This window comes from Marinococcus salis, from assembly GCF_054971365.1.
Map to the genome: position 1 here is coordinate 171,342 of NZ_JBQOJB010000003.1, position 101,003 is coordinate 272,344.

Annotated in this window: 106 protein-coding genes, 16 tRNA genes, 1 other RNA gene and 1 other annotated feature (1 of these 124 only partly in view); of the genes, 34 read left to right on the forward strand and 89 right to left on the reverse strand. The window is 47.0% G+C overall.

The genetic code is table 11. The features are described 5' to 3' along the window. The 9 genes from ACTTK6_RS04250 to ACTTK6_RS04290 all read right to left on the reverse strand — a co-directional run. Positions 1–251, reverse strand: partial view of a helix-hairpin-helix domain-containing protein gene (locus ACTTK6_RS04250; protein ID WP_462832835.1) — the beginning only. Its footprint begins 370 nt before the window's first position; only the first 251 of its 621 coding nucleotides appear in the window; it begins with the start codon at positions 249–251; the stop codon falls past the left edge of the window. 119 nt (positions 252–370) lie between these two features. Further along, positions 371–1,129, reverse strand: a complete 759-nt coding sequence (locus ACTTK6_RS04255; protein WP_462832777.1) for a class I SAM-dependent DNA methyltransferase — start codon at positions 1,127–1,129, stop codon at positions 371–373. Between the two features lie 67 nt (positions 1,130–1,196). Continuing rightward, on the reverse strand, positions 1,197–1,553 hold the full coding sequence (gene rsfS / locus ACTTK6_RS04260) for a ribosome silencing factor (RefSeq protein WP_079476868.1): 357 nt from the start codon (positions 1,551–1,553) through the stop codon (positions 1,197–1,199). A gap of 13 nt (positions 1,554–1,566) precedes the next feature. Then, positions 1,567–2,130 (reverse strand): bis(5'-nucleosyl)-tetraphosphatase (symmetrical) YqeK, encoded by a 564-nt coding sequence (gene yqeK / locus ACTTK6_RS04265; RefSeq protein ID WP_079476869.1) that lies wholly within the window; start codon positions 2,128–2,130, stop codon positions 1,567–1,569. Continuing rightward, positions 2,117–2,692 carry a nicotinate-nucleotide adenylyltransferase gene (locus ACTTK6_RS04270; protein ID WP_462832778.1) on the reverse strand — a complete coding sequence of 192 codons (576 nt, stop codon included), beginning with the start codon at positions 2,690–2,692 and terminating at the stop codon, positions 2,117–2,119. The genes yqeK and ACTTK6_RS04270 overlap by 14 nt, the downstream gene beginning before the upstream one ends. 15 nt (positions 2,693–2,707) lie before the next feature. Continuing rightward, positions 2,708–3,001 (reverse strand): ribosome assembly RNA-binding protein YhbY, encoded by a 294-nt coding sequence (yhbY, locus tag ACTTK6_RS04275; RefSeq protein ID WP_079476871.1) that lies wholly within the window; start codon positions 2,999–3,001, stop codon positions 2,708–2,710. Continuing rightward, entirely contained in the window at positions 2,991–3,845 is an 855-nt protein-coding gene (gene aroE, locus ACTTK6_RS04280) for a shikimate dehydrogenase (RefSeq protein ID WP_462832779.1), read from the reverse strand. Before aroE ends, yhbY begins: the two co-directional genes overlap by 11 nt. Beyond that, entirely contained in the window at positions 3,846–4,949 is a 1,104-nt protein-coding gene (gene yqeH / locus ACTTK6_RS04285) for a ribosome biogenesis GTPase YqeH (RefSeq protein WP_462832780.1), read from the reverse strand. It lies immediately after the preceding gene. Then, on the reverse strand, positions 4,946–5,470 hold the full coding sequence (locus tag ACTTK6_RS04290) for a YqeG family HAD IIIA-type phosphatase (RefSeq protein ID WP_079476874.1): 525 nt from the start codon (positions 5,468–5,470) through the stop codon (positions 4,946–4,948). The genes yqeH and ACTTK6_RS04290 overlap by 4 nt, the downstream gene beginning before the upstream one ends. Positions 5,471–5,819: 349 nt before the next feature. On the opposite strand from ACTTK6_RS04290, the gene ACTTK6_RS04295 reads away from it, so the two are divergent. From ACTTK6_RS04295 to ACTTK6_RS04340, 10 genes are all read left to right on the forward strand, one after another. Beyond that, positions 5,820–8,225 (forward strand): Na+/H+ antiporter subunit A, encoded by a 2,406-nt coding sequence (locus ACTTK6_RS04295; protein WP_462832781.1) that lies wholly within the window; start codon positions 5,820–5,822, stop codon positions 8,223–8,225. After that, positions 8,222–8,644 (forward strand): Na(+)/H(+) antiporter subunit B, encoded by a 423-nt coding sequence (locus ACTTK6_RS04300; RefSeq protein WP_079476876.1) that lies wholly within the window; start codon positions 8,222–8,224, stop codon positions 8,642–8,644. The genes ACTTK6_RS04295 and ACTTK6_RS04300 overlap by 4 nt, the downstream gene beginning before the upstream one ends. Beyond that, positions 8,644–8,985 carry a Na(+)/H(+) antiporter subunit C gene (locus ACTTK6_RS04305; RefSeq protein WP_079476877.1) on the forward strand — a complete coding sequence of 114 codons (342 nt, stop codon included), beginning with the start codon at positions 8,644–8,646 and terminating at the stop codon, positions 8,983–8,985. The genes ACTTK6_RS04300 and ACTTK6_RS04305 overlap by 1 nt, the downstream gene beginning before the upstream one ends. Continuing rightward, positions 8,978–10,465, forward strand: a complete 1,488-nt coding sequence (locus ACTTK6_RS04310; protein WP_079476878.1) for a Na+/H+ antiporter subunit D — start codon at positions 8,978–8,980, stop codon at positions 10,463–10,465. The genes ACTTK6_RS04305 and ACTTK6_RS04310 overlap by 8 nt, the downstream gene beginning before the upstream one ends. Next, a complete protein-coding gene (locus tag ACTTK6_RS04315; protein WP_079476879.1) occupies positions 10,465–10,944 on the forward strand; it encodes a Na+/H+ antiporter subunit E in 480 nt (159 codons plus the stop codon). The genes ACTTK6_RS04310 and ACTTK6_RS04315 overlap by 1 nt, the downstream gene beginning before the upstream one ends. Further along, positions 10,941–11,228, forward strand: a complete 288-nt coding sequence (locus ACTTK6_RS04320) for a Na(+)/H(+) antiporter subunit F1 (protein WP_179124138.1) — start codon at positions 10,941–10,943, stop codon at positions 11,226–11,228. The genes ACTTK6_RS04315 and ACTTK6_RS04320 overlap by 4 nt, the downstream gene beginning before the upstream one ends. Beyond that, positions 11,212–11,595, forward strand: a complete 384-nt coding sequence (gene mnhG, locus ACTTK6_RS04325) for a monovalent cation/H(+) antiporter subunit G (protein WP_462832836.1) — start codon at positions 11,212–11,214, stop codon at positions 11,593–11,595. Before ACTTK6_RS04320 ends, mnhG begins: the two co-directional genes overlap by 17 nt. A gap of 269 nt (positions 11,596–11,864) precedes the next feature. After that, the gene (locus ACTTK6_RS04330) at positions 11,865–12,137 is read left to right on the forward strand and encodes an HU family DNA-binding protein (protein WP_022793829.1); all 273 of its coding nucleotides are present in this window, start codon (positions 11,865–11,867) and stop codon (positions 12,135–12,137) included. A gap of 120 nt (positions 12,138–12,257) precedes the next feature. After that, positions 12,258–12,563: a HesB/YadR/YfhF family protein gene (locus ACTTK6_RS04335; RefSeq protein ID WP_094907985.1), complete on the forward strand. Its 306-nt coding sequence runs from the start codon at positions 12,258–12,260 to the stop codon at positions 12,561–12,563. Positions 12,564–13,008: 445 nt separating this feature from the next. Continuing rightward, a complete protein-coding gene (locus tag ACTTK6_RS04340; protein WP_462832837.1) occupies positions 13,009–14,991 on the forward strand; it encodes a S9 family peptidase in 1,983 nt (660 codons plus the stop codon). Between the two features lie 82 nt (positions 14,992–15,073). Here the strand turns inward: ACTTK6_RS04340 and ACTTK6_RS04345 are convergent, their stop codons facing one another. Next, positions 15,074–15,271, reverse strand: a complete 198-nt coding sequence (locus ACTTK6_RS04345) for a hypothetical protein (RefSeq protein ID WP_079476882.1) — start codon at positions 15,269–15,271, stop codon at positions 15,074–15,076. 64 nt (positions 15,272–15,335) lie between these two features. On the opposite strand from ACTTK6_RS04345, the gene ACTTK6_RS04350 reads away from it, so the two are divergent. Further along, positions 15,336–15,977, forward strand: coding sequence for an NUDIX hydrolase (locus tag ACTTK6_RS04350; protein ID WP_462832783.1), 642 nt, complete (start codon positions 15,336–15,338; stop codon positions 15,975–15,977). Positions 15,978–16,005: 28 nt separating this feature from the next. On the opposite strand, the gene mtnN is transcribed toward ACTTK6_RS04350, so the two are convergent. Continuing rightward, complete coding sequence (gene mtnN / locus ACTTK6_RS04355) at positions 16,006–16,695, reverse strand: 5'-methylthioadenosine/S-adenosylhomocysteine nucleosidase (RefSeq protein WP_079476884.1); 690 nt, start codon at positions 16,693–16,695, stop codon at positions 16,006–16,008. Positions 16,696–16,775: 80 nt separating this feature from the next. On the opposite strand from mtnN, the gene ACTTK6_RS04360 reads away from it, so the two are divergent. Further along, complete coding sequence (locus ACTTK6_RS04360; RefSeq protein WP_079476885.1) at positions 16,776–16,991, forward strand: DUF2536 family protein; 216 nt, start codon at positions 16,776–16,778, stop codon at positions 16,989–16,991. A 56-nt stretch (positions 16,992–17,047) separates the two neighbouring features. On the opposite strand, the gene ACTTK6_RS04365 is transcribed toward ACTTK6_RS04360, so the two are convergent. The 12 genes from ACTTK6_RS04365 to ACTTK6_RS04420 form a co-directional block, all read right to left on the reverse strand. Next, on the reverse strand, positions 17,048–17,791 hold the full coding sequence (locus ACTTK6_RS04365; protein WP_158219068.1) for a YrrS family protein: 744 nt from the start codon (positions 17,789–17,791) through the stop codon (positions 17,048–17,050). A 245-nt stretch (positions 17,792–18,036) separates the two neighbouring features. Continuing rightward, a complete protein-coding gene (gene greA, locus ACTTK6_RS04370; RefSeq protein ID WP_462832784.1) occupies positions 18,037–18,513 on the reverse strand; it encodes a transcription elongation factor GreA in 477 nt (158 codons plus the stop codon). A 74-nt stretch (positions 18,514–18,587) separates the two neighbouring features. Beyond that, a complete protein-coding gene (locus tag ACTTK6_RS04375) occupies positions 18,588–19,244 on the reverse strand; it encodes an O-methyltransferase (RefSeq protein ID WP_462832785.1) in 657 nt (218 codons plus the stop codon). Between the two features lie 20 nt (positions 19,245–19,264). Next, positions 19,265–20,365 (reverse strand): endolytic transglycosylase MltG, encoded by a 1,101-nt coding sequence (mltG, locus tag ACTTK6_RS04380; RefSeq protein WP_462832786.1) that lies wholly within the window; start codon positions 20,363–20,365, stop codon positions 19,265–19,267. Between the two features lie 110 nt (positions 20,366–20,475). Next, the gene (locus ACTTK6_RS04385) at positions 20,476–20,766 is read right to left on the reverse strand and encodes a DUF1292 domain-containing protein (RefSeq protein WP_079476890.1); all 291 of its coding nucleotides are present in this window, start codon (positions 20,764–20,766) and stop codon (positions 20,476–20,478) included. 17 nt (positions 20,767–20,783) lie between these two features. Next, positions 20,784–21,209 (reverse strand): Holliday junction resolvase RuvX, encoded by a 426-nt coding sequence (gene ruvX, locus ACTTK6_RS04390; RefSeq protein ID WP_079476891.1) that lies wholly within the window; start codon positions 21,207–21,209, stop codon positions 20,784–20,786. Continuing rightward, complete coding sequence (locus tag ACTTK6_RS04395) at positions 21,206–21,475, reverse strand: IreB family regulatory phosphoprotein (RefSeq protein ID WP_079476892.1); 270 nt, start codon at positions 21,473–21,475, stop codon at positions 21,206–21,208. The genes ruvX and ACTTK6_RS04395 overlap by 4 nt, the downstream gene beginning before the upstream one ends. Positions 21,476–21,613: 138 nt before the next feature. Next, positions 21,614–24,256 (reverse strand): alanine--tRNA ligase, encoded by a 2,643-nt coding sequence (gene alaS / locus ACTTK6_RS04400; RefSeq protein WP_094907990.1) that lies wholly within the window; start codon positions 24,254–24,256, stop codon positions 21,614–21,616. Positions 24,257–24,560: 304 nt separating this feature from the next. Then, complete coding sequence (gene recD2, locus ACTTK6_RS04405; protein ID WP_462832788.1) at positions 24,561–26,855, reverse strand: SF1B family DNA helicase RecD2; 2,295 nt, start codon at positions 26,853–26,855, stop codon at positions 24,561–24,563. A 9-nt stretch (positions 26,856–26,864) separates the two neighbouring features. Next, positions 26,865–27,527, reverse strand: a complete 663-nt coding sequence (locus ACTTK6_RS04410; RefSeq protein ID WP_079476895.1) for a tetratricopeptide repeat protein — start codon at positions 27,525–27,527, stop codon at positions 26,865–26,867. Between the two features lie 100 nt (positions 27,528–27,627). After that, on the reverse strand, positions 27,628–28,725 hold the full coding sequence (mnmA, locus tag ACTTK6_RS04415) for a tRNA 2-thiouridine(34) synthase MnmA (RefSeq protein WP_079476896.1): 1,098 nt from the start codon (positions 28,723–28,725) through the stop codon (positions 27,628–27,630). After that, entirely contained in the window at positions 28,722–29,876 is a 1,155-nt protein-coding gene (locus ACTTK6_RS04420) for a cysteine desulfurase family protein (protein WP_462832789.1), read from the reverse strand. The genes mnmA and ACTTK6_RS04420 overlap by 4 nt, the downstream gene beginning before the upstream one ends. Positions 29,877–30,037: 161 nt before the next feature. Here ACTTK6_RS04420 and ACTTK6_RS04425 point away from each other — a divergent pair, with 161 nt between their 5' ends. Next, positions 30,038–30,637 carry a hypothetical protein gene (locus ACTTK6_RS04425; RefSeq protein WP_094907992.1) on the forward strand — a complete coding sequence of 200 codons (600 nt, stop codon included), beginning with the start codon at positions 30,038–30,040 and terminating at the stop codon, positions 30,635–30,637. Between the two features lie 37 nt (positions 30,638–30,674). On the opposite strand, the gene ACTTK6_RS04430 is transcribed toward ACTTK6_RS04425, so the two are convergent. Together ACTTK6_RS04430 and cymR are read right to left on the reverse strand one after the other, a co-directional pair. After that, positions 30,675–31,397, reverse strand: a complete 723-nt coding sequence (locus tag ACTTK6_RS04430) for a hypothetical protein (protein WP_094907993.1) — start codon at positions 31,395–31,397, stop codon at positions 30,675–30,677. 93 nt (positions 31,398–31,490) lie between these two features. Beyond that, positions 31,491–31,910 (reverse strand): cysteine metabolism transcriptional regulator CymR, encoded by a 420-nt coding sequence (cymR, locus tag ACTTK6_RS04435; protein WP_027847299.1) that lies wholly within the window; start codon positions 31,908–31,910, stop codon positions 31,491–31,493. Positions 31,911–32,131: 221 nt separating this feature from the next. On the opposite strand from cymR, the gene ACTTK6_RS04440 reads away from it, so the two are divergent. Continuing rightward, positions 32,132–33,415, forward strand: a complete 1,284-nt coding sequence (locus ACTTK6_RS04440) for a replication-associated recombination protein A (protein ID WP_079476900.1) — start codon at positions 32,132–32,134, stop codon at positions 33,413–33,415. Between the two features lie 72 nt (positions 33,416–33,487). On the opposite strand, the gene ACTTK6_RS04445 is transcribed toward ACTTK6_RS04440, so the two are convergent. Both ACTTK6_RS04445 and ssrS read right to left on the reverse strand, forming a co-directional pair. After that, complete coding sequence (locus ACTTK6_RS04445) at positions 33,488–35,671, reverse strand: ATP-binding protein (protein WP_079476901.1); 2,184 nt, start codon at positions 35,669–35,671, stop codon at positions 33,488–33,490. A 123-nt stretch (positions 35,672–35,794) separates the two neighbouring features. Continuing rightward, a non-coding RNA gene (ssrS, locus tag ACTTK6_RS04450) (6S RNA) lies at positions 35,795–35,977 on the reverse strand. A gap of 100 nt (positions 35,978–36,077) precedes the next feature. On the opposite strand from ssrS, the gene ACTTK6_RS04455 reads away from it, so the two are divergent. Further along, positions 36,078–36,368, forward strand: a complete 291-nt coding sequence (locus tag ACTTK6_RS04455) for a hypothetical protein (RefSeq protein ID WP_079476902.1) — start codon at positions 36,078–36,080, stop codon at positions 36,366–36,368. A gap of 3 nt (positions 36,369–36,371) precedes the next feature. Here ACTTK6_RS04455 and aspS read toward each other — a convergent pair whose 3' ends face one another. The 16 genes from aspS to ACTTK6_RS04535 all read right to left on the reverse strand — a co-directional run bounded on the left by aspS (position 36,372) and on the right by ACTTK6_RS04535 (position 54,048). Next, a complete protein-coding gene (gene aspS, locus ACTTK6_RS04460; RefSeq protein WP_462832791.1) occupies positions 36,372–38,159 on the reverse strand; it encodes an aspartate--tRNA ligase in 1,788 nt (595 codons plus the stop codon). After that, positions 38,156–39,439 (reverse strand): histidine--tRNA ligase, encoded by a 1,284-nt coding sequence (gene hisS, locus ACTTK6_RS04465; protein ID WP_462832792.1) that lies wholly within the window; start codon positions 39,437–39,439, stop codon positions 38,156–38,158. The genes aspS and hisS overlap by 4 nt, the downstream gene beginning before the upstream one ends. A gap of 59 nt (positions 39,440–39,498) precedes the next feature. Next, positions 39,499–39,724: a binding site (T-box leader), on the reverse strand. Positions 39,725–39,767: 43 nt separating this feature from the next. Beyond that, positions 39,768–40,226, reverse strand: a complete 459-nt coding sequence (dtd, locus tag ACTTK6_RS04470; protein ID WP_462832794.1) for a D-aminoacyl-tRNA deacylase — start codon at positions 40,224–40,226, stop codon at positions 39,768–39,770. Positions 40,227–40,255: 29 nt separating this feature from the next. Beyond that, positions 40,256–42,436: a RelA/SpoT family protein gene (locus ACTTK6_RS04475; protein WP_079476906.1), complete on the reverse strand. Its 2,181-nt coding sequence runs from the start codon at positions 42,434–42,436 to the stop codon at positions 40,256–40,258. 199 nt (positions 42,437–42,635) lie between these two features. Beyond that, positions 42,636–43,157 (reverse strand): adenine phosphoribosyltransferase, encoded by a 522-nt coding sequence (locus ACTTK6_RS04480; protein WP_079476907.1) that lies wholly within the window; start codon positions 43,155–43,157, stop codon positions 42,636–42,638. Further along, the gene (gene recJ / locus ACTTK6_RS04485; RefSeq protein WP_462832795.1) at positions 43,147–45,510 is read right to left on the reverse strand and encodes a single-stranded-DNA-specific exonuclease RecJ; all 2,364 of its coding nucleotides are present in this window, start codon (positions 45,508–45,510) and stop codon (positions 43,147–43,149) included. The genes ACTTK6_RS04480 and recJ overlap by 11 nt, the downstream gene beginning before the upstream one ends. Positions 45,511–45,674: 164 nt before the next feature. Then, positions 45,675–45,995 (reverse strand): LapA family protein, encoded by a 321-nt coding sequence (locus tag ACTTK6_RS04490; protein WP_079476909.1) that lies wholly within the window; start codon positions 45,993–45,995, stop codon positions 45,675–45,677. A 99-nt stretch (positions 45,996–46,094) separates the two neighbouring features. Next, positions 46,095–47,042 carry a protein translocase subunit SecF gene (secF, locus tag ACTTK6_RS04495; RefSeq protein WP_462832796.1) on the reverse strand — a complete coding sequence of 316 codons (948 nt, stop codon included), beginning with the start codon at positions 47,040–47,042 and terminating at the stop codon, positions 46,095–46,097. Then, positions 47,032–48,333 carry a protein translocase subunit SecD gene (gene secD, locus ACTTK6_RS04500; RefSeq protein WP_179124140.1) on the reverse strand — a complete coding sequence of 434 codons (1,302 nt, stop codon included), beginning with the start codon at positions 48,331–48,333 and terminating at the stop codon, positions 47,032–47,034. Before secD ends, secF begins: the two co-directional genes overlap by 11 nt. A gap of 159 nt (positions 48,334–48,492) precedes the next feature. Next, positions 48,493–48,813: a post-transcriptional regulator gene (locus ACTTK6_RS04505; protein WP_158219070.1), complete on the reverse strand. Its 321-nt coding sequence runs from the start codon at positions 48,811–48,813 to the stop codon at positions 48,493–48,495. A 114-nt stretch (positions 48,814–48,927) separates the two neighbouring features. Next, positions 48,928–49,179, reverse strand: coding sequence for a preprotein translocase subunit YajC (gene yajC, locus ACTTK6_RS04510; protein ID WP_261763944.1), 252 nt, complete (start codon positions 49,177–49,179; stop codon positions 48,928–48,930). Positions 49,180–49,212: 33 nt separating this feature from the next. Next, a complete protein-coding gene (gene tgt / locus ACTTK6_RS04515; RefSeq protein WP_079476911.1) occupies positions 49,213–50,352 on the reverse strand; it encodes a tRNA guanosine(34) transglycosylase Tgt in 1,140 nt (379 codons plus the stop codon). Next, entirely contained in the window at positions 50,349–51,392 is a 1,044-nt protein-coding gene (queA, locus tag ACTTK6_RS04520) for a tRNA preQ1(34) S-adenosylmethionine ribosyltransferase-isomerase QueA (RefSeq protein ID WP_079476912.1), read from the reverse strand. The genes tgt and queA overlap by 4 nt, the downstream gene beginning before the upstream one ends. A gap of 116 nt (positions 51,393–51,508) precedes the next feature. Continuing rightward, the gene (gene ruvB / locus ACTTK6_RS04525; RefSeq protein ID WP_079476913.1) at positions 51,509–52,516 is read right to left on the reverse strand and encodes a Holliday junction branch migration DNA helicase RuvB; all 1,008 of its coding nucleotides are present in this window, start codon (positions 52,514–52,516) and stop codon (positions 51,509–51,511) included. Positions 52,517–52,540: 24 nt separating this feature from the next. Then, complete coding sequence (gene ruvA / locus ACTTK6_RS04530; protein WP_079476914.1) at positions 52,541–53,149, reverse strand: Holliday junction branch migration protein RuvA; 609 nt, start codon at positions 53,147–53,149, stop codon at positions 52,541–52,543. Between the two features lie 140 nt (positions 53,150–53,289). Continuing rightward, complete coding sequence (locus ACTTK6_RS04535; protein WP_462832799.1) at positions 53,290–54,048, reverse strand: YebC/PmpR family DNA-binding transcriptional regulator; 759 nt, start codon at positions 54,046–54,048, stop codon at positions 53,290–53,292. A 124-nt stretch (positions 54,049–54,172) separates the two neighbouring features. Between ACTTK6_RS04535 and ACTTK6_RS04540 the strand changes: the two genes are divergently transcribed. Then, positions 54,173–54,730 carry a transcription repressor NadR gene (locus ACTTK6_RS04540; protein ID WP_079476916.1) on the forward strand — a complete coding sequence of 186 codons (558 nt, stop codon included), beginning with the start codon at positions 54,173–54,175 and terminating at the stop codon, positions 54,728–54,730. Here ACTTK6_RS04540 and pheA read toward each other — a convergent pair. From pheA to ACTTK6_RS04560, 4 genes are read right to left on the reverse strand one after another with little or no spacing between them, the layout of a single operon-like run. Continuing rightward, positions 54,727–55,617 (reverse strand): prephenate dehydratase, encoded by an 891-nt coding sequence (gene pheA / locus ACTTK6_RS04545; protein WP_094908001.1) that lies wholly within the window; start codon positions 55,615–55,617, stop codon positions 54,727–54,729. The two genes, ACTTK6_RS04540 and pheA, sit on opposite strands and share 4 nt — an antisense overlap. Positions 55,618–55,645: 28 nt before the next feature. After that, positions 55,646–56,086, reverse strand: a complete 441-nt coding sequence (locus ACTTK6_RS04550) for an ACT domain-containing protein (RefSeq protein ID WP_269845155.1) — start codon at positions 56,084–56,086, stop codon at positions 55,646–55,648. Positions 56,087–56,141: 55 nt separating this feature from the next. Further along, positions 56,142–57,431: a GTPase ObgE gene (gene obgE, locus ACTTK6_RS04555; RefSeq protein WP_079476919.1), complete on the reverse strand. Its 1,290-nt coding sequence runs from the start codon at positions 57,429–57,431 to the stop codon at positions 56,142–56,144. A 13-nt stretch (positions 57,432–57,444) separates the two neighbouring features. Beyond that, positions 57,445–57,996, reverse strand: coding sequence for a Spo0B C-terminal domain-containing protein (locus tag ACTTK6_RS04560; protein ID WP_462832800.1), 552 nt, complete (start codon positions 57,994–57,996; stop codon positions 57,445–57,447). A gap of 179 nt (positions 57,997–58,175) precedes the next feature. Between ACTTK6_RS04560 and ACTTK6_RS04565 the strand changes: the two genes are divergently transcribed. Beyond that, the gene (locus ACTTK6_RS04565; RefSeq protein ID WP_462832801.1) at positions 58,176–59,129 is read left to right on the forward strand and encodes an agmatinase family protein; all 954 of its coding nucleotides are present in this window, start codon (positions 58,176–58,178) and stop codon (positions 59,127–59,129) included. 47 nt (positions 59,130–59,176) lie between these two features. Here the strand turns inward: ACTTK6_RS04565 and hemH are convergent, their stop codons facing one another. The 4 genes from hemH to liaF form a co-directional block, all read right to left on the reverse strand. After that, positions 59,177–60,109, reverse strand: coding sequence for a ferrochelatase (gene hemH / locus ACTTK6_RS04570; RefSeq protein WP_462832802.1), 933 nt, complete (start codon positions 60,107–60,109; stop codon positions 59,177–59,179). Continuing rightward, positions 60,106–61,158 carry a uroporphyrinogen decarboxylase gene (gene hemE, locus ACTTK6_RS04575; protein WP_462832803.1) on the reverse strand — a complete coding sequence of 351 codons (1,053 nt, stop codon included), beginning with the start codon at positions 61,156–61,158 and terminating at the stop codon, positions 60,106–60,108. Before hemE ends, hemH begins: the two co-directional genes overlap by 4 nt. Before the next feature lie 165 nt (positions 61,159–61,323). Continuing rightward, complete coding sequence (locus tag ACTTK6_RS04580; protein WP_462832804.1) at positions 61,324–63,480, reverse strand: transglycosylase domain-containing protein; 2,157 nt, start codon at positions 63,478–63,480, stop codon at positions 61,324–61,326. 68 nt (positions 63,481–63,548) lie between these two features. Beyond that, positions 63,549–64,340, reverse strand: coding sequence for a cell wall-active antibiotics response protein LiaF (liaF, locus tag ACTTK6_RS04585; RefSeq protein WP_462832805.1), 792 nt, complete (start codon positions 64,338–64,340; stop codon positions 63,549–63,551). Between the two features lie 253 nt (positions 64,341–64,593). Between liaF and ACTTK6_RS04590 the strand changes: the two genes are divergently transcribed. Then, a complete protein-coding gene (locus ACTTK6_RS04590; RefSeq protein ID WP_462832838.1) occupies positions 64,594–65,730 on the forward strand; it encodes an amidohydrolase in 1,137 nt (378 codons plus the stop codon). A 44-nt stretch (positions 65,731–65,774) separates the two neighbouring features. Here ACTTK6_RS04590 and ACTTK6_RS04595 read toward each other — a convergent pair whose 3' ends face one another. Both ACTTK6_RS04595 and ACTTK6_RS04600 read right to left on the reverse strand, forming a co-directional pair. Next, entirely contained in the window at positions 65,775–66,986 is a 1,212-nt protein-coding gene (locus tag ACTTK6_RS04595) for an ABC transporter permease (protein WP_094908008.1), read from the reverse strand. Continuing rightward, on the reverse strand, positions 66,983–67,729 hold the full coding sequence (locus ACTTK6_RS04600; RefSeq protein WP_094908009.1) for an ABC transporter ATP-binding protein: 747 nt from the start codon (positions 67,727–67,729) through the stop codon (positions 66,983–66,985). The genes ACTTK6_RS04595 and ACTTK6_RS04600 overlap by 4 nt, the downstream gene beginning before the upstream one ends. Before the next feature lie 176 nt (positions 67,730–67,905). Here ACTTK6_RS04600 and ACTTK6_RS04605 point away from each other — a divergent pair, with 176 nt between their 5' ends. The 5 genes from ACTTK6_RS04605 (at position 67,906) to ACTTK6_RS04625 (ending at position 71,327) form a co-directional block, all read left to right on the forward strand. Next, positions 67,906–68,334, forward strand: coding sequence for an HIT family protein (locus ACTTK6_RS04605; protein WP_079476928.1), 429 nt, complete (start codon positions 67,906–67,908; stop codon positions 68,332–68,334). Between the two features lie 35 nt (positions 68,335–68,369). After that, the gene (gene serC / locus ACTTK6_RS04610; RefSeq protein WP_462832806.1) at positions 68,370–69,455 is read left to right on the forward strand and encodes a 3-phosphoserine/phosphohydroxythreonine transaminase; all 1,086 of its coding nucleotides are present in this window, start codon (positions 68,370–68,372) and stop codon (positions 69,453–69,455) included. Positions 69,456–69,766: 311 nt separating this feature from the next. After that, a complete protein-coding gene (locus tag ACTTK6_RS04615; protein ID WP_462832808.1) occupies positions 69,767–69,991 on the forward strand; it encodes a hypothetical protein in 225 nt (74 codons plus the stop codon). Between the two features lie 39 nt (positions 69,992–70,030). Beyond that, entirely contained in the window at positions 70,031–70,594 is a 564-nt protein-coding gene (locus ACTTK6_RS04620) for an HTH-type transcriptional regulator Hpr (RefSeq protein ID WP_079476931.1), read from the forward strand. A gap of 184 nt (positions 70,595–70,778) precedes the next feature. After that, on the forward strand, positions 70,779–71,327 hold the full coding sequence (locus tag ACTTK6_RS04625) for a DUF3267 domain-containing protein (protein WP_079476932.1): 549 nt from the start codon (positions 70,779–70,781) through the stop codon (positions 71,325–71,327). 42 nt (positions 71,328–71,369) lie between these two features. Here ACTTK6_RS04625 and ACTTK6_RS04630 read toward each other — a convergent pair whose 3' ends face one another. Then, positions 71,370–71,939 (reverse strand): YpmS family protein, encoded by a 570-nt coding sequence (locus ACTTK6_RS04630; protein WP_462832809.1) that lies wholly within the window; start codon positions 71,937–71,939, stop codon positions 71,370–71,372. A gap of 161 nt (positions 71,940–72,100) precedes the next feature. On the opposite strand from ACTTK6_RS04630, the gene ACTTK6_RS04635 reads away from it, so the two are divergent. Then, entirely contained in the window at positions 72,101–72,286 is a 186-nt protein-coding gene (locus tag ACTTK6_RS04635) for a hypothetical protein (protein WP_079476934.1), read from the forward strand. A 124-nt stretch (positions 72,287–72,410) separates the two neighbouring features. Further along, positions 72,411–73,334 (forward strand): peptidylprolyl isomerase, encoded by a 924-nt coding sequence (locus ACTTK6_RS04640; RefSeq protein ID WP_462832810.1) that lies wholly within the window; start codon positions 72,411–72,413, stop codon positions 73,332–73,334. Between the two features lie 27 nt (positions 73,335–73,361). Here the strand turns inward: ACTTK6_RS04640 and ACTTK6_RS04645 are convergent, their stop codons facing one another. From ACTTK6_RS04645 to ACTTK6_RS04680, 8 genes are all read right to left on the reverse strand, one after another. Then, positions 73,362–74,741, reverse strand: coding sequence for a sensor histidine kinase (locus tag ACTTK6_RS04645; RefSeq protein ID WP_079476936.1), 1,380 nt, complete (start codon positions 74,739–74,741; stop codon positions 73,362–73,364). Continuing rightward, entirely contained in the window at positions 74,738–75,427 is a 690-nt protein-coding gene (locus ACTTK6_RS04650; RefSeq protein ID WP_079476937.1) for a response regulator transcription factor, read from the reverse strand. Before ACTTK6_RS04650 ends, ACTTK6_RS04645 begins: the two co-directional genes overlap by 4 nt. A gap of 157 nt (positions 75,428–75,584) precedes the next feature. Next, positions 75,585–76,349: a membrane protein insertase YidC gene (yidC, locus tag ACTTK6_RS04655; RefSeq protein ID WP_233133217.1), complete on the reverse strand. Its 765-nt coding sequence runs from the start codon at positions 76,347–76,349 to the stop codon at positions 75,585–75,587. A gap of 35 nt (positions 76,350–76,384) precedes the next feature. Continuing rightward, a complete protein-coding gene (locus ACTTK6_RS04660; RefSeq protein ID WP_462832812.1) occupies positions 76,385–76,654 on the reverse strand; it encodes a hypothetical protein in 270 nt (89 codons plus the stop codon). Position 76,655: 1 nt separating this feature from the next. Beyond that, positions 76,656–77,312 (reverse strand): lytic transglycosylase domain-containing protein, encoded by a 657-nt coding sequence (locus ACTTK6_RS04665; RefSeq protein ID WP_462832814.1) that lies wholly within the window; start codon positions 77,310–77,312, stop codon positions 76,656–76,658. A 139-nt stretch (positions 77,313–77,451) separates the two neighbouring features. Further along, positions 77,452–77,817: a YlbF/YmcA family competence regulator gene (locus tag ACTTK6_RS04670; protein WP_079476941.1), complete on the reverse strand. Its 366-nt coding sequence runs from the start codon at positions 77,815–77,817 to the stop codon at positions 77,452–77,454. A 93-nt stretch (positions 77,818–77,910) separates the two neighbouring features. Beyond that, positions 77,911–79,050: a DUF445 domain-containing protein gene (locus ACTTK6_RS04675; protein WP_462832816.1), complete on the reverse strand. Its 1,140-nt coding sequence runs from the start codon at positions 79,048–79,050 to the stop codon at positions 77,911–77,913. 47 nt (positions 79,051–79,097) lie between these two features. Further along, complete coding sequence (locus tag ACTTK6_RS04680) at positions 79,098–80,888, reverse strand: AMP-binding protein (RefSeq protein ID WP_462832817.1); 1,791 nt, start codon at positions 80,886–80,888, stop codon at positions 79,098–79,100. Between the two features lie 104 nt (positions 80,889–80,992). Between ACTTK6_RS04680 and ACTTK6_RS04685 the strand changes: the two genes are divergently transcribed. The 6 genes from ACTTK6_RS04685 to ACTTK6_RS04710 all read left to right on the forward strand — a co-directional run bounded on the left by ACTTK6_RS04685 (position 80,993) and on the right by ACTTK6_RS04710 (position 85,254). Beyond that, positions 80,993–81,616: an NAD(P)-dependent oxidoreductase gene (locus ACTTK6_RS04685; RefSeq protein WP_462832818.1), complete on the forward strand. Its 624-nt coding sequence runs from the start codon at positions 80,993–80,995 to the stop codon at positions 81,614–81,616. 81 nt (positions 81,617–81,697) lie between these two features. Further along, positions 81,698–82,267 (forward strand): LemA family protein, encoded by a 570-nt coding sequence (locus tag ACTTK6_RS04690; RefSeq protein ID WP_079476945.1) that lies wholly within the window; start codon positions 81,698–81,700, stop codon positions 82,265–82,267. A 339-nt stretch (positions 82,268–82,606) separates the two neighbouring features. Continuing rightward, complete coding sequence (locus tag ACTTK6_RS04695) at positions 82,607–83,839, forward strand: aminopeptidase (protein ID WP_462832820.1); 1,233 nt, start codon at positions 82,607–82,609, stop codon at positions 83,837–83,839. A 31-nt stretch (positions 83,840–83,870) separates the two neighbouring features. Then, entirely contained in the window at positions 83,871–84,689 is an 819-nt protein-coding gene (gene pdxK / locus ACTTK6_RS04700; protein ID WP_094908017.1) for a pyridoxine/pyridoxal/pyridoxamine kinase, read from the forward strand. A gap of 43 nt (positions 84,690–84,732) precedes the next feature. Then, the gene (locus ACTTK6_RS04705; RefSeq protein ID WP_079476948.1) at positions 84,733–84,960 is read left to right on the forward strand and encodes a hypothetical protein; all 228 of its coding nucleotides are present in this window, start codon (positions 84,733–84,735) and stop codon (positions 84,958–84,960) included. Positions 84,961–84,981: 21 nt separating this feature from the next. Then, positions 84,982–85,254, forward strand: coding sequence for an acylphosphatase (locus tag ACTTK6_RS04710; RefSeq protein WP_079476949.1), 273 nt, complete (start codon positions 84,982–84,984; stop codon positions 85,252–85,254). Between the two features lie 55 nt (positions 85,255–85,309). Here the strand turns inward: ACTTK6_RS04710 and ACTTK6_RS04715 are convergent, their stop codons facing one another. The 5 genes from ACTTK6_RS04715 to ACTTK6_RS04735 all read right to left on the reverse strand — a co-directional run bounded on the left by ACTTK6_RS04715 (position 85,310) and on the right by ACTTK6_RS04735 (position 92,023). Beyond that, positions 85,310–86,134 (reverse strand): arylamine N-acetyltransferase, encoded by an 825-nt coding sequence (locus ACTTK6_RS04715; protein ID WP_079476950.1) that lies wholly within the window; start codon positions 86,132–86,134, stop codon positions 85,310–85,312. 72 nt (positions 86,135–86,206) lie between these two features. Further along, entirely contained in the window at positions 86,207–87,946 is a 1,740-nt protein-coding gene (locus tag ACTTK6_RS04720; protein WP_462832822.1) for a phospho-sugar mutase, read from the reverse strand. A 166-nt stretch (positions 87,947–88,112) separates the two neighbouring features. Then, positions 88,113–89,801 carry a glycerol-3-phosphate dehydrogenase/oxidase gene (locus tag ACTTK6_RS04725; protein ID WP_079476952.1) on the reverse strand — a complete coding sequence of 563 codons (1,689 nt, stop codon included), beginning with the start codon at positions 89,799–89,801 and terminating at the stop codon, positions 88,113–88,115. 153 nt (positions 89,802–89,954) lie between these two features. Next, entirely contained in the window at positions 89,955–91,451 is a 1,497-nt protein-coding gene (glpK, locus tag ACTTK6_RS04730) for a glycerol kinase GlpK (protein ID WP_079476953.1), read from the reverse strand. Positions 91,452–91,477: 26 nt separating this feature from the next. Then, entirely contained in the window at positions 91,478–92,023 is a 546-nt protein-coding gene (locus ACTTK6_RS04735; protein WP_079476954.1) for a glycerol-3-phosphate responsive antiterminator, read from the reverse strand. Between the two features lie 118 nt (positions 92,024–92,141). On the opposite strand from ACTTK6_RS04735, the gene msrA reads away from it, so the two are divergent. After that, on the forward strand, positions 92,142–92,699 hold the full coding sequence (msrA, locus tag ACTTK6_RS04740; protein ID WP_079476955.1) for a peptide-methionine (S)-S-oxide reductase MsrA: 558 nt from the start codon (positions 92,142–92,144) through the stop codon (positions 92,697–92,699). A 58-nt stretch (positions 92,700–92,757) separates the two neighbouring features. On the opposite strand, the gene lepB is transcribed toward msrA, so the two are convergent. After that, the gene (gene lepB, locus ACTTK6_RS04745) at positions 92,758–93,312 is read right to left on the reverse strand and encodes a signal peptidase I (RefSeq protein WP_079476956.1); all 555 of its coding nucleotides are present in this window, start codon (positions 93,310–93,312) and stop codon (positions 92,758–92,760) included. Between the two features lie 183 nt (positions 93,313–93,495). On the opposite strand from lepB, the gene ACTTK6_RS04750 reads away from it, so the two are divergent. After that, on the forward strand, positions 93,496–95,367 hold the full coding sequence (locus tag ACTTK6_RS04750; protein ID WP_462832824.1) for a transglycosylase domain-containing protein: 1,872 nt from the start codon (positions 93,496–93,498) through the stop codon (positions 95,365–95,367). Between the two features lie 13 nt (positions 95,368–95,380). Here the strand turns inward: ACTTK6_RS04750 and ACTTK6_RS04755 are convergent, their stop codons facing one another. Genes ACTTK6_RS04755 through queG form a run of 5 tightly spaced genes read right to left on the reverse strand, consistent with a single transcriptional unit; the run spans position 95,381 to position 98,473 of the window. Then, positions 95,381–95,938, reverse strand: a complete 558-nt coding sequence (locus ACTTK6_RS04755; protein WP_462832825.1) for a DUF5366 family protein — start codon at positions 95,936–95,938, stop codon at positions 95,381–95,383. 15 nt (positions 95,939–95,953) lie between these two features. Next, complete coding sequence (locus ACTTK6_RS04760) at positions 95,954–96,259, reverse strand: antibiotic biosynthesis monooxygenase family protein (RefSeq protein WP_079476959.1); 306 nt, start codon at positions 96,257–96,259, stop codon at positions 95,954–95,956. Positions 96,260–96,276: 17 nt separating this feature from the next. Then, complete coding sequence (gene trmL, locus ACTTK6_RS04765; protein WP_079476961.1) at positions 96,277–96,750, reverse strand: tRNA (uridine(34)/cytosine(34)/5-carboxymethylaminomethyluridine(34)-2'-O)-methyltransferase TrmL; 474 nt, start codon at positions 96,748–96,750, stop codon at positions 96,277–96,279. A gap of 20 nt (positions 96,751–96,770) precedes the next feature. Beyond that, positions 96,771–97,298, reverse strand: a complete 528-nt coding sequence (locus ACTTK6_RS04770; RefSeq protein ID WP_462832827.1) for a methylated-DNA--[protein]-cysteine S-methyltransferase — start codon at positions 97,296–97,298, stop codon at positions 96,771–96,773. A gap of 29 nt (positions 97,299–97,327) precedes the next feature. Then, the gene (queG, locus tag ACTTK6_RS04775) at positions 97,328–98,473 is read right to left on the reverse strand and encodes a tRNA epoxyqueuosine(34) reductase QueG (protein ID WP_462832828.1); all 1,146 of its coding nucleotides are present in this window, start codon (positions 98,471–98,473) and stop codon (positions 97,328–97,330) included. 85 nt (positions 98,474–98,558) lie between these two features. On the opposite strand from queG, the gene ACTTK6_RS04780 reads away from it, so the two are divergent. Beyond that, positions 98,559–99,260 (forward strand): hypothetical protein, encoded by a 702-nt coding sequence (locus ACTTK6_RS04780; protein WP_462832829.1) that lies wholly within the window; start codon positions 98,559–98,561, stop codon positions 99,258–99,260. Between the two features lie 121 nt (positions 99,261–99,381). Here the strand turns inward: ACTTK6_RS04780 and ACTTK6_RS04785 are convergent. The 16 genes from ACTTK6_RS04785 to ACTTK6_RS04860 form a co-directional block, all read right to left on the reverse strand. After that, positions 99,382–99,467: transfer RNA gene (locus ACTTK6_RS04785), tRNA-Leu, on the reverse strand. 14 nt (positions 99,468–99,481) lie between these two features. Continuing rightward, positions 99,482–99,571: transfer RNA gene (locus tag ACTTK6_RS04790), tRNA-Leu, on the reverse strand. A 23-nt stretch (positions 99,572–99,594) separates the two neighbouring features. Continuing rightward, positions 99,595–99,669: transfer RNA gene (locus ACTTK6_RS04795), tRNA-Cys, on the reverse strand. A 34-nt stretch (positions 99,670–99,703) separates the two neighbouring features. Then, a tRNA-Gly gene (locus tag ACTTK6_RS04800) sits at positions 99,704–99,778 on the reverse strand. Positions 99,779–99,781: 3 nt separating this feature from the next. Continuing rightward, positions 99,782–99,856 (reverse strand) — tRNA-Gln (locus tag ACTTK6_RS04805). Positions 99,857–99,866: 10 nt separating this feature from the next. Then, a tRNA-His gene (locus ACTTK6_RS04810) sits at positions 99,867–99,942 on the reverse strand. 24 nt (positions 99,943–99,966) lie between these two features. Beyond that, a tRNA-Trp gene (locus tag ACTTK6_RS04815) sits at positions 99,967–100,040 on the reverse strand. Between the two features lie 7 nt (positions 100,041–100,047). Further along, a tRNA-Tyr gene (locus ACTTK6_RS04820) sits at positions 100,048–100,132 on the reverse strand. Between the two features lie 5 nt (positions 100,133–100,137). Then, a tRNA-Thr gene (locus tag ACTTK6_RS04825) sits at positions 100,138–100,213 on the reverse strand. A gap of 10 nt (positions 100,214–100,223) precedes the next feature. Then, a tRNA-Phe gene (locus tag ACTTK6_RS04830) sits at positions 100,224–100,299 on the reverse strand. Positions 100,300–100,403: 104 nt separating this feature from the next. Next, positions 100,404–100,479 (reverse strand) — tRNA-Asp (locus ACTTK6_RS04835). A gap of 3 nt (positions 100,480–100,482) precedes the next feature. Then, positions 100,483–100,559: transfer RNA gene (locus tag ACTTK6_RS04840), tRNA-Met, on the reverse strand. Between the two features lie 12 nt (positions 100,560–100,571). Next, positions 100,572–100,647: transfer RNA gene (locus ACTTK6_RS04845), tRNA-Val, on the reverse strand. A gap of 5 nt (positions 100,648–100,652) precedes the next feature. Next, positions 100,653–100,727: transfer RNA gene (locus ACTTK6_RS04850), tRNA-Glu, on the reverse strand. A 17-nt stretch (positions 100,728–100,744) separates the two neighbouring features. Then, positions 100,745–100,835 (reverse strand) — tRNA-Ser (locus tag ACTTK6_RS04855). A 2-nt stretch (positions 100,836–100,837) separates the two neighbouring features. After that, positions 100,838–100,912: transfer RNA gene (locus tag ACTTK6_RS04860), tRNA-Asn, on the reverse strand. Positions 100,913–101,003 lie beyond the last annotated feature (91 nt).

The window sequence follows — 101,003 nt, forward strand, 5'->3', positions numbered from 1 at the left end:
ACATAAACACCAGGAGCCTTCACTTCTCCTTTTACATCCACCTGAACCTTTTTTTCCGGCTCTTCCTCTTTTTCAACAGAAGCGCCCGTGGACATTTCCTCCTGGTTTATTTCTTCAGAATGACTCTCCCACGGCACAGGCTCCTGCGTTGCTGACTGTTCGCGGGGCAGACCACTCCAGAATAGTAGAAACATAATTCCAAAACACACGGCACCGCCGGCGCTGACTGCAATTAATTTCCAACGGGTCATCAAGGACAGCATCAACTCCAAATTCTATTTTGTTTGCTCAATGGGTAAGAAAAAATCAGGGAAGGAGTGAAGGGAGCAGGCGCTCCCAGTATAAGAGGGGGTAATTTCTATATATTACATTATTTTACACCATTTGTCTGTTTTTTAGCTACAAAAAATATGCGCTCGCTTTGTTCGTTTGGAAAATCAGCTGTGAAATCTGCCGTAATGCGAATATTTGAAAAACCGGCTTCTTCCAGCCACTCCTTGTATTCATTAATAGCAAACGTCCGCTGCACGTGGTCTTCATCGTATCGGTTATAGGTGCCGTCTATATTTTTTGAAAAAATCGTCAGTTCATGCTCAACTTCCCAGTTTTGCTCTGATGGATACACATCCCAGATAAAAGAAATTTCCTCATCATTGTCTGCAAAAGAAACTTCAGCCAGTATGTCTTCTATGTAGTGAATGGAATGGACATCAAACATAAAAACTCCTTCCGCTTCAAGATGGCTGTACACCCCAGCAAAGGTATTTTTAACATCTTCCGGCGCCGTTAAATAGTTCAGGGAATCACAAAAACAATAAATGAGCTGATACGTATCAGGTGCCTCCAGAACCCTCATGTCCTGATGAAACAATACAGGCTTTTCATCTGATAAACCCCATTTCTGTGCAGCTACTGCAAGCATGTCGGCAGAAAGATCCATACCATCCAACCGGAAGCCTTCCCCATACAGATGTTTCATAATCTCTCCGGTTCCGCATCCAAGCTCGAGCATTTTGACGCTTTTGCTTGGTGCTTCCTGTATTACAGCATCCTTCCAGGCTTGATACGGGGCGTCATCCATCAGCCGGTCATATACTTCGGCAAAGCCATTGTACATTGAATCATCCATCCCGAGTTCCCCCTTTCGGTTAAATTAGAAAAAGGCCTGAAAAATCAGGCCTTTCAGGCATGCATTATTACTGGGAGAGCACCGTTTCAAGCTCTACATATGCGGCATCTCCCCATAGTTTTTCGAGGTTGTAGTAATTTCGTTCATCTTCATGAAAAATGTGGACGACCACGTCTCCGAGATCGATCAGCACCCACTTGGCTTCGTTGTAGCCTTCAAGCCTCTGTACATCAAGGCCCTGCTTATGCGCAGCTTTTTTTAACTCTGTCGCAATCGCCTGTACCTGTTTTTCGGATGTGCCGTGTCCAATCACAAAATAGTCTGCGACCGGCGAGATGCCTCTCATATCCATTGCCACGATATCATGTGCATTTTTGCTGTCAGCAGTTTGTACCGCTAATTCAAGCAGTTCCTTTTCGTTCATCTACAGACCTCCATTATTTACGTTCCATCACCAGATCGTTATAGGCAGCAAGCGTCTCTGGAAATACAGGAACATTTTTTGAAATTAAAAACTGAATCGTATTGCCAAGAGCCATCACGATAGCAGCATCTATATCTTTTTCTGCTGTCTCCCGGACCTCTTCCACTCCGGGAAATGTCCGGTTTGGTTCTATATAATCTGCTAAAAAAAGCACCTTTTCATAGGCAGTCATATTAGGCTTTCCAGTGGTGTGCCAATAAATAGAAGAAACAATATCACCATCGGCGACACCTGCTTCTGTTTGAATGAAATAAGCACCGGCAGGAGCGTGAAGCAGTTCATCTCCGTAAGCAATAAACCTCGCGGCTTCTTCTTTCCCCCGGAGCAGTTCGCGCATTTCTTCGACCGGCCGGTATTTAGCATAGTCATGCAAAATAGCTGCTATCTCAACTTTATTATAATCGATATTAAAGCGTTTTGCCAAATATAGCGCGGTCTCACGCACACCGAGTGTATGCTTGTACCTGTTCTCTGTCAATTGTTCTTTGACGATTTGAAGAGCTTTACTTTTGTCCATACAGCTTTTTCCTCTCAATCTCTTTTAATACATTATCCGGCACAATATAACGAACGGTTTCTCCGTCCCTGAGCCGGCGGCGTATCATCGAAGAAGAAACGTGCATTGTAGGAGCCTCCACCTGCTTCAGCCATGAAGGCTTGTGGGCGTTGTAACCCGGACGGTTCACAAATATAAATTCGACCAGGCCGCGCAGTTCTTCAATATCTTTCCATTTATCCATCTGATCTGCCATGTCACCGCCGATTAAAAAGAAAAAATCTGTTTCCGGTGCCTGCTGCCTAAAGTACCGCACGGTATCAATTGTATACGAAGCGCCGCCACGCTCAAGCTCCACGGAAGAAGTCCGAAAATCCGGGTTATCTTTAATCGCTGCTTCCACAAGCGCCAGACGTTCTTCCCCGGAAATCATATTTTCTCTCTGTTTATGCGGGGGCGTATGCACTGGTATAAACCAGACTTCATCCAAATCCAGTGCGTTCTTTGCCTCTTCTGCCATAATTAGATGAGCTAAATGCGGTGGGTCAAATGTGCCTCCAAACAGGCCTATACGTTCACTCATAGCAGGTCTCCTTGTTTACTTTGGAAGTTCAATCCCAGGATTGTCTTTCGATCTCCGGTACAACACGATCGTGCTCCCGATCACCTGTACTACTTCTGAACCTGTGCCTTCGGCAAGCTCGGCCGCCACTTCATGTTTATCTTCCATACAGTTCTGCAGCAGATTCACTTTTAAAATTTCTCTTTTTTCAATAGCTTCATCTACATGAGTAATAATCTGCTCGTTCATGCCTTCTTTTCCAATTTGGAAAAGCGGTTTTAATGAGTGCGCTTCTCTGCGCAGGGCACGTTTTTGTTTATTATTCAGCATTATGTTCTCCTTTTAGATGGTTTTCGACGAGAGAGTGCATCGCTTTACGGTCCGGTTCCTGACCCGTCCAATATTTAAATGCAAGTGCTCCCTGGTTAACAAACATTCCACTTCCGTTCAAGGTGTCAAGGCCAGCCTTCTGGGCTTCCTTCAGCCATCTGGTTTCCCACGGGTTGTAAATAAGATCACTGCACAGCGCAGAAGTTTTGACATTTTTTAAAGGCCACGGAGACCGGTCCGTCTCAGGACTCATCCCAATTGAAGTCGTATTAATCAATATATCGTATTCAGAATTCCTGCTTTCTGCTTCTTCTTTCGGCACCACTTCGATGGACGCTATATCCTCAAGGTGGCTTTTCAGCTGTTCTGCCTTTTCCTGCGTCCGGTTCACGAGAATAATGTTGTTAGGACGCCGGAGACTTAGCGCATAGCACACCGCGCGTGCCGCCCCGCCTGCTCCGATCACCAGGATATTTGCATTTTTTATTTGTTCCAATGAACGTACGGCCAGTAAAGATTCCAGGTACCCCTCCCCGTCTGTATTATATCCGACAAGCTCTTCGTTTTCTCTTACGACCGTGTTCACTGCACCAATCCGTTCGGCCGACGAATCGACCCTGTCAATATAGGCCATCACGCTGACTTTGTAAGGAATAGTAATGTTAAAGCCTGCAGTCCCGAGCTGTCGGAGCGCCTGTACGCTTTCCTGCAGTTCTTCTGTCGGTGTATCAAACAAATGATAGTATCCATCCAGTCCAAGCCGTCTAAACTGCTCATTGTGCATTTGCGGAGAGAGCGAATGGCCAAGCGGATGGCCGATTAAGCCAAGCAGCGTCTTCGGCATTTAAATCACCGCCTCCCGCTTTGATACCCCTGTACCGACCGGCACGTAAATATCCACCGAAGCGTGAGGCTTCGTCACTGTAATCCATCCGAGTCCCTGTACCACAATATCTGTTTTTTCTTCTTTAATTTCTATACGGTGTTTCGTTAATTCCGGTGCATCCTCCACCCGGTACGGCGGCTTCAATACATCTCCGACTCTGTCCGGATGAAGACGGTCAGCGTTCTCCTGTTTCGTGCGGTGGACCGGAAGGCGGTTGGACATAAACACAACAAATGAATTAGAGTCTCCTTCAACAAAGTCCATGCGCACGTAACCGCCGATAAATATCGTCTGTCCGCTTTCAAGCTGGTAGACCTTTGGTTTTAATTCTTTCTCCGGGATAAATTCCTTCCGTTCCTGAAGACTTCTTTTACGCCCAAACTGCTTATCATTAATAAGCCCCGGCGTATCATACAGGCTTGTCTGGTCATCTAAAGGAATTTCAATCATATCAAGCGTTGTGCCGGGAAAATGAGAGGTAGTAATGTCTTGTTCTTCGTTTTCACCAAATTCGGCAATCAAGGCGTTAATAAAGGTGGACTTACCAACGTTCGTACATCCTGTGACATACACATCTCTGCCTTTCCTTAATTCTTCAAGGCGTGAGGCAGCTTCCCTGATTCCCTGTTTATTTTTAGCGCTCAGCAAAACGACATCCTTCGGCTTTAACCCCTGTTCCTTTGCCTGGCGGCGAATCCAGTGAAGGAGCCTGTTTTCATTTACGGAATGCGGCAGCAGATCTGTTTTGTTGACCATGAGCAGCACTGGATTGTTTCCGATATACCTTTGAAATCCCGGGATCCAGCTGCCCTCAAAATCAAACACATCAACAATTTTCACAATAAGTGCTTGCTTGTTGCCAAGCTCGTGCAATTTATTACGGAAATCCTGATCTTCCATATCCACGTCCTGGACTTCATTATAATGCTTCAAACGAAAACAACGCTGGCAGATCACTGTCGCTCTGTCTACTAGCGCTGATGTTGGGATGTACCCCGCTTTATTTTTATCCTCATTTTGAATAGGCGCCCCGCATCCGGCGCAATGCAGCTCTTCGGTCATTGTTGGTCCTCCCATTGAATTAATCCTCTATCTTTTAACCGTTTCATTACCCGGCGTTCTACTTTCCTGTTGATTTTTGTCAGGAAACCATCGCTTTGGGCCACTGGTACGACTAATACAGTATAAAATCCGGCCCGGTTTCCGCCGAACACATCTGTCAGCACCTGGTCACCGACTACAACGACTTCATGCTTTTTCAGCCCCATTCGCCTGGTCGCTTTACGAAACGCCCGTCCCATTGGCTTTTTAGCTGAGTGAATAAAATGGATACCATTAGGTTCTGAAAATGACCGGACGCGGTGCTCTGAATTGTTGGATACAATTGTCACCTGGAACCCCTGCTCCCGCAAAAAGAAAAACCAATCGTCAAGCTCCGTTGTTATATCCGGCCGGTCCCATTCTACAAGAGTATTGTCTAAGTCAGTAATAATGCCTTTAATGTTATTTTCACGCAGGTGTTCTAAGTCGAGATCCAGAACACTTGGCAGATATTCATTTGGCATAAATCGTTTAATCAACATCCCGTCCCCCTTCGCGCAGGTTTTCGTGTTCTCACTCCTGCCATTGTATTACAAATTCGTCCGCTGCTTCTATTTTAACAAAACCGTGTCCAAATATCGTATCGATTCGGCATGCTTTCCTCATAAGCCGTACAAACAGCTAGTATAACCGTCAGAGGCTTTTTTTTCAATTTCCTTTAGGCTTGTGACAAAATATCGAACAAAATTGTGAACACTTCCCCTTCTCTTCATATATATTTGTTAAAAACAAAGGTCTTTTCCGGAATTCGCTTCTAATGCAAGGCGTTTAGATATACGCTATAATGTGAAAAGAATTCAGTGGCGACCGAAACCAACAAGGAGGTTCATCATGTTTACTATTTTACACCTTGCCATCATCGCACCGTTTCTGGCCGCTGTGCTGGTGCCTTTACTGTATAAATTCATCCCGCGTATACATACAGGATGGTTCGTACTTATTGTTCCTATTGTGCTTTTCAGTTATTTCCTGACTTATCTCCCTGACGTATCCGGTACAGGGTCAGTCATAAAGACATTTGAATGGATCCCCTCGTTAGGCATTAATTACGTTGCCTACGTAGACGGACTCGGTCTTTTATTTGCTCTGCTTATTACAGGCATAGGAGCGCTCGTGGTTCTGTATTCCATTTATTATCTGAATAAGCATAAAGAGCAGTTAAATAACTTTTATACATATTTAATGCTATTTATGGGAGCCATGCTCGGCCTTACATTGTCAGATAATTTAATCGTTTTATATACGTTCTGGGAAATTACGAGCATTTCTTCCTTTTTGCTGATTTCGTATTGGTACACGAAGGAAAAGTCCCGTTATGGAGCGTTGAAATCACTGCTCATTACCTTTATAGGAGGATTTGCTTTATTGGTCGGCTTTGTGCTGATTGCCTCCGTAACCGGTACTTACAGCATTCGCGGGATTTTGGATGCTTCTGACCAGCTTGCGGCCAGCCCGTTGTTCTTACCCGCCATGCTTTTAATTCTGCTCGGGGCGTTTACAAAGTCCGCCCAGTTCCCATTTCACATTTGGCTGCCTGATGCCATGGAGGCTCCAACACCGGTAAGTGCCTATTTGCACTCCGCTACGATGGTTAAGGCGGGGATTTATTTAGTAGCCCGCCTCACACCGTTGTTTGCAGTCAGTGCTTACTGGTTCTGGCTTGTTACCGGCTTCGGTCTCCTGACTCTTATATGGGGATCCCTTTCTGCGATACGGCAGACTGATTTAAAGGGTATTCTCGCTTATTCCACTGTCAGCCAGCTGGGAATGATCTTATCGATGCTCGGCGCCGGAGCTGCAGCTCTTCACTATGACAGTGTTGATAACAATGCCTATACCGTTGCTGTGGCAGCTGCTATTTTTCATTTGATCAATCATGCCACGTACAAAGGAAGCCTATTTATGATGGCAGGTATCATCGACCACGAAACGGGTACACGGGACATCCGGCGGCTTGGCGGACTCATGACCTTGATGCCTATTTCTTTTACCATCGCAGTAATCGGCGGCTTTTCCATGGCTGGCCTGCCTCCGTTCAACGGCTTTTTGAGTAAAGAAATGTTTTTTATGTCGATGGTGGAAATCACACATTTTTCCCAGTATGGCATGGGCTCCATTGGCCTGTTGCTTCCGATTGTTGCATGGACTGCCAGTATCTTTACCTTTGTTTACTGTATGATACTCGTTTTCCGGACATTCACCGGGAAACTCCAGGAAGAGAAGCTTCCTGCCAAACCGCACGAAGCTCCATTCGGTATGCTTTTAGCTCCTTTGATTCTCGTGGCGCTCGTCGTAGTCTTCGGCTTTTTCCCGAATACGCTTGTACCGGCCATCATTGAACCAGCCATGGCTTCTATCATGCCGGAACTTGCCCAGACAGGTTCTTTTGGGGTGGATATCTATTTTTGGCACGGCTTTTCTACCGAATTGTTTATGACCATCGGCGTGGTGCTGCTGGGGACGATTATTTTTCTCGTATTGCAGAAGTGGAGCAGCATATACGCTGTCTTCCCGGACAACCGCCTGTTTAATCAGACCTATAATCGTTTTTTGGAAGGAATTGAACGTACTTCATACACTGTTATATCCTGGCACATGACGGGGCTTGTGAGAGATTATTTCATTTACATTTTTTCTTTTACCGTAGTATTGCTTCTTTTCTCGCTTTTTGGTACAGGAGCTTTTGCCATCGACACTGCGAATATGGTGCCGGTAACTCCTTATGAGGCCGTTCTCTCGCTTGTGCTGGTAGGGTCTTCTCTCATTCTGATGTTCACTCGTTCACGATTAAAAGCAGTGATTTCCCTTGGTGTGCTTGGCTATACGGTAGCGTTATTTTTCGTGCTGTTCCGGGCGCCCGATCTGGCGCTGACCCAGTTGACGATTGAAACAGTCTCAGTAACACTGTTTTTGCTCTGTTTCTATCATTTCCCGCAGATTTTCGACGCTTTAAAAGAAACGAAGTTCCACGCTGCCAACCTGGTTATTTCTGTGGCAGTCGGACTCACCGTTACCCTGATCGGGCTTTCTGCGAGTGGCACCAGGCTGTTCCCTGCCATTTCGGATTACTTCTTGGAAAACAGCTATAAAGAAGCAGGCGGAAACAACGTCGTAAACGTGATCCTCGTAGATTTCCGCGGATTTGATACCCTGCTTGAAATTCTCGTGTTAGGCATCGCCTCTCTCGGGGTCTATTCCCTAATTAAATTAAGGCTGGCAGGAGGCGAAAATAAATGAAGTACAATGACGTGATTCTACAGACAGTAACGAAATTCATTTCATTTCTGATTTTTCTATTTGCTATCTATATTTTCTTCAACGGCCACCAGGAGCCTGGAGGCGGCTTTGCCGGAGGATTGATGACAAGCGCTGCTTTAGTTCTTCTGCTCCTGGCCTTTGATATGGATACGATTCGCCGGGCCATGCCGATTGATTATAAAACCATGATAGCCATTGGTCTTGTTTTTGGGGTGGGCACCGGCGTAGGGTCATTTTTCTTTTCGACACCGTTCCTTTCGCAAACGTTCGGCTATTTCCATTTTCCTGTACTGGGTGAATTAGAGCTGACAACTACCCTCGCTTTCGACTTGGGCGTCTATTTGACCGTGGTAGGAGCAACTATGACTATTATTCAAACGATCGGAGAGGATAAATAGTGGAAATAATTATGTCTATCCTTGCCGGCTTCTTATTTACTGTCGGTTTGTATTTGATACTGACAAAAAACTTAATCCGCATCATCATCGGCAGCTCGGTTTTAAGCCACGGCGCCCACTTGCTGCTTTTAACCATGGCAGGGCTGAAAACAGGAGCACCTCCGTTGCTTGGCCTGAATGCTGACACTTACGTAGACCCACTGCCCCAGGCATTGATACTAACTGCGATCGTTATCAGCTTCGGAGTAACTTCGTTTATTCTTGTGCTGGGCTACCGCACGTACAAAGTAACCGGGGCAGCTGAGACTGACCAACTGAGAGGAACTGATACTGATGAGTAATTGGCTGATCCTTCCGGTGCTTATCCCACTCATCGCAGGAATCGTGGCGCTATTTTTTCCAAAGCGTGTCACTGCCCAGCGTATTTGGGCATTTATTACAAGTTTGATTTTAATCGGCGTTAATGTCTTCTTGCTTACGTACATATTAGCAAACGGCATTATGACCCTTGAACTTGGCGGCTGGGAAGCACCGTTTGGCATTGTGCTTGTAGGTGATTCCTTAGCTGTGCTTTTAACTACGACCACTTCGTTGGTAACACTGCCTATTATCTATTTTTCCTTTAGTACCATCGGAGTAGGCCGGGAAAAATATTACTACTATTCTTTTATTCAATTCTTGATTGCCGGAGTATCCGGAGCTTTCCTTACGGGAGATATTTTTAATCTGTTCGTCTGTTTTGAAGTGCTTCTTTTAGCTTCTTACGCTTTAATCGGCCATGGCAGTACAAAAACGCAGCTGAAAGAATCTTTTAACTACGTTATCGTGAACGTTGTTTCTTCCGCTTTTTTCGTTATTGGCGTAGCTTATTTGTATGCTGTCACGGGGACCCTGAATATGGCACAGCTCAGCCAGCGGGTCAGCGAAGCCGGTGCTGAACCAATAATTACGGTTATCGCTATCCTGTTTCTAATCGTTTTTGGCCTAAAGGGGGCCCTGTTCCCCCTGTACTTCTGGCTGCCAGGATCCTATTCTGTACCGCCGACAGCCATCGGGGCAATTTTTGCTGCTCTTTTAACTAAAGTTGGTATCTACAGCATTTTTAGAACCTACTCTATTATTTTTAATGAAGATACGGCTGTAACTCACACTATTCTTCTGGTTCTTTCCGCCGTCACAATGATCATTGGTGTTATCGGCGCCATTGCTTACAGAGATGTAAAACTGATCTTAGTGTACAACGTAATTGTGGCTGTTGGGTTTATCCTGTTTGGCGTTGCCTCGCTGAACAGCGATGCGTTTGTCGGAGCCATTTACTATCTGCTGCACGACATTGTCATCAAAGCCGCTCTGTTCTTAATCATCGGAGCACTGATCACAGCAGCCGGCACCAGCAAGCTCTCAGGTATGGGAGGAATTATTAAGCACCACCCGCTCCTTACATGGATGTTTTTCATTTCCGCTCTTGCCCTTGCCGGCGTCCCGCCTCTTGGTGGATTTCCCGGAAAGCTAATGTTGGTTGTAGGCGGAGCCGAAGCCGGGCATTATATCGTCGTAGCAGTTATGATGATCGCAAGCCTGCTCGTGCTTTTTTCGGTAATACGTATTTTTCTCCAGGGCTTCCTCGGAGAACCGAAGCTCACCCACGCTGAACAACATGGCAGCATAAAAGCACAGATGCCTCCAATTGTATTTCTTGTAGCACTGTCTGTATTTATGGGGATCGGAGCAGAAGTTATGTATCCTTTTGTAGAAAGCGCAGCACAAACACTCATCAATCCTCAAGCTTATATTGAGGCCGTGTTAGGGGGGGAAGCATAATGGCTTTTCAGATTATGATTAATCTGGTTATGGCTCTGCTTTGGATGGTTATTAATAATGCCTGGTCCTTTGCATCCTTCATCAGCGGCTTTTTTCTCGGTCTTCTCGTGCTGTATTTTGTGAGAGGTTTTTTTCGGGAAAGGTTGTATTTTCACCGAATCTACGCTTCGCTAGTACTTGTTCTTATCTTTTTTAAAGAATTAGTTCTTTCAAGTTTCTCAGTAGCCCGGCAGATCCTCAGCCCCCGCTTAAATATCAGGCCCGGTATCTTCGAAATGGAAACGACGCTTGAGAGCGAATGGGAAGTGACTTTGCTCTCCCTTTTGATCACGCTGACGCCGGGGACCTTGGTGGTAGAAGTAGCACCGGATAACCGCTCTTTATTTATTCATGCTATGGATCTTCAGAGCGTAGAAGCCACAGAAGAGGAAATCCGTGATTCATTCGAAAAAGCAATTAGGGAGGTCAGCAGACAATGATATTAAATATAATTTATATCACGGCAGCCGTTCTTGTGACCCTATCTATTTTAATCACGCTGTACCGGATATTCAAAGGACCTTCGATGCCGGATCGTGTCATTGCACTTGACGTGATTGGCATTCAATTAATCAGCTTAATTGCCTTGTTTTGTATCATCTTAAATACAAACGCATTTATCGAAGTTATGCTGCTGCTTGCGATCCTGGCCTTTATTGGTACTGTTGCTTTTGCTAAATATATCGAAAAGGGTGTTGTCATTGAGCATGATCGCGATCGTTGACTGGGTTGTAGCGCTGCTTGTTCTTGTTGGAGCGGCCTTCAGCGTGATAAGCGCTATTGGCCTGGCACGCCTGCCGGATATATTCACGCGCTCACACGCCGCTACCAAGGCAGCTACGCTGGGGGTCCTTTGTGTTGTACTTGGTGCTTTTCTGTTTTTCATGGTACACACCCAGGAGTTCAGTCTCCGCTTTACTCTGACGTTGGTGTTTGTGTTTGTGACAGCTCCTGTAGGGGGGCACCTGATTGCAAGAGCTGCATACAATTCTGGTGTGCCACTCGCAGAAGGGAGTTCGCAGGACGCTCTTAAAAAATCCAGGTCAGAGAGCCGTTCCTACAGCGAAAAAAATACCAATAGTGACAAATAGTAAAAAAGCTGGGCCGTTCATCTGGTCCAGTTTTTTTGCTATTCAATCTTTTTATCATAAATACTGGAATTCTAATCAAACCCTTGTTATGATGGGGTTTAAGAAAAAAACCAGAATAATGTAAGTATTTTTAAAATATATTTGCTTTATTACTGGTTTTTCTTCTTAGAAACCTACAAAAATAAATGGAAGGGTTGACATACCGGGGTTTTCATGAGTTAATTTGGTATGAAAGACTCTAAATTTATGGAATGAAAGGGAGTATTTTCATGAACAAGACGGATTTAATCAACGCAGTTTCAGATCAGGCTGAGCTTTCGAAAAAAGACGCTTCCAAAGCTGTAGACGCTGTATTCGACAGCATCACAGAAACTTTGAAAAAAGGCGACAAAATCCAGTTAGTTGGATTTGGAAGCTTTGAAGTACGCGAGCGTGCCGCTCGTAAAGGGCGTAACCCGCAAACCGGCGCAGAAATTAAGATTCCTTCCACAAAGAATCCTGCGTTTCGCCCGGGCAAACAGCTGAAAGATGCTGTAAACTAACATAAATACTTAAAAACAGCCTTTCTGGTCAGAAGGGCTGTTTTTTCTTGACGTTCTTTGGTGTTTCTTCCAATGCGAATAAGGGAACAATTCTATATCATTCTTTGAAGGAGTTTATGTATGGATATAACAATTACCCGTCCCGCAGTTAAATGGATGAAGGAAGAACTAAATGTGGAAAGCGGCGATTCTGTAAGATTCTATGTTCGCTATGGTGGTTCTCCCCAGCTCTATCCTGGCTTTTCTATGGGCATTGCTCTTGATAAACCAGAGAAGCCGGCAGTGACGACTGAAGAAGAAGGCCTCACTTTTTACGTAGAGGATACAGACAGCTGGTATTTACGCGCACACAACCTGCACGTCAGCTTCAGCCGGAAACATGATACCATTGTGTTTGAATATAACGAAAGCAGCGACGCAGAGTAGTGCACCTACTCTGCATTTTTATTTCAGGGATGTCACTTTCCCCTGTCAGCAAAAAAAGGCTGCAGGCCTAAGTGCCTGCAGCTTCAAGGGAGAGAGAGTGATGCCTAAAGGAGAGCCTGTTATTCACGGCTTACAGGACGTGCCCTGCTCCAATACGAAAAGCCATGCCGGCTGATCCATTTCGATTGTTTCTGCAAAAAACAACAATGAAATGCTGGAACGAAGCATCTGCCTCCTGTTATTTATCAGTGTACATAGTCGCCCCCTGATTTTCATTATATGTGTCAGATGTTCTTCCACTGTTTTTTCACAGGACTTTCAGCCTTGCAGTTTGTTTGTTTTTTACGATACGTTTTACTATACTAAAAAAGCACCCTACATACATGGAACCTTTCCCAAAAGAACAGCATCACAGGTACAATATGAGGAGGATACTACGTTGTCTATGAAAAGACCTTTAACTGCAGCTGATTTAGAGCGTATTCATGTCGTGGACGATGCTCGCCTTTCTTCAGACGGCGAGCGTTATGCGTTCGTGCAAAAATCTATTCAAACAGATACGAACAGCTATTATTCAAATATATACACGCAATATTTAACGGATGATGTGCCAGTTCAATGGACATTCGGCTCTTACACAAATTTTTCGCCGCGGTGGTCCCCGGATGGGTCAAGCCTCGCTTTTGTATCTAACCGCTCGGGACTTAACCAAATCTGGGTAATGAGCACTTCAGGGGGAGAGCCAAAGCAGATTACCTCTGTTCAACACGGAGCCTCAAACCCAGTGTGGTCTCCGGACAGCCAAAAACTGCTGTTTGAAACAGAGCATGCCACTGAAGAAGACCTCCTTTCAGCATCAGAGGATTCTTCCAGCAGTGCTCCTTCGGCTGTAAAAATTGACCGCCTTCGTTATAAATCAGACAGCCGCGGCTTTCATTACGGCAGGCGCTCACATATCGGCTTGTTTCGATTTGACCAGGAAGAAACCTCCCTGCTTACGAACGGAAGCTATGATCACCATGATCCCGATTGGTCCCCGGACAGCCAGTTCATTGTATTTACAGCAAACAGAAACAGCGACGAAGATATTTCTCCAGTCCAGGACCTGTATACACTTAATGTTGAAACAAAAGAAATTTCTAAACTGACCGACTCCTCGGGAATGTTTACTAATGCCAGCTGGTCCCCGGATGGCTCTTGGATTGCATGTACTGGCCACGAATTAGAGTATAAAAGCGCCACTATTAATCAAATCTGGCTGATCAATCCATTAACAAAAGAACGAAAAGGAATGACACTAAAGTGGGACGTCCAGATAGGAGACTACATGACCGGCGATATCAGAACCGGGCATACCTCTGATAAACCAGTATGGTCAAGCGATCAGGAGCATATTTACTTTTTGGCAAGCGAGAATGGTAAAGTCGGTTTGTATCAAATGGATATGCATAATGAAATTACCGCCATTCATGATGAAGACAATCACGTCTTTTCGTTCTCCTTTCATCCAAAAAACGAGCAATTTGTTTTAGGCATCAACGATCCTTCAAACCCTGGGGATTTTTACAGCCGCCGGCTCGAGGATAAGGGGCGGGTACGGCTGACAGACGTCAATGCTGGCTTTTTGAAAGAGGTTGATCTCTCTTTGCCCGAGACTCTTTCCGTTCGTACAAGCGACCACTGGGACGTTCACGGTTGGATTATGTATCCGGTCAATTATGAAGAAGGTCAGACGTTTCCGCTAATCCTGGAAATTCATGGAGGCCCGCACGCGATGTACGGCCATACATTCTTCCATGAGTTTCAGCTGCTTGCAGCAGAGGGCTACGGAGTCCTGTTCAGCAATCCCCGGGGGAGCCATGGTTACGGCCAGGCTTTTGCCGATGCGTGCCGCCGGGATTATGGCGGGAAAGATTTCGAGGATTTGCTTGCCATTTTGGATCACGCAGTCGACAGCTACGAGTTTATAGACCGCAATCGGCTGGGAGTGACCGGAGGGAGCTATGGCGGCTTCATGACTAACTGGATGATCAGCCATACCAATCGATTCAAGGCAGCTGTTACCCAACGCTCCATTTCGAACTGGCTTAGCTTTTATGGAGTGAGTGATATCGGCTTCTTTTTCACGGACTGGGAGATTGGGGTGCCGCTTCATCAGGATCCAGAAAAGCTCTGGCATCATTCGCCACTCCGTTACGTGAAAGATATTCATACGCCTCTGTTGATCATGCACAGCGAAAACGATTATCGTTGTCCAATGGAACAGGCAGAGCAGTTGTTTATTAACATGAAATATTTAAACAAAACGGTTTCTTTTCTCCGTTTTCCAGGAGCCAATCATGAACTAAGCCGCTCCGGTCCGCCCGCCCTGCGGATCGAACGACTAAATCATATGATCGACTGGTTTCACCACTATATAGAAAAATAATATTCCTCGAAGCTTTCGGTAGTGTGCAGCATAAAAATGATCCCGCTTCTCCATTGAAGCGGGATTTCATTTACATGTGCCGTCAGTCATCTTTATCTTCACTGCCGGAGCGTTTCTTGGTATTATGCTTTTTCCTGTTTTCTTCTTCCTCGTATTTCATGTCTGCCAGTGGGATTGGATCTTCACTGCTTGTAGGCGGCTCTTCATTGCCTGGCTTTTTATCCGGCTGCTGTTTTTGTTCTTTTTTCACTTTATTTTTAAGACGTTCTGATTCTGACATCTTTATCCCTCCTGTAATATGATCCTATAAACTGTATATACCACATTCAAGAGGATGAAAAACAATGATACCTCAAAAGGAGGATACTATGGACAATACCCGCTATTGGAGAAACAGAATCCGCACCCGTTCTGCGGCTATAATGGGAGAAGAGCATATGCGAAAAGCAGCGGTAGTAGTACCCCTGCTTCAACAACAAAATAAATATCATATCATGTTTGAGCGTAGAGCCTGGTCGCTGCAGTCCCAGCCAGGGGAAATATGTTTTCCTGGCGGGAAAATTGATGACTCTGACTCTTCTCCTCTTGCTGCAGGCCTTCGAGAATTCGAAGAAGAAACCGGGATCCCCTCTTCTGCGTTAGATGTATGGGGGGCTTTAGACGTTGTTGTTCAGCCATTCCAACGAATAGTGTATCCTTATATTGGAGAGGTAGACTACTCGGGGAATTTTTCCCCCAATACGTCAGAAGTAGACGAGCTATTCACCGTGCCGCTTGACTTCTTTCTAAATCACGAGCCCGAAAAACATAATGTTTACATGGGCATGCGTTTTTCAGACAGCTTCCCTACTTCATTAATTCCAAATGAAGAAACGTATCGTACAAATACTACAACACTGCCCCAATTTGTCTATCACTACCAGGATGTCGTTATTTGGGGACTGACAGCACAAATCATTCGCCATACCGTTTCTCTTCTTCGGTAACAGCCTGGAGCCTGAATCAAAAATGGTATCAGGCTTGTGCCAACAGCGCGATCACCATATCCGCTGACTGCTTTGAAGCATGCTTTAAAAATTCATCATAGGATTGTTTTGCTTCTTTGCCTGCAATGTCACTAAGCGAACGAATTATGACAAATGGACATGAAAACCGGTAGCACACCTGGGCAATTGCTCCTGCTTCCATTTCTGCACACTGGGGCTCATCAAAGTGGGCTTTTAAGCTTTCCACCTGCTCAGCCTTACTCATAAACGAATCCCCGGATAAAATCAGTCCCGTCCGTGTGTTTAAGTCTACCTGCGAAGCGGCTGATTCTGCTTTTTCTATCCATTCTCGGCTTGCAGAATAAGCGGCGGGCATATTGGGCACTTGTCCAAATTCATACCCAAATACAGTCGCATCCACGTCGTTGTAGCGCACCTCTGTGGAGACCACGACATCTCCTACAGAAAGCTCCGGGTTAAACCCTCCGGCTGAGCCTGTGTTAATTACGGCTTCGGGCTTATACAGCTCAATTAATAGTGAAGTGGCAATAGCTGCGTTCACTTTCCCGATGCCTGACTGCAGCAGAATGACCTCATGGCCGTTTAAGCGCCCAAAAGAAAAAAAGCAGCCTCCGCTTTCTTTTTCTTCAATGTTTTCCATTAAACTTTTTAAATACTCCACTTCTTCTTCCATTGCTCCAATAATGCCTAAACGCATTGGCGGACCCACCTTTATCATCTACAATTATAATTACTTGTGAAACTACCCTGTATATTATAACGCAAAGGAGAATACATATGTCTTTAAACCTTCAAACAATCCGGGATAAAGTAGAATTTTTTGAATCGTTGTCTCTTGAACAACTCGAGGCGGACATTCAACAAAAAATCGAACAGAATGAGGCTCTTATGCTTGAGGTCCATCACGTTCAGCACCACGTGCATACCCGTTCGGAGAACGGTCGTTCAATCTATACTGCTGTTGTTCATTTCCGTGCTATTCCAACTTCTTAACTTAACATGCTCCATACACGAAAAAACCGGCCTCCTCCAGGGAAGCCGGTTTTTCATTAATTATACTGGTTACTGCTGAGACGCTCGACGCTTGTTGGCTTCCAGCCTTCGCCATCCACCCATTCCATGTGTACCTCGTATGGATTTTCACTGCTGGCGTCCTCACTGATCACCGCTCTTGCGGTATCCTGGGAACCACCGTTTTCAAGCCTCCAAAGCACAGTACTGTTGCCTTCCGTTGATCTCAACCCTGTGGCGGCTTCTACAGCATCCTCCATCTCTTCCCAGTTCTGGCCTCCTTCAGTGAAGTCTGCCTGGAAGTTTTCCTGTTCCGTGCCTACCGGCTCATATTCTCCATCCTCCTGGGATGGTACAGTATCGTCACTTTCACTGTTTTCCGATTCGGAGGCGCTGCTGCCTTCCTCCTCAGAAGAATCTTCGCTGGATGTTTCTTCCTCAGAAGAATCGCTTTCCGCTTCTTCATTAGAAGAATCAGACTCGGAAGAAGAATCAGATTCAGAGTTTCCTGCCGGTTCTTCTGCATTTTCTTCGTTCGCATTTTCCTCGGCTGTATTCTCTTCGTCTGCGTTATTCTCCGGCGTTTCTTCCGTCGAAGAAGTGTCCGGATTCTCCTCCGGTCCGCTTTCGTTTTGTTGTTCTTCGGTATTAGTTGAGTCTGCCACTTCTTCTCCGTTATCTTCAGCCTGTTCATTATTATTATTGAAAAATAACAACAGAATCCCAAAGAACAGAATAAGCACTGCTACTACACCGATCGCAGCATTTAAAACATTATTCATTCTCTTTTTCCTTTTCTTTTGAAAGCGTGAGCCGGATTCGTCGTTATAATTGTTGTTCGACATCTTATGATTCACCTGCCCCTATCGTATGTATTGCTTTTATAGTACAAAAACACGCCCTGCAGAGAGCACGTAACATGTTTTATCATAAAGGAAATACTTTCGGAAAACGAGGGAATATAGACCTATGATTTACATCCTCAAAACAGGGCGCCGTTTTTAGTTTTCATTGCTGCGTTGAACTTCTAGGCGATTTCAATGATTTTCACTTCTATGTCCCCGCCTGGTGTTGAAACCGTAACCTGCTCGCCGATCTGGCGTCCAAGCAGACTCTGGGCCATAGGAGAATCGTTAGAAATTTTCCCTTCAAGCGGATCAGATTCCGCACTTCCAACAATCGTATAACTTTCTTCATCCCCATTTGGCAGTTCTTTAAACCGGACCGACTTTCCGAGTGACACGACGGAGTTGTTGCTTGTATCTTCTTCAATAATAGCAGCGTTTTTCAGCATCTGCTCAATCTGGCCAACTCGTCCTTCTACAAAAGCCTGTTCATCTTTAGCAGCGTCGTACTCCGAGTTTTCGGACAAATCGCCGAAGCTTCTTGCAATTTTTATGCGCTCCACGACTTCCTGGCGCCGCTCCGTTTTTAAATATTCGAGTTCCTCTTCTAGTTTTTTTCTGCCTTCTTCTGTCATAAAATGCTGTTTTTCTTCTGGCATATTTTCACTCCTCTATTCAGTATAAAAATGTATCATATTTTAACTTGCTTTTATAGTATTTTACGTTTTACTGCTCACTTTCCCGGAAGGTGAATGCTTATTGCCACCCCGTCCCCTACAGGAAAAATATCGGTATGAAAATCTTTTCTTTCCACCAGCCAGCGGTTATATTTCCTTATTTTCTTCACCATCGGCTGTAATCGTTTAGGAATATCCGCTTCAGGGTCCGCAACCAAACCGCGGAACAGTACGTTGTCGCTAATAACAAGCCCACCAGGGGCCAGCAGCTGTTCGCATAATTGAAAATACTGCTGATATTGTCCTTTAGACGCATCTATAAATACAGCGTCAAACGCGCCTCTCTCTGAAAATTCCTCTTTCAGGTCCAAAGCATCGCCGAGAATAAATGCAGCCTGTTTCCGCCACGGACTGTTTTGGCGGTAATATTCTGCGCGCCTGTAGCGTTCCTCGTCTTTTTCCACCGAGATTATGGACGTTTCAGGCAGGGCAGCGGCCATACGCAAAGCAGAATAGCCAATCGCAGTTCCAATTTCCAACACTGAGTCCGGCTGTTTTAGCTGCAGCAGCCCAATCATGAATTGCAGCGCTTCTTCATCCATGATGGGGACCCGGTCCTGTGCCGCTTCTTCCATCATTTCCTCAAACCACGGCCGGGGCCCGAGCCCCAATTCTTTTCGGTATTCAATAAAATGGTTGTTTATATCCGGCATATTTTCGCCCGCTTTCCCAGCTATTGATTCTCCCACTCGCTTTCATACTTATTCTGTGTACGTGTATGCTGCTCGTACGTTTCGTTATATATAACATCCCCGTTCGGGCGGGCATAAAAGTATAGTGCCTTTGTGCGTTCAGGGCTCAAAGCTGCCTGTATCGACTGCGTTCCCGGACTTGCAATCGGTCCCGGAGGCAGCCCCCGGTTCCGGTATGTGTTATACGGGGAAGAAACCTGCAAATCCTTAAAGGATGTACGGAGCCTGTGTTCACCGAGCGCATATGCTACTGTAGGGTCCATCTCGAGGCGCATATTTTTCCCCAGCCGATTCTCGATTACTCCGGCAATCGGAGCCCGGTCTTCTGCCCGCATGGCCTCTCGTTCTACGATGGAGGCGATGGTCCATATCTCACGAACTGTCCAGGAGCTGTCCGCGATTTGATTCGAAAATTCTACCATAGTTTTGTTGGTGCGTTCAATCATATCCTTTATAATTACTTCAGCTTCCGGCGATTCACCGTAATACTCATACGTCTGTGGCGATAAATAACCTTCAAGCGCGTACCGAATTTCATTTTGATTGTTCGGCTGCTGTATAAATGAATATGATTCACTTAAAGAACGAATAAACGAATCATCTGTTGCTGTTTCCATAAATTTTTCTTCTGAAAAATCAGCATTCTTTGCGCTGATTCGTGCTATTTGTTCCAGGGACCGACCTTCGGGAACGGTAATAGAAACTACCGGCTCCTGAGCCTGCTCCCCCGCTTCAAGCGCCCCGGCTATTTCCCCGGCACTCATCGAAGCAGATAATCGGTATGTACCGGCTTTCAGGCTATCTGGACGTAAGTAGCTGTAGTATTGAAACACTCCAGCATGCCTGATCAGCTGCTGATTTTTAAGTTGCTCAGCCGCTGCTTCCGTCGAAGTGCCCTGTTCAATTACTACTGTCTGTTTTTCCCTGCTGTTTTCCGCCACCGGAAAAAGCATGTACAGCACATACAGGAGACCCGCAGCGACACTCATTAGGAATATAAGTCCCAGACCATAGAGCCCCGCCTTCCCTTTTTTCTTTTTAGATCTGCGGCGCCCGGTATATGAATATATGAGCGTTTTCATGAATGGATGTTCTCCTCTTAACCCCCCGGCTCAGCTACAGGGCAGGCATAATGATAAAGAAAAACACCGGAAGAAGATCCGGTGTGCTTCCTTTACGGTTAGAACAGGTTCTACTCCATTTCGTTAGCACTGTACGTGTTTACCATTTCTTCGACCATTTCCCATTCTTCATCAGACTCGATCGGGAAGAGGTTTATATCCGACTCGTCGCCCTCACCTTCCTCTTCATAACGGAAAGCAAAGACCTCCACTTCTTCATTGTCGGCATCGCTCGATGGGACTACTACAATGTAAGACTGCTCGCTTTCATCTGCATCGAACGTAAACAAAATATCAAATAAATGTTCATTGCCGTCCTCATCCGGAATGACAATTCGCTCTTTTTCTTCTTCCTCAGCCATTATATTTCACCTCTTTACTATAAGTTTGATTGATGATCCAAATAACTTTGCAAAATCATGACAGCTGCCATTTTATCTACGACTTTTTTGCGCTTTTTCCTGCTGACATCTGCTTGTAACAGTGTGCGTTCTGCCGCCTTTGTTGTCAAACGCTCATCATACATGGCTACCGGCAAGGAGGAAAATTCTTTAAGATTTTCTGCAAAAGCCTGGCACTCTTTTCCCCTGCCGCCAATTGTACCGTCCATGTTTTTAGGAAGGCCGACCACAAGCTGCTCTATTTCATTTTCTTTGACCAGTTCAAGAATACGCGGGAAGGCTTCGTCCGGCTCTGTCGTTTTCAAATGAATCGTTTCTATCCCCTGGGCTGTCCAGCCAAGCGCATCGGAAACGGCAATCCCGATTCTTTTCTTTCCGACATCGATGCCAAGCGCTTTTTTCACGAGGATATTTGGTGATCCTTTAAATAATGTCGAATTAATTCTTCAATTAATTCATCCCGCTCGAGCTGGCGGATGGTCGTTCTTGCTTCTTTATGGCGGGGGATATAAGCTGGATCGCCTGAAAGCAAATATCCCACAATTTGATTAATTGGATTATACCCTTTTTCCTCGAGCGCTTCATACACGCTGAGCAGAACTTCTTCGGCCTTCGGGTCGGAAGAATCTTCTTCTCGGTTAAAACGTACGGTCCGGTCGTTCGTATCCAATTCCTCCACCTCCTCAGATGACTTTTCACGAAATTTCATTTCATAAAAAGCAGAAGGGAGGAGAAGCTCCCTTCCTATACTGTGGTAATTAATATGGTTACTATATAGACGATTATATTGTACATGAGATAGGGGCAATTAGGAAAGGGATAAGATAAACTTCTTCGCTTCTTCTAATGCCTCGGCAAGCTTTTCGGGCTGTTTTCCCCCTGCCTGAGCCATATCCGGGCGGCCGCCTCCCCCGCCTCCGCACACTTCTGCTGCTTTTTTCACAATATCTCCTGCTTTATACCGTTCAGTCAGATCTTTGGTTACGCCGGCAATGAGCTGTACTTTTTCTCCTTCCGATGTTCCAAGCACAACAATACCGCTTCCAAGCTTCTGCTTGAGTTCGTCTACTGTCTGTCTTAGTGTATCTTTATCTGCTCCCGGAAGTTCTTTGGCAATCACCGGAATACCATTTATTTCTTCTGCCGCGTCTGCAAGATCACCGGCTTCGAGATTACTCAGCTTTTGCGACAATGATTCATTTTCTTTTTGAAGGCTTCTGATCTGCTCCTGCAGAGCTTCTGCCCGCTGTGGAATGTCGTCAACAGCACGGGCCCGGACGATGCTTCCTGTTTCCTCCAGCAGCTGTATTCTGCTTTCAACGTACTCATACGCATACCGGCCGGTAACAGCTTCTATACGGCGGGTCCCGGCCCCAATACCGGATTCTCCTGTAATCTTGAACACTCCAACTTCGGAGGTGCTTCCGACATGGCAGCCGCCGCACAGCTCGATACTGTAGTCACCGATCTGCACCACGCGCACTCTTTCTCCGTATTTTTCACCAAATAACGCAGTGGCCCCCATCTGTTTCGCTTCGTTGATGCCTTTTTCTTCAATAAGAACCGACATGTTGTACCATATTTTTTCATTCACCTGGTATTCAATCTGCTTTATTTCTTCTTCAGTGACCTGCCCGAAATGGGAAAAGTCAAAGCGTAGACGGTTGTCCGTCACAATTGATCCTGCCTGGTTTACGTGCTCGCCAAGAACGTCCTTAAGTGCCTGGTGCAGCAAATGGGTCGCTGTGTGGTTTTTGATAATGCTGCTTCTCGTATTTTCTTCGATGGATGCTCTGACGTGCATTCCTTTGCGAAGAGATCCTTTCTCGATCCGTACCGTATGAAGATGCTGGCCATTTGGAGCTTTTTGAACGTCTTCCACTACCGCTTCCACTCCTGATACCTCATTTACGATCGTGCCGCGGTCTGCCACCTGTCCGCCGCTTTCCGCATAGAACGGGGTTTTTTCCAAGATAAGCTGCACCTGTTCCCCGGCGCCGACTGTGTCCACGATTTCTTTGTTGTGGATCAGCGCCTGAACATTTGTTTCTACATCAAAATGCTCGTAGCCAACGAACGTGCTGGTCGTTTCTATATCTGTCAGAAGTGCTTCCTGGGTCTGCATCGAACCGCTGTCTTTTCTCGCAGCCCGCGCCCGGCTCCGCTGCGCTTCCATTTCCACTTCGAATTCCTCGTTATCTACCGCAAAGCCTTCGTCCACTACGTATTCTGCCGTTAAGTCAGGCGGGAATCCGTACGTATCATACAGACGGAATACGTCCTTGCCGGAGATAACGGTCTCACCTTTGCTGCGGGCTCTTTCTGTCACCTGCTTCAGCATTTTCAACCCATCGTTCAGCGTTTCATGGAAACGTTCTTCCTCCGTTTTTACCACACGTTCAATAAAGGATTGTTTTTCACGAACCTCCGGATAGTAATCTTCCATAATCTCACCCACGACGCCTACAAGCCTGTGCATAAACGGCTCCTCCTGCCCGAGCCAGCCGGCATAACGTACCGCACGGCGGAGCAGGCGGCGCAAAATGTAACCGCGTCCTTCATTGGACGGCAGGGCCCCGTCCCCGATGGAGAAGCTGACTGTCCGTACGTGATCAGCAATCAAACGAAAAGCAATGTCCTGCTCTTCATTTTCTCCATACGTTCTTCCGGACACTTCTTCTACCTTTCGGATGATCGGCCGGAAAAGATCAGTATCAAAGTTTGTCGGCACGTCCTGAACGAGAGTTACAAGCCGTTCCAGCCCCATGCCCGTATCAATGTTTTTCTTTGGAAGAGGTGTATACGTATCATCGGCATTATGATTGAACTGCGAAAATACGAGATTCCATACTTCTAAATAACGCTCATTTTCGCCTCCTGGGTACAGTTCAGGATCGCGTGGATCGTCCCCCCAGGCGTCTCCGCGGTCATAGAAAATTTCCGTATTTGGCCCGCTCGGTCCCTGGCCGATATCCCAGAAGTTTTCTTCGAGCCGGATTACCCGTTCTTCAGGAAGTCCGATAATTTCCCGCCAGTATTGATAAGCCTCATCGTCTTCAGGATGCACGGTAACTGACAGCCGGTCTGCATCAAAGCCTATCCAGCGCTCTGACGTTAAAAATTCCCAGGCCCATTCGATGGCTTCCTTTTTAAAATAGTCACCGATCGAGAAATTACCGAGCATTTCAAAAAATGTATGGTGTCTCGTTGTTCTTCCGACATTTTCAATATCATTTGTCCGGATTGATTTTTGAGCGTTCGCAAGGCGCGGGTTTTCAGGGATCACCCGGCCATCAAAATATTTTTTCATCGTAGCGACACCGCTGTTGATCCACAAAAGCGTCGGGTCTTCGTGTGGAACAAGCGAAGCACTCGGTTCAATCGTGTGTCCTTTTTCCTCAAAAAAGTCCAAAAAGCGCCGCCGGACTTCAGTAGATGTTAATGCTGGCATTATTGATCAGCCTCCCGTGAATTTTTCACTTTCGTTTATATCACATTAAAAAACCCGCCCCTGAAAACAGGGACGAGTGTGCTCGCGTTACCACCCTGGTTGCCACATATCAAGCGGCCAACTCAGCATCCGTAACGTGGATGATCCGGCAGGGTTTGCCTGCACTCCGGAGCAGCGTTCGGGCGGGTTATTCTCCGGCAGTTTCAGCCGCTGCTGCCGGTCTCTGTGTGAATATACCCGCCGTACTCGTTCCATCACTGTTTTTGTTATTCTGTTTCAGTTATATCGGAAACCGTATTTTCTGTCAAGCCTGGTCTTCCGGATCTTCTTCCCGGTATTTCAGTCGTTCCTTCAGGTACGAATAGCGTTCATTTTTTGATTCCTGCTTTACGGCATACATGAACGCTTCTTTTTCGCCGCAGAGAATTAAATAATCCTTCGCCCGTGTGATCGCTGTGTACAATAAATTACGGCGCAGCATCCGCCGGTAGGACATCAGCATCGGCACAACTACAATAGGAAACTCGCTTCCCTGCGCCTTATGAATAGAAGTACAGTAGGCAAGAGTGATTTGTTTGAGGTCCTGGCGCGTGTAACTGACTTCCTTTTCGTCAAAGGAAAAAACAACCTGCATTTCTTTATCGACAGTTTCTTTTGCTTCAAAGACAGTTTCGAGCACGCCTTTATCCCCGTTATATATGCCTTCTTCGCCGTTATTTACAAGCTGAAGAACGATATCATCCTTCTGATAAACAGCGTCACCGAAGGTTACACTCCGTTTCTGCGGCGTCCGGGGGTTAAACATCTCCTGCAGACGTTCGTTCAGGGCGTGGATGCCCGCCTCCCCCCGGTACATCGGGGCAAGCACCTGAATATCCATCGGATCGTAGCCCTTCCGGATGGCGCCGGCACACGTTTTCTCCACCACATCGGCCACCTGTGATTTTGAGCACGGGAAAAACCGGCGGTCTTCAAACGGCTGCTCGAAGTCGTCCGGCAGCCCTCCTTCTTTCATCGCATGGGCTAATTCTACAATTGATGACTGGTTCGTTTGCCTGTATACCACTGATAAGCTCACAGTTGGTATGGTACCTGCTTCAAGAAGATCTCCGAGCACCTGGCCCGGGCCTACCGAAGGCAGCTGGTCTTCGTCCCCAACAAAAATTACTTTCATTCCTTTCGGCACCGCCCGAATCAGCTGATTGGCAAGCCACATGTCCACCATCGAAACTTCGTCAACAATCAGCAGCTCCCCTTCAAGTGGCTCGTACTCATCCTTTTCAAACAGCTCATTTTCCCCTTCTCCGCTGAATCCGAGCAGCTTATGAATTGTCACCGCCCGCAGGCCGGTGGATTCTTTCATTCGCTTTGCCGCCCGTCCGGTCGGGGCTGCAAGCAATACTGGAAAAGGCTTCTTCCCCGAATATTCCGAAGGATCAAGAGAAATATCGTAGAGGGAGGCGTACACTTCTACAATGGCCCGGATGATCGTGGTCTTGCCAGTCCCCGGCCCTCCTGTAAGAAGCATCAATGGTTTTTCCATAGCCGTTTGTATCGCTTCTTTCTGCTGATCAGCATACTCAATATCGAACTTCTCCTCCACTTCCCCGAGTGCCTGCAGCAGATCCGCCTGGGAATATTCTTTTTCCTCCGCTTCCTCCTGAAGCTTATGTACCCTGCTTGAAAAACCTTTTTCCGCAAAATACAAAGAGGCGATATAAACACGGCTATCGTCGATCTGCACCCGCTCTTCGTTTACGAGCTCCTGCAGTACAAGCTTCAGCTCCTGCTGATCAATGGTAACGGCAGGGTCTGCAAGCAGCTGCTCTGCGCTATCGAGCAGCTGCTGCTTTGGGATATACACATGCCCGTCCTGCATCGTCCGCTCGTACAGCTCAAACAACACCCCTGCCTTTAAACGGCTTGGGTCGTTTTTTTGTATGCCGGTGTTTTCCCCTAGACGGTCTGCTTTCGTAAAGCCAACACCGTCTACGTCCCAGACAAGCTGGTACGGATCATGCTGAATGATGTCAAGGGTCTGCTCGCGGTACTGGTTGTATATTTTCACGCCAAGGTCCGTACCGAATCCGTAGCGCACTAAAAGCGTCATGGCATGCTCCATACCTTGATTTTCGAGCATGGCGGTACGAATTTGTTTACGTTTTTCTTCGTTCAGGCCAGGAATCTTTTCGAGGGCTTCCGGACGTTCGAGCACTTCATCAATCACTCTGGCCCCAAAGCGATCGACCAGTTTTTCTGCTGTTTTTGGCCCGATGTACGGGAACCGGTCACTCGATAAATAATCAATTAATGCGGAACGTTCGGTCGGTATCTCTTTTTGGTATGAGACGACCTGATACTGGGTGCCAAAGCGCGGATGCTGTTTAATTTCACCGCTAAAACGATATCGTTCGTTTGCCTCCACTGTCGGAAGGATGCCAACGATAGTCGTTGTGGTTTCTTCAAAGGCGGGTATCGATTCTTTAATTTTTACTTTCGCTACCGTATAGCCGTTTTCTTCATTGCGGAATATAACGTGCTGCACTGTTCCGAGGACATAGGGTTCAAGCAGCTCCTGTTCATCATATCCGTTCTCCATAGCACCACCTCACTTTTCGCCGAGCAGCTGCTGAACCTGCTGTCTGCCGTTCTCTGCCAATGCATGTTCAGGCTCTGATTCAAGTGCTTTCTCGAAGCAGCTGAGCGCTTCTTCCACCCGTTCATTAAACAGGGCAGCCACTCCCAGATTATAGTGGGCGTCGGCATGATCCGGATCCTGCTCCACCACTTTTCTAAATTCTGCTTCAGCCTGGTCGACTTCCTCCTGCTGGGCGAGCGACAGTGCATAATAATATCTTGCTTCAGCGTCCGATTCATCGAGCTCCACGGAACGCTTGAAATTGGCAATCGCATATGGAAGACGATCGGACTGCAGATAACTCAGTCCGAGCATGAAAAACAGGCTCGAGTCTTCAAGCCCCTGCTGCTGGGCCCCTTTATACATTGTAATAGCCTCGGCGTATTCCTCCCGGTTATATAATACATTCCCGGCCCCGTAATAGGCTGTTGCGGCTGTTTCGTCTATCTGCAGTGCCTTCGTAAAAAAACGGATTGCTTTGTCGTCTTCACCGGCTTCGGCAAGCAGGTTACCAAAGTTTATGTACGCGACAGGGTCATTCGGCTCTGCTTCCATCTGCTCATTCAAAAGCCTGGCCGCTTCTTCAAAATCCCCATTTTGCAAAAGCTCCATCGCCTGCTGATTCTTATCCATACTATCATCCTTTTCAAATCTTCTTTCTATATTATTTCACGATCCCGGGTGATTGAAAAGCCTTCCCACCATACAGGAAGAATCAAGAAAAAGGAAAACGTTATGTTGCAACGCTTTCCTTCATCATGGCTTTTTCTATTGTTGCGCCTCCAAGACACACATCGCCGTCGTAAAAGACAACGGCCTGCCCCGGCGTGACTGCCCGCTGTGGTTCATCAAACTCTACAAGAAGTTCCCCATCTGCCTTCTGGTGAACGGTTACTCCCTGGTCCTTCTGACGGTACCGGAATTTTGCCGTGCATGAAAACGGAAAGGCTTCCGGTTTATGAATCCAGTTGGGTTCAGAGGCGGTCAACTGTTCTGAATACAGCCGCTCGTGATTGCCGCCCTGGCCGACAATCAAGACGTTGCGCTCCATGTCTTTATCGACGACGAACCACGGCTCCCCGGAGCCGCCGATGCCAAGTCCCTGCCGCTGGCCGAGTGTATAGTACATCAGACCGTCGTGACGGCCTTTCACCTCACCCTCCGGACTTTCCATGTTACCTGGCTGGGCTGGAAGATACTCCTGCAGGAAATCCTTGAAATTCCGCTCTCCGATAAAGCAGATCCCCGTGCTGTCTTTTTTTCCAGCCGTTTCAAGACTCCGTTCTTCTGCCATTTTCCGGACTTCGGATTTATCATACTCTCCGAGTGGGAACAGCACGCGGCTCAGCTGTTCTTCACTTAACTGGTTCAAAAAATACGTCTGGTCTTTGTTATTATCTAAGCCGCGCAGCAGATACGTGCCGTTTTCCGTATGTTCCACTCGTGCATAGTGGCCGGTAGCAACGTAGTCGGCGCCGAGGTCAAATGCGTGATCGAGAAACGCCCGGAATTTTATTTCTTTGTTGCACATTACGTCAGGGTTCGGCGTACGACCGGCTTTATATTCCTCCAGAAAGTACGTAAAAACCCGATCCCAGTATTCTTTTTCAAAATTCACGGCATAGTATGGTATATCCAGTTGATTGCATACTGCAATGACGTCTTCGTAGTCCTCCGTCGCCGTACACATCCCAGACTCATCTGTATCATCCCAATTTTTCATGAAAATACCGAGCACTTCATAGCCCTGTTCTTTTAACAGGGCTGCTGTGACAGAAGAATCCACTCCCCCGGACATTCCTACGACAATTCTTGTATCTGCATTAGTCATTTCAGAGCCTCCTTTTCTTTCATTTTCCGGCTGATTTTCGCTGCCGCCCGCGCTACAGTTTTCATATCTTCCACGGTGTTTTTATAACCAAAACTAAACCGGACAGATTCATAAATACGGGCATCTTTTCCGTACATTGCTTCGAGGACATGAGACGGTTCTACAGTCCCAGCGGTGCAGGCCGACCCGCTTGAAACAGCTACGCCCTCCATATCCATTTGCACAAGAAATGCTTCAAGCTGAATCCCGGGAAAATATATATTTAAAATATGCGGGCTTTTTTCTGCATATTCTCCGTTGATCCGGTATGCTGCCCCGCTGCGTCCGAGCTCGGATAAGAAAGCCTTGCCGAGCACTTCAAGCTCCTGCCTCCGTTCGGGCATACTATTCATCTGCAGCTCCACGGCTCTGGCAAAACCATCGATAGCGGCTACGTTTTCTGTACCTGCCCGGCGCCTTCTTTCCTGTTCTCCGCCTGTTAGTTCCGGGCGGAGCTTTGCGCCCTTGCGTACGAATAAACAGCCTGCTCCCGCAGGGCCATTGATTTTATGAGCTGTCATCGTCGCCATCGTCACCGGTGTCTCTGCCACGCTAAATGGCAGCTGCCCATATGCCTGAACCATGTCGGTATGAAAAGCAATACCTTTTTCTGCCAGCGTTTCAGCAGCTTCAAGCACGGGCTGGACAACCCCAGTCTCATTATTTACATACATTAATGAAACAAGTATCGTTTCGTCGGTCACAGCTGCCATCAACTTTTCCACCGAAACGATTCCCTGCTCATCAGGCTCAACATAGGTAACCTGAAAGCCTTCTTTTTCCAGCGCCTGAGCCGTGTGCAGAACAGCGTGATGCTCGATGGCACTTGTCACCAGATGGCTGCCTTTCTCACGGTTGGCGTGCATATACCCGCGGAGTGCCAGGTTGTTGCTTTCAGTTCCTCCACTCGTCCATATGATTTCTTTAGGGCTTGCACTTATAGATGAGGCCAGCATACGGCGGGCCGCATCGAGTCTCTTTCTCGCCCGGCGCCCATATTGATGGACGCTCGATGGATTTCCTGCCGGCTCTTGCATAGACTCGATCATGACCTCAGCCACTTCCGGGCGAAGCGGTGTTGTAGCCGCATGGTCTGCGTATATAGCGGACATATTTTTCTCCTCCTACTGGAGTTATTACATGTAATCGGAATAACATTATTTTTTACATTAACAAATAGGAGATTTTTTGTCTATTTCCTTGCCTATGCTTTCTTATCACGTGTAATATATATTTTGTTTCCTATTATTTTATGAAAGTGCGGGATGTGTGAGTGAAAAATGTTTGGCTGCTCCGGCCTTTACCTAACGGCACCAACCAGCTGCATAATTTTTTAGAATATGACTTTATCGCCATTGGATACCCTGTCGGCAAATCCTTAAATGGCCTCAGTTACGAAAAAGTTAAAAAAGAATTAGCCCGTTTTGATATGGATGAAGGCGCCACTAATGTATATAATTTTATTTCCCAGATGAAAATAGACGACCTTGTCATCGTGCCGGACGACAATAGCCGTGACGTGTATTTCTGTACGGTCACTTCACAATACATTTACGTACCAAACGTTGATAATCAAAAAAAAGGGCTCGGTTATCCCCACCAGAAAACCGTCAATTGGTTTTTTAACAAAGAGCCGCTCAACCGCAATGATTTCAGTAAGGAACTGCAGGCCTCCTTGCGTTCACCAAAAACCATTACAGATTTAACTCATCATCTTGACGTGCTGAATGAAATTATTTTCGATGTGGCATTTATCAGCGGCGGGGTCCTGAAGGGCAAAGCAATTGAAACCGTCAGGGAAATGCTCGAAGAAGACCAAACGGTCGACACCCGGCTCCGGGCGGCCGAGCTTGCGCTTAAATACGACCTTTAATGTAATAGCCAGTATATCTGCAGAGATGCAGCATTTCTTACCAATTAAAGAGGAGCTTCAATATTTCTGTTACTACAGTATAGATGAATGCTGCCCATAGAAAGGTCGGCAGATGAGCCGACTCTTCTGTCGGCATTTCTTTTTTCAGCACATTAAATATCATGGCCCCTGCAATGACCGCAAACGTGATGGCCAGAACGATTTCCGGCAGTGTAAATATGATGGCAAATACCCATCCGAATAAAATACCTCCTGCCAAATAATATCTTCCCCGTCTATACCGGCCTGCATCTTCCCGGTGCAGATCATGCGAAATAGCCATAAAGTGCAAGCCAATTGCCACCCCATAAAAGACTGTCTGAAGGCCTTCTACATCAGAACCAAATACTGTATAGGCCACCATACTGTTGTAAAGGGCAAAAAAAGCCACCTGGATCCAGAAAAACTGGCCTTCTCCCCTTTCAGTTGAATGATAAGCTCGGACAGCAAAGTTATGAATTATAAAGTAAACAACAAGTCCAATCAGGCTGAGCAAATAAAACTCTGACTCAAACGTTAGACCACGAAAAGAACTCTCTCCATATTTGCTTTGCTCGTCATGCAGATATGGAAGTATATATACAAAAATAAATGCTACGGCCACTCCCCCGGAAAATGACAACCAACTAAAACGGCCGATCTTGTCAGAGGATATCAATTTATCTGCAAATAACTGGATGAGTAAAAAAATTACAACGACGATAATATTTTCTACGGCCACGGTTACTTCCCCCTTAAAGCTCTTATCATAAGAAATCTCCATGCCAGATGCGGCATGGAGATTTCGCACGTATACTTGTCATACCTTCAAGGATTAGATATAAAACATATAGTTTTCCTGTTCTTCATCTCCCTGATACTCCGCCAGATAATCAAGCGTGGTACTATCGAGTACATCCTTTACAGCGTCCCGGATTTTCAGCCACAAATCCCGTTTAGCCGGCTCTTCATCATCGAGAACTTCGACTGGGCTGATTGGTCCTTCAAGCACGCGGATAATGTCACCGGCTGTAATATCTGCCGGTTCTTTCGAGAGCATGTAGCCGCCATAGGCTCCTCTTACGCTTTTAACAAGACTGGCGTTTCGAAGCGGAGCAATCAGCTGCTCTAAATAGTGTTCGGAAAGGTTATGGTCACGGGCGATTGATTTTAAGGACGTCGGACCACTCCCATGCTTTCTGGCAAGCGCCATCATAATCGTCAATCCGTATCTGCCTTTAGTTGAAATTTTCAATACCTTCATTCCTTCCTGTCAGGCCTGTCAGTACCTGTTACGTCTTCAGTAATCCTGCTGATTGATACTTAGTTTTATCCGTCTGCTGTACGGTTTCTAATGCTGATAAAAACAGTTGGAATTAATGCCAGTATACCATACCTGCAGCCCGCTGTTCATCCTCATAACTGAGAAATCATGATACAATTTCTATGTGAAGTGTTTACGAAAGGAGAAACTCCATGTCATCCAAACAACCTCTCGCCTTCCGGATGCGGCCTGCCTCCATCGAAGAGGTAGCTGGCCAGGATCATATTCTCGGGGAAGGAAAAATGATTGCCCGAATGGTGGAAACAAGAAAGCTTTCCTCTATGATTTTATATGGCCCGCCGGGTACAGGGAAAACTTCCATTGCCTCCGCTATCGCCGGAAGCACAGACATTGCCTTCAAAAAAATGAATGCCGTCATGAATAACAAAAAAGACATGGAGCTTGCTGTTCAGGAAGCTAAAATGTCCGACCAGCTGATTGTCATTATGGATGAAGTACACCGGCTCGATAAAACAAAACAGGATTTTTTGCTTCCCTACCTCGAAAGCGGCTTAATTATTATGATCGGCGCCACTACTGCTAACCCCTATCATGCGATTAATCCAGCTATACGAAGCCGGACGCATATATTTGAAGTGCTGCCTCTGTCCGTTCCCGAAATGAAGCAGTTGATCGAGCGCAGCCTCATTGACTCGCAGAATGGTATGGGAACGTACAAGACAGAAATCACTGAGGAAGCAAAAATGCACCTGGCAGAAGCAGGCGGAGGAGACGTACGCGCCGCTCTCAATGCGCTCGAGCTCGCCGTACTCAGCACCCAGCCCGATAGCAACGGAATCATCCATATTACTCAGGCAGTCGCCGAGGAATGCATTCAGCAGAAGCGGTTTACCCATGATAAAGACGGGGATCACCACTATGACGTCCTCTCCGCCTTCCAAAAATCCATTCGGGGCAGCGACCCTGATGGCGCCCTCCATTATTTGGCAAGGCTGATCGAAGCAGGGGATTTAACCAGTATCGGCCGCCGGCTGATTGTAACCGCCTATGAAGACATCGGTCTTGCCAACCCACAGGCCGGCCCGAGGGCCCTGGCTGCTGTCGAAGCCGCCGAACGGCTAGGTTTCCCAGAAGGGCGGATACCGCTTGCGGATGCCGTAGTGGAATTATGTCTTTCACCAAAATCAAACAGCGCTTATAAAGCCCTCGATGCTGCCCGCGAGGCGATGCTAAAAGCAGGCACGCCAGCCATTCCCCCTCATCTTCGGGATTCACATTACAAGGGCGCTGACGCTCTGGGACGTGGCAAAGGCTACGAATACCCTCACAATGATGAACGCGGCTGGGTGCCGCAGCAGTATCTCCCGGATAAATTAAAAAACGACCAGTATTATGAGCCGAAAGACAACAGCAAATTTGAGAAAGCCCTGGCTGACGTTTACCGCCAGATTAAGCCAGCAAGGAGGAAGCCATAAGCTGTTTTAATGCCGCCAGCGCTTTTACAACCCATTACTGCACCTAAAAAAGACGCCCCATCCGAGGCGTCTTTAATTTACATTCTGGCTGTCATTGTCCATTGCTTCTCCGGCCAGCTGGGCCGGAAGCCTTAAATTAAAAGCTGTTCCGGCACCGGGAGCAGAATCCACCTCCAGCGTTCCTTTAAAATCTTCCACAAGTTGAAAGACTGTCATCATCCCAAGACCGGTCCCGTTTGATTTGGTTGTATAAAAAGGACTGCCGATTTTCTCCAGCTGTTCTTCACTCATGCCGCTGCCGGTATCTTTAATTTTTACCTCGAAATAAGGTTCTTTACCCCATTCCATAAAAGTCTCCACCCGCAGCACACCTCCATCCGGCATTGCTTCCAGGCCATTTTTAATCAGGTTGACAAACACTTGCGATAATTTCTTCCGGTCTCCGATTATTTCAGGAATATCATCAAAATTAGTATAAATAAACGTTTTGTTTTTTACCGCCTGCTGGCTGTACAGCTCCAGCAGCTCTTCAAGCAGGCTGTTTACCTGAATACTGTGTTCGTCGCCAGCGCGCGTTGGCCTGGCAAGGCCGAGCAAATCTTCGACGATGCTGTTCATGCGGTCAATTTCGCTTAGTACTAAATCATAATGCTGGATATCCTTTTCTTTATTTGCAGACTGGCGGAACAGCTGCACAAATCCTTTAATCGTCGTAAGCGGGTTTCTAATTTCATGAGCAAAGCCTGCTGACAGCTGGCCGACCATTTTTAGTTTTTCACTGCGGACAAGTTCATTTTCCATATCCTTCTTTTCTGTAATATCGTTAAATATAAGCACAATCCCCTCAGAGGATTCCCGGGCATCTACAGCTGGAAGAGGGGTCATATTTACTAAAAACGTCCGGTTTTTTCCACTGATCGGAACTACAATTTCTTTCATTTCAATCTGCATATCTTTCAGGTGGTTCTCTTCTATTTTCTCCGCAAATTCCCGAAAATCTTCAGACTTCTGCATCACCTCGCGGACAGAAGAACCAAGGGCTTCTCTCCTGTCCAGCCCAAACAGCTTTTCGCACATCGCGTTAAATGTAGTAATATTCATGAAATCCCTGGAGACAGCTATTACTCCATTATCAGTCGTTTCCAGAATCATGGTAGACTGGCGGTGCCCCCGCTCCCTCTCTTCAAGCTGCTCTGACATGTGGTTAAATGTATTAGTCAGCACATCCACCTCTTCGTAAGCATTGGCCTGCAGCGGGAATACCTTTTTACCAATCGCAAAACGGCTTGTCGCTTCCGCGAGGCGTTCCACAGGATGTACGATGTATTTGGACAGCTTAAAAACGGCAAATACCGTAATAATTAAAACAATGCTGAATACAAACAGATAACTGTAGATAAGCTGCCGGAGGTTTGCATAAAATCCGCTTTTGGGCACCGTATAGCCGACATACCATTCGTTTGCCAGACTGCCTACATTCTCTACAGGAGTGATCACAGAGACATCGTTTCCATGCTCAATCAGCTGATCTTCCTGCCCGGTGCTCAGCTCTTTAATAGAATTCTCTTCCATGCCCTGCTCATCGAGGAAGCTTTCTTCAAGCACATAGCCCGAATTAGGATAGGCAATGTATTCCCCTTCGTTATTAACTACAAAGGCCTGACCGGAGAAACGCTCGTGTTCTCCCATTTTATTCAAACGCTGCCAGAGCACTTCCCATAGCGCATTTTCATTGATGGAAGGAGAGATTACAGCGGTCACGCTGCCTGCATCGTTTTCTACCGGAGCTGCCAAGGGAATAATCGGCTGCTTTAAGATTGGGTCTATAAACGCTTCTTCAAGTGTGGGGTTCCCTGCTCTCGCTTTTTGGTACCATATGCGGTCAGAAACATTTTTCCCTATTACTTCGTCCCGGGTGGAGGTAACAATATCCCCATTTGTGTCTATGTAAACAATACCCATATATAAATTTTCTGCTTCCACCATTTGTTCGAGCTCATTACGTATACCGGACGGCGAGGCACTTTCATCCTGCAAAACAGGATTCATCGTCATCATATCCAGATCATTCATTCGTTCCGACAAAACGCTCTCCATCGTTAACGATAAATTATTGGCCAGTGAAAATAAAGAACCCTCAAGCTGGGATTCCATCTCTGAACGCTGGGATTCGAACAACACCACTCCAAAAATTAACAGCGGAAGCGCTGTTATGATTAAAGTGATTACTAAAAGTTTAGAGCGGAGCTTTCTCAATGTATGTTCACCTGCGTTTCTCTTACTGCCGTGAAAGCCTGCCCGTCCTGGCGGGTTTATGTAAAAAACCTCCGGTGCACTATTCACGCGCCGGAGGATGCATAACAATTTAAGTAAAACAGGAAGAGTCCCAATGTGCCGTCAAACGAACTTGTTTTTGAACCTGCTCATGGCAGGTGGGTGCCTTGCTTGTTCGTTCATACTTCCTCAAATATTAAGGCTTGTACTCCAGAACAAGACGTCAGGCTCCCAATGTGAAAGTGTTGGCTCAAAACGATCAGTGCTTCACGAACACCTCAGGACTCTTCACATTGTTTGATTATATATTAGCACTTTCGTATAATTCGGTCAAGAACGTTACTATATCATTCCAAGGTGCCCCGCCGCATCTTAAAAGGAGCAGACAATGTCAGAAACACTTGCCCGGCTTAATGCAACGTATACGGAACAAGTAATTGAAAATTTCCAGAAAAAGCGGATTCCTGTGGAAGTCCCTCTTTGTTTAAAAGAAGACCACATCGCTTACGGCCAGGAGATTTCTTATCCTCTTAAAGAAGTGCTCGACGTTTCCTACCGATATGAACCCGGGAAAATAGGCTTTCTTTATGTTCATACGATTCAGGGCATCCGCACTTTTCAGATCAATTCAGACCCCGGAGCTTTTGTCGAGCAGTTCCACCGCCTTGACCACCTATAGCTTTTAGTCGTCTTCGTCCTCTTCTTCAACTACATCAAGTTTGAGATGCAGCTCCTCGAGCTGTCGGCTACTCACTTTTCCTGGCGCCTGGGTTAATGGATCAGTGGCGCTGGCCGTTTTCGGGAAGGCAATCGTATCTCTCAGGTTATTTCTGCATGCAAGAATCATGACGATCCGGTCAAGGCCAAACGCTATGCCGCCGTGTGGTGGTGCACCGTAATCAAAGGCTTCCATAAGAAAATCGAACTGTTCTTTCGCTTCATCCTTATTAAATCCAAGAGCCGTAAACATTCTTTCCTGCAGCTCTTTTTCATAAATGCGCTGCGATCCCCCGCCAATTTCGTATCCATTCAAGACAAGGTCGTATGCCTCTGCCCGAATGTCTTCTGGTTTTGTCTCAAGCAGGTGGGCGTCGCCTTCCACCGGTCGTGTAAACGGATGGTGCATAGCTACATAGCGGTCTTCGTCCTTGTTGTATTCCATCAATGGAAACTCTGTGACCCACAGGAAATTAAACTTGCTGCGGTCGATCATATCCAGCTCTTTTCCAAATTTCAGGCGCAGAGCACCAAGGGAATCCCAGACCACCTGGTGGGTGTCTGCTCCAAAGAATAGAAGATCTTCTGCTTCCGCCCCCAGCGCTTCCCGAAGCGACGCTGTTTCCTCTTCGCTTAAAAACTTCGCGACTGGCCCTTTGAGCTCGTTTTCCTCTACCTTCAGCCAGGCAAGCCCTTTAGCCCCGTAAGCGGCCACAAACTCTGCCAGGTCATCAATTTCCTTCCGGGACATTTTATTGGCCACGCCTTTAACATTCAGCCCTTTTATAATGCCTCCCGAAGCCGCGGCATTTTTAAATACTTTAAAATCACTATCCTTTAAGATTTCAGTCAGCTCCACAAGCTCCATGCCAAACCTGGTTTCCGGCTTGTCAGAGCCGTAGCGGTTCATCGCTTCATAGTATGTCATACGCGGGAAGGGCGTTTCAATGTCTACTCCACGTGTTTCCTTTACCAGTCCGGCCATCATTGTTTCCATCATCGAAAAGAGATCCTCTGTATCCAGAAAAGCTGTCTCAATATCCACCTGGGTAAACTCCGGCTGCCGGTCGGCCCGCAAATCCTCATCACGGAAACAGCGCACAATCTGGTAATAACGTTCAAAACCTGAAACCATTAACAGCTGTTTAAACAATTGCGGAGACTGTGGCAGAGCATAAAACTCCCCGGGGTGAACCCGGCTTGGCACCAGGTAGTCTCTTGCCCCTTCAGGCGTGCTTTTGGTAAGCATCGGTGTCTCCATGTCGAAAAAGTCATGATCATCCAGAAAACGGCGGATAAACTTTGTCGTCTGGTGACGGAGCTTGAACGTTTCCTGCATGTCCGGGCGGCGGAGATCAAGGTAGCGGTAGCGGAGCCGGACGTCTTCAGAAACGTTAGTGTCTGCTTCGATCTGAAACGGCAGCGGCTTCGAGGCATTCATAATCGAAAGCTCATCAACACGCACTTCTACCTTCCCAGTCGGAATTTTTTCATTGTACGTTTCCTCGTCACGTTGAACGACAATTCCTTCTACGTCGAGCACATATTCGTTGCGGACCCTTTCCGCTGCGTTCAGTGCTTCCTTGGACTGTTCAGGGGTCGCTACTATCTGCACAATTCCTGAGCGGTCCCTGAGATCAATAAAAACGACCTGTCCCAAATCCCGGCGGGTCTGGGCCCATCCCTTCAATCGTACTTTTTCGCCTATCAGCGCTTCTTGAATGTCTCCGCAATAATGCGTCCGTCCTATCATTGTGCCTTCCTCCTTGTGCGTTTCTGCATAGTAGTAATAAAAGCAGACAGCGGCACTTCTTCCTGCGCGCCGGTCTCCATATTTTTAATGTTGACTGCTTCTGCTTCTAGTTCATCGTCGCCGATTACTACAGTGAATGTACTGTTTGTACGGTCTGCCGCTTTAAACTGGGCTTTTGTTTTCCGGTCCATATAATCCTTATCAGCTTTGATTCCTGCTGTCCGAAGCTCATGTACCAGGGATACAGAACGTTTTTTAGCTTCCTCTCCCAGGGCAACAATGTAGCAGTCCAGATTTTTTTCTGCAGGGAGCTCTACATTCTGTGTGTCGAGTGCCATCAGCAGCCGTTCAATGCTAAGGGCAAAACCAATGCCCGGCGTATCCGGCCCGCCAATATCCCCGATCAGCCCGTTGTAGCGACCGCCGCCCATTAGCGTTGTAATTGCTCCAAAACCTTCTCCCTCAATCATAATTTCGAAGGCTGTATGGGTGTAATAATCCAGTCCTCGTACAAGGTTTGCGTCCACCTCATAAGGAATGCCCATTTCATCAAGCATTGTTTTAACCTGGTCAAAATAGCTGCTTGATTCTTCATTCAAATGCTCAAGAATGGAAGGGGCGTCCACCATCAGTGGATGGTCTTTATCCTTTTTACAGTCCAGGATCCGGAGTGGGTTAGTGTGCAGGCGCTCCTGGCAATCACTGCAGAATTCCCCGATCCGTGGTTCAAAATGAGATACCAGTGCTTCCCGGTGAGCCTTCCGGCTTTCTTTATCCCCAAGGCTGTTCACCACCAACTTTAGGCCCTTAAGGTTCATTTCTTCATAAAACTGCATCGCAAGACCGATAACTTCTGCATCAATCGCAGGATCCGCGCTTCCGATTGCTTCTACACCGAACTGTACAAACTGCCGCATCCTTCCGGACTGCGGGCGCTCGTAGCGGAACATCGGCCCGGTGTAATATAACTTCACCGGCTGTCCGGCCCAGCCATACATTTTGTTCTCCACGTAAGAACGAACGATTGAAGCTGTGTTTTCAGGACGGAGTGTCAGCTGTCTTCCGCCTTTATCTTCGAACGTATACATTTCTTTTTGTACTATGTCCGTAGAATCCCCGACACCCCTCGCAAACAGCTCAGTTTGTTCAAAAATTGGAGTTCTTATTTCACTGTAGTTGAACCGGCTGCAGATATCGTCGATTCTTTGTTCAATAAACTGCCATTTTTCCGACTCACCCGGCAGTATATCCTGGGTTCCTCTTGGAATTCGATAAGCCATGCTCTTTCCTCCCTTTATCTTTTCAGTCTTTCCACATAAAAAACCGTCCCTCATGAATCATGAGGGACGGTTGATCCGCGTTGCCACCCTAATTGAAACGACACTCGTTTCCGCTTTATGCCTGTAACGAAGGCGCACGTTTATTCCTACCGGCTGCTCGGCAGCATTCGAAATAAAACCTACAAAGTGTCTTTCAACAGGGGAGAAAGAGAGGGGCTTCCAGCCTCAGGCCCTTCTTCTCTGGCAGTCTGCCGCGCTGTTTACTTTCTTTATCATCGGCTTTTGCTGTTCTTCTGTAAAACAATCTTACGAATCTTCCCGGGGATTGTCAACCATTTCCCTGGCTTTTCGGAGAATCCAGTATGAGCGTCACCGGGCCATCATTCGTAAGAGATATATCCATGTCCGCGCCAAACACGCCTGTTTCCACGTGCACATTCTGTTCTGCGAGAAGTTTGTTAAACCGACGGTAATACACTTTAGCCTGCTCCGGCGCGGCCGCTTCCATAAAATTGGGCCGGCGCCCTTTCTGCGTATTGCCGTACAGCGTAAACTGGGGAATGGATAGTACAAGGCCTCCCTCATCGAGTACAGAACGGTTCATTTTCCCCGCTTCGTCCTCAAACACGCGGAGATTACTCACCTTCTCTGCCATCCACTCAAGCTCCTTCTCTGTATCCTCGCCGTGGATGCCTACAAAAAGCACCAGGCCTGCAGATATTTCTCCAGTCACTTTTCCGTCGACGCGGCACGCCGCCTCTTTGCTTCGCTGCAGTACTACCCTCACGTTGAACGACCCTTTCTCTCCCGCAAACGTTAATGCATCACCCGGCGTACAGAATAAATATCGGGGAGCCCCTTAATTTTATCCACGACCCGGCGCAAGTGATCGGTGTTGCTGATATTTACTGTTACGTGAATAATAGCCATTTTGTTTTTATCTGCTTTGCCGCTGACGGCGCTCATGTTAGTTTTCGTTTCCGTGACCGCCTGCAGAACAGCATTTAACAGCCCCCGCCGGTCATAGCCGGTCACTTCGATATCTACATTGTAGTTTTTCGATTTCTCTGCCGCGCCTTCCCATTCCACAGACAATAGACGCGGTTCCGAATCTTCATTTTTAATATTGGGGCAGTCGCTCCGGTGTACAGAGACGCCCCGGCCTTTCGTAATAAAGCCTACGATTTCATCGCCCGGCACCGGGTTACAGCATCGCGACAGGCGCACTAGAAGATTATCGACGCCTTTTACTCTTACTCCGGCGCCGGTTTTTCTCGTCGGCGTTGCCGGCTGTACGTCTTTGACGGCTTCAGCTACCGATTTTTGCTCGGCGGCCTGCTCCCGCTCTTGACGGGCCCGATCGGTCAGCCTGGTGACAATTTGCTTTGGGCTGACACCATTATACCCTACTGCCGCAAACATGTCTTCGTCATTGGAAAAGCTGAATTTGTCGGCCGTTTCCTGCCGGTTTTCTTCGTTCAATATATCTTTGGGTTCATAGTTTTGAGCCCGCAGTTCGCGCTCCACCATTTCCCGGCCTTTTTGAATGTTTTCTTCGCGCCGTTCTTTTTTGAAAAACTGCTTAATTTTATTTTTGGCATGAGAGCTTTTGGTCAGCTTCAGCCAGTCCTGGCTTGGACCATAGGAATGCTTGGATGTAAGCATCTCTACAATATCGCCGGTCGTCAATTCGTGATCAAGCGGAACCATTTTTCCATTTACCTTTGCCCCGATTGACCGATTGCCGATTTCCGTATGAATCCGGTAGGCAAAGTCAATAGGGACCGAGCCCCTCGGCAGTTCAATGACGTCTCCCTTCGGCGTAAATACAAATACCATGTCGGAAAACAAATCAATCTTAAGCGACTCCATGAACTCCTGGGCGTCCGGTGTATCATCCTGCCATTCCAGAATTTCACGAAACCAGGTGAGCTTGTCTTCAAGCGACTTTTTGTTCTGGGCGTCTTTACCTTCTTTATACGCCCAGTGTGCTGCTACACCAAATTCAGCGATACGATGCATTTCCCTGGAGCGGATCTGCACCTCAAGAGGTTCGCCGTTCGGCCCGATGACGGTCGTGTGAAGAGACTGATACATATTTGCCTTCGGCATGGCAATATAGTCTTTGAACCGTCCCGGCATCGGCTTCCAACAGGTATGGATAATCCCAAGCACAGCATAGCAGTCTTTAATACTGTCAACGATAATACGTACAGCCAGCAGATCATAAATTTCATTAAACTGCTTTTTATCTTTCACCATTTTTCGGTAAATGCTGTAGATGTGCTTTGGCCGCCCATACATTTCGGCATTTATTCTTAAATCGTTTACGTTTTCCTGAATGTTATCAATTACCTGATCAATGTATTCTTCCCGTTCGGCGCGCTTTTGTTTCATTAAATTCACGATCCGGTAATACTGCTGGGGCTCGAGGTAGCGTAGAGCCGTATCCTCCAGCTCCCATTTTATGGTGGAAATACCTAGCCGATGAGCAAGTGGAGCAAAAATTTCCAGCGTTTCATTCGAAATGCGGCGCTGTTTTTCCGGTGGAAGGTGCTTCAGTGTCCGCATGTTATGCAGGCGGTCTGCAAGCTTAATAAGAATCACCCGGATATCTTTGGCCATTGCTACTACCATTTTACGGTGGTTTTCTGCCTGCTGCTGTTCCTTCGATTTGTATTTAATTTTTTTCAGCTTCGTGACGCCATCTACGAGCATGGCAACTTCACTGTTAAATTCCCGTTCGAGGTCTTCGACGGTCACTTCTGTATCTTCAACCACATCATGCATAAAAGCAGCCGCGATCGTATCAGGATCCAACTGCAGTTCTATTAAAATACCAGCTACCTGAATAGGGTGCAGGATATAAGGCTCGCCTGACTTCCGGTACTGTTCCTGATGGGCTTTTTCTGCATAATGATAAGCTTTATCCAAAAAAGCGACATTCGCTTCGGATAAATAAACGCCCGCTTTTTCCATTACTTCATCAATCGTCATGGAATCACCCTTACTCACCTTTCCACCTTATAATAAATACACGTTTCATGTACCGGACATAAATATCTGAATATGAAGAAATATAACGCTAATTGGCTCTAATTTCAAGCCTCAAGCTTTTTTCTGTGCCAAATCCTCTATGTATAATAATAACCCCCGAACCACTGATTGGCCGGGGGGGCTTAAAACAGGATTATTATTAGTCAAAAGTTACTAACGAATAAATACTATAATCATTTAAATCTTTGTTATTTCTTGCATCCAAATAGGAGAGCTCAATGAAAAAAGCGAGGCCTGCTACGACTCCTCCCAGCTTTTCCACCAATTGCACAGTAGCTCTCACAGTGCCGCCAGTAGCAAGCAGATCATCAGTAATGAGCACCCGCTGGCCAGGCTTAATAGCGTCTGTATGAATCGACAGACTCGCTTCTCCGTATTCGAGACCGTAATCTTCCGTAATGGTTTCCCGCGGCAGTTTTCCTTCTTTGCGTATTGGAACAAATGCTTTCTCCATTGCATATGCCACTGGGCAGCCGACAACGAACCCCCGGGCTTCCGGTCCGACAATTACATCGACATCATGTTTTCCGGCAAACTCCACCATGTTGTCAATCGCCTCCCGGTATACAGGCCCGTTCTGCATCATGGTTGTAATATCTTTAAATCGAATGCCTTCTTCCGGAAAATCTTCGATCACTGTTATGTAATCTTTAAAGTCCATGGTTTACCTTCTTCCTTACATCTAATATAGTTTCGTCCTTCTCCGGCAGCCAGGAAAGAATCCGTTTTTTTAATTGCGGGAACGGAGTGAACATTAATTCCTGTTCAACATTTCTTGCCTCCATCTTTTCCTGGTAGGAAAGGGAATCGGTTAAATCCTTTTTCGCAGGCTTCTCTTCTGCCGAGACAACTGCATCTTTCATTCTAACAAAACCTAATTCAAAAAACACTTGGCTCATAAAAAACAGATCTTCTGTTTTCCACTGCTTGTGCTCTGCCAGTTGCCTTCCCTGATTGTTCAGATCAAATGAACCACGCTTTTTCAGAAAAGCATAATACCATTTGAACTGTTCTCTTGAAGGCATCGAATGAAAGTAGGCCTTTTCTCTGCCCAGTAAATAAACATAAATATTTGCTGCCTTAGGAAAGAAAGCAAGCGCCTGCTTAAGCTCATTGAGAGAAGCTGGCATGTCCGCTATCACTACAGTGACCGCGCTATGCGCTTCCCCTTCCGTATCAGCGCCGTTAAGAATAGCAGCTTCTCCTGCGGATTTTGCCAGAGTCTGCCTCTGCTCCTCTGTAAAAGCAATAACCGCCGTATCTTTATTATCCGGAAACGAAATCTTTTTTTCCTTTCTGCGGTCAAATACCTGAATCTGCTCCACCTTCGCATCTCTCAAAAATAATTGAGGTTTCCGAAAGCCGTTCCATTCATTGATACTCAGTTCCCCCACGACAGAAACCTCTTCGTTTTCTGCCAGATTTTCTGATAAATAGCCGAGATGAAACCCAACACAATCAAGTTTTTTCCCACCGGCTGCAAGCGCCATTTTTAAATGATTCTTCGAGGCTCCTATCGTTTTCACTGACTCGAGAAGCGTTTTTTCAATCCGGAAAACTGGCTTTGGATTACCAACGCCAAATGGCGCAAGACTCCGCAAATCTTCAACCGCATCAATTGTAATATCACTTACCGAAACGTGCACGTCAATATTCGTCGCCGGGACCAGCAGCTCACGACTCAGTGTTTCTTCTACCTGGGAGGCCATACGGGCTCTCAGGGCGTTGATATTAGCCGGGTCCAGAGACATCCCTGCAGCCATAGGGTGGCCTCCGAATTTTTGGAGCAGGTCACGGTTTTTAGAAAGCTCCTGAAACATATCGAAGCCTTCGATGCTTCTTGCCGACCCCTTGGCTTCCCCGGTTGCCGTGTCAATACTTATGACAATTACCGGGCGGTAATACCGTTCCACCAGGCGGCTCGCCACAATGCCAATCACTCCGGCATTCCATCCTTCTCCGGCTGCTATAATGAATGGATTTTCTTCTACCGGATAGTTTGATTCTACTTCCTCTACCGCTTCCTTAGTTATGCTTTCAACAAGCGATTTGCGTTCATTGTTCAAGTCATCGATCATTTCTGCCCACGACTCTGCCTCGTCGAGCGTACCTGCGGTCAGCAGATGAACAGCAGGGTCCGCTTCTTCCATGCGCCCTGCCGCGTTTAAACGCGGCCCCATCGCAAAGCCGACGTGGTCTTCTTCAAGCTGCTCCCCTTCAATACTGCATATTCGCTTTAACGCCTGAATACCGGGAAGTTTACTGTTTGTTAAAAGCTTCAGCCCATGCTGCACGAAAAGACGGTTTTCTTCCACGAGCGGCACAAGATCGCTGATGGTGCCAAGTGTGACAATATCGAGCCAGTGCACAGGCTCCTCGGGAAGAAGGGCATGGGCCAGTTTATAAGCGACGCCAACTCCGGCCAGTTCTTTAAACGGGTAGCCGCAGCCTGGCTTTTTCGGATTGATAATCGCGTATGCGGGCGGAAGCTCCGGCGGAGGTTCATGGTGGTCAGTAATAATAACATCCATGCCTAAATCGTTGGCAGTCTGGATTTCTTTAACAGCTGCAATACCTGTATCTACGGTGATGATGAGAGACGCCCCTTCATCGTGGGCAGATTGAAAAGCGGGAACGTTCGGCCCGTACCCTTCCGTAAACCGGTTCGGGATATACCAGCCAAACGAAGCTCCCAATTCGGATAACAGCCGGATCATGATTGTAGTACTGGATACTCCGTCTGCGTCATAGTCGCCAAAGACAAGAATTCGTTCTTTATTTTCCACCGCCTGCTGAATACGGCGGACAGCATTTTCCATTCCATCAAGCAAATACGGGTTATGTACAATAGACCAGTCATTCTGGATCATCTGCCGCACTTTCTCTGCTGATTCAAATCCTCTTGCAGCAAGCAGCCTGGCAGATAGAACACTTACATTCAGTTCCTTTTTGAGCTGTTCTGCAAGATGTTCGTCTACTTCGGGCTGGTGCCACCTTGTTCGTGACTGCAGCATAATTCTCTTCCTCTTTTCCTGCTTTAACGTTTCAAACGATCATTCTCTGCACTCACTATTGTACCGAAAATACTTACGGGATAAAAGCCATTTTATCTGCTCCATGACTTATTAAAAAAGCTTCTTCTCCCGTGCACGGGAAAAGAAGCAAAAAATTATTTCACTTACGATGAACGGCTGGATTTTCCTTTATTGTCATCTTCATGTGCCGTCCCGGCTGTTCTTGAACCGACAGAAGCACTATTGTCGTTCGTAGCTTTCCGCAGGCGCCGTACTTCTGCTTTCAGCTTATAAATACGGAACATACTGAGAAATCCTGCCACCATTGCCCCAAGTAATACAGAAACCAAAATCACAATAATCAGCGGCCATTCACCTGTTCCAAACAACAAATTCACTTCTACACTATTTACATTAATCACGGCAAAAACAGCGATAATAAGTGCTAGAATAAGTCCCATGATTAAACCTGTTTGTGCTTTCATTTTTTCACTCCTTTCACAATCTGTTTTCTCCTTTATTATACCCGTATAATTGCAACAATAACCATAAAAAGCCTCCCTTTCATAAGGGAAGCTTTCCTGTTAAGATTCTGGTTCTTCTGTCGGAGCCTTTTCCCGCTCACGTTTGATTTTTTTCCAGTTCCAGACCACCCACAGTTGGGCAGCCAAGAATATGGAGGAATACGTTCCGGCAACCAGGCCGATCAGGAGGGCCAGAGAAAACGAACGTATACCTTCACCGCCAAAGATAAACAGCGCTGCGGCTGCGAACACCACTGTTAAGACAGTATTGATGGAACGCACCAGCGTCTGGTTCAGGCTTACATCCACCACTTCTGCAAGATCTTCAAACGATTCGATTTCTTCTGTCGGCGGCATGTTCTCCCGGATCCGGTCAAACGTTACAATCGTATCGTTAATGGAATACCCTACGATCGTGAGTACTGCTGCAATAAACGGCACATTCACTTCCACCTGGAGCAGGCTGAAAAAGCCAATGATGAAGAACGCATCGTGAAGCAAAGCAGCGATCGAAGCGATGCCGTATAATAACTGAAACCGGATAGTAATATAGATCACCAGACCGAGCGAAGCAATCAGCACAGATATGAACGCATTCTGCGCAAGCTCCTGGCCTACTTGGGGGGAGACGGTGCTTGTATTTGGAATGCTTCCGTATTCATCTTCAAAATACGTCTGCAGTGCTGCAATCTCTTCCTGGGAAAGCTCCCCGATAAAACGGGCGGAAGCAATTGTATTATTTTCTCCGCCAAGGGTGATATCGTCCGGTTCCAAATTTGCTTCCACCGCTTCAAAATCCGAGCGCACCTGTTCTTCGGTTAACGGCTCCTGTGCTGAAATTTCTACTCTGGACCCGCTTTGAAAGTCGATACCCAGATTCAATCCGATTGTAGATAACAAAATACCCCCGGCAAGAATATATGCAAGTGTAATCAGAAAAAAGACGTTCCGGAATTTGACAAAAGGAATCACCCGTTTTAAGACCTTCCTGCTGTTATTAAGGTTCATGGATGTCACGCTCCTTTACGCCAAACACTTTCGGTTTTTTATTAAAAATCCGGCTGTTCACCCACAGGCCGAGCAGCAGCCTCGTACCGAGCACCGCCGTAATAAAGCTTACCAGAATGCTCACAATCAGCATTAGGGCAAAGCCCTGCACCGAGCTTGTGCCGAAGTAGAAAAGCACACCGGCGGCAATCAGAGTGGTGACGTTTGCGTCGATAATCGTACCAAGAGACCGCCTGGCTCCTGAACGATATGCAGATAAGATAGACCTGCCGTACTTGATTTCTTCTTTAATCCGTTCATATGTGATAATGTTCGCGTCTACAGCCATACCGACCCCGAGAACAAGAGCCGCTATACCCGGAAGCGTCAGCACGCCCTGGATAAAGTTAAATGCGGCCAGAACGAAATAAATGTAGGTGGTGAGTGTTAACACAGCGATAAAGCCGGTGAAACGATAATACACGAGCATGAATAAGAAAATAAGCCCAACGCCGATAAACGTCGCAAAAATGGTTTTATCCATCGCCTGTTCACCCAAGGAAGCACCCACCGAGTTCGAATATACTTCTTCGAGGTTTACAGGAAGCGAGCCTGAATTCAAAATGTCCGCAAGATTTTCTGCCTCTTCTACGCTAAAGTCCCCTTCAATCTGAATATCCTGGGTATACAGCGGTTCATTTACTGCGGGGGCAGAAATAAATTTTGGATCTTCCTTCGTTGCTTCTTCTTCATAGGAATCTCCCTCTTCATAATCAAGCCAGATCACCAGCCTATTATTTGGAGGGGAATACTCGTTAATGATATTTTCTGTTACTTCGCCAAACTGATCCCCATCTTTTAAAGAAACGGTGACAATAGGGTTATTTGCGTCGCCGAAGTTTACCGAAGCACTGTTTTCCCGAATATCATTTCCGGACAGCCGCTCGTTATCGTCCACGTCCCTAATGCTCAGGTCGGCTTCTGTGGAAAGCAGCTCCCGTGCAGCCTGCTGGTCTTCGACCCCTGCGAGCTGAACGCGTATACGGTTATCCCCTTCAATAGTTATATTCGGCTCAGATACACCTAAAATGTTCACCCGCTGCGTCAACGCAGCAACCGTATTCTGAAGAGTTTCATCTGTGATTTCCTGTCCTTCTTCCTGCGGCTCCACTTCATAGAGCACTTCAAATCCACCTTGAAGATCAAGTCCGAGTTCAATACCGTTCACAATTTTTTCCGTGGTCGGTATCATTAACGCCGCCAGCGCAAAAATAATTAAAAAGAAATAAACTATCCGCGATTTCTTTACCATTACAGGTTCATCCTTCCGTGCTTCAATCCGCCGTTGTCGTGACGCCGCTGCTCCCATAAATAAACCAGCACGGAGTTTTCCGTCTGGTTCCAGGTCCCTGTATACGCCGCTCTAAGCTTTTCAAACAAGAGCAATTATACGTATGCGCAGAATTAAATGTCAATCGACCTTTTCTGCTACATTTCCACTGACCTGCGCCAGTATATCCTCCAAAGCGTCATCATAGTTTTTCTTTTCCTCTATTCGTTTATATGACTCAATGGTTTTCTGTTGCATGTAGTCGTGCGCTTTCATGTGGAGGATTGTTTGCACAATTGTATGCAACGCCGGCGCATCCTGGTGCTTCTTCATTTGGCGTATGCTCATTTCCCAGATTTCATTGATATGTATGTTCTTATAGCCGAGGCTTTCAAATTCCTTCACTTTGCTTTCAAGGGCAGGATAAACAACTGGTTTCCATTCTTCCCATTCTTTTTCCATAGAGCACCTCCTGCTTTTCATTATACTGAACCATGAAGATGTGGCAAACAAACTTTTCTCACAGGATGAAAAAATTCCCGTTTACTCACAAACGGGAATTACATTTTATACCAACTATTCATTTACTGTTTCGCGGACCGCGTTCCGGTCAAACGTTAATTTCATGCTGCCGTCTACGTCCACGATGATTTTGTTTTCATCAATAGCATCAATGGTGCCGTGTATACCGCCAATAGTAACGATATGGTCACCCTTCTGCAGATTTGCATGCATTTCCTTGATCCGTTTCTGCTGCTTTTGCTGCGGACGAATTAAAAGGAAATAGAATATGAGAAACATCAAAACCAATACAATAATTGTACTCACTGTTTCACCCCTTGTCCCATTAGCTTCCCCGATCTAGAAATTTTTAGCATCCGGACGGTTAAAGCCGTATTGTTCAAAAAAAGTTTCTCTGAAGTCGAGCAGACGATCTTGCTGGATAGCCTCGCGTACTTGCTGCATTAAGGACAGTAAGAAATACAGGTTATGGTACGAAGTAAGCCGGACGCCAAACGTTTCTTCACTTTTGATCAGATGACGGATGTAGGCCCTCGAGTAGTTGCGGCACGTATAGCAGCTGCATGCCTCATCTATTGGGCGGAAATCCCTGGCATTTGAAGCGTTCCTTACAACCAATCTGCCTTTGCTTGTCATACACGTTCCGTTTCGACCGATTCTGGTTGGAAGAACGCAATCAAACATATCTATCCCGCGGATAGATCCGTCAATTAACGCATCTGCCGACCCGACTCCCATCAAATAGCGTGGTTTGTTTTGAGGGAGAAGCGGAGCCGTATATTCCAACACTCGGTTCATCGTTTCTTTCGGCTCTCCAACAGATAATCCGCCTATAGCGTAACCCGGAAAGTCCATTGAAATCAACTCTTTTGCGGATTTTTCACGCAAATGCTGGTAATCTCCGCCCTGTACGATGCCAAACAGCGCCTGATCTTTTGGACGCGTGTGCGCTTCAAGGCACCGTTCGGCCCATCTGGTTGTACGTTCAACAGATGCTTTCATGTATTCTTCCTCGGCCGGGTAAGGCGGACATTCGTCAAAAGCCATCATCACGTCGGCTCCAAGAGAGTTTTGAATCTGCATCGCTTTTTCGGGGGAAAGAAATAATTTCGCGCCGGAGATATGGTTTCGGAAATGGACCCCTTCTTCTTTAATATCCCGCAGCTTGCTCAGGCTGAAGACCTGAAACCCTCCGGAATCGGTGAGAATTGGTTTGTTCCAGTTCATGAATTTATGCAGGCCCCCGGCTTCCTCCACAATATCTTCGCCGGGCCGTATCCATAAATGATACGTGTTACTCAAAATCATTCCTGCACCCATCGATTCCAGTTCTTCCGGGCTCAATGTTTTTACAGTGGCCAGCGTCCCAACCGGCATAAAAGCAGGAGTGTCAAATGACCCGTGCGGTGTGTGTACTTTACCGAGCCGCGCTCCTGACTGCCGGCATGTCTTAATGTGTTCATATGTTACTGCGGTCATTCGTTATTTCCTCCCGAGTGTATAAGCATTGCATCCCCAAAACTAAAAAAACGGTACCTCTCGCGTATGGCTTCTTCGTAGGCCCGGAAAAGAAATTCCTTTCCGGCCAGAGCGCTCACAAGCATTACTAGTGTAGACTTTGGCAGATGGAAATTTGTCAAAAGAGCGTCGATTCCCCGGAACGTGTAGCCTGGATAAATGAAAATATCCGTCCAGCCCCTTGCTTCCATAAATTCATTTTCCTGTTTGCCTGCCACGGTTTCGAGCGTACGCGCTGACGTCGTCCCCACTGCAATTATACGTTTGCCCGCCGATTTCGTTTCATTTAAAATTTCGGCAGTTTCCTGCGGAAGATGATAAAATTCCGCGTGCATATCATGCTCCTCTACCGTTTCAGCAGATACCGGGCGAAACGTTCCGAGGCCGACATGCAGCGTCAAATGCGCCGTTTGCACCCCTTTTGCTTTTAAGCGTTCAAGCAGCTCGGTCGTAAAGTGAAGCCCTGCCGTAGGAGCCGCAGCGGAGCCGTAATGCTCGGCATATACAGTCTGGTACCGGTCCTGGTCTTCGATTTTTTCTTTAATATAAGGAGGCAGCGGCATTTCACCGAGCTCCTGAAGAATTTCAAGAAAAATACCGTCATACGTGAACACCATCTCGCGGCCCCCATGCTCGAGCACCTTCGTGCATTCTGCGGTCAAACGGCCATCCCCGAAGGTGACTACGGTTCCCGGCTTAACTCTTTTCGCCGGTTTTACAAGCGTCTCCCAAGTGTCACCTTCCTGCTGCAGAAGCAGCACTTCAATTCCGGCACCGGTTTCCTTTTTTTCTCCTATCAGCCTTGCCGGCCACACTTTCGTGTTGTTGAGCACTAAACAGTCGCCGGCTTCAAGATGATCTTCAATTTGATGAAAACGTTCATGGGCAATCGTCCGCGCACCCGTATTCATTACAAGCAGCCGGGACTGATCCCGTTCCTTCAGCGGCTGCTGCGCAATCAGTTCCTCCGGCAGTTCAAAATCAAATTCATTTATATTCATGGCTAACCCTTCCTATTCGTTCAATCACATAAAACCAAAAGCTATTATATAAGAATTTACTGATTTATGCACGAAAGAAATCCAGCACCTCAAAGTGCTGGCTTCTTAAACATGGCTCATTCATTTTCGCCCTGATATGGATAACCGAAATGCTCGTAAGCAAGCGGAGCTGCTTTTCTTCCACGCGGTGTCCGCTGCAAAAACCCGATCTGCATCAAGTACGGCTCATACACATCTTCAAGCGTATGGGCCTCCTCTCCGATTTTTGCTGCTATTGCTTCCACTCCGGCCGGTCCCCCTCTGAAGGTTTCAATTAAACCGAGCAGGTATTTATGATCAATATGGTCAAGGCCGAGTTTATCCACCTGCAGGCGTTCAAGCGCATGATTTGCCAGCTCCATCGTAATGCTTCCATCCCCCTGCACCTGGGCAAAATCCCGCACCCGGCGCAGCAGCCGGTTCACCACCCGGGGAGTCCCCCGTGATCTTCTGGCAAGCTCATACGCTGCGCCTTTATCAATATCAAGCTGGAATAAATCTCCCGAGCGCCGGACAATTTCAGCCAGATCCTCTTCCACGTAGTATTCCAGGCGCGCATGCACCCCGAACCGGTCCCTGAGCGGCGCGGACAGCAGGCCAGCTCTTGTAGTGGCGCCGATCAGCGTGAAGGGAGGAAGGTCAAGCCGCACGGAACGTGCCGTGCTGTCCTTGCCGATTACAATATCAATACAAAAATCCTCCATCGCCGGATAGAGCACTTCCTCCACCGCCCGGGGGAGGCGGTGGATCTCATCAATAAAAAGAACGTCGCCAGGCTCAAGAGCCGTCATGACCGCTGCCAGGTCCCCTGGGCGTTCAATGGCGGGGCCGCTGGTTGTCCGTATATTCACATCCATTTCGTTTGCAATAATCATAGCAAGCGTTGTTTTCCCCAGTCCTGGCGGGCCGTAAAGCAGCGTATGATCAAGCGGTTCTTCCCGGAGCTTTGCGGCTTCAATAAACACCTCCAGGTTTTCTTTTACCTTCCGCTGGCCGATATACTCACGCAACCTATCCGGCCGGATGCTTTGTTCCACTAAATCTTCTCCCGATTCTGCTTCCTGAGAAACAATTCTATCTTCCAAGAATTTTTCCTCCTCCGTTTTCTGCTAAGTAAGCATCCATTGCAGTGCTTTTCTCACATATTCATCTGCACTCAGCTCTTCTTTTTCCAAGTGAGGGCGTACTTTTTTGATTTCTTTTTCTCCATAGCCAAGAGCCGCCAGGGCTTCAAGTGCTTCTTCAAGGTCTCCGCCAGGCTGCTGCTCATCAAGCAGAGAGACCGGCGCCCCCGCTATGGTTACTGCATCATACACGCCGGTAAGTTTTCCTTTCAGGTCAATAATCATCTGTTTTGCTGTTTTTTTCCCGACACCGGGAAACTTGGTCAAAAACGTTTCATCTTCGTTTTCGATGGCTCCTACAACCTGCCCCGGGTCTCCGGATGCAAGGATCGCCTGAGCGCCCTTTGGCCCTATCCCTGATACCTGCAGGAGCTGTTCAAACAGCTCGCGCTCTTTTCGCGACCGAAAGCCGTACAGGCGGTTCACGTCTTCTTTTACATACTGATATGTATATACTACTGTCTCTTCCTCTGGCTGCTGGCCGTTAAATACGAAAGGATTGGAGCAATAGATTAAATAGCCGATCCCATTATTTTCAATCGTAATGGTGTCTCCTTTTATATGATCTACACGTCCCTTTACGAATTCGATCACTACGGTCCTCTCCTTGCCTTATTGAAATGCGAACATGTTTTCCTATATCATAGCAAAAATATTGCTGATTGAAAAATAACTATTGGAGCAGTTCCTCATATGCTTGGACAACAAAAACCTTTCACCACCAGGGTGAAAGGTCACGGGGAAACTTCCAGGCGTTCCATCTGCTCTTCTTCTGCTTCAAAATTGTGATATACACTCTGCACATCATCATTATCTTCAAGCGTATCAATCAGCCTAAGCATCTTTCTGGCATGCTCGTCTTCTAAATGGGCTTTGGTCTCCGGGATCATAGTAACTTCAGCCGTGGAAAAATGATACGTGCGCTCCATTGCGCCTTTCACGGCTTCAAAATCGCCAGGCGCGGTGTAAATGTAAAAGTCGTGATTATCGTAATCCACATCATTCGCTCCAGCGTCCACCGCTTCAAGCATGAACGTGTCTTCATCAGTTTCTATATCCTCACGGTCTACCACAAGAAAGCCCTCTTTATTGAAAAGAAAAGACACGCAGCCGTTTTCACCAAGATTGCCTCCGTTTTTATTAAAGGCAGCACGAATATCGGCCACAGTCCGGTTTTTATTATCTGTTAACGCTTTTACCATTACAGCTGCCCCGCCGGGCCCATATCCTTCGTATGTCATTTCTTCGTATTGAACACTTTGATCCTGGCCATTTGCTTTTTTAATCGTCCGCGTTATATTTTCATTCGGAATGTTTGCTGCCCGGGCTTTTGTAATCGCCATACGCAAACGAAGATTCTGGTCCGGGTCATCCCCTGCTTCCCGGACAGCGGCGAAAATTTCCTTCGACATTTTCGTGAAAATTTTTGCTCGTTTGGAATCCTGGGCTTCTTTACGCCGTTTAATGTTGTTCCATTTTGAATGTCCTGCCACTGGCGGTTCTCCTTTCCTGTCTTTACCGACCGGCACAAAACGAACCGGCGGCAACTTTTAATTTACAATAAAAACATATTACCGCTATGATATATATTAGCAACCAACAAAGCGAGGTATTACCATGCCTAATCATTCATCGAAAAAAATGCTTGGAGCGGACCGGCGCAAACAGCTGCTCGAATGGCTTGAAACGTCTACCCGGCCGTTGACCGGGAACTCTCTTGCCTCAAAGGCCAGCGTCAGCAGACAGGTGATCGTTCAGGACATGTCATTACTAAAAGCACAGGGCCAGCCGATTCTCGCTACTTCTCAGGGCTACATTATCATGAAAAACAATGAAGCAGGCCAAACGGTACGGGAGCGTATCGCCGTCTCCCACCCTTCCGATCCGGATAGTACACTGCAGGAGCTGTACTTAATCGTTGATCACGGGGGGAAGGTTCTCGACGTATCCGTTGAGCACCCCGTTTACGGGGACATTACTGCATCCTTAATGATTGAAAGCCGGATCGGCGCGGACCGTTTTATTGAAAATATGAGAAGGACAAATGCTTCCATGCTCTCAGAACTGACCGCCGGGGTACACCTTCATACAATTGAAATTTCTTCACACGCCCAGTTCAACGTTCTGCTTGATGCTTTGCAAAAACACGGCTACCTGATCGATGAAGACGATTAGCCTGTTGTCCTGCTATTTACTTTCGCTTCTGTCGAAGAGAGTTCAAAGCACGGATAGTGCCCGAGAACCCGTACGCCGAATCCGAGGGCTTCAAGTTCAGCAATGACTCCGGGGATCAGTACATCATCTTCGGGCTGTTCCACATCCATCACAAAAAAGTAATTTCCAATCCCGGTCTTCATTGGCCGGGATTCAATTTTTGTCAGATTTAATTTCCGCCATGAAAAAGCTGCCAGCACCTGATGCAATGCGCCAGGGTAGTCAGATGGCAGCGTGATAACCATCGTCGTCCGCTCTGTTATTTTCTTTTCATCCGAAAGATTTTCTGTTCGCTCATCGCTGCCTGCAAGCACCACAAAGCGTGTATGATTATTCGTATAGTCATGAATGTTTTCCTTTACAACCTCCAGGCCATATTGCTCGGCAGCAAGCCTGGTCGCAATTACCACGCCTCCGGCCGTACCTTCACTCAGCTTCTTTGCAGCAGCACTTGTGGAATTCGTAAACTGGGCTTTTGTTTCCGGCATCCACCGGGTTAAAAATTCATGGCATTGGGCGATAGCATGCGGGTGTGAATGTACAAATTCCGCCTGCTCCCAGTGTTCTTTATTTTCTGGAAGAGCCAGCAGGTGCTGTTCAATCGGCACAGTTACTTCTCCAATAATCGGCAGCTCATGTTTATGAATTAAATAGTCAAGAGTCACATTCACCGATCCTTCGATTGCGTTTTCAAGCGGTACGACAGCAAGATCTATCTCCTGCTGCTCTGCCCGCTTCATCCCTTCTGCAATTGTATCAAAGGGCTCAAGCAGCTGCTCATCAAAAAGCACCCGGGCCGCCATTTCTGTAAAAGTTCCTCTCGGACCAAGATATCCCACTCGCTTCACTCTCTCCACTCCTTTACCTTTCTACTCCTTACAGCGATCCGGATCCCACTATTTCAGCTTTTTCCACAAATTCCATCCCTTGAATTTTACGTACAAAGTCACGGATTTCCAGACTGAGCGCTGAAGTGTCGACAGTCAATGTAATGTTTGCCCTTCCCTGCAGCGGGATCGTCTGATTAATGGTCAGTACGTTCGAATTCGCTTCTGCCACAATACGAAGCAGTTCCGAAAGGGAACCGGAACGATCGGCAAGCTGAATCGATAATGTAATAATCTGCTCCTGTATCATCGTATGGAACGGGAAAATAGCATCCCGGTATTTGTAAAACGCGCTGCGGCTCAGATCCACATGCTGTACCGCTTCCGCTACCTTGTGCACTTTCCCGCTTTCGAGCAGTGCTTTTGCTTCCAACGTTTTTTGCATTGCATCTGTCAACAGATCTTCCCGTACAAGGTAGAAATGATCAATTCTGTCTGCCACTGCTTTCACCACACTCTTTTATACTCTGATTTATACTGGCTGGTTATCCATCAACAAATTCAAACTCAAAATCTAATAATCTTACTGTATCTCCGTGCTTAGCACCGCGTTCGCGCAGCGCTTCGTCGACGCCCATGTTGCGCATTTTTCTCGAAAAGCGCTGCATCGAATCTTCGTGGGAGAGGTCCGCCATCCTATAGTGCTTTTCGATGTCCGGCCCGTACAATACATAAGCACCGTCGTCGGCACGGCCGATATAAAACGGAGCTTCTTTTTCATCGAGCGTGTACACCACTTTTTCTTCCTGATCCTCTTCGTCGTATAAATGAAACGCAGGAGTCGTTTCCACCAGGTCCGCGACTCTTTGCAGAAGCGGTTGAATACCCTGCTTTCTAAGCGTGGATACTGGAAAAACTTCAATGCCTTCCGGGAGCTTCTTTTTAAACTCTTCAAGCTGTTGGTCTGTACCTGGCATATCCATTTTATTAGCCATTACTACCATTGGGCGTTCAAGCAGCCGAAGGTTGTGCTCCCGCAGCTCCGCATTAATTTGCTGAAAATCCTCAAACGGGTCCCGGCCTTCAAGCTCGCCAGCCATATCCACAATATGCACAAGCACCCGCGTCCGTTCAATATGCCGCAAAAATTGGGCTCCAAGCCCAACGCCTTCATGAGCTCCGGCAATAAGTCCCGGAAGATCTGCCATTACGAAGCTTTTTCCTTCCCCGGCGTCCACCACTCCAAGGTTCGGCTTTAGCGTGGTAAAGGGGTAGTCAGCAATCTTTGGCCGAGCCGCTGAGACAATGGACAAAAGCGTGGATTTTCCAACACTTGGGAAACCGACAAGACCAACATCTGCCAGTACCTTCAGCTCCAGCTGAATGTCTTTTTCCTCCGCGGGCTCGCCCTTTTCACTGATCTCCGGAGCAGGGTTGGAAGGCGAAGCAAATCGGGTGTTTCCACGACCGCCACGGCCGCCTTTTGCCACTACTACCCGCTGTTTATGCTCTGTTAAATCCGCGATCATGACCTCGGAGTTGCGGTCGCGGATGATGGTGCCCGGCGGTACGCGGACGATTAAGTCTTCTCCGCCTCTACCGTGCTGGTTCTTGGATCGGCCGTTATCTCCGCGCTTTGCTTTAAAGTGGCGCTGATACCGAAAGTCCATCAATGTTCTGAGTCCTTCGTCCACCTCAAAAACTACATCCGCGCCTCTGCCTCCGTCGCCTCCGGCGGGCCCGCCGTCCGGAACATACTTTTCCCGACGAAAGGCGACCATGCCATCTCCGCCATCGCCGCCTTTTACATATAAATTTACGTGATCTACAAACAACTCATTCACCTCATTAGTATTCTTTCTGACCGCCTGCTTGATCGACAATGACGCAATATAGGTGTTCTTTACTTACTTCTATATACTCAATCATATCTATCATTACGGACTCTTTTCGTATCCATTGCTCAAGCCTCTTCGGGCTCTTTAATTCTCCTTCAAAATCCAGTTCCAGACACGGAAACCCCCCGTCATTCTGGTTGATGGAAATTTCGAGGTGGTTATCTCGCGTGCGCTCGGCCTGCTCATCAATGCATGAGGCCAAACCTTGAAAAAAACGAGTCCAAATTTGATCATCCGGCCGGGCACTGAATGCATCCTCCACTTCAAAATCGATGGAAAACCAGTGCTCTTCCCAGTGAAACGTGATCAGCTCCAAAGCAAACGCCGGAGCCTGTACATTTGACAGCTTGGCTTCATGGGAGGCTTTAAACGTCGTCTTTTCGATCACTCTTTGAAGCTCCTCTATTTTGCCAAGCGCAGCATGTGTTTTCAGCAGCTGAAGGACATTCATCCAGTCGTGACGGGAATGCTTCAATATCTCCAATTTTTCTTCAGGGTTCATCTGAGCTCCCCGCCTTTCCACGTTGCCCCTGTATCGTTTTGTCCCTCTGCTTCGAACGCAAAACTACTCACATATGGTACACTTTATTGTATCACATGTCACGGGGTAAACGTATCCGGGCATGTACACTTCTTCACTCCCTATATATTAGAAACCATACACAGAGAGGGTGCTGACATATGAATCGACCGCTCATTTACGGAAATACACCGACCTTCCTTCATGCTTCTTCGGTAGCAAAGGATTTGGCGCAGGCAGCAAACTATCACGCTACTATTTACGGAGTGCCGTGGGAGGGAGCAGTTACCTGGGGAGCGTATACAGGATGCGAGCTTGGCCCGAAGGTAATCCGCCAGTGCTCCGAACGTTACAGCGGCTACCTGCCGGAGCTTGACGATATTGACGTACTAAGTTACTACAGTCTCGCAGATGCCGGTGACGTTTCCACTATTCCAGCTGACGTACCTGCCACTATGGAAACGATTCAATCATTCGCTTCGTCTTTATGGGCTTCCGGCACTTTTCCGGTTGGCCTTGGAGGTGATCACGGCATCACTTACCCGGTGGTACGGGCTCTTGGTGAAACTACTGGTAAGAAAATTGGTATCATCCATATCGACGCCCATTTTGATAATAACGATGAATCGATGGGAGACGAATTTGGGCGCGGCTCCCCGTTCGCCCGTATGTATGAATATGAGCAGGTGAGAAATGAAAGTCTTGTGCATCTCGGCATTCACGGCCCACGTAATAAAGCCGTTAACGGCAGATCCGCCAAAGAGGCAGGAGCCGTTACGATTACCATTGATAAAATCCGGAGCGCTCCTGATTTAAAAGCATTTGCTAAGGAAGTTTATGATATCGCCGCTGATGGGACTGATGAAGTGTATTTAAGTATCTGCAGCGATATTTTAGATTATGCCTATAACCCGGGAGGCCCGGCAGATGCTAACGGGCTCCATCCCGAACAGCTGCTCACTCTCATTCACGAATTCGGTAGTTACGGTGTTTGTGGCATGGATTTCGTTGAAGTCTATCCGCAGCAGGATCAAAATGATTTCTCCTCCCATTTTGTCACGTTGGCTATACTTTATGTGCTTGCCGGCAGATTAAAAAAGGAAGGAAAAGCTTAGAGGATATAAAAGGCACCCTTTCGCTGACGAAAGGGTGCCTTTTTAAATTATGAAGAAACTTTTTGTTCTACTAACGAATCAATCGCATCGCCAAGCGCCTCTAAAAATTCACGCTGGCTGTTTGGCATTTCCGGCCGGTAGTACGCCGCTCCCACACTATCACAAGCGTCTTTACACTCAACATCGTTATCAAACAGCACTTCGAGATGATCGGCCACAAACCCAACCGGGCAGTAGACAAACGACTCGTAGCCGTATTGATGATGCAGATCCTTCGTCAAGTCCTGCACATCCGGTCCGAGCCACGGATCCGGGGTGTTCCCCTCACTTTGCCAGCCAATATCATAGTGCTTGACATTCGCCCGCTCCGCGATCCATTGAGCTGTTTCTTTCAGCTGCTCCGGATACGGGTCGCCTTTCGCAATAATTTTCTCTGGAAGACTGTGGGCAGAAAAAATTACACATGTTTTTTCTTCATCGAGTCCGTCAAGCAGTGTACGTACCCGCTCCGCCCAGTAATGCAGAAACTTCGGCTGGTCATACCAGCTTTCTACGCTGTGAATCGCCGGACCATTGATACGGGAAGATTCTTCCTGGGCTCGCCCGTTATAGGACTTCACGCTGAAGGTTGAAAAATGCGGCGCCAATACAATGCTGTATGCCTCTTCGATACCATCCTTTTTCATCTCAGCGACAGCATCTTCGATAAATGGATCGATATGCTTTAACCCGATATATACATGAAATTCACGATCAGGATGGCGTTCATTCATCACTTCGCCCAAACCGTAAGCCTGGTCCTCCGTGATTTTTGCAAGCGGCGAAACACCTCCGATTGCTTTATATCGGGAAACAAGGTCCTCCAATGCTTCTTCGGAAGGCTTATTTCCGCGACGGATATGGGTATAATAGCTTTCCACTTCGTCAAGGCTTCTCGGAGTTCCGTAAGCCATAACCAAAAGGCCGGTTTTCTTTTTCATCGTCTTCCCTCCAATTGTTCTTTCGAATATTCATGAACGAAAGCTGTTAAACGTTTCAACGTTTCCGGCTTCACATCCGGAAATACACCGTGCCCCAAATTAAAAATAAATCCGGGATGCTGAATGCCCTCATCAATAATGGCAGCCGCTCTTTTCTCTATTTCCGGCCACGGGGCAAGCAGCAGGCTCGGATCTAGATTGCCCTGAAGTGTCTTTGTAACCCCCCGGTTCCTCGCTTCAAGAATGGAGGTCCGCCAGTCCAGTCCAATAATGGAAAGGGGCAGGTCGTTCCAATCTTCAAGCAGATGGCCGGCTCCGACGCCAAACATAGAAACCGGCACATTCTTTTCTTCCAGAGCCGCAAATATCCTGCTCATGACAGGCTTCACATACTGGCGGTAATCCGGAGCATTCAGCGCCCCGACCCAGGAGTCGAAAATTTGAATCGCCTGGGCACCGGCCTGTATTTGGGCACCAGCGTACCGGATAACCATATCGCCGAGCGTACCCATTAAAGCAAACCAGGCATCCGGCTGGGAGTACATAAAGCTTTTCGTCCGGTGGTAATTTTTCGACGGGCCGCCTTCAATCATGTAACTCGCTAGGGTAAAAGGAGCCCCGCTGAAGCTGATCAACGGCACATTCAGCTGCTCGCGCAACAAACGGATAGTCTCAAGTACATAGTCAATATCCTTTTCAGGCTCAAGCGCACCAAGCTTCTGTACATCGGCCAGTGTTTCGATCGGACGGTCAATCACCGGGCCGACTCCCGGCTTTATTTCCACATCTACGCCGATAGACGGCAGCGGGGTCATAATGTCTTTATATAAAATTGCCGCATCGTTTTGGTACTGTTCCACCGGCAGCCGGGTTACGTACGCACACAGCTCAGGGTCATGGGTAATCTCCACCAGCGAATACTGCTCTTTCAATTTACGGTATTCCGGCTGGGACCTGCCCGCCTGTCGCATGTACCATACCGGCACATGGCCAGTATAGTTTCCTCCTGCTGCTTCTAAAAAAGTATTATTGTATATAGTCTCTTTCATTTTTTGGCACTTCCTCTCTGCCTGCTCACCACTCAAGTTCGCACAATCACCTTTTCTGTTTTTACCATAACTTGATTGTTCCTGTCATGTATAGTGTATTTCACCAACATTCATAAAAAATTCATGAACAGACGAAGGCAGCCCTTCAAGGCTGCCCTGTGGCTGTCATCCTCCTATCCCAAAAATAGAACGGGCCTGGACTTCAGCCGTATTTGACTCGTTTCCTTCCTGGTTTGTAGGCTCATAGGAAGGTACGACCACATACTCCCGTAAATTAAACGGGTTTGCATTTTGAATCGTATAGCTTCCCTGTCCCCGAACCTGGTCAATTTCTTCACGTTCCCCGCCTGTTACTTCGTAAATCGTGTAATTGACGCGGTCGTCTTCAGACGCTTCCCATGTAAGCTCGACATTTAAGAAGCCGTCTCCGGCGAATGTTAAATCACCTTCGAGCGAATCGATCTCCGGAAGCTCCACAGGCTCTTCAAGATCCCGTACGCCCTCCGGCTTTTCAAACTCTACAGCACTGTCCCCAGCAGGTGTTTCATTTAAAATAGATTTGAACAACTCCACCGCATGGGTACTCCCCCCGGTTAAATAATTGTCCTCAGTCGTCTGATCGTAACCCATCCAGAGCGTGCCGGTCCACTGCGGTGTATAGCCGGCGAACCAAGCATCCCTCGCCCCGTCTTCGACTGCTTCAAACGAGGTCGTTCCTGTTTTGCCCGCTAAATCATAAGATGTATTTCCGGCTGAAGCTGTGCCGTTTTCTACTACATTTTCAAGCATACGGGTCATGTACCACGCATTCTGCGGATCCATCACTTCCTTCTCTTTGGTTTCGTTTTCTGCAATAATGTTTCCGTTTCGGTCTTTGATGTTTGTAATAAAGTATGGCTCTGTTTTTGTTCCGTTATTTGAAAAGGTGGTATATGCTTCGGTTAACTGCGCAGGGGTGACGCCATTTTCCAGACCGCCAAGCGCTGTCGCCAGTCCTTCCCCCTGAGGCTCAATGCCTGTATCCTGTAAAAAATTATTCGTGGCGCTGCGATCAAGCTTGTCGTACAGCCACACCGCTGACGTGTTGATGGACTGCTCCAGTGCTTCATTCATTGTTACTTCGCCCTGGTATTCGCCGCTGTTATTTTTAGGTGAGTAGCCGTCATAGTCTAATTGTTCATCCTTGAGCACTGAATATGGCTCATAATCGCCCGATTCGAGCGCCGGCCCGTACACGGCAAGTGGTTTAAACGCGGAACCCGGCTGCCGCTGTACCTCAGCCCGGTTCATACCCTGGCGTTCGTAATCACGCCCGCCCTGCACTGCCACCACTCCGCCGGTACTGTGATCCATCATAAAAAAGGCACTCTCTGCATCCTCTGAGCCATCCGGATAATACGCTTCCTGCTGCATAAGAGAATAGGAGGCTTTTTGCATATCCTCATTCATCGGCACCTGTATCGTGTAACCGCCTTTGTAAATTTCTTCCGGCTCAATGTTGTATTTTTCCTGGGCTTCTTTCATGAGCATATCCACATACGTATAGTATTCCGGATGCGTCTGCTGCTCCTGGAGCCCGGAAGGAAGGGACGCAGAAGTTGCTGCTGCTTTTTCTTCTTCTGATATGTACCCTTCGCGTTCCATTATAGCAATAACGGTATCTCTGCGTTCTTTGGCCTCCTCGGGCTCATCCACCGGTGAATAGTTGCTCGGCCCCTTTACCATAGCCGCAAGCATGGCGCCTTCTTCGACATTTAATTCGGAAGCGTCCTTACCAAAATACTGCTGCGATGCAGACTGGATTCCATACGCCCCGTGCCCGAAGTAAATTTGGTTTAAATAGTAGCCCATTACTTCATCTTTGGAAAACTTCTTCTCAAGACCCATAGCAATCAGCACTTCCTTCGTTTTACGTAAAAACGTTTGGTCGCTCGAAAGAAAGGCGTTTTTCGCCAGCTGCTGGGTAATTGTACTTCCGCCCTCTACGATGCCGCCAGCTAAAATATCCCGGTACAGCGCGCGCGCGATCGCCCTCGGGTCAATACCCTGATGATCATAAAATCTAATGTCTTCAATGGATATAAATGCTTCTTTTACATGGTCCGGTATTTGTTCTTCTTCTATAACTTCCCTGTCCTCTGAATAAAGCTCAGCCAGCTTTTCGCCATTGTCATCGACAATGGTTGTTGTTTCATTCATGGTCAGCTGCTTTTCACTGATCGCAGCAGCGCCGATTACGACAGAGGATAAGTATATACCAAACACCAGAAGAAAAACGGCCGCTGCTATCAACAGCCGTTTTCCCCATTTTCGTTTATTCATGAACTCTGCCACCCTCGCTTTTTACACAAATGTTCCACCCTGCTTTAGTCGGCAGGCATTACGTTAAGTTACATTGAAACAGAAGGCTGTTTTGCGTACTTAACCTGGATGCTTCCGATGACAAGCTCTGCATGGATATTGAGCGTTATCCCGGCCTGTTTTTTCGCCCTGTGCTCAACTTTCATAGCTGACTTGATGCCTTCTTCCTTATAACCAAGCACTTTTGTTTCGCCCACAAGCGTTTTGGCGTCAATGTTCACATCCCAGTTTTCAGGAACAAAAAGCTTAATACTTCCGATCATCCCGCTGATCTTTACAGGAACCGTTTCTTCTTCTGTTTTGGCTTTCGAAAAATCAATGATTACTTCGCCCGCTCCGTATTGGACAGAAGCTTCACTCATCCTGAAAGGTTTTTTTATATACACGCACTGTCCTGCCAGAAAACGCCGGTGCTCCGGAAACTTCCGCTCCTCTCCGGCCCGGCGCACCTCCTCTTTAGTGGAAGACCTTTTTCTGCTTTTATTTCTTTCCGCGGAAGTGTCCAGGTCTTTATCGATATCTATTTCCCTGCGGGAGTTATTCCACCAGAAATAAAATAGGATAAGGCCCGCCAGAAAAAGGATAGTGATCACTGCAGTGAATATAAAAGGTACGTCCGCCCGATTGGACACATGCAAAAGGGCGAGGCCGACAAACATAGCACCAAGCCAGTAGTTCCGCTGGGAAACAAAAAAGCAAGCAAGGCTTAATGCAATGATTGGCCAGATGAATAGACTCGCGTCAAAACCGAGCTGGGAAGACACGATACTTACACCGGCAATGATAATACCCAGTCCTACAAAACCGATTCTTTGGCTCATGCTTTCTTTCCGCCCTTCTTTGATTGATTTTATAAATATACGCAGCAGACTGCCTGGCCGTTCCAAATTTGCTTATTTTATTTTCCTGATGGGATCATGTATGATTAGAAAATACTATACAGCTTACTTGTCTATTATACGCTACTCCTGTACCGAGACATAATTATTTTCCCTATGCTTATTACGTTTCATTAAAAGGATGTGAACTTCTGTGAGCAATTTATTTACCAGATTAGAAGAGCTTTACCCCGAAATGGTGGAGATTCGCAGGTATCTGCACCAGTACCCCGAGCTTTCTTTTGAGGAAGAGCATACGCCTGCCTACATAGCCGATTATCACCGGCAGCTGGGACATGACGTCCGTACTGATGTAGGCGGGCGCGGTGTCACCGCCGTTCTCCGCGGTGAAAATCCTGGTCCCGTCATTGCTCTCCGGGCTGATTTTGACGCTCTGCCCATTCAGGAAAACACGGGCCTTCCTTTCGCTTCGAAAGTTGACGGGATTATGCATGCCTGCGGCCATGACGGCCACACTGCCTATCTGCTTGTGCTGGCCAAAGCCCTTCAAGAAGAAAAACACAACCTGAGCGGTACCATCGTTTTCATTCACCAGCACGCGGAAGAATACGCTCCCGGCGGTGCGATTGAAATGATCCGGGACAGCTGCCTGGAAGGAGTGGACGTCATTTTTGGCACTCATCTATGGGCGACGGTTCCCTATGGCACTGTGCAGTACTGCGAAGGGCCGATGATGGCCGCTTCAGACCGCTTTCATATTACGATTCGCGGCAAGGGCGGACACGGGGCCCAGCCGCACCTCACCAAAGATGCTATCGTGCTCGGCTCCCAGGTGGTCACCAGTCTGCAGCAGATTGTCAGTCGCCGTCTCGATCCACTTCATTCAGGAGTCCTTTCCGTCGGCTCCTTCGAAGCTGTCAACGCCTTTAACGTGATTGCCGACAGCGCGAAGCTTACCGGCACCACCCGCTGCTTTGATGAAAACGTGCGGGATGTGTTCGAAGAAGAAATCGGAAAAATCGTCCATGGCATTTGCGAAGCTGCCGGAGCTGAAGCTGACTATGAATACCTTCGCGGCTATCCGCCGGTCGACAACCACCATCAGGAAGCCCGGTTTATTGCTGAATGTGCTAAAAAAACGGAATCAGTACAGAATACAGAGTATATGAGCCCATCAATGGCCGGAGAGGATTACGCGCATTACCTCCAGCATGTGAAAGGCACTTATTTCTTCACAGGAGCCGGTCATCCGGACTGGGAAACAACGTATCCGCACCATCATTCAAAATTCGATATTGATGAACGCGCTATGCTCACCGCAGCCCAGGTCATCGGAAGAGCTGTTTTGGAATACCCCGGCGCTTCTTCATAATCGCAGGCCCCCTTTCTGTTACTAGAAAGGGGGCCTGTCGTCATTTATACCATCTCTTTTTGCTTTCTCCGGGTAACCCACCGGGGATAATATAGAAGAAGCAGCGCTACACATAAAATAAGTGCTGCTGTCCCGAGGAGCGATTGTCCAATCCATACATGAAGCAGGACAATCCCTGTTCCCTGGACCGCCAAAAGCGCTCTCGTAAACGTGATGAATGCCCCCTCTTTCCAAGCGGCCGGGACAGGATAAAGGTCCGGCCAGTCAATAGTAGCATAATGGCTTTTCAAAGCCTGCAGCTGCACAGCGGTCATATAAAGAAACAATCCGCCAATCCCAAGGCGCATCCATTCCGGAGCAAAAGCGTACATGACCAGTCCGCAGACCACAAGCAGACGGATAAACATACCTGCGTATTCTCCCGAACGAACAAAAGCCTTGCCGTACAGATACAAATACGTATTTTCCTGCTTATGGGTTAATTTGTCCACAAGCGAGGCCAGCCAACGCCGGCGTTTAATTTTCACTTCGACATGTGGGACCTCTGCAAACGACTGAACAAAACGGTAAAATTTAGCCAGTTGGTGATTCTCCGCTTCAAGAAGAACTTCCCAGCGCAGCAGCATAGAAGCAGAGCGTCTCTTTACCAGCTGCCAGTGCCCTGCCAACCCCACGAGGCCAACGCCAGCCAGATAAATGTTCCCCCACCAGGCGGCAAGCATTAAGAGAGCCGGCCACCCCCACCGGGCTGCAGTGGATATGTAACGATGAGTATGATCGTGCCATTTCCATTCTTCCCACTTTATAAATGTCGTTACAAAGGTTATTACGAGTAAAAGCAGAAGCATGAAGAAATAGCCAGCTCCCCCGGCAGCAGTACGCTCCTGAATAACCGGCCCTAAAACAACATATACAGCCAGCACCTCCACTCCCTGCAGCGCTGCTGAGTAGCGAAGAGATTTTTTAAAGAATGGGGCCATCCGCTTTTCGAGCGGAAGCAAAAACACAAGGTCCCCCGACTGTACAAATGGCCGGACCGGGCTGCGGAGCGTTAATACAGAAAATATCAGCCAAAGACCAATGACTATCCAGGAAGACTGTGGGAGCCAGTCCAAAAAAGCTGGATAAAATACCGCCCCGGCAAAAAGCAGAATATACAGGGCAAACATAAATCCGCTGTTTCCGATTAAACGCAGGTAGCGGCCGGCTTTCCCCCAAAACGATCCTGCCCGCTCATTCCACCACTGCCCAGTCATGACGTAATTTCTCCTTTAGTCACTTCGATATATAAATCATCAAGGTTCGCCCCGGGCATTCCTGCCTGCTCCTGGATTTCCTTCATGGTTCCTTTCAGGGCGACACGACCTTCGTGCAGCAGCACAAAGCGGTCACAGTAGCGCTCTGCAGTAGCCAGAATATGCGTAGACATTAGAATTCCTGCTCCATTGTCTTTCATTTCCACCATCATATCGAGCAGGGATTTTATGGCTACCGGATCGAGCCCGACAAACGGCTCATCGACGACATACAGCTTCGGCTCTACCAAGAAGGCGCACATAATCATCACCTTTTGCCGCATCCCCTTGGAAAAATGGTTGGGAAACCAATTTTTCCGCCGGGTCATCTGATAGGTCTCCATGAGCTTCTCACTGCGCTCTTCCCATGTTCCCTCCGGCACTCCGTAAGCCATAGCCGTAAGGCGCAGGTGCTCCCAAAGCGTCATTTCCTCATATAATATAGGCGATTCGGGAATGTATGCCAGCTGTTTCCGGTACGCTTCTGCATCTTCATGGATAGTTTTACTATTAATATAAATTCCGCCTTCTGCGGGTTCCATCAGCCCGAGAACATGCTTGATTGTTGTACTTTTCCCGGCTCCGTTTAACCCGATCAAGCCGACAATTTCCCCGGCGCCGACATCAAATTCCAGGTCATGGAGCACCGGCTTATGAATGTTGTATCCGCCGGTAATATGATCGATATTAAGTAATGCTGTCATACAAACGCTCCTTCAGCTAAGTAAAATACAGTCTTTTTATATTCTACACAGTTTCCCCGGGTTTTGTATATTTTTGCATGAAATTCATTTCTTCTTACGTTTCCATTTAACTCTAAACTGTTACTACGTATAATAGGATAGTAGATATATTCATGCTTAGAAAGGAGAATAACACTATGGCACATAATGACGACTGCATTTTCTGCAAGATAGCAGCCGGAGACATCCCCGCTTCTGTCGTTTACGAAGATGAAGAACTTCTGGCTTTCATGGATTTGGGACAGACGACGAAAGGACATACCCTCTTAATACCAAAGGATCACCAGGAGAATATTTATGAACTCCACCCTGAAACTGCGGCGGCTCTTTTCAAAAAAGCCCCTGAGATTGCAAATGCTATAAAGGATGCCTTTCAACCGGCAGGCATGAACCTTTTAAACAACAATAACAGCGTGGCATCGCAGTCCGTTTTCCACTATCATCTTCATTTTATTCCGCGTTATACGGAGAACGATGGGTTTTCTTTTACGTTCACGGATAATAACGACCAATATACAAGCGCTGATTTAGCCGATATGGCCAAAGGGATTGCCGATCGTTTATAGAAAAATAAATATGGATGGCTAAAAGGAGAGATCATATGTCACGTGCATATAATTTTAATGCGGGACCGGCTGCCCTGCCGGACGAAGTTTTAGAAAAAGCACAAAAAGAAATGCTTGATTTCAATAATACAGGTATGAGCGTTATGGAGCTCAGCCACCGGAGTGCTGATTATGAAGCAGTGCATAATCAGGCGCAGGAGAGGCTCCGGAGCCTGCTCGATATCCCTGAGGATTACGAGGTACTGTTTCTGCAGGGCGGAGCAAGCCTGCAGTTTTCAATGCTTCCGATGAATGTGCTCCGTGATGGAGAAACAGCAAATTACATTTTAACCGGCTCCTGGTCGGAAAAAGCGTTAAAGGAAGCAGAGATGATCGGCCAGACCAGGATCGGTGCTTCTGCCAAAGATCAGAACTACACCCACATTCCTGATATCGATACCCTGCAGCTCGACAGCCGGGACAAATACGTGCACATCACCACAAACAACACCATCTTTGGCACGCAGTGGCAGGAGCTTGATTATAACTGGCTTTCCCCAATAGTCGCCGATATGTCGAGCGATATTTTAAGCCGTCCTGTACCGGTTTCTTCGTTTGGAGCCATTTACGCTGGGGCACAAAAAAACCTTGGCCCGTCCGGCGTTACCGTCGTTATCGTCAAAAAAGACTGGGTCAGCCAGGCTCCCGGGCACACCCCGACACTTCTTCGCTACGACACTCATGCGGAAAAAAATTCGCTTTTCCACACTCCTCCGACATTTGCTGTTTACCTTCTGAATGAAGTGCTCGGATGGGTTGAAGAACGCGGAGGCGTCTTTGGCATGCAGCAGCGAAACAAAGAAAAAGCTGCTCTTCTGTATGACGCTATTGACAGCAGCGGCGGGTTTTACCGCGGCCATGCCGAAACGGACAGCCGTTCTTCCATGAATGTGACATTTAATCTTCCTACGGAAGAACTGAACAAGCAGTTTTTAACTGAAGCCAGCGAGGCCGGCTTTGTTGGGTTAAACGGCCACCGGTCTGTGGGCGGCTGCCGGGCCTCCATTTATAACGCTGTATCCAAAGAAAGCTGCCAGGCTCTACAGGACTTTATGCTTAACTTCCAAAAACAGAACCAATAGGCTTTTAATCAGCGGTGAATACCGCTGATTATTTTTATAAAATAAAAATTTATTGACGCGCCTTCTTTCCAGACTCCAGAAACTGTTTGAAATTCTTTATTTTTTTCCTGAATTCGCCTATACTACTATTAAAGAATAATATATTAAAAATGTATTTCAAGGAAGGAATGAGGCGGATGGATTTGAAATCTCTTTTTGCCGGTATGTTCACGGGGTCGATAGCTAGCAGTTTAATTATACTTTTTACCACGCCTGCTTCTGGCCCTGCCGTACGCCATTCCATAAAAAAATCGGAATGGACTCGCGCCGGCTTGAAATCTTCAACAAACAAATCAGCGATGGAAGACTGGCAATATGCTGCTACAGAAGGTTTTCAGGCCTTTGATGTACTGACCAAAGAAATGAAAAAAACCTATAAACGATACAAGCAGGAAGTTGAACCTGAAGTGGCCTCCATTCAGGAACAGGTGAAAGACATTTCTGAGTCCATTTCTCAATTGAATAAGCAGATCAAAAAAGAAACCCGGCGTTCCTAGTCACTGATGACCCAGCTTATAAGAGAGGGGGTTCTTTAATTGGACTCTTCATTTGATGCAAAGCAGTCGATACTATTCAGCCTTCGTGCTGCACAGTTGTCTAAAGCATTATGGAAATCGGTGGAAAAAGATTGGCAGGAATGGGTTAAACCATATGATTTAAACATTAACGAATTTCAAATTCTGTGGGTAGCGCACCAATTAGAGGGCGCTTCTGTTTCAGGAATTGCGAAGTTCGGCGTTATGCACGTCTCAACAGCGTTTAATTTTTCCAAAAAGCTTGAGGATCGCAGCCTATTAAAATTTTCGAAAAAGACAAATGATAAGCGTAATACGTACATTGAGCTTACAGAAGATGGGGAAAACCTGCTTCTTTCTATTCTCGAGTCCTACGAAAAAGAGACGTTTCAGGTTTCTGAAGGAGCCCTTCCCATCAAAGACCTTTATGGAAAGTTTCCCGAGTTTTCTGAACTTATGACTATCGTGCGCTACATTTACGGGGAAGAATTCATGCATCTGTTTGAAGAGTCCCTCCAGTCTTTTGAAAGTGATTTTATGGATAAAGACGGTGCATTGCTTCCGGCGGACAGATCTGCCAAATAAACCTCTTACAGGCCACCTGCTCTATTCAGGCGTACTGCGTTAGTATATAGGCTTCTTTTCTCTTCTGTAGGACGAATTGTTAGAAATTTCGTTCTATATATTTTTTTTATAACCCTATTGATTTTTTCTTCTGTTGGTATTACATTATTCAAAGTTGGGGTTTGGAGAGAGAGGAGGCCGTCGCATGAATTGCTGGAAATCAGTGAATCTACGAAAAGAAAACAACACAACAAAAATGACAATCATGTCGGTAGGATTTTCCTTTTTAACTTTTATGTTTACTTTTTTAATCTTCAGTTCGATCCATCCAGAGACGCAGCTCAAAGGCATCGGACTAGGAGTTCTTCTTTTAATAATGCTCAGTCTTTACCCTCTGCATTCAATTTTGCACGCCGTACCACTCTGGATGATTGGTATCGCTACAACCTGGAAATTTGACCGAAACCGCAGGAAGCAGCTTCCTGTGATTAAATACAGCTTCAGTAAACCCGTATCGAGAAATATGTATGTCGCGGCTATGCTCAGTCCTTTCGTGATACTTGGAACAGCAAGTATTGCCGGGGCCGTGCTTATGCCGGGCTACATGCATTATTTTCTAATTGTGTTTTCCTTAAACAGCGGCATGGCTATCCATGATTTTGCGTTTATCCGCCAGCTGGTGAGGGCTCCAAAGCACTGTACAGTGGAACGCAAGCTTGACGGCATGGATATTGTGCTTAAACAGCCTTCATAAATAAAAGCGGCCCCGGCGCGAGACAAAGCGCCGGGGTCTTTTTTATCTGCCTACGGTGAAGACAATTTCATCTTCTTCAAGGTTAACTTTGTCCGCCCTTACTGTATATTCTTCATCCTCACTCCACTGATCAAGCCTTATTCTGATTGTTTCTTCTTCAGGATTAATCTGGACGAATTCCGGAAATTCTGACTGGCTCTGCACTACCGTTAATACTTCCGGCCCCGGAAGCGGCAAGCCAGCAATGGAGAAATCCTCTTTCCGTAATTCAATATTTCCATTTTCTAAAGCCTCTGGCACAAAACTAAGTTCAATATCAATTTCGCGTCCCAGAAGCTCGAGCGCAGATACAATCTTAAACTGGCCATTTTCCACTACTAAGTCGGCTCTTTCATTTTCCATTTCTGCTTCTAGAATGTTATTTACCTGGGCAGAATCTGTTTCTCCGGTAAAGTACGGCTGGAAATCTTCCTCTTCGGAAATCTGCTGTTCTGTTTCTGTGGACCCGCTTTCCTGGTCCAGGGAAATCCACCAGAAGACGAGAGCACCTATGACAATAACGTTGATGGCTAATAGCAGGATGAATAAAATTTTCCATATGTTCCGCGACAAGCAGATCCACTCCTTTTTCTTGTAACAACTGCTTTTTTACTATATCATGTTCGGCAAAAACGTTATAGATATAATATCTTTTTTCTCTGTGCTTCCGGGTTCTGCCTATCTTTTTCTCTTATGATTTGTTATGGTAGTATCGTTAGGAATGGGGGAATTCTATGTTTATACTTTTCTTTATTGTGTTCGCTGTTGCTTATCTGTTCATCATGAACTCCATGACCAATAAGTTTGTTACCCAGCGGGAAGTTCCGGATGAAAAACAGCCGAAGGTCTTCAATACTATCAATGTGCTCGTAACCATCCTGCTTGTTTCTTCGTACGTTGAACTTCTTTTGGCAGCCTGAAGCTGAGAATTTTTTATCCTATTGTATAATACAATAGGATTTTTTTTACATTAATCGACATTTTTAAACTTTTTAATATGGTACAATATTGGGGTAGCACGAACATACATAGGGAGCTGGAGAAATGAAAAAATATATTTTTATGGCCGCAGGGATCAGTAGTGCCCTTTTGCTTGCATCCTGCAGCAACGAAGGCAGTGCAGCGGGAGACGGCGCGATTGTTGAAGTGAACGGCGAAAGTATTTCTGAGCAGGATTTGATGGAAGACTTGAAGGACAACTACGGCGAAGGTGCTTTAAACAATCTTATCCAGCAAAAAATATTAAATGATAAAGCCGAGGAGCTGGACATTTCAGGCAAACAAGTAACCAAGGAATTCAAGTCTATGAAAGAGCAGTATGGCATAGATGATAACGACCAATTCCTTCAAACCATCCAGGAAAATATGGGCGTCCAGGTCGAGAGCGTTAAAGCTTTCAAGGAGCAATATGTAAAACCGCAGATTGTGGTTGATGAGCTTGGGTCCCAGGATGTTGAGGTAACCGAAAAAGAAATGAAAAACTACTACGAAGAAAATAAAGACGATCTTGTCCAGGTCGAAGCTAGCCACATTCTCGTAGATAGTGAAGAAAAAGCAAACGAAATCATCAAAAAGCTCGAAGAAGGCGCAGATTTTGCTGAGCTTGCAAAAGAAAAGTCCATCGATACTGCTTCCGGTGAAAGCGGCGGTGAGCTTGGTTATTTTGGCAAAGGAGAAATGACGGAAGCTTTCGAGGAAGCTGCCTTTAACATGGAGACAGACTCCATTTCCGAAGAGCCTGTGGAAACAGAGCACGGCTTCCATGTAATTAATGTTACCGGTAAAAAGGAAAGTTATAAGGAATTGAAAGATGATATCAGGGAAACACTTCAAGCAGAAGAACAAAAAGACGGTCAGCAGGTGCTGAATGAATTAATGCAGGACGCTGAGATCAACGTCGAAGACGAAGATTACAAAGACTGGGTTCAGACGTTCACTGAAGCAAGTGAAGAGAGTTCAGGGAACTAACAGTCTGCCGCAAAAAAACCGGGGCGATTACGCCTCGGTTTTTTGTGTCTCTATTTCATTTTCTGCAGGAAGAATGATGGTAAACCTGACGCCCGCCTCCGTATTGGCTGCCTCTTTTGATGCTCCGTGCAGCTCCGCAATCTGGCTTACAATCGCAAGACCGAGCCCGAACTGCCCTTTGTTCCCTTTCCGGAATGGCGTGAAGATATATTCAAGTTCTTCCTCATTTATGTTTTCCCCGTTATTTTCCACGGTGATTTTCACTTGGCCTCCTGCATCCTTTTCCGCTTTAATCCAAATACTGTCCTCTGCGTAACGAAGCGCGTTTTCCACTAAATTTTCAAGCAGCACCCGCATATGCTCAGCATCTGCATACATACGTACGCTTGCTCCTTCGATATAAAAGCGGATGTCGCTACGCTGAAGTCGAAAGCGTTCTTCAATCGCATAAGCCAGTTTGCCGAATATGATTTCTTCATGCTCAATCGCCTCTGTTTTAAGCGAATCAAGCTTCGTATAATACAGCATATCCCTAACCCTTTTATCCATGCGGTTCGCTTCATCAATGATGACGTCCATCGTTTTTTCCATGTCTTTTTTCGGCAGAATACCGTCTTTAACGGACTGCGCATAGGATTTAACAACCATTATCGGTGTCTTAAGTTCATGAGAAGCATGCTGGATAAATGTTTTTTGCGAGTTGTCATACCGGATTAAATTCTGCCGCATCCGTTCAAACTGCTCGGACAGCTTCTGAAAGTCCTGGTCCCCTTTCCAGTTGAACGGCTCTCGCCAATTCCTTTCAGCGATCTGTTCAAAACGGTTCCCAAGCACGCGCAGAGGCTGCCGCAGGTAGCGCTTTAGCCAGATCGCCGGCAGCAGGCTTACGACACTTGTGATAAGCAGTATGTACACCAGACGCGTCCACAGACGATTCACCATTGTGTCTCTGTACGTATCCCACATGTAGGAAATTTGAAATGCTTCTTCTCCGTCCGATTCCACTTTTGTAATAACGTAAAACAGGGTAGCGTCGTTAAACGTAAGTTCATACCGCTCCCGCTCCGCATTTTGGTTGCCGGCATTTTCAAGCATTTCTTTTTCTACTTCCGCCGGCGGACGCGGTTCCCCACTGACCGTTTCATTTTCAGTAACAAACACGTGTCCTACCGAGCGCTCCGCTTCCCGTCTTTCAATAAAATCCAGATCATCTGATTCCGGAGGAGTAAAATAATCACTCAGCGGGTTAACGAGCTGGGCTTGTTCTTCTTCAATAATCCGGTACGTTTCTTCTGTCAGTGTCCCCCGGATTGAAATAGGATACACAATGATGACTGTCAAGCCGACCAGGACAATAATGGCAATAAAAGAGAGCCAAATGCGCTGGGTTAAATTCACTTTCATCATGACGGCAGTACACGATACCCATATCCATACAGCGTTTCCAGATGAATTCTCGGCATTTTCTTCCGGACTCTCCGCACTACGTCATCCACGGCGCGTTCAGAGCCGAAATAGTTTTCTCCCCACACATGCTCAATAATATCTTCCCTCGACAAAGCTTTGCCTACCTCCTCGGTCAAAAGCAGAATTAAATCCATCTCCTTTGTGGTTAATTCGATATGGGTATCGTTATTTTCAGCATCCGTTACCGTACGTGCTTCCGGATCGATATAATAATTGTTTACTTCTGTCCTTCTTGTCTCGGTCTGGGACTCCCCGTAAATACGGGATAACAGCTTTTTGGCACGGATAATCAATTCCTGGGGCAAAAATGGCTTCGCCAGGTAGTCATCGCTTCCCATCTCAAGGCCAAGCACCCGGTCAAGATCCTGATCTCTCGCGGAAATAAAAATCACCGGCACTTCCCCCTTTTTAGAAGAACGAATTTCTTTTAGTATTTGATAGCCATCCGTGCCCGGCAGCATAATATCGAGCACCCACAGATGCGGCGGGTCTTCTTTAGCCTCCAGGGCTTCTGTGCCATTATCAAATACGGTCACTTCCCACCCCTCTTTTTCCATGTAAGGCTTCAGCACCCCGGAAAGGTTTTCTTCATCTTCCACTAAATAAATTGTATATGCAGTCGTCATATATCTCGTTCCTTCCTATGAAGATACGTATTCGTCTGCTATTATCGTAGCAGTATTATTACTCAGACGCCACTTTCATCTGTATTAGACGGTATTTATGTACCAGCGTTTCTAAAAAAGAAAGCCGCACTGCTTACCTGCAGGCGGCTTTTCATGGTTACGTTGTGGTTTTTTCCTGCTGGTTCTGCTCCATTTTTTCTTTGCGTTTCGTGAAAACGAGTGTCTGGAAAATCATGAACACACCACCCGTCGCCCAGTAAAGAGAAAGGGCAGACGGCAAAAATATACCTGCTACAATCATCATTACCGGCATGAGCATCATAATTGGCCTCATATTCTCAGGCATGTCCTTCGCCGTAATTCTCGTTTGTAAAAACATCATCAGTCCCGCGAGAATCGGAAAAATGAAAAATGGATCGGGTTCTCCGAGGTCCACCCATAAGAAACTGTGGGCTGCCAATTCTTCTGTACGCTGAATAGCAAAGTAAAAGGCCATCAGTATTGGCATCTGCAGAAGAATAGGCAGACAGCCCATCATTGGATTTACACCCTCGTCCCGGTACAGCTTCATCATTTCCTGCTGAAGCTTTTGTGCTTCTGCCTGATTTTTAGAGCTGTATTTTTCCTGAAGTTCTTTCATTCTCGGCTGCAGCCGCTTCATGGCAATAGCACTGTTCTGCTGTTTTAAAAACAACGGAAGAAGCACGATACGAATAATAATCGTTACCACAATAATCGAAAGACCGTAGTCTCCGTTAAAAAATTGGGCGATCGTGATTAAAAGCCACGAAAACGGGTATACAAAGAAACGATTCCAAATTCCTTCACTGTCTGCTGATATTGCTTCCTGTTCGCCTCCACAACCGGCGAGCACTAGCATCAAAACACTTAACATTGCTATTAATTTCCACTTACTATTCACTACATTCACTCCTTCTTATTTTTCATGCTTCCAGATTATGATGAAAAATAAGAAGAGTCTTCATCATCATGCCTGCTGTCTGAAGCGTCGGGTATCTTCTTTTGTACAGTAACAAAGCGAAGAGCAGCCGCCTCAGGCACCCGGCTGTAATCATCATAGCAGACACAGGCTTCCTCGTGATGGAGAGAATAAGCATTGGTGCTGGTGAGATGCTGGCTGACGGTCCAAAGCGTAGTGATGAGCACGCTTATAAGGAGAAGCCATTCTACCCAGTTTATTTCTGCAAACGTTTCAATAAAAAACAACTTATCCCCCCTCCTCTGCTAAGTGATTTTCTTCAAGACTCACCAGTTCTACTTCTTCATCATATGTGTTGTGATAATTAAGAATATCGTCTACGTACCAGTCCGCCTGGTTATATTGATATAACGCCCGCCGTAACTCACCGCCTGCTGCTCCGTGGGATGCAAGAAAATTTGCTGCCGAATACACGGCATCCTCGAGAGCATATGGGTCCGCCCTGCCGTCACCGTTAGCATCAATACCGTAGCCTCCGTATTCATTAATCGTTTCCGGATCGGTTAGTTCCTGTTCCCCTATGTCGGTATTGCCATTTCCTCCGCAGCCCGGATAATCCCACCCTACAAAGGTGCATGGCATAAACTGCATATGTCCTACCGCCCCTACCGGGCTTTCCAGGGTTTCCATCGTAGAAAACACAGTTTCCACCCGGTGGACCGCTGCTAAGAGGGTCCACGGAATATCATAATCTTCTCCCGCCTGTTTGTAAACAGAAATATATTCTTCCGGAACTTCATTTTCTGCAAAGTCCTCCGGGGAATTGTACGTCGGTGTGCTCCCGTCCTGCACCGATGATGCAATAAAAACAATAGCTGCTGTGAGTAAAGCTGTCACTGCTGTAATTAAGTAAACGTATCGATAACGCTTGGCCTGCGGACGCACAGCTTCCCCTCCTGTTAACATAACTCGTGACTGGACACACATTCTTCCATGTTTATTGTAGCACGTATCCACTAGAAACTATAACAACCCAGGTGACAATAAAAAAAACTTTCCCCCATTGCAGAGGAAAGTTTTTTTATTACTGTTGGCCGTTATTCTCTTCGGGCACGCCGTAGAGTTCTTCAAGCGGCTCAGTGATAATTTTATTCAAGTCAGAGATCACTGTACTGAGCTGCTGCTCCTGCTGCATCAGCTTCGAAATAACTTCGTGCTGTTGTACCATTTCGAACTGTTTTTGCGCCTGAGTAATTTCTTCTTCCGAAGGCTGCTCTCCCTGCATTTGCTTTTGCTGGAGTTCAAGCTGTACATTACGGAAGTTATCAAGCATACGCTTTGCGACTTCGTCCTGCTCTACTTCATCATGAAGCTCTTTAAGCTGCTGGAATTCTTCGCTGTCACGAAGCGCACTGGATAATTCATAAGCCTTGTCGTGAATATTGGACATATATAAGTCCTCCTTTAAGATTGTCTGTACGAGCATAACATGAACAACCAATAGAATTCATCCATTCCGGAAGAATCAATGGCATTTTTTTATTCATACTACCCACAACACAACTATTCCCTGCACACAGCCTACGAAACCGCCAATCAATCCCCCTAAATACGTGATCAGCCTGAATTCCCTTCCGGAAATTGTGAGCAGCATAGCCTCCATCCGAGCAGTCGAAAACGAGTCCACCTGTTCTTTAACCACGTCGTGAAGATGAAGCTGTTCAAACAGGTTGGGGAGCCTTTTAGCGATGGAAGCCTGCCCTTTCTGTACTGCCTTTGGCACCCATTCCTCCAGTACTTTTATCTCGTAAGCGGGGGCCCAGTCTTTTAAAGGCTGTTCCAGCCTTTCCATAACCGGTACGTGCTTATCGACCGTCTCCACAATATAATCTACGGCAGCCCGTGAGTCCACATATGCAAAAGCTGACGATGCCGGCTTTTCAAATAACGCTTTGCGTTCCTGCTGCAGCAGCCCTGAAATCATTTTTTCCGTGCCGGGGTCTTCAAAAAAACGCAGTACCTCTGGTTGTATGCGATCTACGAGACGGTCGTTACCAATCATCGTGCCGAAAAAGTTCACCATCGAGCCCTTTCCTTCTAAAAAGCGCTCGAGTAAAAGTGCCAGCTGCTGTTTTCCAGCACTTGACCGAAAATAATCGCCGGCTTTCACCATGATTACCTGAGTAAGCTCTTTGGTTATGAGTTCTGATTGATGGACTGCGCCCGGGGGCAGCAGTTCCTTAATAGGGGTATCTGCATGGCGGTGCTTAGCCTCTTCCCATTTTATATCGAGCGTCTCTCTTAACGTCTCACGGAGAAAGCCGCGACTATCCTTTAGGCCCGTCCACTTTTCGACATAGTCGGATAAGCTTTTTTCAGAATACAGGTACTCCTTCATCTCTAATGTTACCCATTCATTTAACTGACGAGAGAACATATCACTTCGAATTTTTGTCTGCAGCCCCTCCGGAGTCAGCAGATGATCTGTTACGACCCGGCCGAGCTGCCCAGCGAGCTCATTCCGCCTTTTGGGGATCAACCCGGGTGTAAACGGCAGCCGCACGGACCCTACATATATAGGCTTATATGGCCTGAACAGCATCCGGATCGCAAGTGAGTTCGTCACTCCCCCAATGGCTGCTCCGATAGCGATCATAATAATAATAGTAATAGCTGCATTCATGGTGATTGCTCCTTTGACAGTTCTCTGTGAATTTAAAGTTAGCTTTCTTAGGTAAAAATAAATTCTTCGTCCTCTATAATAAATGTCCCACGCTTGAATACGTTTCTCCATACTCTTTTATTCACGTTATCCGGTGGCGCCGAAACTATTTGTATGCTTTTTAGCGGGAACGTTTGAGCTTCAAGCCACCGCTCTGCAAGTTCCTGCTTCCATCCTATGGAACCGCTCCATCCTTCAGCAGGTGCTATGACTGCCTCCGCGCTTCCACCGTTCCAGCGCAAAAGCGCCGTTTCCACGGAATCCATGCCCTCTAGCCATTTTTCAAGCGGCAGCAGGGAAACCGTACGCTGCCCCACTTTATTAATATCAGACTGCTCCCCAGCATACGTATATCCTTCTTCGTCATCTATTAAAAATCCAGTACCTGCCCACACGTCTTTCCATAAGGACCAGGGGGCGCCGTTATACTTCACCTGCCCATCAACCAACACTTCCCGGCTGCCTGGCCACGGTTTCTTTACTACTATTCTTCCAGGAGCGTGACGTACAGCATATCCCTCGCTGTCCCAAGTGTCTGCCACCATTCCCGGCAGGCGGCTGTTGTACTTTTCAAGATGCACACCGCGGTCCGGAAGATCAGCAATAATCATTCCCGAGGCACAAGCCCCTCCGAAAGCTTTTAAAAGTGGAATTCTTCCTCTTGTTAGTACATTCATAACCCACTGAAGGTCGCTGCTCATCCAGTCTTCTTCCCATGTCAGTACGTAGCGCAGCGAATGCAAATGATATTCTTTCCACTTACTCTGGGCCTGAACAGATGCCGTCCGCGCTGAGAGCGAATCAACACCGATATGTGTGATGCCTTGCGCTTCAATCGTGCTACCGGCATCAGCGCCCTGGTCATTCCAGGAAAACAGGCAGTATGCTGCATTATTTGCAAACGTCCCAAACATAGCAAACAGCTGGTCAAAACCCCACTCCCTGCTGAGCCACCACAGACGGTCTTTTGGCCGTACGTCCCACACTAATCCAATCTCGGTGCCAGACTTTATAAATAAATTCGCATGGCTGAGAACATATCCTTCAGAGGCCCCCTTTTCACTTTCATTAAAGAGAACCATTGCAGGATCTGTGCCGTTCGTTTTTTCAGGCTTCTCCTTATTTTTTCCGGCCGGCAGTGTTTGCCACTGCTTATATTTCGATGATGGTTCGCCGTCTAGTTGAATAATTTTCGCTGCAGCTAAACCATACCTTTCCTCAGCTTCAGAGACAAACGCCCCCGTTTTAATAATGAGCCATTCCGGTTGAAAATGCGCATGGGCCTGCGCCTCTGTTTCCGCTGTCCAGCGGGTGTAGTAAGGGCAAGCCACAGCGCCGATATATACTAACGCCATAAATATTACCGCTGACTGTTTATCAGGTTCTGCTGCTACAGCTGCCCGTTCTCCTTTGTTTATACCGGCTGCCCTCAGTTTTCCGGCAGCTTCTTGCACATACCCTGCCAGCATTTCATATGTCCATTCGCCGTTTTCATCGATAAACGCTGTCTGTTGCATTCCTTCTTTTGATTTATTTATCAGCTGCTCTGCAGCATTCATTTTACCTTTATAAAACCACACAGCCTCCCGTCTTCCACGCGAAAGCTCAACAGTATCTTTATATCGTCTAATCCATTTTGTTTCAAGCCGTTTAGATGCCTGCTGCCAAAACCAGGAGACGTCTATGGCGGCATGCTTTTTCAGTTCTTCTGTGTCATTTAAGCCGAGTGCTAACGTCCAATGATAAAGTGCGTTTGTCCTCCATTGAACGATAGGGGGTTCCCAAGTAGTCCACTGCATTTTTCATAGCCTCCCGACGTTTTTCCTTTTATAGAATGGGAATAGGGGTGTATATCTATTTTTACATAGCTTATAGATAAGTGAAACAAAAAGGAGTGCTCCAGATGAAAATAGCTTTATTCGGCGGCACCGGACGTACCGGTTTTCACTTTGCGATTATGGCTGACGCCGCAGGTCATGATTTGAAAATGCTTGTCCGCTCACCGGAAAAGACGGACGGCCTGCCTGCTTCTGCAGAGCAGATATACGGTGACGCCCTTGATCAGGCAAAAATGAGACAAACACTACAGGGTGCAGATGTGGTAGTCAGTGCGCTTGGTACCGATAAACAAAACCTCTTAAGCAGTGTCACACCTCTTTTGTTAAAAGAAATGAATGATCTCGGTATCACCCGTTTAATTACTGTAGGTACTGCCGGCATACTTCGGTCCCGGACAGAACCGCACCTTTACCGTTTTGAATCTGCAGAATCCAAACGAAGAAGCACTACGGCCGCCAAAGACCATAAGGCAGCTTATGAATACATTAAAGAAACCTCTTACTGCTGGACGGTTATCTGTCCAACCTTTTTGCCAGAAGGCCGCAGCACGGCTTCCTGGCGTTTTGAAACCGATTATCTTCCGGAAAACGGCACCCAGATTTCCACAGGGAACACAGCTGATTTTTTATTGCACGTATTGGAAAATCACTCTCAATTCTGCCAAAAAAGGATAGGCGTTTGTGAGTAAGGCTGTGTAACTAGCGGTACAAACATGCTATACTAATTACCATTATCTAAGTAAAAACCCCGAAAGAAGGAGGGCGGCGATATGAGTATTTTCGGTATCATTCTTGGTATTGTTATTGTTACTGCTATTATCAGCTGGATTATCGGCTACAATGCCTTAATTAAATATTTGAACTGGGTAGAGGAATCCTGGACCCAGGTGGAATTTCAACTGCACCGGCGCATGAATCTAATTCCTGACTTTGTGGATTCTGCCCAGAAATCCTGGCGCCACAAACAGGATGAACTGGAAACATTGGTTCAATACAGAAGCGAAACGTTATCCCCGGAAGCAAGCAGACAGGAACAGCTGTACATTAACTCTCTTATTGAAGAGACCCTTCACGAGGTGTTTGACGCTTCCATGCCCGAAGATAAGCAGCTGCAGTCCGAGCTGAAATCAATGCGGGAGCAGTTCGACGATGCCCAAAATAAGATTATTCATTCTTCAAGTGTTTATAATAATACGATAGATAAATATAATACAAAAATCTCCTCGTTTCCGGTTAAGTTTGTTGCAGAGCTGCACCACTTTAGAACACGCAGCCCGCTCCCTGCCCAGAGTCCTGCTCCAGGAGGAAGTGCTAAAGAAAAAGCTGAAACTTCCGTATAAACCAAATATGCATATAATTATATTTTTTAACCTGAGCCTGTGTCTTTTCCTCTCATCCATGAAAACAGATGATAACACGTTCTCATCGGAATTAGGCTATTCTTTCATCTATGCTATTCTAAACAGGCAGGTTCTCCTGAGATGAATGCATCTTTACCTGTACGATACCTTTTTTACCCTGTCCAGATATTTCGGCAGGGCTTTTTTATGTCCCAGCCTGTTTAAAAAAAGCAGTACATGGCAAAAGAATGATGAATCCTCTCGTGTTATAATGATGAAAGACATTTGAGACCACTGTCTATGTTTATTCAGCACTGTATGAGAAAGGAAGCTTCAGACATGAAAACGTTCGAACAAAAACTTCACAACTATGCAAGACTTGCCGTGGATAAAGGGGTTAATATCCAGCCAGGCCAAACTTTAGTTATTGCAGCTCCTATTGATGCTGCACCTTTTGTCAGAAGACTGGCCGAAGCAGCATATGAAGCCGGAGCAAAACATGTCTACCCGGAGTGGGCAGACGATGAATTGACGAAAATTAAATATGAAAAAGCACCAGAGGAAGCGTTTCATGAATTCCCTTCCTGGCGGGCAGAAAGCAGGGAACAGCTGGCCCGGGAAGGCGCGGCTTTTATCACGGTGAAATCCACGAATCCCGATCTGCTGAAAGGCGTGGATCCTGATAAAATCGCTAATGCGAATAATGCAGCCGGCGCTGCTATGGAAGGATTCCGTGATTATATTCAGGCTGACCGTGTCAGCTGGCTTGTAATTTCCACTCCTTCTTCGGGATGGGCGAAAAAAGTATTTCCTGACGAGCCGGAAGACCGGGCTATCGACCTGCTTTGGGAACGGATCTTCAGCGCCGTACGGGCGGACACCGAAGACCCGGTACAGGCCTGGGATGAGCATAACCGCACGCTGCGTGCCAAGGTTGATTGGCTGAACGCCAAAAAATACAAATCGCTTCATTATACTGCTCCCGGCACAGATCTTGAAATCGGCCTTCCTGACGGGCATGTGTGGGCCGGCGGCGGAAGCACCAATACCTCAGGCGTCCCTTTTATTCCTAACATGCCTACGGAAGAAGTATTTACCGCTCCCCATAAGGATTTCGTTAATGGGTTTGTAACCAACACCAAGCCATTGAATTACGGCGGCAATGTTATTGACCAGTTTACGCTTCATTTTAAAAATGGAGCCGTTACGGATATAGAAGCCGGTGAAGGTGAAGACACCCTGCGTCACCTGATTAATTCAGACGAAGGCGCTGCCCGGCTCGGGGAAGTTGCTCTCGTGCCACACAGTTCCCCTATCTCGCAGTCTGGCATTTTATTTTTCAACACGCTGTTTGATGAAAATGCCTCTAATCATATTGCGCTTGGCAGCGCTTATGCTTTCTGTGTAGAAAATGGACCGGAGATGAATAAAGATCAGAAAGAGCAGGCCGGTTTAAACACAAGTATCGTGCATGTTGATTTTATGATTGGAAATGAAAATATGAATATCGACGGCATTCTTCCCGACGGAACAAAAGAACCTGTATTCAGGAACGGTGAATGGGCTGAATAGCTGTCCTACTATTTCTTGAAAGGAGATTACTATGAGTTTACCTAAAACATTAACAATAGCCGGCTCCGACACAAGCGGTGGTGCTGGCATTCAGGCAGATTTAAAAACATTTCAGGAGCTTGGTACGTACGGAATGGTTTCCCTGACTACGATTGTCTCCCAGGATCCAGACAACGAGTGGTTCCACCGCGTTTATCCGATCGACATCTCCACACTTGAAGCACAGCTTGATACAGTGCTTAAAGGGATCGGCGTCCAAGCTGCTAAAACCGGAATGCTTGGCTCAAAAGAAGTCATCGAGCTCGTAGCAAAAAAATTAGATGAACACCATATAGAACAGCTGGTGGTGGATCCGGTGATGGTATGCAAAGGTGCCGATGAGCCGGTCAATCCCGAAATGGACGCTTATTTGCGGGAAACGCTTGTGCCAAAGGCATTTATTGTAACGCCTAATTTGTTCGAAGCATCCCAGCTCGCCCAGGTGCCTCTCCCGCAATCGCTCGAGGACATGAAAGCAGCTGCAGAGAAAATTTATCAGCTTGGTCCTTCCTTCGTTATTGTGAAGGGCGGCGGGGACACCGGAGCAGAAAAATCAATCGATGTTCTTTATGACGGCAACAGCTTTGAGTATATTGAATCTGAAAAAATCAATACAGACTACACTCACGGCGCGGGCTGCACTTTTTCTGCTTCCATCACAGCAGAACTTGCAAATGGAAAGAGCGTGCGGGAAGCAATTCACACTGCAAAACAGTTTATTCAAGCTTCCATTCAGGAATCCTTCCGCCTGAACGATCATGTCGGTTCTGTAAACCATACAGCTTACCGCCACCGCGCTCCCCAATCTTGAATATGTTTTCGGCTTCTACGCCGGGAATAAGCAGGTGACCACCTTGGAATTATTTCAATGCACAAAAAGCGTTTATAAGCACGTCGAAATGGATGTTATCGAAATTTATCCGCCCCAGCTGCTTTTTCGTCACGGTTACATTTATCCAGGCTTTTTCGATGAGAGCGGCGTCTGGATGGCTACCGACGAAGAAGATGTAATCCATGTGATCAGTGAGCACCCCTCGCCAGAACAGGATCACTGGTTCCAACAGCATTTCAAAAAAGTATAAATAAATGGAAGGAGCATGCAGATGAAACGCTATCATGTAGAAGTTCACGGAAATGTTCAAGGCGTCGGGTTTCGGCAGTTCACTCAGTCAGAAGCAGTAAAACACAATATTCATGGCTGGGTTCGCAACAAATCAAACGGAGTGGTGGAAATTGAAGCCGAGGGCACGCCCCAGGACATGGATCACTTTCTTGTCGCAGTACAGGAAGGCAGCCCTTTTTCTACCGTTGAACGCCTCGAAACCTCTGATCTTGATTCTGTCGACCATAATGAATCTTTTGACGTTCGGTTCTAATTAAATGAAACAAAAAACTCTCCAGCTGATGACATTAAGCTGGAGAGTTTTTTCATTAGAAAGCCCAGGATTTACGTTCTTCAAGCCGGGCAGCTGCCTGGCAGACGGGCAGATAAGGCAGATGAAAATCATGGCGGACCACCTGCTCAAGTGCCGGAAAACCATGAATATATTTGGTCACCGTAGCCCCGCTCGCCTTTCGGGCTATCAGTTTATTGTTTTTCAAAGACAGCAGCATATATTTTTCAGGGAGCCAAAGCTGCAGACGCAGCTGATTCATATACGGAGCATCCGACCCGTAAGATTTGTAGACCTTGTTTTGAAGAGCAGCTTCTTCTGCTTCCACTTCAGGGTTAAAAGCCCACGACTCATCCGCCTGCTTTCCGTCTTTCATTCGTATATAACGATACAGCCCCGACTCCTTCTGATAGTGAAACAGCAGCTGCTCGCCATCAAACTTTTTTGAGCTCTCCGTTGCCTTCCGAAGAGGGATAGGTTCAAATAACGGCGCAGTTGTACCTACATCCACAAAATAGGGAGAGAGGCCTGGCTGGTTGGTTTCTACCCGGATCGACACGTGGTCTTCATTTAAATAAATGAGTCTTGCAGAGAATCCCAGCTCCTGCAGCAGCTGATAAAAATGCACGTTCAACGTATAGCACGTTCCTCCCATCTGGTATACCTGGCGCTGATACAAAAAGGACTCGACAGACATTAATGCTGATGCTTCTGTCTTCTCTCCCGCTTCAATCAGCTTACCTACGTTTTCAAATGGAAACTGCTGCAGATGGGAACGAATCAACTTTGTCAAAAACCGAACATTTGGCTGCTCTATTTTCAGCTTTAATATGTGCAGGTAGTCCTCTACCCATGACTGCATGCCAAACAACCTCCTTTTGAGCCGTTAGAAGGCAAAAACAACACGTACCTTCTTTTTGCTCTACAGACTCTTTCAGTCTTCGAGACGTTCATGCACCATGGCCATGACATCCATTTTCAGCTGAAGAAGCTTCTCTTCAGTTTGTTTAAACGTTTCTCCCTTAACTCCGAAATAAAACTTCACTTTTGGTTCCGTGCCTGACGGACGTAGACAGAACCAGGAGTCATCGTCTGTAAAAAACTTCAGTACGTTCGAAGACGGAAGCTGAATAGACTCTTTTTTTCCATTTTCAAGCAAGTACGTGCGTTCCCCTGTTTTATAATCCTCCAGTTTTTGAATAGAAGCATCACTTACCTGCACAGGCGGATCTTCGCGGAATGTTTCGATCAGGTGATCAATTTGGGCCGCGCCCTCTTTTCCTTTTTTCGTTATGGAATCAAGCCCTTCCATAAAGTATCCATAACGGTTGTAAATCTCCAATAGGCCTTCATATACAGTGCGTCCCTGTTTCTTATGCCAAAGCGCCATTTCTGCGATTAAAAGCGCTGCCTGCACAGCATCTTTATCGCGCACAAAGTCTCCGATTAAGTATCCGTAAGATTCCTCATAGCCAAATTGAAACGCATATTCTCCTGTTTCATTATACATTTTGATTTTTTCACCGATGAATTTAAACCCGGTGAGCGTGTCTTCGCATGCCTGGCCATAATGTTCTGCTATAGCTCTTCCAAGTTCAGAAGTTACAATTGTTTTCATTACAATGCCGTTTGCCGGAAGGGTTCCAGCTTCTGTTTTCTGCATGAGAAGATAATCAAGAAGCAAAGCTCCCGTCTGGTTTCCAGTGAGCACCATAAACTCACCGCTGCTGTCTTTAGCTGCCAGGCCAATACGGTCAGCATCTGGATCGGTAGCAATCAGTATATCAGCACCGCTTTCGCTTCCTATTTGAACAGCTTTTGCAAAAGCTTCTTTTTCTTCTGGGTTCGGACTTGGCACGGTAGAAAATTCCGGGTCAGGCGTTAACTGCTCCTCCACTGTCGATACATTGTGAAAACCAGCCTCCGTGAGTGATCGCAGCACTGGTTCTTTCGCAGTTCCGTGAAGTGGTGTGAATACTATATTCAAATCACTGCCGCTTTCTTTAATCATTTCCGGCTTCAGTAGAATCGACTGCAGCGCTTTATCATAAGCTGCATCGGTCTCTTCCCCAAGCATAACGAGAAGGCCTTCCTCCTGCATCGAGCCGCTGTCTTTCACCCGGATTTCAAGTTCATTTTCGACCGATTCCACGCAGGCAATCAACTCATCGGCAGGCCCCGGCGGGAACTGCCCCCCATCCTCTCCGTACACTTTAAAGCCGTTATATTCCGGTGGATTGTGACTTGCTGTAATTACTACACCGGCAAACGCGTATGTTCTCCGCACCGCAAATGAAAGCTCGGGCGTTGGGCGCAGATCTTCAAACAAGTATACCTGGATACCGTGCGCCCCAAGTGTCTGCGCTGTTTCGAGTGCAAACTTTTCCGAATAGTGACGTGGGTCAAACGCAATTGCAACCCCTCGGGACTTTGCCTCCGCTCCCGCATTTTCTATATACCGTGCAAGGCCTTCTGCCGCCCGGCGGATCGTGTATGTATTCATTCTATTCGTACCAGGCCCGATTTCTCCGCGCATGCCCCCGGTTCCAAACGCCAGGTATTGATAAAAGTACTCCTCAGCGTTCGTTTCATCCAGCTCGTGAAGCTTTTCTTTCCATGCGTCTTCTATAAATGCATGGTTTTGCCATCGGTTCCAGTGGTCCGTCCAACTCATATATACAATCACTCCTGAAACGTTTAATATGTTTCCCAGTAAAACAGTCTATTACCAGTATATAAGAAAGCACGCGTTTCTACCATGGTTTTCGGGCATTCCTTTCTTCTCTTTCAAAATAAAAAAGCCTGCTCCAAGTACAGAGCAGGCGAGGTTGTGCAATTTATTAATTTGCTTGTTTTTCCCGGGCTTTTTGGTCATCAACGTCTTCATATGGCTTCGTTGCATAGGCAATTTCAGATTCAAGCTCTTTAGTGTAGGCTTTGGTTTCTTCGTCGGACCAGTTTAATGATTTTTTCATAAACGCAATCACAGACTCTTTCCAGCGCTTCAGCTCCGGCATATCAAAGAACAGGAAGGCCGTTCTTCTGTTTAGGAAGTCTAGCGGCGTAACTGCCATCTCGTACTCGAGGGCGTACAACAGCCGGGCAGCAAGTTTTAACGGCATGCCGCTGTTTTTCGCTTCTTCAAGATTTTCTTCCAGCAGCTCAAGCATTTTCAAGCCATTTGCCCCGTAAAAACGGAACAGATCTTCTGTTTCGTCTCTTGTCATACCTAGTGCTTCGCCGCGGTACGCTTCTTTCACAGCAAACGTTTCATAGCCGGAGGAGCCGCCTACTTCTCCACCTGAAAGCCGGATGTCCTGGGTTGGACATGGCGCGTGAATGTTCATTTTTTCCACCACGACGTCAACAATCCGCTCTGCCATTTTACGGTATCCGGTCAGCTTACCACCAGCAATGGAAATTAACCCCGAATCGGAAATGAAGATCTCATCTTTACGGGAAATTTCAGAAGCGGATTTTCCTTCCTCCTGAATGAGCGGTCGGATGCCGGACCAGCTGGATTCTACGTCTTCCGCCTTTAGTTTTAGGGACGGGAATTCATAATTTGTTACTTCTAAAATATAGTCGCGGTCTTCACGGGAAACACGGGGCTCCTGCAGGTTCGATCCGTAATCAGTATCTGTCGTGCCCACGTATGCCTTATTGCCACGTGGGATGGCAAAGATCATCCGGCCATCCGGAGCATCAAAGTACGTAGCCTGGCGGAGCGGGAACCGGCTGAGGTCAAACACAAGGTGAATTCCTTTCGTGTGATGCAGGTGTTTACCTGTGTTCGATCCGTCTACTTTTCTTAGCGTGTCTACCCACGGGCCCGCAGCGTTCACCACATGGTCCGCATAGATGCGGTGGGTTTCATTGTTGATCAGATCTTTTACTTCCACGCCAATCAGCTTGCCGTTATCATACAAAAGATCAGTAGCTTTGGCGTAGTTAACGGCGTTAGCGCCGAGCTCCACAGCCTTTTTCATTGCTTCGAGAGTTAATCTCGCGTCGTCTGTACGGTATTCAACGTAAACGCCGCCTCCAAGAAGGTTATCTTCGCGAAGTAGTGGCTCTTTCTCCATCGTTCTTTTTTTGTTAAGCATGTAACGGCGCTCATGCTTGTTTACCTGCGCAAGACGGTCATAGACCTGCAACCCGAATGAAGTAGTAGTCTTACCAAGGTTTCCGCCTTTTACGATTGGCAGTAGCATCCACTCCGGCTCAGTAACGTGGGGCGCATTTTCGTACACAATGGCCCGCTCCCTGCCCACTTCGGCAACCAGCTTAATTTCAAACTGTTCGAGGTAACGCAGCCCTCCGTGTACAAGTTTAGTAGAACGGCTGGATGTACCCGCTGCGAAGTCCTGCATTTCGATGCAGGCTGTGTTAAGCCCACGGGCTGTAGCGTCCAATGTAATACCCGCTCCAGTAATGCCGCCTCCGATGACAAGCACGTCGAGGTGGGTCTCTGTCATATTTCTCAAACGCGCTTTGCGTGATAGTGCAGAAAAATGTTGATCTGCCATTCATTTCATCCCCTTTTGAAATATCCGAGAGTAAAAAAGACCGCAGATATCCTCTTCTGGTGTGAAGGGTATCTGCGGTCTCTCTGCATCTCCGACCATTTATTAACTTAACTTCATTGTAATCGCTCGTCCATTCAATTGCAACCGATATGTTTACTTAAACGCCCGTGCTGCATCAACCGCTTTTTTCCAACCTGCATAGTGTTCTTCCCGTTTTTCTTTTTCCATATGCACGTCGAATGATTTTTCAAGCTCCCATTTATCTATAAGCTCTTCTTTGTTTTTCCAAAAGCCTGTGGCAAGACCGGCAAGATAAGCCGCTCCGAGTGCCGTGGTTTCAAGTACATACGGGCGTTCCACCCGGACATCAGCCATATCACACTGGAACTGCATAAGGAAGTTATTCGGCACAACGCCGCCGTCAACGCGCAATGTTTTTACTTCCATACCCGCATCTTCCCTCATAACGTCAAGCACGTCCTTCGTCTGGTAAGCGAGTGCTTCAAGCGTCGCCCGGATAAAGTGCTCTTTTTCCGTACCACGTGTCAGGCCGAATACAGCCCCCCGCACTTCGCTGTCCCAATAAGGAGCCCCCAGGCCGGTGAAGGCCGGGACCACGTATACGCCCTCATTGTCGTTTACACGCAGCGCATAAGCTTCAGAATCTGAGGAAGAGTCAATCAGGCGCATGCCGTCTTTTAGCCACTGCACGGCTGAACCCGCCACAAAAATACTTCCTTCAAGCGCATATTTCACTTTCCCGTCAAGACCCCATGCGATGGTTGTAAGCAGTCCGTTGTTTGAGTGAATCGGAGTCTCTCCCGTCTGCATCAGCATAAAGCAGCCCGTGCCGTAAGTATTTTTGACCATACCTTCGTCGAAGCACGTTTGTCCAAACAAAGCTGCATGCTGATCACCGGCTGCTGAGGCGATTGGTATCTCTTCCCCAAAGAAATGATAATTTACCGTATGGCCGTAAATTTCCGACGACGATTTCACTTCAGGAAGCATCGTTTCGGGAATGTCCAGCATCTGTAGAAGTTCCTGGTCCCAGGTTAGGTCATAAATGTTAAACATCATCGTACGCGAGGCATTGGAATAGTCCGTTACATGAGCCTTGCCGCCGGTTAGCCTCCAGATCAGCCACGTATCAATCGTTCCAAACAACAAATCTCCCTGCTCTGCTCTTTCTTTCGTTCCATCAATATTATCAAGAATCCATTTTACTTTCGTTCCCGAAAAGTAAGGGTCAAGCAGAAGACCGGTTTTGCTTCTTACCATGTCTTCATATCCCTGCTGCTTTAATTCATCACAAATAGTGGCAGTCTGCCGGGACTGCCATACCAATGCGTGATACACTGGTTTTCCGGTGTGCTTGTCCCACACCACTGTGGTTTCACGTTGATTTGTAATGCCGATCCCGCTGATCTGCTTTGGAGAAACTTCATTGTTCTCAAGCACTCCGGCAATACAGCCGAGCACACCGGACCAGATTTCATTGGCATTGTGTTCCACCCAGCCGGCGCGGGGAAAATACTGCTCCAACTCACGCTGTTCACTGCCTACAATCCGGCCTTCCTGATCAAACAATATAGCTCTTGAACTGGTCGTTCCCTGGTCTATTGCGAGAATGTATTTCTTTTCAGTCATCGTTGTTTCCTCCACTTATCTTTTCTCTATTTTGGCCACAGTGATTTTTCCGTCGTCGATATGGCCGATGCTCCTGCACTCCAAGCAGCAGAAACCTCTTCCTGCGAACGAATAAGGCCACCTGCAATAACAGGCACATTTTTATTTTCTGCTACTTCCTTAATCATAGATGGTACAATACCCGGCAGAAGCTCCACCATGTCTGGTTTAATGTCTTCAAGCAGCTTATAGCTTGTTTCAAGCGCGAGTGAATCCAGTAAAAACAAGCGCTGCACTGTGATAAGGTTGTTTTTTTTGGCAGTTGTAAGAATCTGCCGGCGAGTGCTGATCAAACCGTCCGGACGGATATTCTGGCACAAATACTGGGCTGCAGAATCGTCATGGGCGAGTCCCTGGACCAGATCTGCATGCAAAAGCACTTTTTTATCCGCCCGTTTGCTTAACTGCATCAGGCTTTTAAGCTTTGCCAAATGCACGTTCAAAATGACTACGTACCGTCCGGAGGTTTTGAGCGCTTTTTCAAACTCCCTTTCATTACGGGCGGCTGGCAGAATTTTTTGGCCGGTAAGCATATCTTTCCCCCTTTATCTCCCTTTCGCGTTCAAGCTTTTTGAATTACGACTGCTTTTAGCTGTGCTATACTTTACACAAATACAAAAAATACTATACAGGTGATGGACGGTGTTCGCAATGACCCAACAAAACGAGACAAAAAATAATGAACTGGCTACCTTTGCCGGCGGGTGCTTTTGGTGCATGGTACAGCCGTTTGACGAGCTGCCCGGCATTATCTCCATTACGTCCGGCTACACCGGAGGCAGTGTCGCAAACCCTTCGTATGAGCAGGTAAAAGCCGGTACCACAGGTCATAGAGAAGCAGTTCAAATTGAATTTGACCCCGCGCTGTTTTCCTATCAGCAGCTGCTCGATCTATACTGGCCTCAAATTGATCCTACCGATCCAGACGGCCAGTTTCACGACCGCGGCCCGCAATACCAGACGGCTATTTTCTACCATAGCGAAGAGCAGCGCCGGCTGGCGGAAGCCTCGAGGCAGCGGGTAGAAGACAGCGGCCGATTCCGTGACCCCGTAGTCACAGAGATCAAACCGGCGGAACCTTTTTATCCGGCTGAAGAATCCCACCAGAACTTTTACAAAAAAGAACGGGAAGCTTATAAAAAAGACCGCGCCCTCTCCGGCCGTGATGAATTTATTGAAGCTCACTGGGACAGTTCCCCGGGGCATTAATAATAAATTATTTTCTATCAAAAAGAGCTTCAGCAGGCAGCATCTGCTGAAGCTCTTTTTATGGACTGAAGGTAAAATCATCGAGCGGCCAGTACCTGATACTCGCTTCCCCGACAATCTGGTTTTCATCTACAAAACCGACGGCATCAGCTCTGCTGTCTTCACTCCTCGGGCGGTTGTCGCCCATTACAAAATAACTGTCTTCCGGGACGGTTGTTTCACCGGTTACCCCCTCAAGTGTAAAGTCCTGAGTGAAGACCCCGCTTGTTTCATTTTTATATTCTTCTAAGTACGGCTCTTCCTGGGCTTCTCCGTTGATGTAGAGAGTATCATCTCTGTATTCTACTGTGTCCCCGGGGAGCCCGATAACTCTTTTAATATAATCACTGTTTTCATTTGCATGGAAAACGATAATATCTGAGTGCTCGGGCTCAGAAAAAGCATAGCCGATCTTGTTAATAATCATCCGCTGCCCGTCTTCCACTGTAGGCAGCATGGAAGGGCCACTAACCACATAGTTGGCAAACAAGAAGCCGCGCACAATGACGACAATTAATACGACGACGACAATTACTTTAATCCAATCCCATATTTCCTTTGACCAATTCGTCATTACCGACTTCCTCCGTTTCTATCTGCCTTTTCACTCTAGCACGGTTTCTGCGGATGAACAATCCAGAAATACATGCAGACTAGAGGCATTATATCATATTTTTTACGGAACTTTCTTTTCCTTTTAATCTTAAAGCCTTCTTTGTCGATATATTAAATATACTGAGGCAAAGGAATTAATTACATGAGAAAACTCTTAGGGCTTATATGGATACTATTATTTATAACCAGCGGGGCAGTGGTTTCCTGGCTGTTTATAAAAGAGCTGAGCAGCACCCAGGCTCTTTCTTCTTTCCTTGAAGAACAGGTGGACGTTTCCAGCGTACCTATTGCCCAGAACAGTTACGTTACCGACCATAAGGGTGATCAAATTGCTGAATACAGGACAGAGGAAGACCGTCGTTACGTATCGCTTTCTCACTTTCCTGAACATGCCAGAGCTGCATTTATTGCCACAGAGGACCAAAAGTTTTACGAACACCAGGGAGTTGATCCTTTAGGCGTTGTACGGGCTCTTATAAGCAATGCAAGTACCGGGAGCATTGAAGAAGGAGCAAGTACAATTACGCAGCAGGCGACAAGAAATATCTATTTCTCTCATCAGCAGACCTATGAACGAAAGGTTGCCGAAGTTCTTTTCGCTTACCAGTTCGAACAATCCTATACAAAAAACGAAATACTGGAAATGTATATGAACACTATTTATTTTGGCGAAGGTATTTACGGTTTCGAAACGGCAAGCCATTCCTATTTTGGCAGGTCAAGCAGTGATCTCTCGCTCGCGCAAACAGCTTTTTTGGCAGCGGTACCGGCTAATCCGTCCTACTATAACCCCGTGGAACATCCCGAGCGGACCCGGGAAAGGCAGCTGTGGATATTGGAAAAAATGAATGAAGCCGAAGTGATAACTGCTGAAGAAAAAATGAGCGCTTCCGAAGAAACTGTTTCCGTAGATTTACAAGAAAGAAATGCCAATCCCTATCCTGATTATACTGATTATGTAAAACATGAATTCAAACAGCTTGTGGCACAAAACGAAGGTTGGGACGAACGGCTCAATCAAGCGGAGGGAAGCGAAAAAGAAGCTCTTTCCGAGAAGCTTAACATACGCACAAACCAGCTCCTTCAGTCCGGTATTACCATCCATACCACCCTGGACACTGATATACAGAATATGCTAATAGAAAAATCCCGCTCCTACTGGCAACAGCGCGGCATAGAAGGAGCCGCCGTTATCATTGATCATCGTGCCGGCGCTCTTACGGCCATGAGCGGCGGGGCAGATTATCATGAATATGAATTCAACCGGGCTTTTCAGGCTTACCGGCAGCCTGGATCAGTATGGAAGCCGCTGCTCGTCTACGGACCGTACCTTGAAGAACACGAGCGTTCGATTCACCAATTAGTTTCTACCAAAAAATACTGTGTTGCTTCCTATTGCCCTGCAAATGAAGGCGGAGCAGCAAAAGAGCGCGTCACGATTAAATCAGCGCTTGCCTTTTCCTACAACACCTCCGCTCTGCGCCTTATGCATCAAACCGGCCTAGAAGCTTCCTTTCAGTACCTCGAGAAGTTTGAGTGGGCGGAATTAACTCCGGCAGACAGGCAGTACGCTGCTGCTCTCGGCGGCGTTGAACGTGGTGTTTCACCAGTGGAATTAACAAGCGCTTACACCGTATTTTCTAACGACGGAACGTACGAGCCACCGCGTGCTATTACTTCTGTTACTGATGCAGATGGAAAGCTCCTGTTTGAATGGGAGTCCCAGGAAACCACCGTCTGGTCTCCTGAAACCAATGATCAAATGCGTGAAGTTCTTCGCGCCACTGTCGTTTCAGGAACGGCTTCCAGCCTGGCAGGTTTTGCAGATGTCAGCGGCAAAACGGGTACTTCAAATGCTACGAGAGACAGTTGGTTTGCCGGCTATGATGACAGGTACACAGTGGGGGTCTGGCATGGATACGACGACCCCCGGCCCCTACCTCCGGATAACAGCGCCATCGCTTTCTGGAAAACGATTTATCCCATGCTTTACGAAAAAAACGAACAGCCTTAGCCGTCCGTTTTTTTCATACTGGCAAACTATGTAAAAAACTATTGTACAAACGTAAAAACGCATATCCCGTCCCAAGAATAAAAAGTCCCCAGAAAGACACATGCAGTAGAAAAAAACCAACCATTCCGGTAAAACGAAGAGAGGAGGCCAGGCGGATGATCAAATACACGAATGACACAAGCGTCGCTCCAATGAAAAGCCCTCCGAGTAGATAAAGTTGGGAAGTAAGAAACAGTGACACTCCCCCAGCTATTAAATAGATCCATCCACAGCTTTGAAGATAAGAGCGGGCGTCTCCAGCTTCATCGTTTAAAAAAAATAACAAGGACAGCCCCATCATTGTATCCGAAATTAATTTTAAGGCAGCAATGATCATAAAAAACGCAAGCATAAGTATAAAAAGCATGGTTAATTTAATTCCATTCTCTGAAAAAAACTCGAGCATGCCCTGATAAACACCGGCCGTTTCTAAAAAAGCGGCGGTATACTGCTGGGTCCAGACGCCAAAGGATAAACAGAAAAATAAAATAGCAAGGATCGGAAAGTGGCTGGTCAAATAGGCATTTTTCATTGCGTACTCCAGGGGTCAGTTAGCATGGACGACATGAAATTGGCGGATCTGATTACCGGTGGCAGCGCTCTCTCTTTTTTCCTGCCCGCCTGATCGATGAGAAGATTTAAAAGAGTCACTTTCAAGCCAGTTCTGAAAGTCTTCCTTGGTCTCCCACTTTGTGAAAACAAGCTGTTTTCCATCTTCTGTCGTTTCGTCTAAAAACAAAAATTCCAAACACCCCGGCACCTGATTCATCTTTTCAGCACTAGCGCCAAAACGTTCCTGAATTTGTTCCTTCGCTTCTGCCGGCACCTCAAGTTCATTAATAACAACGTACATTTTTTATCCCTCTTTCATTATTGTAATTGTGGAAACGCCTGCTGGCGAAGCGCTTCATACACTAAAATAGCTGCCGTGTTGGACAAATTTAATGAACGGACTTTATCATTCTGGGGTATCCGGATACACTTTTCCTGATACTTCTCAGTCACATATTCGGGAAGGCCAGTAGTTTCACGCCCAAATACAAAAAAATAATCTTTCGCCGGATCTGAATAGTCATGCACGGCATATGAAGACGAGCCTACTGTTTCTACAAAGAAAAATTCCGCTTCCGGATACGAGTTCATCCATTCTTCAAGTGAATCATAATAGTGAATCTGCACATTGGGCCAGTAATCACATCCCGCCCGCTTCAACATCCGGTCCTCCGTAGAAAAACCAAGCGGGCGTATTAAATGCAGGTGAGTATCCGTCCCCGCACACGTTCTTGCAATGTTTCCAGTGTTTGCCGGTATTTCTGGTTGAAATAATACCACGTGTAAAGCCAAATCGCTCTCTCCTTCTTTTCCTACCGCGATACCGCCTGCGCTCTTTCTAGTTCAAGCAGTCCTTCTTTTACATGTACTCCCCCGCCAAACCCTACCATTTTCCCGTTTTTCCCAATGACCCGATGGCACGGAACGATAATGGAAACCGGGTTTTTGTTATTAGCCATTCCTACTGCCCGGAAAGCTTTTGGCGAATCAGCTTCTGCAGCAATTTCTGCATAGGACTTTGTCATTCCATAAGGAATACCTTGAAGGGCCTCCCATACTCTTTTTTGAAAAGGCGTCCCCCTCATATCGAGCGGCACCGTAAAATCGGTGCGCTCGTTCGCCTCATATTCTTCGAGCTCCCGGAAAACTTTATTATGCAGAGGATGCAGTTCTGCCCGCAGTCCGCATGAAGCACCGATATGCTTTTTCAGCCAACGGTTTATTCGTTCTTCATTTTCTTTTAAGGAACCAAAGTGCAGCATGCAGACACGGCCTTCGTATATTACTACGGTCACTTCACCTATATTACCGATTGTTCGCGATGCAGCCCACGCCTCCATAATAATCCTCCTTGATACATTTTCTTCTATTATACTCGTTCCGGAGATGTTTTATCCAATGCTTTTGAAATTTCTTCAAGCACTTCTTCGTCTTTTTCCCTGCTGCCAGCATGATGCAGTGCCTCGACTCCTTCCTGCGTCGGCATTTCTCCTAATGCCCAGGCACAGGCCCCTCGTATCACCGGCCGCGGATCGTTACAGAGCAGCTGTACAATTGTCGGTATCGAGGATTTTTCTTTCATATGGCCGAGAGCGATCAGGGCGTTACGCTGAATTGGTTTTTTTCCTCTCCACGAACCGGCAATGTATCCGAATTTTTCTTTAAACTCCCGGTTAGAAATTGTTAATAACGGTTCGAGCAGTGGCTTCACTACTTCCGGCTCCGGTTCAAATTCCGGGTGGTTATGGAAATCTACCCCTTTATTTTCCGGACACACCTGCTGGCAGGTGTCGCATCCGTACAATCTATTGCCAAGCTTATGGCGGTAGCGCTCCGGCAGCGCTTCCTTCGTCTGCGTCAAATAGGCGATACACTTTTTCGCGTCAAGCTGTCCCCCCTGAATCAAAGCATCCGTGGGGCATAAATCCACACAGCGGTTGCACGTGCCGCATTGATCCATCAGCGGAGTATCCTCCGGCAGGTACAGCGTAGTAATCATTTCGCCTAAATAAACATGCGAGCCGAATTCAGGGGTAATTATAGCGCAGTTTTTGCCGCTCCATCCAATGCCCGCACGCTCTGCCACTGCACGGTCCGATAATTCACCAGTATCAACCATCGATTTACACTCTGCTCCCGGAACCGTTTCTTGTATGAAGGTCTCCAGTTGGTTTAATTTATCCCGCAGGACGTCATGGTAATCTTTGCCCCAGGAAGCACGGCAAAACTGGCCTCTACGTGCTCCAGGGCGATTCTTTGGCGCCTCCGGAAGCTTCGTGGGATATGCGAGGGCGATAGATATAATCGTTGTCGCTTCCGTCAGGAGAAGCTCAGGGTGCGTTCTTTTATCAATATCGTCTTCTTCAAAGCCGGACTGATAGTTCAGCCGCTGCTGTTCTTTCAGCCTTGCTTTTAAGGTTACAAAGGGGGAGGCAGAAGCAAAACCTACTTTATCAATGCCGATAGATTCCGCAAATGCCTGAATTTCCTCTTTTAATTCCTGTGCCGTTCGCATGGACGGCCCTCCTTTATAAATCATTTCGCCGGAGTCTGTGAAAGTGGTATGATACATTATGAGCTAGACATGAAGGGGGATATATATGCTCAAAGACATTTCTATTTCTTCTGCTGTTTTTAAAATTATTCCTTCTTTTCAATGCGGCGTCAACATCTACCGCGACATTGTTATTGATGACTCCCCTGGAATGCTTCGGGGGCGCGTGGACTTCTTCCATAAACAAATCCAGATGGATCTGCTTGATCAGTCTGTCTATGACTATACAGGTGTTCGGCAGTGGCAACAAATATTAGAACAGGCAGGGCTTATTGACCGTTCGCTGCCACCTCTCCATGAACAGCTGCACAAAAATTTACAGGCAGATAATATCCCGCCTTCTGAGCATTCCGGTGAAGACCTCATTCATTTTTTTAATCTTCAGTATGAAACTCCGGTTATATTGATCGATGCAGATACTGTCTTCGATTATGTAAAAATCGGCTTCGGCGTAGAGCAGGACCAGCTTCAGATCACTGAAAACCATCTCCATCCGATGTACGGACAAATTATCGCCAAAGACCGCAAGAAAACATTGGCCTCATTAAGCGGACCAGGCCTGGACAGCAGAACCAGCCGTTCGACTACTACAGCAATACAATTAACCTTTATACGGCCACAGCTCTCCAATGATTCTGCTGCTGAACTTACTCAGGCAGTGGGAGATATGTTTACTCAAATTCACGGAGGCACCGTAGAAAGCCGTCTTCTGCGCGCAGCTTCTCCTGTCTGGGAGTTCTCCTTATAATTATAAAAAAAGTCTCTCCTTTTTAAAAAGGAAAGACTTTTTCTTTATATCCAGCTTTCGCATTTAAAATTAAACATAAAAATAACGCTTCTCTCTAGAAACGTTTTCCTGGCTCGTTAAATGGTAGCGAAGGTGGGACTCGAACCCACACGTCCAGAGGACACTTGATTTTGAGTCAAGCGCGTCTACCGGTTCCGCCACTTCGCCGTTCAACTAAAAAATGGTACCGAGGGCCGGACTCGAACCGGCACGGTTGATGACCAACCGCAGGATTTTAAGTCCTGTGTGTCTACCAATTCCACCACCCCGGCAGGCGTTTGCTTCTCTTTAATAATGGAGGCGGTACCCGGATTCGAACCGGGGGATAAGGGTTTTGCAGACCCGTGCCTTACCACTTGGCTATACCGCCATTCCAGAGAATGGCTTAATGCTTATGTTAATAATGGAGCGGAAGACGGGATTCGAACCCGCGACCCCCACCTTGGCAAGGTGGTGTTCTACCACTGAACTACTTCCGCAATTGGCTGGGCTAGCTGGATTCGAACCAGCGCATCACGGGACCAAAACCCGATGCCTTACCGCTTGGCTATAGCCCATTATCCAATATGGGGCGATTGGTGGGAATTGAACCCACGCGTGCCGGAACCACAATCCGGTGCGTTAACCACTTCGCCACAACCGCCATATGAACATAACACATTAAAAATGGCAGGGGTAGTAGGAATCGAACCCACATTGGCGGTTTTGGAGACCGCTGTTTTGCCATTAAACTATACCCCTGTATAAGTGGTGGAGGGGGACGGATTCGAACCGCCGAACCCGAAGGAGCGGATTTACAGTCCGCCGCGTTTGGCCAACTTCGCTACCCCTCCACATATGGTGCCGGCCAGAGGACTTGAACCCCCAACCTACTGATTACAAGTCAGTTGCTCTACCAATTGAGCTAGACCGGCATTTTTTGAATGGTGGCTCGAGACGGAATCGAACCGCCGACACGAGGATTTTCAGTCCACTGCTCTACCGACTGAGCTATCGAGCCACATTAGATATTGTTGCCATAAATTGATTCAATGAAGCAATTCGGAATAGACAACTGAAATTATACCTTATTCATTTTGTTTGTCAATACGAATAAAGGTAAAATGGCGGGCCTGACGGGATTTGAACCCGCGATCTCCTGCGTGACAGGCAGGCATGTTAACCACTACACCACAGGCCCTTTTGGTTGCGGGGGACGGATTTGAACCGACGACCTCCGGGTTATGAGCCCGACGAGCTACCAGACTGCTCTACCCCGCGATATAAAATATATGGTGGAGGATGACAGGATCGAACTGCCGACCCCCTGCTTGTAAGGCAGGTGCTCTCCCAGCTGAGCTAATCCTCCGTGAATGGTGACCCGTACGGGATTCGAACCCGTGTTACCGCCGTGAAAGGGCGGTGTCTTAACCACTTGACCAACGGGCCTCTGAAATAAATATGTATGGCGGAGAGCGAGGGATTCGAACCCTCGAGACGGGAATGCCGCCTACACGATTTCCAATCGTGCTCCTTCGGCCACTCGGACAGCTCTCCAGTGGCTCCGCAGGCAGGATTCGAACCTGCGACCAATCGGTTAACAGCCGATTGCTCTACCACTGAGCTACTGCGGAATATAATAAAAAAAGCCCGGCAGCGATCTACTTTCACGGGGGGAGAGCCCCCGGCTATCATCAACGCTGAAGAGCTTAACTTCCGTGTTCG

Coding starts and splice junctions, on each gene's coding strand:
- ACTTK6_RS04255 (WP_462832777.1), bottom strand. CDS start 1,129: ATGGATGATTCAATGTACAATGGCTTTGCCGAAGTATATGACCGGCTG.
- rsfS (WP_079476868.1), bottom strand. CDS start 1,553: ATGAACGAAAAGGAACTGCTTGAATTAGCGGTACAAACTGCTGACAGC.
- yqeK (WP_079476869.1), bottom strand. CDS start 2,130: ATGGACAAAAGTAAAGCTCTTCAAATCGTCAAAGAACAATTGACAGAG.
- ACTTK6_RS04270 (WP_462832778.1), bottom strand. CDS start 2,692: ATGAGTGAACGTATAGGCCTGTTTGGAGGCACATTTGACCCACCGCAT.
- yhbY (WP_079476871.1), bottom strand. CDS start 3,001: ATGCTGAATAATAAACAAAAACGTGCCCTGCGCAGAGAAGCGCACTCA.
- aroE (WP_462832779.1), bottom strand. CDS start 3,845: ATGCCGAAGACGCTGCTTGGCTTAATCGGCCATCCGCTTGGCCATTCG.
- yqeH (WP_462832780.1), bottom strand. CDS start 4,949: ATGACCGAAGAGCTGCATTGCGCCGGATGCGGGGCGCCTATTCAAAAT.
- ACTTK6_RS04290 (WP_079476874.1), bottom strand. CDS start 5,470: ATGTTGATTAAACGATTTATGCCAAATGAATATCTGCCAAGTGTTCTG.
- ACTTK6_RS04295 (WP_462832781.1), top strand. CDS start 5,820: ATGTTTACTATTTTACACCTTGCCATCATCGCACCGTTTCTGGCCGCT.
- ACTTK6_RS04300 (WP_079476876.1), top strand. CDS start 8,222: ATGAAGTACAATGACGTGATTCTACAGACAGTAACGAAATTCATTTCA.
- ACTTK6_RS04310 (WP_079476878.1), top strand. CDS start 8,978: ATGAGTAATTGGCTGATCCTTCCGGTGCTTATCCCACTCATCGCAGGA.
- ACTTK6_RS04315 (WP_079476879.1), top strand. CDS start 10,465: ATGGCTTTTCAGATTATGATTAATCTGGTTATGGCTCTGCTTTGGATG.
- ACTTK6_RS04320 (WP_179124138.1), top strand. CDS start 10,941: ATGATATTAAATATAATTTATATCACGGCAGCCGTTCTTGTGACCCTA.
- mnhG (WP_462832836.1), top strand. CDS start 11,212: ATGATCGCGATCGTTGACTGGGTTGTAGCGCTGCTTGTTCTTGTTGGA.
- ACTTK6_RS04330 (WP_022793829.1), top strand. CDS start 11,865: ATGAACAAGACGGATTTAATCAACGCAGTTTCAGATCAGGCTGAGCTT.
- ACTTK6_RS04335 (WP_094907985.1), top strand. CDS start 12,258: ATGGATATAACAATTACCCGTCCCGCAGTTAAATGGATGAAGGAAGAA.
- ACTTK6_RS04340 (WP_462832837.1), top strand. CDS start 13,009: ATGAAAAGACCTTTAACTGCAGCTGATTTAGAGCGTATTCATGTCGTG.
- ACTTK6_RS04345 (WP_079476882.1), bottom strand. CDS start 15,271: ATGTCAGAATCAGAACGTCTTAAAAATAAAGTGAAAAAAGAACAAAAA.
- ACTTK6_RS04350 (WP_462832783.1), top strand. CDS start 15,336: ATGATACCTCAAAAGGAGGATACTATGGACAATACCCGCTATTGGAGA.
- mtnN (WP_079476884.1), bottom strand. CDS start 16,695: ATGCGTTTAGGCATTATTGGAGCAATGGAAGAAGAAGTGGAGTATTTA.
- ACTTK6_RS04360 (WP_079476885.1), top strand. CDS start 16,776: ATGTCTTTAAACCTTCAAACAATCCGGGATAAAGTAGAATTTTTTGAA.
- ACTTK6_RS04365 (WP_158219068.1), bottom strand. CDS start 17,791: ATGAATAATGTTTTAAATGCTGCGATCGGTGTAGTAGCAGTGCTTATT.
- greA (WP_462832784.1), bottom strand. CDS start 18,513: ATGCCAGAAGAAAAACAGCATTTTATGACAGAAGAAGGCAGAAAAAAA.
- ACTTK6_RS04375 (WP_462832785.1), bottom strand. CDS start 19,244: ATGCCGGATATAAACAACCATTTTATTGAATACCGAAAAGAATTGGGG.
- mltG (WP_462832786.1), bottom strand. CDS start 20,365: ATGAAAACGCTCATATATTCATATACCGGGCGCCGCAGATCTAAAAAG.
- ACTTK6_RS04385 (WP_079476890.1), bottom strand. CDS start 20,766: ATGGCTGAGGAAGAAGAAAAAGAGCGAATTGTCATTCCGGATGAGGAC.
- alaS (WP_094907990.1), bottom strand. CDS start 24,256: ATGCCAGCATTAACATCTACTGAAGTCCGGCGGCGCTTTTTGGACTTT.
- recD2 (WP_462832788.1), bottom strand. CDS start 26,855: ATGGAGAACGGATATGATGAACAGGAGCTGCTTGAACCCTATGTCCTC.
- ACTTK6_RS04410 (WP_079476895.1), bottom strand. CDS start 27,527: ATGGATAAGAATCAGCAGGCGATGGAGCTTTTGCAAAATGGGGATTTT.
- mnmA (WP_079476896.1), bottom strand. CDS start 28,725: ATGACTAATGCAGATACAAGAATTGTCGTAGGAATGTCCGGGGGAGTG.
- ACTTK6_RS04420 (WP_462832789.1), bottom strand. CDS start 29,876: ATGTCCGCTATATACGCAGACCATGCGGCTACAACACCGCTTCGCCCG.
- ACTTK6_RS04440 (WP_079476900.1), top strand. CDS start 32,132: ATGTCATCCAAACAACCTCTCGCCTTCCGGATGCGGCCTGCCTCCATC.
- ACTTK6_RS04455 (WP_079476902.1), top strand. CDS start 36,078: ATGTCAGAAACACTTGCCCGGCTTAATGCAACGTATACGGAACAAGTA.
- aspS (WP_462832791.1), bottom strand. CDS start 38,159: ATGATAGGACGGACGCATTATTGCGGAGACATTCAAGAAGCGCTGATA.
- hisS (WP_462832792.1), bottom strand. CDS start 39,439: ATGGCTTATCGAATTCCAAGAGGAACCCAGGATATACTGCCGGGTGAG.
- ACTTK6_RS04475 (WP_079476906.1), bottom strand. CDS start 42,436: ATGACGATTGATGAAGTAATGGAAAAAGCGGGCGTTTATTTATCCGAA.
- ACTTK6_RS04480 (WP_079476907.1), bottom strand. CDS start 43,157: ATGGACTTTAAAGATTACATAACAGTGATCGAAGATTTTCCGGAAGAA.
- recJ (WP_462832795.1), bottom strand. CDS start 45,510: ATGCTGCAGTCACGAACAAGGTGGCACCAGCCCGAAGTAGACGAACAT.
- ACTTK6_RS04490 (WP_079476909.1), bottom strand. CDS start 45,995: ATGAAAGCACAAACAGGTTTAATCATGGGACTTATTCTAGCACTTATT.
- secF (WP_462832796.1), bottom strand. CDS start 47,042: ATGAACCTTAATAACAGCAGGAAGGTCTTAAAACGGGTGATTCCTTTT.
- secD (WP_179124140.1), bottom strand. CDS start 48,333: ATGGTAAAGAAATCGCGGATAGTTTATTTCTTTTTAATTATTTTTGCG.
- ACTTK6_RS04505 (WP_158219070.1), bottom strand. CDS start 48,813: ATGGAAAAAGAATGGGAAGAATGGAAACCAGTTGTTTATCCTGCCCTT.
- tgt (WP_079476911.1), bottom strand. CDS start 50,352: ATGACCGCAGTAACATATGAACACATTAAGACATGCCGGCAGTCAGGA.
- queA (WP_079476912.1), bottom strand. CDS start 51,392: ATGAATATAAATGAATTTGATTTTGAACTGCCGGAGGAACTGATTGCG.
- ACTTK6_RS04540 (WP_079476916.1), top strand. CDS start 54,173: ATGCCTAATCATTCATCGAAAAAAATGCTTGGAGCGGACCGGCGCAAA.
- ACTTK6_RS04560 (WP_462832800.1), bottom strand. CDS start 57,996: ATGAACCCTGAAGAAAAATTGGAGATATTGAAGCATTCCCGTCACGAC.
- ACTTK6_RS04565 (WP_462832801.1), top strand. CDS start 58,176: ATGAATCGACCGCTCATTTACGGAAATACACCGACCTTCCTTCATGCT.
- hemH (WP_462832802.1), bottom strand. CDS start 60,109: ATGAAAAAGAAAACCGGCCTTTTGGTTATGGCTTACGGAACTCCGAGA.
- hemE (WP_462832803.1), bottom strand. CDS start 61,158: ATGAAAGAGACTATATACAATAATACTTTTTTAGAAGCAGCAGGAGGA.
- ACTTK6_RS04580 (WP_462832804.1), bottom strand. CDS start 63,480: ATGAATAAACGAAAATGGGGAAAACGGCTGTTGATAGCAGCGGCCGTT.
- liaF (WP_462832805.1), bottom strand. CDS start 64,340: ATGAGCCAAAGAATCGGTTTTGTAGGACTGGGTATTATCATTGCCGGT.
- ACTTK6_RS04590 (WP_462832838.1), top strand. CDS start 64,594: ATGGTGGAGATTCGCAGGTATCTGCACCAGTACCCCGAGCTTTCTTTT.
- ACTTK6_RS04595 (WP_094908008.1), bottom strand. CDS start 66,986: ATGACTGGGCAGTGGTGGAATGAGCGGGCAGGATCGTTTTGGGGGAAA.
- ACTTK6_RS04600 (WP_094908009.1), bottom strand. CDS start 67,729: ATGACAGCATTACTTAATATCGATCATATTACCGGCGGATACAACATT.
- ACTTK6_RS04605 (WP_079476928.1), top strand. CDS start 67,906: ATGGCACATAATGACGACTGCATTTTCTGCAAGATAGCAGCCGGAGAC.
- serC (WP_462832806.1), top strand. CDS start 68,370: ATGTCACGTGCATATAATTTTAATGCGGGACCGGCTGCCCTGCCGGAC.
- ACTTK6_RS04625 (WP_079476932.1), top strand. CDS start 70,779: ATGAATTGCTGGAAATCAGTGAATCTACGAAAAGAAAACAACACAACA.
- ACTTK6_RS04635 (WP_079476934.1), top strand. CDS start 72,101: ATGTTTATACTTTTCTTTATTGTGTTCGCTGTTGCTTATCTGTTCATC.
- ACTTK6_RS04640 (WP_462832810.1), top strand. CDS start 72,411: ATGAAAAAATATATTTTTATGGCCGCAGGGATCAGTAGTGCCCTTTTG.
- ACTTK6_RS04645 (WP_079476936.1), bottom strand. CDS start 74,741: ATGATGAAAGTGAATTTAACCCAGCGCATTTGGCTCTCTTTTATTGCC.
- ACTTK6_RS04650 (WP_079476937.1), bottom strand. CDS start 75,427: ATGACGACTGCATATACAATTTATTTAGTGGAAGATGAAGAAAACCTT.
- ACTTK6_RS04670 (WP_079476941.1), bottom strand. CDS start 77,817: ATGTCCAATATTCACGACAAGGCTTATGAATTATCCAGTGCGCTTCGT.
- ACTTK6_RS04675 (WP_462832816.1), bottom strand. CDS start 79,050: ATGAATGCAGCTATTACTATTATTATTATGATCGCTATCGGAGCAGCC.
- ACTTK6_RS04680 (WP_462832817.1), bottom strand. CDS start 80,888: ATGCAGTGGACTACTTGGGAACCCCCTATCGTTCAATGGAGGACAAAC.
- ACTTK6_RS04685 (WP_462832818.1), top strand. CDS start 80,993: ATGAAAATAGCTTTATTCGGCGGCACCGGACGTACCGGTTTTCACTTT.
- ACTTK6_RS04690 (WP_079476945.1), top strand. CDS start 81,698: ATGAGTATTTTCGGTATCATTCTTGGTATTGTTATTGTTACTGCTATT.
- ACTTK6_RS04695 (WP_462832820.1), top strand. CDS start 82,607: ATGAAAACGTTCGAACAAAAACTTCACAACTATGCAAGACTTGCCGTG.
- pdxK (WP_094908017.1), top strand. CDS start 83,871: ATGAGTTTACCTAAAACATTAACAATAGCCGGCTCCGACACAAGCGGT.
- ACTTK6_RS04710 (WP_079476949.1), top strand. CDS start 84,982: ATGAAACGCTATCATGTAGAAGTTCACGGAAATGTTCAAGGCGTCGGG.
- ACTTK6_RS04715 (WP_079476950.1), bottom strand. CDS start 86,134: ATGCAGTCATGGGTAGAGGACTACCTGCACATATTAAAGCTGAAAATA.
- ACTTK6_RS04720 (WP_462832822.1), bottom strand. CDS start 87,946: ATGAGTTGGACGGACCACTGGAACCGATGGCAAAACCATGCATTTATA.
- ACTTK6_RS04725 (WP_079476952.1), bottom strand. CDS start 89,801: ATGGCAGATCAACATTTTTCTGCACTATCACGCAAAGCGCGTTTGAGA.
- glpK (WP_079476953.1), bottom strand. CDS start 91,451: ATGACTGAAAAGAAATACATTCTCGCAATAGACCAGGGAACGACCAGT.
- ACTTK6_RS04735 (WP_079476954.1), bottom strand. CDS start 92,023: ATGCTTACCGGCCAAAAAATTCTGCCAGCCGCCCGTAATGAAAGGGAG.
- msrA (WP_079476955.1), top strand. CDS start 92,142: ATGACCCAACAAAACGAGACAAAAAATAATGAACTGGCTACCTTTGCC.
- lepB (WP_079476956.1), bottom strand. CDS start 93,312: ATGACGAATTGGTCAAAGGAAATATGGGATTGGATTAAAGTAATTGTC.
- ACTTK6_RS04750 (WP_462832824.1), top strand. CDS start 93,496: ATGAGAAAACTCTTAGGGCTTATATGGATACTATTATTTATAACCAGC.
- ACTTK6_RS04755 (WP_462832825.1), bottom strand. CDS start 95,938: ATGAAAAATGCCTATTTGACCAGCCACTTTCCGATCCTTGCTATTTTA.
- ACTTK6_RS04760 (WP_079476959.1), bottom strand. CDS start 96,259: ATGTACGTTGTTATTAATGAACTTGAGGTGCCGGCAGAAGCGAAGGAA.
- ACTTK6_RS04770 (WP_462832827.1), bottom strand. CDS start 97,298: ATGGAGGCGTGGGCTGCATCGCGAACAATCGGTAATATAGGTGAAGTG.
- queG (WP_462832828.1), bottom strand. CDS start 98,473: ATGCGAACGGCACAGGAATTAAAAGAGGAAATTCAGGCATTTGCGGAA.
- ACTTK6_RS04780 (WP_462832829.1), top strand. CDS start 98,559: ATGCTCAAAGACATTTCTATTTCTTCTGCTGTTTTTAAAATTATTCCT.